Below are 91408 nucleotides of genomic sequence, written 5' to 3'. Positions count from 1 at the left end.
CCACCCGCGCCGCCTCCTGGCGTTGCCGCGCTAGCTCGGCCTCGGCCTTGGCGCGTTCCGCTTCCCGCCGCCTGGCGCGTTCCTCGCGTTCGGCCGGCGATAGCTCGGCGTCTGGCCGCCCGACAAAGCAGGTTGCTTGCTCGCCGCTCTTCCAGTTGTGCGCGATGACGCCTTGGCCGTCGGCGAACACCTTGACCGAACCGTCGTCCCGCCCCTTCCTCCCGGCGCCGGTCACGTCGCAGCGCACCCATTCGCCGGGGCGGCAGGGGCTTTTCGGTTCGTCGAGTCCGACGGCCGCGCAGGCCTCGGCGATGGCGTCTTGAAGATCGCGGATCGTGCGCGGGGCCGCTGGGGTGGCGCGTGCAGTCGGCAAAGGGGGCAGCGCTACCATGCCGCGCCTCCTGCCCGGCGAGCTTGCCCGGCGCCCGTGCTAGAATTGAAGCTCGTGCGTTCGAGCTTGTCGGCCGTCTCGGGAGCTCCACCCGGGGCGGCCTCGATTTTTTCACTCATGGCGCGCCCCTTATGCCGATTCAATCAGGGCGCGAATGTCTTCGACTCGCCAGACGGTAACACGCGGCCCAAGCTTTACCGGCTTGGGAAAGCGCCCGGTTTTGACGCCGTGCCACCAGCATGTTTTCTTGACGGGGATGATGGGGGGCAGGCCTTTCTTCGGGTCGCCGATGATTTGCGACAGGCGAAGAAAGCCGGTTTCGGGTAGTTGGTTCATTGCATCCGTCCTTATTCAAGTTGAGACGGGTGCATCCTAATTTTTCCGTTAAAACGGATCACCGTAGTTGCGGAAGCCGGTGCCGCAGTTGCGGTAATGGATCAGGTCGCGGTCAGGCTTCGCTTTGCCGCTGCAAACTTTTCTTCGAGTGTTCGCGCCGATATTCCAGGCTTGCCTTCATAGTGTCCGAGTAACGCGGCAATGATCGCGGCTTGGTTGTCGTAAATGGATTGCGGCTTGCCCGCTGGCGACTTCCCAAGCATCAGCGCCAGCATTGCCCCGATGATGTTCAGATAGGTTGTCTCGGCTCTCTCGCCGGGGATATTCATCCTTTCCACCATCGCCCGCAGTGAATCGCGCTCGCCGCGCAGGGCATCCATTTCGCGGATGGTGTCCGCCGCCCAAGCCTTCGCCCTTTCCAGTTCCGCCCGCGCTGCATCTCGATCAGCCTGCAAGGCTCGGAAAGCATCGGCGTTGATCGCCGCATGGGTCTTGCGCTCGATTTCGTCGAACAGGAATTCGGGCTTGTCTGCCGGGTGCTCTTTGGCAATCCACGCCCTCAAGTGCTCCCGCGATACATGCCGGCGTTCTGGCGCGATATGTTCATTGGTCACCTTCCCGTTTTCACGCGATGCTGGCAGTGCTCCTCTTTCAATGGCATCGTGAATGATCCTGCATCGCACCTCGAAACACGGAATGAACGGGTGAGTGAATACCCCGCGAATGTAGGGGTGCGGGGTTATTCGATTTAGTTCCTCTTGCACCTCGTCGGGCGGAACCCCGCACCAAAGCATTGCCGCCACTGGCACAGGGTAATAGGCTTGATATGCATTTAGGTGCTGACAGTCGTTTTTGTTGTACCAAGATTTCATGGCGTCCCTTCCGCTCCATGCCCTTGATTGGATGCCGCACCAGCCGGGCAAGGGATTCCCGGTTTTCGCCCCGTCGGGCTAGGCGCGGCAAACCGTCATGCCGCCGCTTGCTTGATCGGCGTCACCTTGTCACCGCCCTTTGCCATTTCGTCGATCAGGTCTGCCCATTGCTGCATCATGGCGCGCCGCTCTTCCAGATATTCCGCTTGGTTGTAGCTGGCTCTTACCTTGTTGCGCTCGGCATGGGCTAGCTGGCGTTCGATCACGTCAGGCCGAAAGCCGATTTCATTCAGGATGGTTGAAGCCGTCGCCCGGAATCCATGCGCGGAAAAGCCGATGCTGTCTTTGCCGTTGAAGCCCATGCGTTCCAGCGCCCGGTTCAGTGTCGTTGACGTCATGCAGGTTTTCGGGTTGCGGTAGTTGGGGAACAACATCCCGCGCCCGCCGGTGTAGGTGTGCAGTTCGCGCAGCAATTCCACGGCTTGCCGAGATAGTGGAACAATGTGCGGCTCCCGCATCTTCATCCGCTCAGCGGGGATGCGCCATTCCGCCCGGTCAAGGTCGATTTCCGCCCACCGCGCCCCGCGCAGTTCCACAGTGCGAACGAATGTCAGCAGCATCAGACGCAAGGCGATAACCGTAGTCCGATACCCGGCATAGCCTTCAAGGGCTTTGATGAATGCCCTTATCTGGTCGCGGGTCAACGGCTTGCGATGCTCGATCTTCGGTCGGTGAATCGCGCCCTTCAGTGCCGCCGCCGGATCAGCATCCGCCCGCAGGGTTGCCACGGCATAGCGGAATACCGCCGACGCCCATTGCCGCACCTGCAGGGCTACGCTTTCAGCGCCACGCCCCTCGATTGCCTTGACGATTTCCAGCAGTTGCGCCGCTGTCACGTTCCGAATGGGATGCTTGCCGATCTTGGGGAAGACATCGGCTTCCATGAAACGCTCAACCTGCCGAAGATAGTAGGGCGTCCATGTCGGCTTTTTCTTGGCTATCCACTCCCGCGCCACGGCCTCGAAAGTGTTGGCGCTTTCAGCATGGATTGCCAGCCGATCGGCTTGTCTCTGGTGCGCCGGGTGAATGCCTTGCTTCACCAGCGCCCGGCATTCTTCGCGCCGCGCCCGCGCTTCGGCAAGGGTCAGCATCCCCGCGTTGCGCCGGGCTTGGGCTTGCTCTTTGGTTTCGCCGGTAGGGGCTTGGACATATTCCCCGACGGCGAAGACGTTTTCCTTGCCCGCGATGCGGTAGCGGTAGCGCCACAGCTTCGCGCCAGTCGGCCGCACCTCCAGATAAAGCCCGCCGCCGTCAGTCAGCTTGATCGGCTTGTCGCCGGGCTTGGTGTTGCGGATTTTTGCGTCGGTCAGGGGCATGATGCGGGTATCCGGGGAATCGATACCCGCTACGATACCCGCAATTTACTTGAATGGCAATGGACAACCCCGACTTTTGCCGGATACTAATTACTTGATATTGCTTGAATTCGCGCCGCGGATCGGATATCAACGGCCTTTTCCGGATGGCGATGCAGCTTTTCGATCAACAGCAACATCGCCCCTTCTCCCGAGCCGTCGGACGGCTCATTGTCACACACCCACGCTCACGCCTGCGCCGGCCGCGGCAGCCACACGCGAAAGCATCCAGCGTCGCCCCACTCCACTTCCCCCTGGTTCGCCCGGGCGAGCGTACGGGCCACGTACAACCCCAAGCCCGTGCCGCCGGCGCGCGAAGAAACGAAAGGCTCGAACAAACGTTCGCGCACTTGCGGCGCCGGTCCCGGCCCGTCGTCGCACACCTCCAGCCGCACCCGTTCTCCCTCGGCCCGGGCACACACGCGGATCGCACCCGCGCGGCGGCTCGCGAAATGCGCCGCATTATCGAGGAGATTGTCAAGGATGTGGCGCAAATGCAAGGGATCGGCCCAAACGCACAAGCCTTTCTCCACCTCCAGCATCACTTCCTCCTCCCGGCGCCCGAGCCGCGAGAGCGCTTCGCGCCACCACGGCCCCAGCCACGCGGAAAGATCGAGGACTTCCGGCCGAGGCCGCTGCCGCCGCCCCAGGGACAAAACGTCCTCCACCAGACGTTCGATCCGTTCGGCATTGTCGAGCGCCATCGCCCGCAAGGTCTCGCGCGCCGTCGCGTCTTCCTCGCCCCGCATCAGCTCCAACGCCTGCACCACCGCCGCCAGAGGATTGCGCACCTCATGCGCCACCCCGCCGACCAAAGCGCCGAGCGAGGCGAGCTTGTTGCGCTCGAACTCCCGGCTCACTTCCTCCAGGTCGCTCACGAACACCAACCATCCGCCGCCGCGATAGGGCACGCTCGCCCGACAACGCAACCGGCGCCCCTGCACCGTCACCCAACGCTCCCCCCCTGCACGCGCCAAAGCGCGATCGACGCCGGGAAGGATCGCATCGACCCGCTCTCCCACGGGTTCCCGGCCCAGCCAAAGCCGCAGCGGCTGCGAGGCATAGCGCACCATGTCCTCATCGTCGACCACCAACACCCCGTCGCGCAGTTCCCGCAAGATGCGGTCGTTGATCTCCCTTTGCCAGGCGAGGGTCTCCTGCTGCGCCCGGACCGATTCCTCTGCCCGGCGCAGGCGCTCTCCCAGCGCCTGAGTCGCCAGGGCCACCGCAAAAGCGCCCGCCCCGCTCAGCCCCACGAGATAGGCATCGCTCGCCCCCGCACCCAGCCAACCGCGCCACAGGTTTTCTCCCAACAAGGCAAGCGCCACGAGCGCGGCATAAAAAGCGGCCAGCCGACGCGACACCACCAGCGAAGCCCCGCCCACGGCCAGATAGAGAAAAGGCACCAACCCCGAACGAAACCCGCCGCTCACCATCATTACCCCGGTGAGCGCCGCCACGTCCAGCAACACCGCCGCCGTCACCCAGGCGGCGGAGCGGCGCAGGCGTATCGGCCGCAAGACGGCCAAGGCCACGGCGGCACCGAAATACCCCACACTCAGCCACAGGAACGCCCCCGGCCACTCCTCGCCCAGGGACATCTGGCGCCCGCCCACCAGCAAGACGCCGGCCACGGCCACACGCAGCAGATCCCCGAGGCGGCTGACGGCGCTCGACACGCCGGCCGCGGCAGGCTCAAGCTCGGCCACGTTCGGCGGCTTCCCGATGCTCTTGGCAGCAGAAGACACGTCCGCCGGAACGTACCGCCTCGGAAGTAGGTACGAACACGCCGCAATGGGCACACTGGAGCATCGGTTCAGCCTCGAGCGCGGACTTCGCTCTTCGACCGTCCGCCCGCGCCCCTTTGCCACTCAAGCGAGACGCATCATCCGTCGCGAAAAACCGCCGCCGTGCCCACCACACCACCGCGAGCAGCACCAAGAACCAGAACAACCAACGCATCACCGCATCCCGCATCGGACCAAAAAAGCGATTGTAGCGCGTGCCCATGTTCCTGTCGTGCTATGATTTTCTTCGCCCAGATCGACGTTCGGCTCACGATGTCCTTTACTCCTCCGCTCGCCACCCTGCGCCGCGACGGCAATTCCATCATCATTCTCGATCAGACCGAGCTTCCCTGGCGCGTCGTCGAGCGCCGGCTCACCACTATGGAAGACGTGCTGGAAGCCATCGTCGCCATGCGCGTGCGCGGCGCTCCGCTCATCGGTGTCGCCGCCGCCCATGGCCTCGCGCTCGCCCTGGAGCGCGACGCGAGCGACGCCGCCCTCGAAGCGGCGATCGCCCGGCTGCTCGCCACCCGCCCCACCGCGGTGAACCTGCGCCTCGCGCTCGAAGCGCAGCGCGCCGTGCTCGCGCCGCTTCCGCCCGCCGATCGCCCCGCCGCCGCCTGGGCCGAAGCCGAGCGCCAGCGCGCCGACGACGTCCGACGCTGCGAGGCCATCGGCCGCGCCGGGCTTGCCTGGATCGAGGAACTGGCGCGCCGGCTCGATCGCCCCGTGCGCCTCCTCACGCACTGCAACGCCGGCTGGGTCGCCACCTGCGGCGCGGGCACGGCGCTCGCCCCCATCTACCTCGCCCACGCCGCCGGCATCCCGATGGAAGTCTTCGTGAGCGAGACCCGGCCACGCAATCAGGGGCTCATCACCCACTGGGAACTCACGCAGGCCGGGGTGCCCGCCACCCTCGTCGCCGACAACGCCGCCGGGGCGCTGATCGCCGGTGGGGAAATCGACCTCGTCCTCGTCGGCGCCGACCGCATCGCCCGCAACGGCGACGTCGCCAACAAGATCGGCACCTACCTCAAAGCCCTCGCTGCGCACGCCCACGGCGTCCCCTTCCTCGTAGCGGCTCCGGCCACCACCTTCGATCCCGCCTGCCCCGACGGCTACTCCATCCCCATCGAGGAACGCGCCGCCGAAGAAGTCCTCACCGTCGCCGGTCTGCCGCCAGGCGCGGGTGACCCCGTCCCCGTGCGCCTCACGCCGCTGCCGGCCCGAGTGCGCAACCCCGCTTTCGACGTCACCCCCGCGCGCTGGATCACCGCCATTCTCACCGAGACCGGCGCCTGGCCCGCGCCGCTCGCCACCGCAAAGCTCGCCCCGGAGACCGACCGATGACCGATGCCGCCCTGGCGCTGCTTGCCGCCGCCCGGCGCCTGGCCGAAACCGGGCTCAACTCCGGCAGCGCCGGCAACCTCAGCGTGCGCACCGCCGGCGGCTTCCTCATCACCCCCTCCGGCATTGCGCCCGAGGAGCTCACCGCCGACATGATGGTGCCGATGACACTCGACGGCGACCATTCCGGCCCCTGGCCCCCCTCGAGCGAATGGCGCTTCCACCGTGACCTCTACCGCACCCGACCCGAAGCCGGCGCCGTCATCCACTGCCACAGCCCGGCGGCCACGGCGCTCGCCTGCCATCGCCGCGACCTCCCGCCTTTCCATTACATGATCCTGCGCTTCGGCGGTCCCGACGTGCGCTGTGCCCGCTATGCCCGTTTCGGCACCCAGGCGCTGTCGGACGCCGTGCTCGAAGCCCTCGCAGGCCGCCGCGCCTGCCTCATGGCCAACCACGGCATGCTCGTCTGCGGCCGCGACCTTCCCCAGGCGCTCGCCCTGGCGCAGGAGCTGGAAACCCTGTGCGAACACTACCTGAGGGCCCGCACGCTCGGCGAGCCGGTCCATCTCACGGACGAAGAGATCGCCGAAGCGCAAGAAGCCATCGCCGGCTACGGCCGACGCTGATCGAGAACATCGAGGCAATCGAGAGAGAAAAGCACCCGAACGGTGCCCTTGGTGCCCGGGAAGGGACTCGAACCCCCACGCCTTGCGGCGCCAGAACCTAAATCTGGTGCGTCTACCAATTTCGCCACCCGGGCACGGCGAACCATTATAATCCAAGCTCACTGCCGCAACGATCAGGACCGGAGATGACCCGCAAGATCCTCGTCACGAACGCGCTGCCCTATGCCAACGGCGACATCCACCTCGGCCACCTCGTAGGCTACGTGCAGGCCGACGTCTGGGTGCGCTACCAACGCATGTGCGGGCACACGGTCCATTACGTCTGCGCCGACGACACGCACGGCACCCCCGTGATGCTGCGCGCGGAAAAGGAAGGCATCACGCCCGAAGCGCTGATCGCCCGCGTCCAACAGGAACACGCCCGCGATTTCGCCGACTTCCTCGTCGCCTTCGATCACTACCACAGCACGCACAGCGAAGAAAACCGCTTTTTCGCCGAAGACATCTACCGCAAGCTCAAGGCGGCAGGCTTGATCGAGGCCCGCGAAATCGAGCAGTTCTACGACCCGGTCAAAGGCATGTTCCTGCCGGATCGCTTCATCAAAGGGGAATGCCCGCGCTGCGGCGCGCCGGATCAATACGGTGACAACTGCGAGGCGTGCGGCGCGGCCTACTCGCCCACCGAACTCAAGAATCCCTATTCCGCCGTCTCCGGCGCCAAGCCCATCCTCAAAAAGAGCGAGCACTACTTCTTCAAGCTCTCGGATCCCCGCTGCGTGGAGTTCCTGCGCCGCTGGACGCGCGGCACCAACGCGCGCGGCGAACCCCACCTGAGCCTCGAGGCCGCCAACAAGATCCGGGAATGGCTCGGCGAAGAAGGCGAGAACCGCCTCTCGGACTGGGACATCACGCGCGATGCCCCTTACTTCGGCTTCGAGATCCCGGACGCACCCGGCAAGTATTTCTACGTCTGGCTGGATGCCCCCATCGGCTATCTGGCGAGTTTCCTGGCGCTCGCCAAGCGCCGCGGCAACCTTGACGTGGCCGAGTACATCGACGCACGCCGCGCCGCCGAAGCCGGCACCGAGATGGTGCATTTCATCGGCAAGGACATCCTCTACTTCCACGCCCTCTTCTGGCCGGCGATGCTGCACTTTTCCGGCTACCGCACGCCCACGCGCGAGTACGTCAATGGGTTCCTCACTGTCGACGGCGCCAAGATGAGCAAGAGCCGCGGCACCTTCATCACCGCCCGCTCCTGGCTCGAACATGGGCTCGACCCGGAATGGCTGCGCTACTACTTCGCCACCAAATCGAACGGCACCTTCGAAGACATCGACCTCAGTTTCGACGACCTTATCGCCAAGGTCAATAGCGACCTCGTGGGCAAGTACGTCAACATCGCCAGCCGCACCGCCCGCTTCATCGTCGATCGCTTCGACGGCCGGCTCGGACCCGTCGATGCCGAAGCGCTCGCCCCTTTCAAGGCCGCCCACCGCGACGAGCGGCTGCATCGTGCATTCGAAGACGCCGACTACGGCCGGGCGCTGCGCGAGGCGATGGCGCTCGCCGATGCCGCCAACCACTATATCAACGAGCACAAGCCTTGGGAATTGGCAAAGGGCGGGGAACTCGAGCGGTTGCACCGTGTCTGCTCCACGGCGCTCACCATGTTTCGCGATCTCACCCGCCTCCTCAAACCCGTCCTGCCGCGCACCGCGGCGCGCGTCGAGCGATTCCTCGCCATCGAACCGCTGTGCTGGCAGGAAGACTGGGCACCGCTACCGGCCGGGCACCGGATCGAATCCTACGAGCACCTCCTCACCCGGATCGAACGCAAGGCGATCGACGCGCTCATCGAAGCCAACCGCGAAGCCCTCGCCCCGATCACCCCTCCTGCCAAACCCGCTGCGACGCAGCCCGAATCAGCGGCGCCGATCACGCTCGATCAGTTCCTCGCCGTCGACCTGCGCGTGGCGCGCGTCATCGCCGCAGAGCCGGTCGAAGGCGCCGACAAACTGCTGCGGCTCTTGCTCGACGCGGGCGAACGCGAGGAAGACGGCAGCGCCCGGGTACGGCAGGTCTTCGCCGGCATCAAAGCGGCCTACGATCCTGCCTCACTCGTCGGCCGGCTGGTCGTGCTGGTGGCCAACCTCGCGCCGCGCAAAATGAAGTTCGGCATCTCCGAAGGCATGGTGCTCGCCGCCTCCGACCCCGACGGCAAGCACCCCGGCATCTACCTCGTTTCCCCCGACGATGGTGCCCTCCCCGGCATGAGAATCAAATGAGCTTCTTCCGCCCGCGTCTCATCGAAACGCTGCGCGATTACGACCGCGGGCAGTTCCTCGCCGACCTCTCGGCCGGCGTCACGGTCGGCGTGCTGGCCCTGCCGCTCGCGATGGCCTTTGCGATCGCCAGCGGCATGTCCCCTTCGGCCGGCATCTGGACGGCCATCGTCGCGGGGTTCCTCATCTCGGCCCTAGGCGGCTCGCGCGTGCAGATCGGCGGCCCCACCGGCGCCTTCATCCCCATCGTCTACGGCATCGTCGCCGCGCACGGCGAGGCAAACCTGCTGGTGGCGACCATGCTCGCCGGGCTCTTCCTCTTCGCGTTGGGCGCAGCGCGGCTCGGCACGCTCATCCGTTTCATCCCGCTGCCGGTGGTGATCGGTTTCACCAACGGCATCGCGCTCGTCATCTTTCTCTCCCAGATCAAGGATTTCCTCGGGCTGGCGATCGAGAAAGTCCCCGCCGAGTTCTTCGGCAAGATGCACGCGCTCGCCACGGCGCTGCCCACCATCCACTGGCCTACGCTCACCTTCGGGCTCGCCTCGCTCGCCTTCCTGCTCACTTGGAACCGCTACGCCAAGCGCAATGCCTGGCTCGGTCGCATTCCAGGGCCGTTGGCGGTACTGATCGTCGCCACCGCCGTGAACATGCTCTTCTCCCTGCCGCTGGAGACGATCGGTACGCGCTTCGGCGGTATCCCGCAAATGATCCCGAGGCCGAGTTTCCCGGCATTCGACCTCACCAAATTGGGACAACTGCTGCCGCCGGCGATCGCCATCGCGCTGCTTGGCGCAATCGAGAGCCTGCTCTCGGCCCGGGTGGCCGACAGCATGATCGACGATCGGCACGATCCGAACCAGGAGCTGATGGCCCAAGGCATCGCCAACGTCGTCGCCCCGCTCTTCGGCGGATTCGCCGCCACCGGCGCCATTGCCCGCACCGCCACCAACGTGCGCGCCGGCGGACGCAGTCCGGTAGCCGGGATGGTCCATTCCCTGACCCTGCTCGCCATCGTGCTCGTGCTCGCGCCGCTCGCCGCGCACGTGCCGCTCACCACGCTCGCCGCCATCGTGCTCGTCACGGCGATCAACATGGGTGATTGGCACGAAATGTCGATCGCCGCGCTCAGACGTTTCAGCACGAAATACCGCGTGATCCTCATCACCACCTTCACGCTCACCGTGCTCTTCGACCTCACCATCGCCGTCGAAGTCGGCATGGTGCTCGCAAGCCTCGCCTTCATCTACCAGATGGCGCGTTTCACCCACGTGGATCGCCTGCCGCTCGAGCGACGGCCCGACGCGGCGCGCTTCCTGCGCCCGGATGGCACCCTGCGCGTGGCCGCCTACCGCATCTCCGGAGCACTCTTCTTCGGCGCCATCCACAAGCTCGACGAGCTCCTCGACACCCAGGATTGGCCCGACGTAGTCGTGCTCGACCTGGGTAAACTCGTGAGCATCGACGCTTCGGGCCTGGACACCCTGCGTGCCATCGCCCGAGAACTCGGCAAGCGCGGCATTCCCCTCGTGCTTGCCGAGCTGAATAGAGAAATTTTTCGCACCTTGCGCAAGGCGGGATTCCTCGACGAGATTGGCCGCGGGAACGTACGGCGCACCTTCGAGGACGCCTTGGCACACGCCGCGACCCTGCAACGGCGCGAACCCGAGATTTCCTATACGTAGCAGCGAGCGCTGGGGTATACTTGCCCGTTCCCGACGATCGACACACACCCCACCGCGATGGATTATCTCGGCTTTCGCCTGCGCAACAACCTCTTCGTGGCCCCCATGGCGGGGGTCACGGACCGCCCCTTCCGGCAGCTGTGCAAGCGCCTGGGCGCGGGACTGGCGGTCTCCGAGATGGTCACCTCCAATTCGCTCCTCTATGGCAGCGCCAAGACCCTGCGCCGGGCCGACCACAGGGGCGAAGTCGAACCCATCGTCGTGCAGATCGCCGGCGCCGACCCGGAAATGATGGCGCAGGCGGCACGCTACAACGTCGAGCGCGGGGCGCAGATCATCGACATCAACATGGGCTGTCCGGCGAAGAAAGTGTGCAACGTTTATGCCGGCTCGGCGCTCATGCAAGACGAAGCGCTCGCCGCCCGCATCCTGGAAGCCGTGGTGCGCGCCGTGCCCGACACCCCGGTCACGCTCAAGATGCGCACCGGCTGGAACCGCGCCAACAAGAACGCCCCGCGCCTGGCGCGCATCGCCGAATCCTGCGGTATCCGGGCGCTCGCTATCCACGGCCGTACCCGGGCCGATCAATACATGGGCGAAGCGGAATACGACACCATCGCGCTGGTGAAGACCCTCGTCTCCATTCCCGTGATCGCCAACGGCGACATCAACACGCCCGAGAAGGCCCGCGCCGTGCTGGACTACACCGGCGCCGACGGCGTGATGATCGGCCGCGCCGCCCAGGGGCGCCCCTGGCTCTTTCGCGAGATCGAACACTACCTCGCTACCGGCGAGCACCTGCCGCCGCCCTCGCCGGCCGAGATCCGGGCTCTGCTGCTCGAGCACCTCGAAGACCTCTATGCCTTCTACGGTGAAACGACCGGCGTGAAGGTCGCGCGCAAGCACATCTCCTGGTACACCAAGGGCCTCGTCGGCTCGGCGGCTTTCCGCCAACGCATGAACCGGCTCGAGACGGTGGCCGAACAGCGCGAGGCGATCGACGAATTCTTCGGCGAACTCGCCAGCCGGGGGATCGAACCCCTGGAAACGACCGACGAGGTCTGCGCATGAAACCGATGCCCGAATGCCGCGACGAGCTCGGCCGGGCGGTGCTCGCCACGCTCGAGCGCTATTTCCACGACCTCGAGGGCCAGACGCCCACGGGTCTGTACGCGCTGGTGATGGACCGGGTCGAGAGCGAACTCATCCGCTACATCCTCGCCCGCGCTGACGGCAACCAGACGCTGGCGGCACAGATGCTCGGCATCAACCGAAACACGCTACGGCGCAAGATCCAGCAATACCATCTCGGCTGACCCTCACGCACGGAAATCATCATGACGGAAAGATACGCACTCCTCAGCGTCTCGGACAAGACCGGGATCGTCGAATTCGCCCGAGGACTCGAACGGCTGGGCCTGCGGCTGCTCTCCACCGGCGGTACGGCCCAGGTGCTGCGTGAAGCCGGGTTGAACGTCACCGACGTGGCCGAACACACGGGATTTCCCGAGATGCTCGATGGCCGCGTCAAGACCCTGCACCCCCGCGTACACGGCGGCATCCTCGCGCGGCGCGACGACGAAGCCCATCTGGCCGCACTCGCCGCCCACGGCATCCCCCTCATCGACGTCGTAGCCGTCAACCTCTACCCCTTCGAGCAGACCGTGGCGCGTCCGGGCTGTACGCTCGAAGAGGCGATCGAGAACATCGACATCGGCGGTCCGGCCATGGTACGCGCCGCGGCCAAGAATTACGGCAACGAGCAAGGAGGCGTGGCCGTGCTCACCGACCCGGCCGACTATGCGCCGCTGCTCGACGAGATGCACGCCAATGGTGGCCGCGTGAGCTACGCCACCCGCTATCGGCTCGCCGCCAAAGCCTTCACGCACACGGCGCGCTACGACGCCGCCATCTCGCACTACCTCACCGCCCGTACCCCGGAAGGTGAGACGAGCCCATTTCCCGCCGCCTTCCAGCCGGCCTTCGACAAGGTGCAAGACCTGCGCTACGGCGAAAACCCCCACCAGGGTGCAGCTTTCTATCGCGACCCGAAGGCGACCGTGGGCGGCATCGCCCAAGCGCAACAGCTCCAAGGCAAGGAGCTCTCCTACAACAACCTCGCCGACGCCGACGCCGCCTGGGAATGCGTCAAGAGTTTCGCCGCGGATGCCGACGGCTCCGCCTGCGTCATCGTCAAGCATGCCAATCCCTGCGGCGTCGCGCTCGGAGAAAACCCGCTCGAAGCCTACCTGCGAGCATTTGCCACCGACCCCACCTCCGCCTTCGGCGGCATCATCGCCTTCAACGTGCCCGTCGACAAGGCAGCGGCGCAGGCCGTCTCCTCGCAGTTCCTCGAAGTGCTCATCGCGCCGGGTTACACCCCGGAGGCGCTCGAAGTGCTCGCGGCGAAGAAGAACGTGCGCGTGCTGCGCTGCCCGCTGGGCGCCGATCCCGCCCAATGGGAATACAAGCGCATCGGCGGAGGGCTCCTGGTGCAAACGCCGGATGCCGTCTCCTTCGATCCGGACCAGCTGCGCGTCGTCACCCGCCGCCTGCCCACACCCGAAGAAATGCGCGATCTCCTCTTCGTGTGGCGCGTGGCCAAGTACGTCAAGTCGAACGCCATCGTCTATGGCAAGGAACGGCGCACCGTCGGCATCGGCGCGGGTCAAATGAGCCGGGTCGACTCCTCGCGCATCGCCGTGATCAAGGCGCGCAACGCCGGTCTGGAGGTGCGCGGCAGCGTGGTCGCTTCCGACGCCTTCTTCCCCTTCAGAGATGGGCTCGACGTACTCGCCGAAGCCGGCGCCACCGCCGTCATCCAGCCCGGCGGGTCGGTGCGCGACGAAGAGGTGATCGCCGCAGCCGACGAGCATGGCCTGGCCATGGTCTTCACCGGCATCCGCCATTTCCGTCACTGAGCATCTGCAGAAGAATGAGCGAACCCCTCATGAAGAAACACGGACTCACCGTGATGGTCATCGGCAGCGGCGGGCGCGAACACGCGCTCGCCTGGAAGCTCGCCCAATCGCCGCGCGTGCAGCACGTCCTCGTCGCCCCGGGCAACCCCGGCACCGCCCGCACGGAGAAATGCCGCAACGTACCGGCGAGCACGATCGAGCAATGGCTCGACGCCGCCCGCCAAGAACACGTCGATCTCACCGTCGTCGGGCCGGAGGCACCGCTTGCCGCCGGTATCGTCGATGCCTTCCGCGAAGCCGGGCTTGCGATCTTCGGCCCGACCCAGGCTGCCGCCCGGCTCGAAGCAAGCAAGGATTTCGCCAAGCGTTTCATGCAACGCCACGGGATTCCCACGGCAGAATACCAGACCTTCGCCGACGCTGCGCAGGCCCACGCCTGGGTCGAGGCCAAAGGAGCCCCCATCGTCGTCAAGGCTGACGGGCTCGCCGCCGGCAAAGGGGTGGTAGTGGCGCAGACCCTTGCCGAGGCGCACGAGGCGATCGACCGCATGCTCGTGGCCAACGCCATGGGAGATGCCGGCGCACGGGTCGTCATCGAGGAATTCATGGAGGGCGAAGAGGCGAGCTTCATCGTCATTGCCGACGGGCGCAACGCCTTGGCCTTGGCAACCAGCCAGGACCACAAGCGCCTGCTCGACGGCGACCATGGCCCCAACACCGGCGGCATGGGCGCCTACAGCCCCGCGCCGGTGGTCACCCCCGACGTGCACGCCCGAGTCATGCGTGAGATCATCCAGCCCACCCTCGCCGGCATGGCCGCCGAAGGCACGCCCTACGTCGGATTCCTCTATGCAGGACTCATGATCTCGCCGCAAGGCGAACCGCGGGTGGTTGAATTCAACTGCCGCCTGGGCGACCCCGAGGCGCAGCCGCTGCTCGTGCGCCTCAAGACCGACCTCCTCGATCTCATCGAAGCGGCGCTTGCCGGCTCCCTGCTCGAAGTCGAAGCGCAATGGGACCGTCGCCCGGCCGTGGGCGTGGTACTCGCTGCCGCCGGCTATCCGGAATCCCCGCGCAAAGGCGACGTCATCACGGGGCTACCCGAGGAATGCACCCCCCTCGAACCCAAGGAACCGGTGCTCGTCTTTCACGCCGGCACCGCCGAGCGCGAAGGACAGATCGTCACCAATGGCGGACGGGTGCTGTGCGTCACCGCACTCGGTGAGACACTGCGCGAGGCGATCGCTCGCGCCTATACCGTGGCCGACCGCATCGAGTTCGCCGGCAAACAGATGCGCCACGACATCGGCCACCGGGCGCTCAACCGCCACCACCCATGACGCCCGACACCGCCGCGATCCGGGATCATTTCCTCGCGCTGCAGGCGCGCATCGTGGCGGTGCTTGCCAGAATCGACGGCCGCCCGTTTCGCGAAGAACGCTGGGAACGGCCACAGGGCGAAGCGCTCACCGGCGACGGGGTGAGCTGCATCACCGAAGACGGCCCAGTGCTCGAGCGCGGCGGCGTCAATTTCTCCCACGTGCGCGGCGCGAGCCTGCCGCCTTCGGCGAGCGCACTGCGACCGGAACTCACGGGGCGTGCCTTCGAGGCGCTGGGCGTATCGCTCGTGCTGCACCCGCGCAATCCCTACTGCCCCACCGTACACCTCAACGTGCGCGCCTTCGTCGCCACCGCCGAAGGGCTGCCGCCCGTGTGGTGGTTTGGCGGCGGCATGGATCTCACGCCCTACTACCCCTTCGTCGAAGACATCATCCACTTTCACCGCACCTGCCGCGACGCGGTGCTGGGCGCGGGCTTCGACGAAACGCAGTACTGGCACTACAAACGCTGGTGCGACGAGTACTTCTACCTGAAACACCGCAACGAGCCGCGCGGCGTGGGCGGCCTCTTCTTCGACGATCTGGGTGCCGACGGCACCATCCCCTTCGAATCGGCCTGGCGACTCACCCAAGCCGTGGGAGACGCCTTCCTGCCGGCCTATCTCCCCATCCTCGAGCGACGGCTCACCCACCCTTATGGCGAGCACGAGCGCGACTTCCAAGCCTACCGCCGCGGTCGCTACGTGGAATTCAACCTCGTGTGGGATCGCGGCACCCATTTCGGCTTGCAAAGCGGCGGGCGCACCGAGGCCATACTCATGTCGCTGCCGCCGCTCGCGCGCTGGCGCTACGACTGGCACCCCGAGCCCGGCAGCCCCGAGGCGGCGCTCTACGAGGTACTCGAGCCGCGCGATTGGGCCGAGCGCTCGGCCGAAACGCCCCTCACCGGAACGGAATGAAGATCGGCGAGACGTCGATCGTCACGCCCGGTTCGTAGTACGGCCGCGCATAGCGATACTCCACCACCCGCGGCGGCGGCGCCCAGTCGCGATAGATCACAGTGCGCTCGCGCACCACCGTCACCGGGCGGCGATCCCAATGCCGGTCCCAGCCGTAGTGATGGCCGCGATCGAAATGGGCGCGGTAGTCCGGTTCATACCGTCCCCGATATGCATCGTGCCACGGCCCCCCGGCCCATACCGCCGAACTCCCCAACAAAGCCAGCAATCCCAAAGCGGCAACCTTCTTCTTCGTATTCATGATCCTTCCTCCGACCAAGCTGTCTTTTTCCTGACTGCAGGATAGCGTCACGAGCGCTCGCCAGGGGTAAAAAGGTGTTTCGCCAGGGATACGGCGGCAAAGCGCCTTCTTGCTACAATGAACGGATGCAAATGCCTTTGCCCCGTCCATTCGGAGCCCCCATGTCGCTACGCCACACCAAGATCGTCGCCACGCTCGGGCCGGCGAGCTCCAGCCTTGAGGTGCTCGGCCGCATGATCGATGCCGGGCTCGACGTCGCCCGGCTCAACTTCTCCCACGGCAGCCCCGACGAGCATCGTGCCCGCGCCCGTCTGGTGCGCGAGCTCGCCCTCGAACGGGAAAGGCCCGTGGGGCTACTCGGCGATCTGCAGGGGCCCAAGATCCGCATCGGCAAATTCGCCCACGGAAAAATCACGCTCGAGCGCGGGCAGAAATTCGTGCTCGACGTCCACTGCCCCGTGGGCGACGAAACCCGCGTCGGGCTCGACTACCCCGATCTGCCGCGTGACGTCCGCCCCGGCGACGTGCTGCTGCTCGACGACGGAAAAATCCGGCTGCAGGTCGATTACGTCGCCGGCGATCGCATCCATACCACGGTGCTCGTGGGCGGCGTGCTCTCCGATCACAAAGGCATCAACCGGCAGGGCGGCGGCCTCTCGGCCCCGGCGCTCACCGCCAAGGACATGGAAGACATCCGTCTCGCCGCCGAACTCGACGTCGATTTCCTCGCCGTGTCCTTCCCCAAGAACGCCGCCGACATCTACATGGCCCGCCAGCTCATGCGCGCCGCCGGCGGGCACGCACTCATCATCGCCAAGATCGAACGCATCGAGGCAGTGCAAAACCTCGAGGAAATCCTGCAGGCAAGCGACGGCATCATGGTCGCACGCGGCGATCTCGCCGTCGAAGTGGGCGATGCCACGGTACCGGCGCTACAGAAAAAGATGCTGCGGCTCGCGCGCGAGCACAACCGGCTCGCCATCACCGCCACGCAGATGATGGAATCGATGATCGAGAGCCCGGTGCCCACGCGCGCCGAGGTCTCGGACGTGGCCAACGCCGTGCTCGACGGCACCGACGCAGTCATGCTCTCGGCCGAGACCGCCAGCGGCCGTTATCCGGTCGAGACGGTAGAAGCCATGCACCGCGTCTGCCTCGAAGCCGAACGCTCCCAGGAGAGCTCGCTCGATCGCGAGCTGCTCGATCGGGTCTTCACTCGCATCGACGAAGCGATCGCCATGTCGGCGATCTGGACCGGCTGGCACCTGCGCGTCAAGGCGATCGCCGCCATGACCCAGACCGGCGCCACCGCCCTGTGGATGAGCCGGATCAACAGCGGCGTGCCCATCTTCGCCCTCACCCCCGACGAGCACACGCGCAACCACATGACGCTCTTTCGGCAGGTCACGCCCATCCTCGTGTCGCAAGTCCACCAGGACCGTGACGAAATGCTATGGGAGGCGGAGAAGATCCTGCTCGAGCGCGGCATCGTCGCCTACGACGATCTCATCGCGCTCACCATCGGCGAACCCATCGGCGTGCCCGGCGGCACCAACACCCTCAAGATCGTGCGCGTCGGCCAGACCCTGCGGGCCGCCGTTCCGCCGGTGTAGAATCCGCCCGAACGATCCGCTTCAAGGAGAAACGTCCCATGCCCCTCGTCTCGATGCGCCAGCTGCTCGATCACGCCGCCGAACACGGCTACGGCATTCCCGCCTTCAACGTAAACAACCTCGAACAAGTGCAGGCGATCATGGAGGCCGCGGCCGAGACCGACAGCCCCGTGATCATGCAAGCCTCGGCCGGTGCGCGCAAGTATGCCGGCGAACCCTTCCTGCGCCACCTGCTGCTCGCCGCGGTCGAATCCTACCCCCATCTGCCGGTCGTGATGCACCAGGATCACGGCCAGACCCCGGCCGTGTGCATGACCGCCATCCGCTCTGGTTTCACCAGCGTGATGATGGACGGCTCTCTGCTGGAAGACGGCAAGACGCCCTCCTCCTACGAGTACAACGTGGCCGTCACCCAGGAAGTGGTGCGATTCGCCCACTACATCGGCGTGACGGTCGAAGCCGAGCTCGGCTGTCTGGGCTCGCTCGAAACCGGCAAGGCAGGCGAAGAAGACGGCATCGGCGCGGCCGGCACGCTCGCGCACTCGATGCTGCTCACCGACCCCGAGCAGGCCGCCGACTTCGTGCGCGCCACGCAGTGCGACGCCCTGGCGATCGCCATCGGCACCAGCCACGGCGCCTACAAATTCTCGCGCAAGCCCACCGGCGACATCCTGGCCATCGAGCGCGTCAAGGAAATCCACGCCCGGCTGCCCAACACCCACCTCGTCATGCACGGCTCCTCCAGCGTGCCGCAGGAGCTGCTCGAAGAAATCCGGCGCTACGGCGGCGACATGAAAGAAACCTACGGCGTGCCCGTCGAGGAGATCCAGACCGCCATCCGCTACGGCGTGCGCAAGATCAACATCGACACCGACATCCGTCTGGCGATGACCGGCGCGATCCGCCGCTTCTTCGCCGAATCGCCCGACAAGTTCGACCCTCGCGAATACCTCAAACCGGCGCGCGCCGCGGCCAAGGCCCTGTGCAAGTCGCGCTACGAGGCGTTTGGCTGTGCCGGCATGGCAAGCAAGATCAAGCCGATTCCGCTCGAAAAGATGGCCGAGCGCTACCGCTCGGGCGAACTCGCGCAGCAAGTACGCTGATTCCCGAGCCCGCCGTGTGCGGGCTTTTTCCATCCAAGGAGGAGACGTCCATGAATGAAGACCGCATCAGCCGCTTCCCCGTCGCCCGGCTCGACGAGCTGCCCGAAGACATCCGCACCCGCATCCTCGCGGTGCAGGAGAAGACCGGATTCATCCCCAACGTCTTCCTCGCCCTCGCGCACCGGCCCGAGGAATTCCGCGCCTTCTTCGCCTATCACGACGCGCTCATGGAGAAGAACACCGGGCTCACCAAGGCCGAGCGCGAGATGATCGTGGTGGCCACCTCGGCGGCCAACGACTGCCTCTACTGCGTGATCGCCCACGGGGCCATCGTGCGCATCCGCAGCAAGAATCCACGCCTGTCGGATCAGCTCGCCGTCAATTACCGCCGCGCCGAGATCACCCCGCGCCAGCGCGCCATGCTCGACTACGCCATGAAAGTGGCGCTGCGCTCGGCCGAAGTCAGCGACGAAGACTTTGCCGCCCTGCGCGCCCACGGTTTCACGCTCGACGACATCTGGGACATCGGCGCCATCGCTGCTTTCTACGGCATGAGCAACCGCATCGCCAACATGAGCGCCCTGCGGCCCAACGACGAGTTCTACGCCATGGGACGGGTCTGAACGAGGCACGGGCGCACGCCATTCTAGGCTGCGCCACTTATAGCCGAGGTTTATAAACAAACCCTTCCCGCTCCCTTGGCACCGAGGGCAAGCTCTCCTATCATCGACCACCTCGACCCACAAATTGCCCGTTGAGGTGGTTTCGATGCGTTTTCCTCTTACCTCGTTTCGCTCCGTCTTGGCGATGTTCCTGCTGGCATTCGCCGCCTGCGCTGCCGCCCAGACCCAGCCTGTGCGGCCGCTGCTCACGCCGGACGAGCTCGCACCGCTGCTGCGCGACCCCAGCGTGCGCGTGCTCGACATCCGCCCCGCCGCGGACTACGCCGCTGGCCACATCCCCGGCGCGGTCAACATCCCCTATGGCGTCTTCCGCGGCCCGGCCGACAACCCTGGGGCCCTGCCTTCCGAGCAGACGCTCACCGAGGCGCTGCGCCGCGCTGGCATCGACCACGACGTCCATGTGATCGTTGCCCATGCGGGCAAGGACGCCACCGACTTCGGCGCTGCCGCGCGCGTCTACTGGACGCTCAAGGTGGGCGGGCTCACCCGCCTGTCGGTGCTCGACGGCGGCACGCTCGGCTGGAAAGAACAGGGTGGAGCGTTGGAGAGCGCCGCCGTCCTGCCGCGGCCGAGTACCTTCACCTTCCATTACGATCGCCGCTACGCCCTCTCCACCGAAGATTTGGCCGCCCAGGTGCGAAGCCCACATCCTCCCGTGCTCGTCGATGCTCGACCCGAGCCCTTCTTCCGCGGCGACGAACGCCACGGCGCCGCCGCTCGTTACGGGACGCTGCCCGGCGCCACGTCCTTGTCCTACGCGCACTTTTTCAACGCCGACGGCCGGACCCTCAAGCCGGTCGAGGAGCTGCGCACCCTCGTCGGGCGCGAAGTGCCGCCCGCGGGCAAACCGACGGTGACCTTCTGCAACACGGGGCATTGGGCCGCCATCGACTGGTTCGTCCTCTCGGAGCTCTTGGGCAGGGAAAACGTGCTGCTCTACCCCGAATCGGTAGTCGCCTGGAGCCGGCGCGACCTGCCGATGGACCACGAACCCTCCCGCCTGCAGGCGCTTGCGCGCGAAGCCAAGCGCTGGTTCGACCAATGAGGCCTATCATGCCGATCCGCCGTCTCCTCCTCATCGCCGGCGCGCTCGCGCTCGTGTTCGCCGTGACGCTGCTCGCCGGCCTGCGCCAGGGGTTGCTCACGCTGCTCGGGCTCGGTTTCGGTGCCGTGCTGCAGGGCTGCCGTTTCGGTTTCACCACCGGCTGGCGCGAGTACCTCGAGCGGCGCAATCCGCACGGGCTGTGGGCGCAGCTGCTTCTGCTCGCACTCGCCTCCAGTCTCATGCTGCCCCTGCTGGCACAGCATTCCGGCGAACTGGTCGGCGCAGTGGCCCCGCTCACCTTCAGCCTCGTGCTCGGCGCCTTCCTCTTCGGCGCGGCGATGCAGCTCACCGACGGCTGCGGCTCCGGCACGCTCTACAAGGCGGGCGCCGGGTCGCCGCTCTCGGTGGTGGTGTTGCCCACTTTCGTGCTCGGCAGCTTCCTTGGCGCCTCGCATCAGCCGGCCTGGGTCGCCCTCGGCGGGCTGCCGCCCGTCGATCTGCTGCGCTACGGCTGGCCGCTGGCGCTCGCCCTCACGCTGAGCGGCTGCGCCCTGGTGGCGCTCCTCACCCTGCCGCAGGCGCGCGCCGCCGGTCCCTGGCCGCGGCGCTGGGTGATCGGCGCCGTGCTGCTGGCGCTCCTGGCGGCGCTGCACCTGATCGTGGCCGGTCAACCCTGGGGCATCGTCTACGGCGTGGGGTTGTGGGGCGCCAAGGCCTTCGCGGCGCTGGGCTGGAATCCGGCTGCCGACCCCTTCTGGGGCGTGGCCCCGCACGCGGCGCGCCTGGCCGAACCCATCGTCTATGACGTCACCTCGGTGACCAACTTCGGGTTGCTCTACGGCGCCTATGCCGCCTCGCGCTGGCACGGCCCCGTGACCACCAACCTGCCTTCGGCACGCCGCCTGCTGGTGGCCGCCGCGGCCGGCCTGGTGCTGGGTTATTCTTCCCGAATGGCATTCGGCTGCAACGTCGGCGCCTTGCTGGGCGGTATCACCTCGGCCAGCCTGCACGGCTGGGTGTGGTTCGCCATGGCTTTTCTCGGCTCGATGGTGGGCGTGCGCCTGCGCCGGCGGATCGACGTTCCCCAAGGAGCGGTCTTCGCATGAACACGAACCTCCGTCTGCGCCGGTTCCGCCGCTTCACGGCGCTCTTCTGGCTCGGCTTTACCGTCCTGATCCTGCTTGATGCCTTCAGCAGCCGCGTCTACCGGCCCGAACCGCCCCCCATCGCCCTGGGAAGCGGCCAGGCTCCCGGCGGCGGTCACTGCTCCGGGCGCTGAACCCGCCCGCTGGCACCACCAGCGGAACGAACGGAATCGGCGAGGTCCATGCGGCAAAAAATGGCGCTATACTGCAGGGTCGATACGCAGGGGCTGCCATGTCGATCAAACACCCGATCATCGCGGTCACCGGCTCTTCCGGCGCAGGCACGAGCACCATCACCCGCACTTTCGCGCGCATCTTCGAGCGTGAAGGGGTCAATGCCGCCATCGTCGAGGGCGATGCCTTCCATGCCTTCGACCGCGCCGAAATGCACCGGCGCATCGCCGAGGAAACCGCCCGCGGCAATCCACACTTCAGCCACTTCGGCCCCGAGGCGAACCTGCTCGACGAGCTGGAAAACCTCTTTCGCTCCTATTCCGAGAGCGGCACCGGGCGCACGCGCCACTACCTGCACACCATCGAGGAAGCGGCGAAATACGGCGGGGAGCCCGGCACCTTCACGCCGTGGGAGCCGTTACCGGAGAACACCGATCTCCTCTTCTACGAAGGGTTGCACGGCGGGCTCGTCACCGAGACGCACGACATGGCGCGCTTCGTGGATCTCTTGATCGGCGTGGTGCCCATCATCAATCTGGAATGGATTCAGAAACTGTGGCGCGACCGCAGCGAGCGCGGCTATTCCACCGAGGCCGTCACCGACACCATCCTGCGCCGCATGCCCGACTACGTGCGCTACATCTGCCCGCAGTTCAGCCGCACTCACGTCAATTTCCAACGCATCCCGGTGGTCGACACCTCCAACCCCTTCATCGCCCGCGACGTGCCCACCGCCGACGAGAGCCTGGTGGTGATCCGCTTCGCCAACCCGCGCGGCATCGACTTTCCCTACCTGCTCAACATGATCGCCGACTCCTTCATGAGCCGCGCGAACACGCTGGTGATCCCCGGGGGCAAGATGGACCTGGCCATGCAGCTCATCTTCACCCCTTTCGTCTGGCGCCTGATGGAGCGGCGCCAGCGGGTGATGGGGGTGCTCTAAGCGCTCAGGCGCGCTGCGCCAGCGCCACTCGCCGCGCGGTCACCGCCTCGGCGAGGCGATCGAGCGCCGCAACCGTATCTTCCCAGCCGATGCAGGCGTCCGTAATGCTCTTGCCGTATTCGAGCGGCTTTCCCGGCACCAGATCCTGCCGCCCTTCCTTCAGATGCGACTCGATCATCACGCCGATGATGCGATCCTCGCCGCCGGCGAGCTGCTCGGCCACCGCTTCGACCACTTCGAGTTGCCGCTTGAACTGCTTGCGGCTGTTGCCGTGCGAGCAGTCGATCATCACCTTGGCCGGGATGCCGGCCGCGGCCAGGTCGCGGCAGGCCGCCTCGACGCTGTTCGCATCGTAATTGGGCTCCTTGCCGCCGCGCAAAATGACGTGGCAGTCTTCGTTGCCCGAAGTGCTGACGATGGCCGAGTGCCCGGCCTTGGTCACCGACAGGAAATGGTGCGGCGCCTGGGCCGCCTTGATGGCGTCGATGGCGATGCGCACGTTGCCGTCGGTGCCGTTCTTGAACCCGACCGGGCAGGAGAGGCCCGAAGCGAGCTCGCGGTGCACCTGGCTCTCGGTGGTACGCGCCCCGATCGCGCCCCAGGCGATGAGGTCGGCGATGTACTGCGGCGTGATCATGTCGAGGAACTCGGTGGCGGCCGGCAGCCCCATCTCGGTGATCTCCCACAACAATCGACGGGCGAGGCGAATGCCGTCGTTGATGCGGTAGGAGTCGTCCAGGTAGGGATCGTTGATGAGTCCTTTCCAGCCCACCGTCGTGCGCGGTTTCTCGAAGTAGACCCGCATCACCACCAGCAGCTCGCCGCGCAGCCGGTCAGCCTGTTCCTTGAGCCGGCGGGCGTACTCCAGCGCCGCTTCCGGATCGTGGATGGAGCACGGCCCGACGATCGCGAGCAGCCGGTCGTCGGCGCCGTAGAGGATGCGATGGATCGCCTGGCGCGCGAGGAAGGTGGTCTCGGCCGAGGCCGGCGTGGCGGGAAACTCGCGCAACACGTGCGCTGGTGGCACGAGCTCCTTGATCTCCTTGATGCGCACGTCGTCGACGTGCAAACGGGTATGGGCTTTGACGGTGTTCATAGGCTTTCCTCGTTGGCTCATCCCTGAGAGGGTTTGACGGCGCTCTTGGGGCGAAACGCTGCGACGACCGCGGGATCCGTTTCCAGATAGGGCCCGCCGATGAGATCGATCGCGTAGGGAATCGCCGCGAAGATGCCGGCGTGGATCACCTTGCCGTCGGCATCGCGCAGCCCCTCCAGGGTTTCCTGAATGGACTTCGGCTGCCCCGGAAGGTTCACGATCAGGGTGCGACCGCGGATCACCGCCACCTGGCGCGACAGGATGGCGGTGGGGACGAAACGCAGGCCGATGCGCCGCATCTCTTCGCCAAAGCCGGGCAGCTCCTTCTCACCCACGGCGAGCGTCGCCTCGGGCGTGACGTCGCGCGGGGCCGGACCCGTCCCGCCGGTGGTGAAGACGAGGCAGCAGCCGAGCTCGTCGGCCAGTTCGATCAAGGTGCGCTCGATCACGGGCCGCTCGTCGGGAATCAGGCGCTTCTCCGCGCGCCAGGGCGAAACGAGCGCCCGGGAAAGCCATGCCTCCAGCGCCGGCAGACCACGATCCTGGTAGATTCCCTGACTTGCCCGATCGCTCACCGACACGAGCCCGATCACCGCCTCCGCCTTCATTCCTCTCCTCCTCCTTCTTCTTCGACCGAACTCCCGGGCGAATCTTCCTCATGGGCTTCGAGCAATGCCTTCAACTCGCGATAGAGCGCCCGATAGGCCTCACCCGGAGGCTCCCCTTTATCCCGCGATTCCAGCGCCTTGCGTCGCAGAGCACGCAGGTGCTGCACGTCGGCTTGCGGCGCCCAGGAGAGAATCTCGCCCAGCACGCGTTCGTCTTCGAGGAAACGCTCGCGCAGCCGCTCCAACTGCGCCCGACGCGCTTTGGCCTGCGGCGAATCGCCTTCGAGCACCGCCAGACGAGCAGCGATCGCCGCCGCATCGACGTCGCGCATGAGGCGGCCGACGTACTGCATCTGCCGCCGCCGCGCCTCGTGCTTGCCTTCCAGCCGCTTGGCTTCCAGAATGGCCGCGAGCAGGGATTCAGGCAGATCGAGCCGCGCCAGACGCTCGCGCGACAGGGCCGTGAGCCGCTCGCCCAGATCCTGCAAGGCGAGCATCGCTTTCTTTCGCCTCGTCTTCGAGGGCGGAGCTTCGGGGCGGGACGGCGGCAGGGAGGAGGTCATCGGCAAGGATTGCTCGGGATTACGGTCAGGGAAGGATAGAATTATAAGCCAGTCCCTCAGGAGAGCCCGGAATGCCAGCGGTCGAATTTGCCTATCCCCGCGATGAACTGTCGCGTATCGCCGAGGCGGCGCTCGCCCAGGCACGCACGCTCGGCGCCGACGCGGCCGAAGTCAGCCTCTCCGAAGGCCGAGGTCTGTCGGTCACGGTGCGCCGCGGCGCGCTCGAGACGCTCGAATACCATCGTGACAAGGGGTTGAGCGTCACGGTCTATGTCGGCCAACGCCAAGGGCATGCCAGCTCGAGCGACCTGAACCCCGAGGCGATCGAGCGCACCGTCGCCGCCGCCGTGGCCATCGCCCGGCTCACCGCCGAAGACGAGGCTGCGGGTTTGCCCGAAGCCCAGCGCTTGGCCGACCCGCACACCCTTCCCGATCTATCGCTCTTCCATCCCTGGGCGCTGGAGGCCGAGGCGGCGATCGAACTCGCCCGCGCCTGCGAAGCGGCTGCGTTGGCGGTGGATGCCCGCATCGCCAATTCCGAAGGCGCCACGGTCTCGACCCAGGCGCAGCAGTTCGTGCTCGCCAATTCGCTCGGTTTTCTCGCCGGCTACCCGACCACGGCCCACTCCCTCTCCTGTAGCGTCATCGCGCAAGACGAAGCAGGAAATATGGAGCGCGACCATTGGTGGGACTGGCGGCGCGATCCGCTCGACCTCGAACCGGCCGAGACGATCGGACGCAGCGCCGGACGGCGCGCGATCGCTCGCCTGGGCGCACGACGCATCCCCACCGGAACTTACCCTGTCGTGTTCGACCACACCGTTTCGGGCAGTCTGCTGTCCCACTTCGTCCATGCCGCGAGCGGCGGCGCCCTCTACCGCAAGGCTTCCTTCCTGCTCGGCAAATTGGGCGAGCGCGTTTTCTCCCCCCTCGTCACGGTGCTCGAAGATCCTTTCATCCCCAAAGCCCCCGGTTCGGCGCCTTTCGACGACGAGGGCGTGGCCACGGCGCGCCGCACGGTGGTGGCCGAAGGCGTCCTGCAGGGCTGGTTCCTCTCCACCTACTCCGGGCGCAAACTGGGCCTGCCAAGCACCGGTAACGCCGGCGGTGCACACAACCTGCTCGTGCCCCCCACGCACGACGGTCGCGAGGCGCTGCTGCGCGAGATGGGGCGGGGGCTGCTCGTCACCGAACTCATGGGGCACGGCGTCAATCCCGTCACCGGCGACTATTCCCGCGGAGCGGCCGGTTTCTGGGTGGAGGGCGGTGAAATCGTCCACCCGGTGAGCGAGATCACCATCGCCGGTAACCTGCTCGAGATGTTCGCTGCGATTCGTGGCGTGGCCGACGATACGCGTCCCTGCCACCGCTACCGCATCGGCTCCACCCTGATCGACGCGATGCAGGTGGCCGGCGACTGAAACCCGCGCATTCACGCCATCCGCGAGCCTTCCCTTTTACGCTACCATCGAAGCAGCGCCTCGGCGCGCCGTCCATTCTTCAACCACACAAAGGGAGACCCACCATGCAACGACGCAAGTTCCTCCAAGGCGCAGGGATCGCGGGCATCCTCGCCAGCGGCACCGCTCCGGCCATCGTGATGGCGCAGCAGAACATCCGCTGGCGTCTCGCCTCGAGCTTCCCCAAGTCACTCGACACCATCTACGGCGCATCCGAAGAGCTGAGCAAAGCCATCAACGAGCTCTCCGAAGGGAAATTCCAGATCGACGTCTTCGCCGGTGGTGAATTGGTGCCGCCTTTCGGCGTGTTCGACGCGGTGCAACAGGGCACGGTCGAGATGGCGCACTCCGCCTCGTACTACTACGTCGGCAAGAACGACGCGCTTGCCTTCGACTGCGCCATCCCCTTCGGTCTCAACGCCCGCATGATCAACGCCTGGATGTACGACGCTGGCGGTCTGCAGCTGATGCGCGAGCTCTTCGCCCGCTACGACATCGTCAACTTCCCTCTGGGCAACACCGGCGCGCAGTGGGGCGGCTGGTATCGCAAGGAAATCAAATCGGTCGAGGACATGAAAGGGCTGAAGATCCGCATCAGCAACCTCGCCGGCCGCGTGCTCACCAAGCTCGGCGCCGTGCCTCAGGCCATCCCCGGGGGCGAACTCTACCAAGCACTGGAAAAAGGCACGATCGATGCGGTGGAATGGACCACCGTCTATGACGATTACAAACTCGGGTTCCACAAGGTGGCGCCCTACGGCTATTACCCTGCATGGTGGGAAGGTGGCGCCCAGCTGTCGCTCTACGTCAACAAGAAAGCCTACGACGGACTGCCGAAGCGCTATCAAGAGCTCATCCGCGTCGCCGCGAGCGACGCGCACACTCGCATGCTCGCCAAGTACGATGCGCGCAACCCGGAAGCGGTCCGCAAGCTCGTGGCCGAAGGGGCGAAGATCAACCGCTTCCCCAAAGACATGATGGATGCCTCGTTCAAGGCCCGCAACGAGCTCTTCGCCGAGCTCAACGACACCAACCCGGACTGGAAGAAGATCTACGCGCACTACGAGAAATTCCTGCGCGACGAGTATTCCTGGTTCCGGCTCTCGGAAATGAGCTACGACCAGTACATGACGAGCATCAAGCTCTGAGTCGGCCTGTTTTTTGGCGGAAAGGACGGCCCCGCGGGGCCGTTCTTCATTGGGGGGGCGGTTCGTCCAACCCCGCTTCGGCCATCTCGGCGGCCTTGAGCATGGCGCGCGCCTTGTTGCGCGTCTCCTGCCATTCGGCCTCGGGATTGGAATCGGCGACGATGCCCGCACCCGCCTGCACGTGGATGGTCTCGTCCTTGATGACGGCGGTGCGGATGGCGATCGCCAGATCCATTTCCCCATGAAAGCCGATGTAGCCCACCGCCCCGGCGTAGATGCCGCGCTTCACGGGCTCGAGCTCGTCGATGATCTCCATCGCCCGTACTTTGGGTGCGCCGCTCACCGTCCCGGCGGGGAAGGCGGCGCGCAGCACCGACAAGGGCGTTTCCTGCTCTCCGAGTTCTCCCTCGACCTGCGAGACGATGTGCATCACGTGGGAATAACGCTCGATGGCGAACGACTCGGTCACTTTCACCGAACCGATTCTCGCCACGCGTCCGACGTCGTTGCGCCCCAGATCGAGCAGCTGCACGTGCTCGGCGCGCTCTTTCTCATCGGCGAGGAGCTCGCGCTCGAGCGCCTGATCTTCGGCTGGGGTAGCGCCGCGCGGGCGGGTCCCGGCGATGGGTCGCACGATCACCTTGCGCGCCGTGCCTTCGTCTTCGAGTCGCACGAGGATCTCGGGCGAAGCGCCCACGACATGGAACTCCTCGAAATCGAAATAGAAGAGATAAGGCGAAGGATTGAGCGAACGGATGGCGCGGTAGAGCGTGAGCGGATCGGCGCGAAAGGGCTTGCTCATGCGCTGCGACAGCACCACCTGCATGACGTCGCCCTCGACGATGTAGCGCTTGATCCGCTCCACGGCCGCTTTGAAAGCTTCCTCGCCGAAGGCCGACGCCGGCTCGCTGGGGGGAAAGGGGCGCGAGACGGGGATACGCACCGGCGCGCGCAAGCGTTCGAGCAGTTCCTGCAGACGTTTCTTGGCGCGGCGCCAGGCGCTCGGCACCTCGGGCTCGGCATAGACCACCAGCGTGAGCTTGCCGGTGAGGTTGTCGACGATGGCGAGCTCTTCGGAGACGAGCAGCAGAATGTCGGGCGTACCGATCGGGTCGGGCTTCTCGATACCGGCGAGCCGCGGCTCGATGTAGCGCACCGTGTCGTAGCCGAAGTAGCCCACGAGCCCGCCGAGGAAACGCGGTAGCCCGGCGCGCGGCGGCACCTTGATGCGGTCGAGGTATTCGCCGATGAAGGTGAGCGGATCGCCGTAGTCGCGCCGCTCCACGAGCCGGTTGCCGTGCAGCAGCAAGGCGCTGCGGCCGTAGACTTCGAGGCGCACGGGGCTGGAGAGCCCGATCATGGAGTAGCGCCCGAAGCGCTCGCCGCCTTGCACCGATTCGAGCAGGTAGCTCCACGGTCCGTCGGCGAGTTTGAGATAGAGTGAGAGCGGCGTGTCGAGATCGCAAAAAGTGGTGAGCGTGACCGGGATGCGGTTGTAGCCCTGCGCCGCGAGGGCGTCGAATTCGGATTCCTGCATGGCTTCGCCCTGGAAGGACTCAAGCCAGGTAGTTTAGCAGCTCGGGAAAGCGATCGAGAAAGACGGCGGCTGGCAGACGACGTAAAGATTCCGGATCGCCGTAGCCATAGGTGACGAGCGCCACCGCCACCCCCGCCCCCTGTCCCGCCTGGGCATCGATGGCCGAATCGCCGATGAGCAGCGCCCGTTCGGCCGGACGGTTGAGGTGTTCGCAGGCGTGCAGCACCATGGCCGGGTCGGGTTTCTTCACCGGCAGTGTGTCGCCGGCAACGACCACGTCGAAGAACGGTGCGAGGTCGAGCGCTTCGAGCAACGGCAAAGTGAATTCCCAGTCCTTGTTGGTCACGCAGCCCATCACCAGGCCGCGACAGGAGAGCTCGGCGAGCGTCTCCGGCACGCCTTCGTAGGGGCGGCTCGCCATCCCGTTGACCTCGGCATAGTGCGCTTTGAAACGGGCCGTCGCCTCGGCCACCTCCGCCGGGTCGGTGCGGCCGTTGGCAGCCATGAAGCGGCGCACGAGCTCGGCAATACCATCGCCTACCCAGTGGCGGATCTCCCGGGGAGAGGAAACTGGCAGACCGAGGTCGCTCAAGGTGCGCGCCGCGGCCTCGGCGAGGTCGGGCAAGGTATCGACCAGCGTTCCGTCCAGATCGAACAGCAAGGCTTCCGCCGAGATCGGCTTGGCACTCATCCTTTTTTCCTTTCCACGGTTTGCAACCGAGTCCTCATCCCTGAGATGATGGAGTCGTAACGATGTGGGTCGTCGGTCCGAGCGGCGCCGAACACCGCCGAACCGGCGACGAAGACATCTGCCCCCGCCGCTGCCACGTCGGCGATGTTGTCGAGATTCACGCCGCCGTCGACTTCCAAGAGCAAGCGGCGACCGCTCTCCTCGGTGTAACGATCCAGCATCGTACGCGCAGCGGCGATTTTTTTCAAGGTATGCGGAATGAAACGCTGGCCGCCGAAACCGGGGTTGACGCTCATAAGCAGGACGAAATCGAGCCGATCGAGCACGTGTTCGAGCCAGACGAGCGGGGTGGCCGGATTGAACACGAGCCCCGCGCGGCAGCCACAGGAGCGGATGAGCTCGAGGGTACGGTCGACGTGCTCGGACGCCTCGGGATGGAAGGAGATGAGATCCGCCCCGGCCTCGGCGAACAGAGGCACCAGTGCATCGACCGGTTTTACCATCAGATGCACGTCGATCGGCACGGTGGCGTACGGCTTGATCGCACGGCACACCATCGGTCCCATCGTGAGATTGGGGACGTAGTGGTTGTCCATTACGTCGAAATGGATCCAGTCGGCCCCGGCGGCGATCACGTCGCGCACTTCTTCACCGAGACGGGCGAAATCGGCCGACAAGAGGCTGGGGGCGATCAAAAAAGACGGGGGTTTCATGAGGCGGGAGGAGGTGCGTAGAGGAAGACGAATTCGACGGTATCGATGACCACGCGATCACGGTCGTGCAGCGGCACGAGGGGTGCGTTGGGGAAAACGCCGTTGATCTTGGGTGGCGCTCCGCTTTCGTGACGCAGCAGCACCCGCCAGCCCTGATCGATGAGGGCAATGACGGTGTGGCCGGCCTTCCCCAGACGGGTCACCTCGCGCACGAGCGGAATCGTGCGGGTCTGACCGTTGTTCGTCCCCATCCGCAGCTGCGGGACGAGCCCCTGGCGCGATGACACGCCTTGGCCGACGCAAGGCCAGGGAGGGGTGTGCTCGAGGCGGGAAGCACCGTAGAGAAAATGGTAACGGGCGATGCGAAACACCTCGCCAGGTTTGAGGCGGCATTGCTGGATCTTCTTGCCCTCGACCCAGGTGCCGTTGCGACTCCCCAAATCCTCGAGAAGGAGCTCACTGCCCAAGGGCTGCAGGCGGGCATGCTGCCCGCTCACCGCCAGGCTATCGATGCGCAGATCGTTGCCGGGTTTGCGGCCGATGAAGAACTCGCGGTCAGGAAGATCGACGCGCACGAGCTCGCTGCCGTGATGGATGACCCGCAAGTGCCCCGCCCCTGCGGCAGGGGCGGGATCGGAATCAGTCGCAACCCCCATGGCGTTTCCTCAGTAGGGCAAGGGACGACCCAGCCCGCGCTCACGCGCGCGTTCGAGCATCAGGGCCGCCACGGCGAGATCCTGCACCGCCATGCCCTGCGATTCGAAGAGGGTGATCTGGCGCCCGTCCCTGCGTCCGGGGCGCATACCGGCGATCACCTCGCCCAGCTCCGCCCATAGCCCCGGGCGGGTGCGGCCTTTCTCCAGCGCCGGCAGCAGGTCGCCCGCCTCGCGCACGGCCACTTCGCGGCTATCGACGCAGATAAGGTCGGCGCGCAGCACGGCCTTTTCCGGCAGCTCTTGGCGCGCGAGGCTGTTCGAACCGGCGGCGGTGACATGAACCCCCTCTTCGAGCCACTCGGCCTCGAGCACCGGCTTGGGCGAGGTGGTGACGGTGACGACGACGTCGGCGCCACGCACCGCCGCCTCGATGGACTCGGCCGGCACGAACTTCCGCCCGGTACGTTGCACCATGGTCTCGCAGAAGGCGCGCACGTGCTCGGGGGTACGCGCGGCGACACGGAAGGTCTCGATCGGCAGTGCTTCGGCAAGCGCCAGCGCCTGCCCCTGGGCCTGCCAGCCGGCGCCGACGATGGCGGCGATCTTCGCATCGGGCCGAGCGAGGTATTTCGCCGCCACGCCGCCAGCCGCGCCGGTTCGCATCATGCCCAGCGTGTCGGCTTCCAGCACGGCCACGGGCTCGCCCGTGTCGCTGTCGAAGACGTGCACCCAGAAGCGGGCGCGGCCGCCCGAGGAGGTATAGACCTTGAAGCCGGTGAGCCGCTTGTCCGGCACCGCGCCTTGCAGCATGTGCGTCATCGAGGTGGGCAGGCGCACGCGCTGTCGGGGGTAATCCACCACCTCGCCCCTGGCGTGCGCCGCCATCACCGCCTCGACGGCGGCCATCACGGAGGGCATGTCGAGCAGCCCGGCGACTTCTTCTTCCTGCAGATAAATGGCCACGCTCGCCTCCTCGGCGCCAGGGATGGGATCAGAGCAGGCTCTTCATCAGCTTGCCCATTTCGGACGGGTTGCGCGTGACTTTGAAGCCGCACGCTTCCATGATCTCGAGCTTGGCCTCGGCCGTCTCGGCGCCCGTGGAGATGATCGCACCGGCATGCCCCATGCGCTTGCCCGGCGGGGCGGTAACCCCGGCGATGAATCCCACGACCGGTTTCTTGAAATGCTCCTTGCACCACATGGCCGCGTCGACTTCGTCGGTACCACCGATCTCGCCGATCATGATGACGGCGTCGGTGTCGGGATCGTCGTTGAACATCTTCATCACGTCGAGGTGCTTGAGCCCGTTGATCGGGTCGCCACCGATACCCACCGCGCTCGACTGCCCCAGACCCAACTCGGTGAGCTGCGCCACCGCTTCGTAGGTGAGCGTACCGGAGCGCGACACCACGCCGATGCGTCCTTTCTTGTGGATGTGACCGGGCATGATGCCGATCTTGAGTTCGTCGGGCGTGATGATGCCGGGACAGTTGGGCCCCAGCAGCAGGGTCTCCTTGCCGCCGGCGGCGACCTTGTGCTTCATCTTGTTGCGCACGATGAGCATGTCACGCACCGGGATACCCTCGGTGATGCAGATGACGAGATCGAGGTCGGCCTCGACCGCCTCCCAGATGGCGTCGGCCGCCCCGGCCGGCGGCACGTAGATGACCGACACAGTGGCACCGGTGGCCTCTTTCGCCTCTTTCACCGAGGCGAAGATGGGAATGTCGAAGATCTTTTCGCCGGCCTTCTTGGGGTTGACGCCCGCCACGAAACAGTTGCGGCCATTGGCGTACTCGAGGCACTTCTCGGTATGAAACTGGGCGGTTTTGCCGGTGATACCCTGGGTGATGACTTTCGTATCTTTGTTGATGAGGATCGACATGGGTGGATTCCTTGGCGGCGGTTCGGTCAATGGATGGCGGAGACGGCAGCGACGATCTTCTGCGCCGCTTCGGCCATCGTTTCGGCAGAGATGATGGGCAGACCGGATTCGGCGAGGATCTTCTTGCCGATGTCCTCGTTCGTGCCCTTCATGCGCACCACGAGCGGCACGTTCAACTGCACTTCGCGTGCAGCGGCCACCACGCCGTTGGCGATGGTGTCGCAGCGCATGATGCCGCCGAAGATGTTGACCAGAATCCCTTTCACCTTGGGATTGCGCAGCATGATCTTGAAGGCCGCGGTGACTTTTTCGGTCGTGGCGCCGCCGCCAACGTCGAGGAAGTTGGCCGGTTCGCCGCCGAAGAGCTTGATCGTGTCCATCGTAGCCATAGCCAGGCCCGCGCCATTGACCAGGCAACCGATGTTGCCATCGAGCGCGATGTAGGAAAGCCCATACTTGGAGGCTTCCACCTCGTCGGGATCTTCTTCGTCGAGGTCGCGGTAAGCCACGATCTCGGGGTGACGAAAGAGCGCGTTGTCGTCGAAATTGAACTTCGCATCCAGCGCCTTGATGCCGCCGTCGCCCTCGAGGATGAGCGGGTTGATCTCGGCGAGCGTGGCGTCGGTCTCCATGTAGCAGGTGTAGAGCTTCTTCAAGGTATCGACGGCCGCCGGCACGGAGGCATCGGGAATGCCGATGCCGCGCGCGAGCCGCTCGGCCTCTTCATCGGGGAAACCGACGATGGGATCAATGAAGGCCTTGAGGATTTTTTCCGGGGTCTTGGCCGCGACTTCCTCGATCTCCATGCCGCCCTCGCTGGAGGCGAGCACCGCGACTTTCTGCGTGGCGCGGTCGGTGAGGATCGAGACGTAGTATTCGTGTTTGATGTCGGCGCCTTCTTCGATGAGCAGGCGCTTGACGATCTGGCCTTCGGGACCGGTCTGGTGGGTGACCAGGCGCATGCCGAGGATGGCCGAAGCGTGCTGGCGCACTTCGTCGAGCGAACGCGCGAGCTTGACGCCGCCGCCCTTGCCGCGCCCGCCGGCGTGGATCTGCGCCTTCACCACCCACACGGGGCCGCCGAGCGACTTGGCCACTTCCAGCGCTTCCTCCACCGAAAACGCCGGCCCGCCCTTGGGCGTGCGGATGCCGAACTTCCTCAGGACTTCCTTGGCTTGGTATTCATGGATTTTCATGTTCACCCTTCGTTTTTCCACGCCCGATCGGGCATGAGGTTGATCGGTCGCACCGCGACGGATCGCAGCGGTACGGCGTTCTCCCGGGGTCGAATGCTTCGGCCCCGTCCCTTGGTTTGGCACGGGTAATTATAACGACAATCGCCCCTACCTCCGTGCAGCGAAGCACGATTTCTCAGACGGGGCTCGGAATTTCATGATAGTCGACTTCGAGCCCGTGCTCCTGCGCCAGCCAGCGTCCGAGCGCCTGTACGCCGAAACGCTCGGTGGCATGGTGCCCCGCGGCGATGAAGGCCACCCCCGCATCACGCGCCAGATGCACGCAGGGCTCGGAGACTTCGCCGGTGACATAGACATCCACCCCTTCGTCGATCACGGCGGCGAATTCGCCCTGCGCCGCGCCGCTACACCAGGCGAGCCGTTCGATGCGCCGTTGCGGCTCCCCCAGCACCAGCGGTGCGCGATCGAGCACGGCGTTCAGGCGCGAGGCAAGCTCGGCGAGCGTCGTCGGCTCTTCGGGGCGACCGAGCCAGACGAGCTCCTCCTTGCCGCAGCGCCCCTCGGCCCGCCAGCCCATCGTCCGTGCCCAAACGGCATTGTTACCGACTTCCGGATGCGCATCGAGCGGCAGGTGATAGGCGATGAGGCTCACCTCGTGCACGAGCAGCGGCCGCAGGCGCCGGAGCCGCCAGGCGGTAAGCGTAGGGTCCTCGCCACGCCAGAAGAAACCATGATGCACCAGGATCGCGTCGTAGCCGCCCGCGATCGCGCGTTCGACGAGGTCGACGTTGGCCGTCACGCCGCAGAGCACGCGCGTCACTTCCGGCCGTCCTTCCACTTGCAGCCCGTTTGGGCAATAATCGCGAAACGATGCAGGCTGCAAGAGGCCGTCCAGGGCCTCCACCAGATCCGTCAATCGCATGCTCGCCGCTCCTTGGGGAATCGATGAAGAAACTGTGGCAGATTTTCGCGCAAACCGTCACCATCGTTGCACTGGCCGGCTTCGTCGTGGCGCACCTCAAGCCGCACTGGTGGTTCGGCCGCGGCGCCCCCCTCACCGTCGAGCGCGACGCGCCCGCCGCGGCGGCAGCCAAGGACTACCGTTTCGCAGCCGCCCGCGGCGCCGCCGCCGTCGTCTCGCTGCAGCCCATGGAACCGGAAGAGGCGGACAAAGAGGAACACGCACCGCGGCGCTTGCAACTGCCGCCGGGGCACCCCGACCTTCCCCTGCCCGATGAAGACTCCCCCCGGCTGCCCGAAGCCATGGGCTCGGCGGTCATCGTCTCCGAGGATGGCGTACTGGTGACCAACGCCCACGTCGTGGAGGGGCACGAACGTTTCCTTACCCGCTTTGGCGACGGCCGCAGCATCCCGGCGCGCGTGGCCGGGCGCGACCAGGAGAGCGACCTCGCGATCCTGCGGCTCGAGTCCTCCGGCCCATTCGCGGCCCTGCCCTTCGCCCCAGCCGATAGTTTCGCCGTGGGCGACGTGGTGCTCGCAGTGGGGCATCCCTTCGGCGTGGGGCAGACGGTGACGATGGGCATCATCTCGGCGCTGGGGCGCAACGACCTGGGTCTTTCCACCTTCGAGAATTTCATCCAGACCGACGCGGCCATCAATCCCGGCAATTCGGGTGGGGCGCTCATCGACACCCAAGGGCGGCTGGTGGGCATCAACACGGCCATCTTCTCGCGCACCGGCGGGTCGCTCGGCATCGGTTTCGCCATCCCGGTGCAGATCGCACAACCGGTGGTCGAGGAGCTGCGCTCGCGCGGATACGTGCGCCGCGGCTGGGTGGGGGTGCAGCTGCAGCCGCTCGAAACCGCTCTGGCCGAGGCCATGGGGGTCACGGCGCGCGAAGGCGCCCTGGTGGCCGCGGTGCTGCCCGACTCTCCAGCGGCCGCGGCCGGCCTCAAGGCGGGTGACGTCATTCTCGCCATCGACGGCAAACCGACGCGCACGGTGCGCGAAGTACTCGACACGGTGGCAGCGATCCCGCCGGGCAAAGCCATCACGCTACGGCTCGAACGCGATCAGCGCACGTTGGAAGTGGAGCTCGTCGCCGGCGAGCGGCCACGGCAAAATTCGTAACTGCCTCGCGACGCTAGTCTTGCACCTGCTGAGGAGGCCCTTCTTCGCGCGGAGCGGCCGGCAAGGTTTCTTCTTCCCCGCCGCCGGAGGCTGCTCCCCAGCGCACGAAGAGCACCCCTGCCTCGTAGAGGAGCACCATGGGAACCGCCAGCAGACACTGCGAGACGACGTCGGGCGGAGTGACGACTGCCGCGACGACGAAGGCGCCGACGATCACGTAAGGGCGTGCCTGGCGCAGTTTGGTGACGTCGACCACCCCCGCCCGGGCGAGCAGGATCACGGCGATCGGCACTTCGAACGTCACGCCGAAGGCGACGAACATGGTCATCACGAAGCCGAGATACTGCTCGATGTCCGGTGCCACGCGCACGCTCGCCGGCGCAAATTCGGCGATGAAGCGAAACACCCCGCGAAAGACGAAGAAATAGCAGAACGCCACCCCGAGCAGGAAGAGGACGGTGGAGGCGATCACCAAGGGGGCGATGAGACGTTTTTCGTGGGCATACAGGCCGGGGGCGACGAAGGCCCAGGCTTGATAGAGGACGTAAGGCAGGGCGATGAGGAAAGCGAGCCACATCGTGACCTTGATCGGCACGAAGAAAGGCGTCACCACCCCGGTGGCGATCATGGTCGAGCCTTCGGGCAGGGCGTCGAGCATGGGCTTCGCGAGCAGGTCGTACCAATGCCCCGCCCAAGGGGCCAGACAGAGAAAGACGACGAGCACGGCGGCGATGGCCCGCAGCAGGCGGCTGCGCAGCTCGACCAAATGGGACAGGAAACTCTCTTCGCCCTGGATCGGCTCGTCGTTCATTGCGCTCCCTCTCGCGGAGGAAGATGCGCCGCCTCGGGTTTCACTTCGGCACGAACCGGCATCGACCCCACATCGGTCGGCGCACGGGCATCGCCCGGGGAGATCTGGGGGTGCGTCACCGTCGGCTCGGCCGACGTTTGCGGAAAGGGTGTGTCACTGGCGGCAGAAGGCGCGGTCACGACGGCCGACGTCTCGGCGATCGAACCCGTTGGCGAGAGCGCGGCGCGCGCCTCTGCGATCGTCTCGCGCACTGGCGCCTGTAGCGCCTCTTGCTGACGGCGCATCGTCTCCTGCAGCTCACGCGCTTGGGATTCGATCTGGGCTTGCAGCTTTTTCAGCTCTTCGAGCTGGAGCTCGCGCTCGATGTCGGCCTTGACCCCGGCGACGTAGCGCTGCAGCCGCCCGATGAGCTGACCGGCCGTGCGAGCAGCCTTGGGCAGACGCTCGGGACCGAGCACGATGAGCGCCACCACGGCGATCACGATCATCTCGGAAAAGCCGACGTCGAACACCGTCACCTCTCCTCGAGCGGCAAGCGATACGGCAAGCGGTTCACGCGTGCGGACGCGAGGCGTCGCTCTTGTCCCGCATCGCCCCCTCGATCGTGGTCTGGTCGCTCACGGCCTTAGGCGGGGCAGCCGCAGCGTTTTCTTCCTCCTCGGCGCTCTTCATCCCTTCCTTGAACCCGCGCACGGCACTGCCGAGATCCTGCCCGATGTTGCGCAGTTTCTTCGTGCCGAAGATCATCACGACGATGAGTAGCACGACGAGCCAGTGCCAGATGCTGAATGAACCCATAGTCATATCCCTCTTCGATGTGCCTTCCGTCTCAGCGCTTGAGCATGATGGGCAGCGGCTCGTTTCCCCCGCCGAGCAGATGCACGTGCAGGTGCATCACTTCCTGACGGCCGATGCGGCCCGTATTGATGATGGTGCGCCAGCCATCCTGACAGCCGGCCGCGAGCGCCACCTTGGTGGCCGCCACCATCAAGCGCCCCATCCAACCGGCGTCGTCGTCGGTGAGCTCCTTGGTCGAGGGGATGTGGTGTTTCGGAATCACCAACAAGTGGACCGGCGCTACCGGACGGATGTCGTGGAACGCCAGCACCTCGTCGTCTTCATAGACTTTCTTCGCCGGAATCTCGCCGGCGACGATCTTGCAGAACACGCAATTCGGATCGGCTTGCATCGTCATGCTTTCCCTCCTTTGGCAATCACCACGGATTCGGCTTCCGCCGCCGTGGCCAGACGTGCGCGTTTCTCGTCGATACCCGAGACGCCCTCCCGGCGGCGAAACTCGGCGGCCACGTCCTCGACCGACAGGCCGAAATGCGCGAGCAGCACCATGGTGTGGAACCACAGGTCGGTGACCTCCCACACCAGATGCAGCCGGTCGCCGTCCTTGGCCGCCATGATCACTTCGGCGGCCTCCTCGGCCACTTTCTTGAGGATCGCCTCCGTTCCCTTCTGGTACAGGCTGGAAACATAGGATTGGTCGGGATCGGCCGCCTTGCGTTCGGCGAGCGTCTGGCTGACGCGGCGCAGCACTTCCAAGTCGATCATGAGTATATCTCCTTCGGATCCTTCACCACCGCTTCGACGACTTCCCAAGCCCCGTCGCGCCAGCGGCGGTAGAAACAGCTCCGCCGTCCGGTGTGACAGGCGATGCCGCCCCTTTGTTCGACGCGCAGCAGCAGCGCATCGCCATCGCAGTCGAGCCGCAGCTCGACGAGCTTTTGCACGTGTCCGGAGGTCTCGCCCTTGGCCCACAGCCGGCCGCGCGAGCGCGACCAGTAAACGGCCTGGCCGCGCGCGATCGTCTCGGCCAGCGCCTCTCGGTTCATCCAGGCGAGCATGAGCACCTCGCCCGTGGACGCGTCCTGGGCGATTGCCGGCACCAGGCCGTCTTCGCCCCAGCGCACGGCGTCGAACAGATCTTCGCTCACAGCCGTACCTCCACGCCGGCCGCCTGCATCGCTTCCTTGGCCTGGCGGATGCTGTATTCACCGAAATGGAAGATGGAGGCGGCGAGCACCGCGTCGGCGTGCCCCTCGGTGACGCCTTCGACCAGATGCTGCAGCGTGCCCACGCCGCCGCTCGCGATCACCGGCACGGGCACGGCGTCGGACACCGCGCGGGTGAGTTCGAGGTCGAACCCCTGCCTGGTGCCGTCGCGATCCATGCTGGTGAGGAGGATCTCACCTGCGCCGAGCGCACAGACTTTCTGCGCCCATTCGATGGCGTCGAGCCCCGTGTCGACGCGCCCGCCGTGGGTAAACACCGACCAGCGTCCGGGCGCGACGCGTTTGGCGTCGATGGCCACGACGATGGCCTGCGAGCCGACGCGATCGGCCGCCTCGGCGATGAGCTCGGGCCGCTGTACCGCCGCGGTGTTGATGCTCACCTTGTCGGCCCCGGCAAGGAGCAGCGCGCGCACGTCCTCGAGGCGGCGCACCCCCCCGCCCACGGTCAGCGGGATGAAGACGCACTCGGCCACCCGCGAGACGACCTCGAGCAGGATGGCGCGCTCTTCGCTCGAAGCCGTGATGTCAAGGAAAGTGAGTTCGTCGGCCCCCTCGGCATCGTAGCGCCGCGCGATCTCCACCGGGTCGCCCGCATCGCGCAGCGACACGAAATTGACCCCCTTGACCACGCGCCCGGCATGGACGTCCAGACAAGGGATGACGCGCTTGGCGAGCATCAGGCCGTCCTTTGCGCACTGCGCCGCGCCGCGAGTTCGTCGGCGAGCGCCTGCGCGGCCTTGAAGTCCAGCGTGCCTTCGTAGATGGCGCGCCCGGTGATCGCCCCCATCACGCCGTCCTCCTCGATGGCGCACAGCGCCTCGATGTCGGCGAGCGTGGCGATGCCGCCGCTGGCAATGACCGGAGTGGCACGCAACGCACGCGCGAGCCGCGCCGTCGCCTCGACGTTCACCCCCGAGAGCATCCCGTCGCGGCCGATGTCGGTATAGACGACGGCCTCCACGCCGTAGTCCTCGAACTTGCGCGCGAGCTCGACGACGTCGTGGCCGCTACTGCGCGACCAGCCGTCGATCGCCACCTTGCCGTCCTTGGCGTCCAGCCCCACCATGACGTGACCGGGAAAAGCGACACAGGCGTCCTGCAGGAAACCGGGATGCTTCACCGCGGCCGTGCCGATGATGACGTATTCGATGCCCAGCTCCACGTAGCGGTCGATCGTGTCGAGGTCGCGGATGCCGCCGCCGAGCTGCACCGGCACCTCGCCGTCGATTTCTTCCAGGATGGCCTCGATCGCCGCGAGGTTCTTCGGCTTGCCGGCGAAGGCCCCGTCGAGGTCGACGAGGTGAAGCCGCCGCGCCCCCTGGTCGAGCCAGTGGCGCGCCATGGCGGCCGGATCTTCGGAGAATACGGTGGCCTCTTCCATGCGCCCCTGGCGCAGCCGGACGCATTGGCCGTTCTTCAGGTCGATGGCGGGAATCAGCAGCATGATGTCACAGGTCCCGTTGGGCGGTCTTGGCCGCCGTCGTTGTCACCCGGTGCGGCGAACCGCACCCCCTCCCCTGCGCCGCGCTCATGGAGCCCAGCGCACGAAGCGCTCAAGTAGCGCCAGCCCTGCCCGCCCGCTCTTCTCGGGGTGGAATTGCACCGCCACGAGATTGTCGTGCGCCACCGCCGAGGCGAAGACGACGCCGTAATCGGTGCGGGCGAGCACGAGCGAATCATCACGCGGCGCGACGTAGTAGCTGTGCACGAAATAATAGCGCTCGCCGCTGCCCTGCACCGGCAAGATGGGATGCTCGCGCACGTTCTCGACCCGGTTCCAGCCCATGTGCGGCACCTTGAGATGCGCCTGCCCGGGAGCGAATGCCCCGTCGCGCGGGAAACGCACCACCTCGCCGGCAAAAAGGCCGAGCCCGGCGGCACCGCCTTCTTCGGAGCGTTCGAAGAGCATCTGCAGTCCGACGCAAATGCCGAGAAACGGCCGCTCGCGCGCCGCCCGGAGCACTGCCTCGTGCATCTCCTGGCGCTGGAGCGCCCCCATGCAGTCGGGCATCGCCCCCTGGCCGGGAAAGACGACGCGGTCGGCCTCTTGCACCTCGCGCGGCGTGCGCGCCAGCCGCACTGAAACGCCGGGCGCGACGGTCTGCAGCGCCTTCTGCACCGAGCGCAGGTTTCCCATGCCGTAATCGATCACCGCGATGTTCATGGCCGACTCACAGCACCCCTTTGGTCGAGGGCATCCGCCCCTCCAGACGCGGATCGCGGGCGCAGGCCATGCGCAGCGCCCGACCGAAGGCCTTGAAGAGCGTCTCGCACTGATGGTGGGCATTGACGCCGCGCAGGCCGTCGAGGTGTAGCGTCACCGCGGCATGATTGACGAACCCCTGGAAGAATTCGCGCACGAGATCGACGTCGAAGGCGCCGATGCGCGCACGGGTGAATTCGCAGCAAAAGACGAGCCCGGGGCGGCCGGAGAGATCGACCACCGCGCGCGACAGCGCCTCGTCGAGCGGCACGTAGGCGTGACCGTAGCGGGAAAGGCCGCGCTTGTCGCCCAAGGCCTTGGCAAACGCCTGACCGAAGGTGATGCCGACGTCCTCGACCGTGTGGTGGTCGTCGATGTGCGTGTCGCCCTCGGCGCGGATTTCGAGGTCGATGAGCCCATGGCGGGCCACCTGCTCGAGCATGTGGTCGAGAAAGGGCACGCCGGTGGAGAGTTCGGCGCGACCGTTGCCGTCGAGATCGAGCGCCACGCGCACCCGGGTCTCGAGGGTGTCGCGTTCGACGACGGCGGTGCGGCCCACAGAGGATTCGGTCATGGAAAAGCCGGAGAAACGGAACGTGGTGACCCGCGCATGATACCATTGGGCGTGTCAAGCGTGGCAACCCCGATCCCGAGAAAACGGCGCATGGACGATCGTTACTGGAGCCCTACCGTCAAGCGGCTCACCCCCTACGTTCCGGGCGAGCAGCCCCGAATCCCCGACCTCATCAAGCTGAACACCAACGAGCATCCGCACGGCCCTTCGCCGCGGGTACTCGCCGCCATCCAGTCCGAGCTCGACGAGCGGCTGCGCCTCTATCCCGACCCCGAAGCGACGGCGCTGCGCCACGAACTCGCACAACGCCACGGCGTGGAGATCGACCAAGTCTTCGTCGGCAACGGCTCCGACGAAGTGCTCGCCTTCGCCTTCCATGCGCTCCTGGGTCATTCCGGGCCGATCTGGTTTCCCGACGTCACCTACAGTTTCTACCCCGTCTATTGCACCCTCTACGGGCTGCCTCACGAAACGGTACCCCTGACCGACGACTTCCGCCTGTCGGTCCCTGCCTTCCTGCCGCAGGAGGAGCGCGCCGCCGGCGGCATCGTCTTCGCCAACCCGAACGCGCCCACCGGCATCGCCCTGGAGCTCGACGACGTCGAACGCATCGTGGCCGGCAACCCACAGTGCGTAGTCCTGATCGACGAGGCTTACGTCGATTTCGGGGCGCAGAGCGCCGTTCCCCTCGTCGAGCGTTACCCCAACCTCCTCGTGGTGCAGACCTTCTCCAAGAGCCGGGCGCTCGCCGGCTTGCGCGTGGGCTACGCCATCGGCCAGGCGCCGCTCATCGAGGCATTGCGCCGCGTCAAGGACAGCTTCAATTCCTACCCCCTCGACCGGCTCGCGCAGGTCGGGGCGCTCGCAGCGCTGCAGGACGAAGCGCACTTCGAGGCCATGCGGCTGGACGTGATCGCCACACGCGCCTCGCTCGCCCGCGGACTCGAAGCCCTGGGATTCGAAGTACTCCCCTCGCAGGCGAACTTCGTCTTTGCCCGCCACCGCGAGCGCAGCGGCGCGGAACTCGCGCAGTCCTTGCGCAAGCGTAGGGTGCTGGTGCGGCGCTTCGATCAGCCACGCATCGCCGATTTCCTCCGCATCACCGTGGGCACCCGCGAACAGTGCGCCCGTTTGCTGGAGACGCTTGCCAAAATCCTGGGGGGTTAGCAAGGACAACGCCAAAAATCCATGGAGCACCCTCAAGGCAAAGTCCAAACTGGCGAGCTACAAGATAGAGCATGGCAGAGAAGACGCGATGCGAATTACGAAAGTGCGTTCAAAGGGGAATAAAAGTCATCGTATTTCATTACAAGCCCCTCCTCTATCGGACATATCGAAATCTCTATCCCCAAAAACCCATCTTTTTTCTTTTTTCCATTTCTCAGAAAACCAATAATTCTCCTCAAGCCTCTCATTATAATTTATGTGGGCAAGTGAAGTAATTGTATCAAAAACCTGTCGAGAATAAAAAGGGTAGTCTTTCCTTTTTTCCGCCATTTTTGGTATTTCTTTAAACCTATTTGAATAATTTTCATTCAACCACAACAGACTGGCTACCATAAACTCCGGATCATAATTATGGCCATGCCCAAATTGGGTACACTCTTTCGTAGGCAAAGTTTCCCCATGATCGGAAATGTAAAACATAAATCCAATGCCATGATTTTCTTCCGTATAAGTCTTTATTAGTTCGATTATCTTTGACAAGATATAATCTGTGTACAATATCGTATTGTCGTATTGATTCAAAAGCAAAGGTGGGCCGTTAATTTTTTCGCCTTTTTTAAAGAAGTCGAATTCTTTTGGATATCTATGTTCATAGGGAAAGTGACTTCCAATCATATGCAACACGATAAATTTTTTCTGGGCTTTATCATTCAATATATGACCCAGGGTTTTTATAATTTCAATATCATAATTGCTTTTTCCGGAATAACTGCCCAGATTTGTATACAACAATTTGTCAGATTTTGAGGCATGTATTGATATCAAAGAATCATGAATTCCCAAAGGGGACTGATTTGATATCCAATAAGTCTTAAACCCTGCCTGTTTAAATATCGTTACCAGAGAACCCGCATCCAAAGGGCTCAAATGATTTTTATCCATTTTTCCTGTAAGTATTACAGGAACTGCCAAACGAGTCATGCTCCATGGAGACACCACATTACTAAAACTAAATATATTTTTTATTTTTGACAATTCTGGATTAGTTTGTCTATCATATCCGTTAAGCTGAAAATGGTCAGGGCGAGCAGATTCACCAATAACAAGAACATATATCTCTTGTTCCTCATTGGGAATTTCAATCGATCTAAATGGGTTAAACTTAATTTCATCTATATGGTAAATAGCATTCTCAAGGGCCCTTTTCTCAGAAATATAACCTTTAATTCTAAAAATTATTCCCGTTGGAAAACTTTTAGACAACCTTCTTTCACCAAGTGCAAGCCCACCAGAGGTTAAATTTACATCCTGTGATAAATTCTCTTGAAAATTTTGTTGTTGCAATGCATTTGCATCGGGACTCAAATTAAAGCACACATAATAATATAAAATCAAGGAAAACAAAGAAACGTACAATATTGCTTTTTGCTTTTTACCTTTTGGTATTTTGTTTATTGGAGCTTTTACAGAAACAATAATGGCTATTATAAATAAAATAATACCTACAAATATTTTTGAAATTATACCGTAATAGCCCAACAAACCTGCTGCTTCTTCTATGTTGGATTCTTTAACGACCGCGATGATTTGCGAGCTAGACGGCTCGTTATAATTTAATATATACCAAGATTCAAAAGGAATTATTATGTATAATGGCGACAAAAACAACAAAATCAGCTTTAGGTTTCTTGTAGAAGAAATACCAAAAACTATAAAAAATATCTGCGGTATCGCCGATAAAATAAAAGCCTTTAAATGCTCTTCGCTTTTTATCGAGAAAAGAATATTTGGAATCATTAAAATGAAAAACAAGCATATTATGATTATCCACCATTTGTTTCTCATTTTTTCATTTCTTTGAATATCAACGACAAGACATCTACCAATACACTTGAGTTTCTTGATAATGCAATTGCCATAAACATGATACTCACATTCTATCTTGATGTCTGACAGGCTCGAACGACGTTGCCCCATTTCGATTTGAACGTGACAATTCAGAGGGGAACTGTCCCGTATCTATCCAGATCAACGTACCGAGCGGTATGTCCAAGCTTGAAGTCTAGATAGAGCGCCGTCGCCTCACGCAAATTGGCCAAAGCCTCTTCGATGGTTTCACCTTGGGTCGTCGTTCCGGTTTCAGGGTTGAATACCACATAGCCACCTTCCGGGGCCGGGGTCAAAACGGCGGTCAGTTCCATTGAATCATGCCTCATTCACGTTCATGCGAACGCTACGTGCCCCCATTTTCAAGGAATGATCCGGTACTCCGCCGAACGCGCGTGCGCCGTGAGGCCCTCGCCCCGGGCAAGCGTGGCGGCGATGGGGGCGAGCTTTTGCGCGCCGGCGCGCGACACGGCGACAAGGCTCGTGCGCTTCTGGAAATCGTAGACCCCCAAGGGCGAGGAGAAGCGGGCGCTGCGCATCGTCGGCAGCACGTGGTTGGGCCCGGCGCAGTAGTCGCCGATCGCTTCCACCGACCAGTGGCCGAGAAAAATCGCCCCGGCATGGCGGATCTCGTCGGCCACGGGCTCCGGATCTTCCAGGGCGAGTTCGAGGTGCTCGGGCGCGATGCGGTTGGCGATCGCCACCGCCTGCTCCAGATCGTCCACCCGGATGAGCGCCCCGCGGTGAGCGAGCGAGGCGGCGATCACTTCGCGGCGCGGCATCGTCGGCAGCAGCCGCTCGATGGCCTCGGCCACCGCCTCCAGAAAATCCGCCTGCGTGCTCACCAGGATCGCCTGTGCGAGTTCGTCGTGCTCGGCCTGGGCGAAGAGGTCCATCGCCACCCAGGCAGGATCGCCCGAACCGTCCGACAGGATCAGGACCTCGGAGGGCCCTGCCACCATGTCGATGCCCACCACGCCGAAGACGCGCCGCTTGGCCTCGGCCACGTAGGCATTGCCGGGACCGACGATCTTGTCGACTTGAGGAATCGTTTGCGTTCCATAGGCGAGCGCCGCCACCGCCTGAGCCCCCCCAATCGTGAAGACGCGATCGACCCCGGTGAGGTGCGCCGCGGCGAGCACCAAGGGATTCTTCTCGCCGCGCGGCGTGGGCACGGTCATGATGAGCTCGCCCACGCCGGCCACTTTGGCCGGGATCGCGTTCATCAGCACCGAACTCGGATAGGAGGCGCGCCCGCCGGGGACGTAGAGCCCGACGCGATCGAGCGGCGTCACTTTCTGCCCCAGGCGCGTGCCGTCCGCCTCCTCGATCACCCAACCTTCGAGTTTTTGCCGCTCATGGAAGGTTTCGATGCGCTCGGCGGCCCGCACCAGGGCGTCTTTCTGCTCGGCGGGCAGCGCGGCGAAGGCTTGGGCGAGCACCGACTTCGGCAGTTCCAGCTCGGCCATGTGCGTGGCCGCCAGACCATCGAAACGGCGGGTGTATTCGAGCACCGCCGCATCGCCCGTCGTGCGCACCGCGCGCAGGATCTCATCGACGGCACGGGCGACGGCCTCGTCCGTCTGCGCCTCGAAGGCGAGCAGCGCGTCGAGCTGGGCGAAGAAGTCGGGCTCGCGCACGTCCAGCCGGCGAATGCGCGCGGCGGGCGAATCAGGCGTTTGGCTGGTCATGGAGGGCCTCCGCGAAGGTATCGATGATCGGCTGCACCAAGGCGCGCTTGAGCTTCAGGGCGGCTTGGTTGACGATCAGGCGGCTGGAAATATGCATGATTTCCTCGACTTCGACGAGGCGGTTGGCGCGCAGCGTGTTGCCCGACGAGACGAGATCGACGATGGCATCGGCCAGGCCCACCAGAGGCGCGAGTTCCATCGAGCCGTAGAGCTTGATGAGATCGACGTGCACGCCCTTGGCGGCGAAATGCGCCTTGGCGGTCTTGAGGTATTTGGTCGCCACGCGGATGCGGCTGCCGAGCCGCACCGCCGCGGCATAGTCGAACCCCTCGGGCACGGCCACACACAGGCGGCAGCGGGCGATGCGCAGGTCGAGCGGCTGATACAGCCCCTGCCCGCCGTGTTCGAGCAGCACGTCCCGCCCGGCGATGCCCAGGTCCGCCGCTCCGTACTGGACGTAGGTGGGCACGTCGGTGGCGCGCACGATCAGCAGCCGCACTTCGGGGCGGTTGGTCTCGAGGATGAGCCGGCGCGAAGTTTCGGGATCGTCCTGAGGCACGATGCCGGCGGCCGCGAGCAGCGGCAGCGTCTCGGTGAAGATGCGCCCTTTGGAGAGCGCGAGCGTGATCCGTTCCATGCCTCGATTCTACCGGATGCGGAGCACCTGGGCGCCCAGCGCACCGAGTTTTTCCTCGAGCTGCTCGTAGCCGCGATCGAGATGGTAGATGCGCTCGATGATCGTCTCGCCCTCGGCCTTGAGGGCGGCCACGATCAGGCCGGCGGATGCCCGCAGGTCGGTCGCCATGACGGTGGCCCCGTCGAGCCGCGCCACGCCCGTGACCACGGCGGTGTTGCCGTCGATACGGATATCCGCCCCGAGCCGCTGCAGCTCGACGGCGTGCATGAAACGGTTCTCGAAAATGGTCTCGCGGATGACCCCGCTGCCCTCGGCCACCGTGTCGATTGCCATGAACTGCGCCTGCATGTCGGTAGGAAAGCCCGGGTACGGGGCCGTACGCACGTTCACCGCCCGCAGCCTCGGCGGCGCCTCCAGCGCCACCCAGTCGGGGCCGGTCTCGATGCGGCAACCGGCCTCGGCGAGCTTGGCGAGCACCGCCTCGAGCGAATCGGGGTCGGCCCGGGTGAGCCGGACATGCCCCCCCGTGATGGCAGCAGCGCACAGATAGGTGCCGGTTTCGATGCGGTCGGGCATGACGCGGTGGCGCGCGCCGTGCAGCCGACGCACGCCGCGCACGCGTAGGGTGTCGGTACCGATGCCTTCGATGTCCGCGCCCATGGCCACCAGGCAGCGGGCGAGATCGGTCACTTCCGGTTCGCGCGCCGCGTTCTCGATCACCGTCGTCCCCTCGGCCAGGCACGCGGCCATGAGCAGGTTCTCGGTGCCGGTGACGGTGACCAGATCCGGCACGAGCCGCGCCCCGCGCAACCCCGACGTGGTGGCGTGGATGTAGCCGTGTTCGACGCGCACCTCGGCGCCCAGCGCCTGCAGCCCCTTGATGTGCTGGTCGACCGGGCGCGCGCCGATGGCGCAACCGCCGGGCAGGCTCACGACGGCCTCGCGGCAACGCGTCACGAGCGGACCCAGCACGAGGATGGAAGCGCGCATCGTCTTGACGAGCTCATAAGGCGCTTCGGGGGAAACGATACGCTGCGCCTGCAGCCGCAGGGTCGTCCCCTCGCGCTCGATCGCCACCCCCATGCGCGCCAGGAGCGCGAGCAGCGTATCGACGTCGCGCAGCCGCGGAACGTTCTCGACCTCGAGCGGTTCCTCGGTCAGCAGCGCCGCGCACAAGATGGGCAGCGCCGCGTTCTTCGCCCCGGAAACGGGGATTTCGCCGGCGAGCCGCGCGCCGCCGACGATGGCGAGTTTGTCCACCCTGTTCTCCTTCAGCGCGGCTCGAGCTCAGCGCGCAGACTTTCCCACTCCTCGGGCGTGAGGGTGGTGAGCGCAAGGGCGTGGATCTCCGTGCCCATCGCCGGCCCCAGCGCCTGATAGACCATCTGGTGTTGCTGCACCTTGCGCTTGCCGCGAAACGCCTCGCTCACCACGAGGCCGGTGAAATGCACCCCGTCCTCGCCCTCGATCTGGACGTGCAGACAGGGCAGATGGGCTGCGATGGCCGCTTCGATCGCCTTGGGATCGTACATGTCGGACTCCAGAAAGCTCATTGACGCAATTTGTAGCCGCGGGCGAGCATGGCGAGCGTCAGCGCCACCACCACGGCCGTGGCCGCGAGCGACACCAGCAGACTCACCCAGGGATTGGTGTCCGCCTGGCCGAAAAAGCCATAGCGAAAGCCGTCGATCAGGAAGAAAAAGGGATTGAGGTGCGACACTTTCTGCCAGAAGGGAGGCAGCGCCGCGATCGAGTAGAACACCCCCGAGAGCATGGTGAGCGGCATGACGAGGAAGTTCTGGAAGGCGGCGAGCTGGTCGAACTTGTCCGCCCAGATGCCGGCGACGATTCCCAGCGACCCCAGCAGCAGCGAACCGATCACCGCAAAAGCGAGCGCCCACAGCGGCGCGGCGAGCGGCAGATCGACGAAGACGAGCCCCACCAGGATCACCCCCAAGCCCACGGCGAGCCCCCGCACCACGCAGGCGAGCGCGTAGCCCCAGAAAAATTCCTGGTGCGACAGAGGAGGCAGGAGCACGAAAACGATGTTGCCCGTCACCTTGCTCTGGATGAGCGAGGAGCTGGAGTTGGCGAAGGCGTTTTGCAGCACCGACATGATCGCAAGGCCCGGGATGAGGAAGGCGGTATAAGGCACCTCGCCGTAGGTCGTCACGTGCCGGTCGAGCACGTTGGAGAAGATGAGCAGGAAGAGCAGCGCGTTGAGGATGGGTGCGGCCACCGTCTGGAAGGCCACTTTCCAGAAGCGCATCACTTCCTTGTAGAAGAGCGTGCGGAACCCCGCACCGAAGCATTCAGGCACTTCGCATCACCTCGACGAAGACGCGCTCCAGATCCGGCTCACCCACGCGCAGCTCGCGCACCTCTGCACCCCCCTCGCGCAGACGGCGCAAAAGACCTTCGATGTCGGCATAGTGCTCGAAGGGGATGCGTACCCAGCCATCCTCGCCCGCCACTCCACCCAGGGCGAGCGCCGCCTCGGGACGATCGAGCCGCACCTCGAGCTCATGGGCCTGAAAGCGCGCGAGCAGCCGCTCGGTGGTATCGAGCGCCACGATCCGGCCAGCCTTGAGCATGGCGATGCGATGGCACAGCGACTCGGCCTCTTCGAGATAATGGGTGGTGAGGAGAATCGTATGCCCCTGCTCGTTGAGCTTTTGGATGAACTGCCAAAGGCCGTGGCGCAGCTCTACGTCCACGCCCGCGGTGGGCTCGTCGAGCACGATCACGGGGGGCCGATGCACCAGGGCTTGCGCCACCAGCACCCGACGCTTCATCCCGCCCGAGAGGGTGCGCATGTTGGCCTCGGCCTTGTCGGCCAGCCCCAGGCCGTGCAATAGTTCCTCGATCCAGTCCTCGTTGCGCGTGAGTCCGAAGTAACCGGACTGGATGCGCAGGATCTCCCGCACCGTAAAGAAAGGGTCGAAGACGAGTTCTTGCGGCACCACGCCAATAGCCCGGCGCGCCTGGCGGTAGTCGCGAACGACATCGAAGCCCATGACGCGCACACTGCCGGCGCTGGGTCGCGCCAAGCCGGCCAAAAGCGAAATGAGCGTGGTCTTGCCCGCCCCGTTGGGTCCGAGCAGGCCGAAGAATTCGCCGCGCTCGACGGTGAGGTCTACGCCGGCGAGCGCCGTGAAGTCGCCGAAGCGCTTGACGGCGCCTTGCAAGGCGATGGCAGCGGTCATGTCCCGGCCGACTCCGGCGCCAAGGGCAGCAGGGCATCGACCCCGTAGAGCTGGGCAAGCGCCAGGGCCTGCTGCGGCAGCCGCGCGATCTCGAGTGTGGCCCCGCAACGGCGCGCCCGACGCAGCCATTCGATCAACAGCGCCACGAAGGAAGAATCGCAAGCGCTCACGCCGGCGGCATCGACGAGGACGCGCGATCCGGCAGTGACCCCGTCCGGCCAGCGCTCGAGGAAACCGGTGACACTGCGCAGATCGATGTGCCCTTCGAGCGAGACGCGCATCGTCGGCCCCGTATCGGACATCGTCTTGCTCACCCCTGCTTCGCCGTGTCGGCCGGCATGGTCTCGCCGCGGGCGTTCTTCTCGGCGAGCGTCTGGATGAGCCCGTCGATCCCCTTGGCCTGGATCTCTTGCCCAAAGGTGCTGCGATAGCTCGTCACGAGGCTCACGCCGGCCACGACCACGTCGAACACTTTCCAACCGTCGTTCTTCAGCTCCATCACATAGTCGATGGCGATCGGCTCGCTGCCGGGGCGGATCACCATCGAAGAGACCCGAACGGTCTTGTCACCGGGGGCCATGCGCAGCGGTTTGAATTCGAGCTTCTCGTCGCGGTACTCACGTAGCGCGTTGGCGTAGGTGCGCACCAGCAGCGTCTTGAATTCCTGGGTGAGGCGTTTGCGCTGCTCGGGCGTGGCCTGGCGCCAGGGCTGACCGACGGCGAGCATCGTCATGCGCTCGAAGTCGAAATGCGGCAGGACACGCTGCTCCACGTAGGCGAGCCATTCGTTCATGTCCGCGTCGGTCTTGATCGGATGCTGCTTGAGCTGCTCGATCACCTCGTCGGAGATTTCTTTCACCAGCACGTCGGGGGCTTTCGGTTCGGCCCGCAGGGCCGCCCCCCACGTCAGGGCCAGTAGAGCCAGGCAGGCTGCCAACCATCTCCACATCATCGTCTGCTTCATTGCACATCCTCTCTCATGTCGGGCTCTGGGAAGCCGGATATTCAGTGCGTTCCGCCATTCGAAGCGCCGTTGCCGTCGAAATCTTCATATTTGATCGGTGGGTTGCCGTCGTAGATCTGATATTCCCGCCGCTGGAAGTAGACGTCGCGCATCTGGGCGTACTTGTCGATGATCTGCCCTTCCGTAGCCCGATCGGCCGGCAGCAGCTCGGCCCGCTTGACGACGATCTCGGCCGCCTTGAAGGAATACTTCGCCGCATCGCCTTCGACGTAGGTGGTCGGATCGCTGTAATAATCGACCGGCAGCGCGGCGGTGTCGCGCAGGTTGTGACCACCGAAGAGCGGCAGCACCAGGTAGGGGCCGTCGCCCACGCCCCACACGGCGAGCGTCTGGCCGAAATCTTCGTTGTGTTTGGGAAGTCCTGCCTCGGACGCGACGTCGAGCACGCCGAGCAGACCCCAGGTGGAGTTGAAGGCGAAGCGAACGAGATCGTTCAAGGCCGCCTGGGGTTTGCCCTGCAGCAGGTTGTTGGCCGCGTTGCCCAGATCACCCAGGTTGCTGAAGAAGTTGCCCACGCCCGTCTTCACCGGCGAAGGCAGGACGTTGTCGTAGACCACCGCCGCCGGGCGGATCACGACGGTATCGAGCGCGTCGTTGATCTGAAACATCGCCCGGTTGAAGCCCTCCCAAGGGTCTTTGGGATTGGACGGCTGGCTGGTCGCACAGCCCGACATCGCCACACAGGCGGCGATCGCCGCGATCGCATGGGTTCTCTTGTTCACCTCGTTCCCCTTTCCTTGTTATTTGTTGCTGCCACCTTCGGCCGCCTTGTTGAACAGGAACTGGCCGATCAGCTTTTCCAGCACCAGCGCCGACTGGGTCATCTCGATGCGATCGCCGTCCTTGAGCATCTCGCTATCGGCTCCGGCCGCCAGCCCGACATATTGCTCGCCCAAGAGGCCCGAGGTCAAGATCGAAGCGATCGTATCCTTGGGAAAAGGATAGGCCGCCGAGACCTTCATTTCCACTTCGGCCTGGTACGTCTGCGGGTCGAAACGGATCGCTGCGACCCGGCCCACGACCACCCCGGCGCTCTTGACCGGAGCCTTGACCTTGAGCCCACCGATGTCCTCGAAGCGCGCGCGCAGTGTGATCGTCTCGCCCCGCGTCCCTTCCTCCGAGACGTTGGCCACCTGCATCGCCAGGAACATCAGCGCCGCGAACCCCAGCGCCACGAACGCCCCCACCCACAGATCCAGTATCGCTCGATTCATCGCCACTCCCGGGACCGTCGCCCGTCCGTCATTTACCGATATACATGAAAGAAGTCAGAATGAAATCCAACGCCAGCACCATCAGCGAGGAATAGACCACCGTCTTCGTGATCGCCCGCGACACGCCCTCGGCCGTCGGCGTGCAGTCGTAGCCTTGGAAGACCGCGATGAGGCTCACCGCCCAGCCGAACACGAAGCTCTTGACGACACCGTTCACCACGTCTTCGCGGAAGTCGACGGAATTGGCCATCTGCGACCAGAAGGTGCCGTTGTCCACGCCGATGACCACCACGCCGATGAACCAGCCGCCGATGACCCCGACGGTGCTGAAGATGGCCGCCAAGAGCGGCATGGACAGCACCCCGCCCCAGAAGCGCGGCGCCACCACGCGGGCGATAGGGTTGACGGCCATCATGTCCATGGCCGTGAGCTGCTCGGTGGCCTTCATGAGGCCGATCTCGGCGGTGACCGCCGAACCGGCACGGCTGGCGAAGAGCAGCGCCGCCACCACCGGCCCGAGCTCGCGCAGCAGCGACAGCGCCACGATGCTGCCGAGCGCCGACTCCGAACCGAATCGCTGCAGGGTGTCGTAGCCCTGCAAGCCCAGCACCATGCCGACGAACGCGCCCGAAACCACGATAATGACGAGCGAGAGCACACCGGAAAAATAGAGCTCGCGGATCGTGAGGGAAAAACGCGCGAACGACGGCCCCGAGTGGCGCAGCATCGCGAAGAGGAAGCGGGTCGCGAATCCGACCTGCCACACCCCATCGACGGTGAGATGCCCCAGGGTACGCAGCAGCTGGATCATGGCGCGACCTCCGCTTCGAGGAGCAAGCTTTCTTCGAGGGGAGGCGCCGGATAATGAAACGGCACGGGTCCGTCGGCTTCGGCGTAAATGAACTGATGCACGAAGGGATCGGGGGAATTCCGGATTTCGTCGGGCGTGCCCTGGGCGATGATCTTCCCCTGCGAGACGAGATAGACGTAATCGACGATGGACAGCGACTCGACCACGTCGTGCGTCACCAGGATGGAGGCGGCACCCAGCGCATCGTTGAGCTTGCGGATCGCCTGCCCGATCACGCCGAGCGAGATCGGATCGAGCCCGGCGAAAGGCTCGTCGTACATGATGAGTTCCGGGTCGAGCGCCACCGAGCGGGCAAGCGCCACGCGCCGCGCCATGCCACCCGAGAGCTCACTGGGCATGAGCGTGGCGGCTCCCCGCAGACCCACCGCGTTGAGCTTCAAGAGCACGAGGTCGCGGATCATCGACTCGGGCAGATCGGTGTGCTCGCGCAACGGGAAGGCAACGTTGTCGAAGACCGACAAATCGGTGAAGAGCGCCCCGAACTGGAAGAGCATCCCCATGCGCCGGCGCAGGGCGTAGAGCTCCTTTTCGGAAATCTTCTCCAGGGATTCGCCGAAGACGCGCACACTACCCTTGCGCGCGCGCAACTGGCCGGAGACGAGGCGCAGCAAGGTGGTCTTGCCCGAACCGCTGCCGCCCATCACGGCCACGAGTTGCCCGCGGCGCACCGAAAAATCGATGCCTGACAGGATCAGCCGATCGCCATAGCCGGCATCGACGCCGCGCAACTCGACCACAGGATCTGCAGAATGAGGATTCGTCGTCACCGTCGCACTTCCGCCTCGGATCGGCCAATGATACACGAAGCGACAGACGCGGCAAACGGGCACCCTCTCGTCTACAACGGCAACCTCGCCGATAAATCGCTAAAGTTTCGTCCAGTAGTCGCCGATACCCCATCAAAGATCAGGAGCCCGATCATGAAGAACCATCAACCCCTTGCCAGCCGTACGCCTTGGCTATTCGTCGCTCTGTCTGCCCTAGTCGGTTGCACCCAAGCCGTCGTTCAGCCGGCCGACACTGGCAGCACACCAGCCGCTGCTGGAAGCACGGCGATCGCCTGGCAAAGCGGAGCGGCGCGCTTCAATGCCGCGATGTCGTCCCTCGCCGACCAGCTCGAGCGCAACATCCAGCACAAGAACCTGCTACCGGCCGTGCTTGCCAGCACTTTCGTCAATCTCGACAACCTCGACGACACCTCACCGCTCGGCCGGCTCATCACCGAAAACCTCATCCACGAGCTGCAGGTGCGCCACTGGAACGTCTACGACATCCGCCTGAGCAAGGCGGTCGCCGTGAATCCCGCGGGCGAATTCGTCCTCACGCGCGACCCCAAACTGCTCGAATACCAATATCTGGTCGCCGGGGTGCTCGCCGGCACCTATTCGATCACCGACAACGAGGTCTTCGTCAATGCCCGGGTCATCGATGTCAATACGGGGGTAGTGGTGAGCTCCGGCCAGATCAGCCTGCCGATCGACGACTTCGTCGCCCGTCTACTCGTCGACGGCGACCAGCTCAAACCCATGCGCATCATCCGCGGCAAATGACTCGCCTTTGCCGGAGCACGACCGCCGCCCTGCTCGCAGCGGCGCTGCTTTCCGCCTGCGGCCTCGCCCCCACAGCCAGCATGTGCCACGACGCGATCGAAAGCGAGCTCGGACGCATGGCGCGGCAAACCTGCCCGCGCGGGGGGAGCGTCGTCATCGCCGATTTCGTCGAAGTCGACGGCTATCGCACGGGGCGCTACGGCAAAGCGCTGGGCGAAGCGTTTGGCCTCGCGTGGAGCCGGCATTGCACCGCGCCCATGCGCCAGGTCGAGGTGAGCGAACACCTCACCCTCGACGAAGACGGCCTGCGTCTGCTCACCCGCAATCCCGAGGAGATCCGGCAGGACAGCGTCGTCGATCGCCATGCCCTCGTCGGCACCTATCGCCGCGTGGGCGATGCGCTCCAGCTTGGCGTGCGCCGTATCGACCTGCTCGACGGCACGGTGCGCGCCGCCGCCACGGGCCAGATCCCCGAGCGCTGCTTTGGGGCCGAACCCACCCGCCGCGGTGGCAGCAGCCGGGAAAAACTGCGCACCACGGTGGGCGACTGATCCTCGCCCCTCAAGGCCCCTGCAGCAGGATCGCCTCGCCACGCTCGAGCGCTGCCTGCTCGCCGCGCAGGATGACCACGTCGCCCGCCTGCAATACCAGCTGGAGCTCCGGCGCCTGGGCGCGGATGCCGCGCCGGCGTACCGCTGCCACCGTCACGCCGCATGATTCCAACCCCACCTCTCCCAGGCGCCGCCCTACCGCCCAGGAATCAGGCAGCAGCAACACCGAATGCAGGCGCATGCCCCCCTCACCCTCTTCACCCTCATCGGAGCGGCCGGCGAAATAGCCGCGCAGCAGGGCATAGCGCTGCGCCCGGATCTCGCGGATACGGCGCGCCACGCGCGTGAGCGGCATGCCGATGAGGGCCAACGTGTGCGTGGCCAGCATCAGGCTCACTTCGATCGCCTCCGAGATCACCGCCGTCGCCCCGGCCGCCATCAAGCGATCGACGTCGTTTTCGGTGCGCGCACGCACGACGACCGGCGCATCCGGGCGCAATTCGCGCAAGACCGCCAGCACGCGCAGCGATGCCCCCAGTTCGGCAAAGGTCACCACCACCGCCCGCGCCCGCAGCAGCCCGGCCGCGATCAGGGTCTCGCGCCGGCTCGCGTCGCCATAGAGCACGTTCTCGCCGGCCACTTCCGCCTCCCGTACCCGCTCGGGATCGAGGTCGAGCGCCACCGTGGGCACCGCCTCGTGCTCGAGCAGCCGGGCCAGATACTGACCCGTGCGCCCGTAGCCGAGTACCAGGACGTGCTGCTTGACGAGCATGGTGCGCGAGGCGATCTGGGTGAGTTCCATCGAACGGGCGAGCCACTCTGAGGCGACGAAGCGCAGCACCAGCCGATCGGACACCGCGACGATCAAGGGTGCGGCCAGCATCGACAAGACTAGCGCCGCCACCGCCGTCTGCAGCCATGCCGACGGCAGCAGACCCAGCCCCGCCGTCTGCGCGAGCAGCACGAAGCCGAACTCGCCGCCCGTACATAGCCACAGTGCCGAGCGCATCGCCACTGCCGCGTTCGAACCCAGGGCGCGCGAGGCGCCCCACACCACCGCCGCCTTGATGCCCAGCATGCCGACGAGCAGCAGCACGACGAAGACGAAATTGCGCGTCACCTCGCCCACGTCGAGGAACATGCCCACCGTAATGAAGAAGAGACCGAGCAGTACATCGCGAAACGGCTTGATGTCCTCTTCCACCTGGTAGCGGTATTCCGTCTCCGAGATCAGCATGCCGGCGAGAAACGCCCCCAGCGCCAGCGACAGCCCCAGGGCGTTGGAGAGCGCAGCCATTCCCAGCGTCACCAGCAGGACGTTGAGCATGAAGAGTTCGGGCGATTTCTGCCGCGCCACCCAGGTGAACCAGCGGCGCATCACCGGCTGTCCGAAGCGCAGCACCAGCACGAGCAGCACGGCGATCTTGAGCACCGCCGCCCCCAGCGTCACCCACCAGCGCTCGCCGTCGGGCGCCGCCAGGGCGGGCACCAGAATGAGCAGCGGCACCACCGCCAGATCCTGGAAGAGCAGCACACCGATCACTTCCCGTCCGTGCGCTTTGTCGAGCTCCAGCCGCTCGACGAGCAGTTTCGAGAGGATGGCCGTCGAAGACATCGTCAGTGCCCCGCCCAGCGCCCAGGCCGCCAGCAGCGACAAACCCAGAGACCAGCCGAGGAGCGTGAACACCAGGTGCGTGACGAGCACCTGCAGCGCCCCCAGGCCCAGGACCACGCGGCGCATCGCGTTCAACTGCGCCAACGAGAACTCCAGGCCGATCGAGAACATGAGGAAGACGACGCCGAACTCGGCCAACACCGCCGCCCCGCCCTCCTCCGGCATCAGGCCGAGCGCGTGCGGCCCCACCGCCACGCCGACGAGCAGATACCCCATCAGCGCCGGCAAGCCCATGCTCTTGAACAAGGCTACCGCCGCGAGCGAACCCGCCAGCAGCAGCAAGACCGTCGTCAAGCCTCCCTCCATGAAAAACCCGCTCCCTGCGTTTTTGCTATACTGGGCTTCCCAGTATAAACGAGGCCGCAGCCGAGCCCATGGATCGCCCTCTCGATCCCGGGCGCATCCTCGAGAGCGCCCGGCGCACCCTGCGCATCGAATCCGAAGCCATCGCCGCCCTCGCCGAGCGGCTCGGTCCTTCCTTCGCCGAAGCCGTGCGGCTCGTCCTCGGCGCGCGCGGCCGGGTCATCGTCACCGGCGTGGGCAAATCCGGCCATATCGGGCGCAAGATCGCCGCCACCCTCGCCTCGACCGGCACCCCCGCCTACTTCGTCCATGCTGCGGAGGCCGCGCACGGGGATCTCGGCATGATCGCCCCCGACGACGTCGTCATCGCCATCTCCTACTCTGGCGCGAGCGACGAGGTGCTGATGATCCTGCCCGCCATCAAGCGCCAGGGCGCCGCCTTGATCGCCCTCACCGGTCGGCCGGACTCGCCGCTCGCGCGCCAGAGCGACGTGCACCTCGACGTGAGCGTGCGCGAAGAAGCCTGCCCGCACAACATCGCCCCCACTGCGAGCACCACCGCCGCGCTCGCCATGGGCGACGCGCTCGCGATCGCGCTCCTGCAAGCGCGCGGCTTCGGTCCGGAGGATTTCGCCCGCTCGCACCCCGGCGGCGCGCTCGGGCGCCGGCTGCTCACGCGCGTGGCCGACGTCATGCGCCCGCGTCCCGAGGTCCCGACCGCGCCACCCAACGTTCCCCTCACCGAAGCGCTGCTCACCATGTCGCGCGGCGGCATGGGCATGGTCGCGGTGGTCGATGCCGACGACCGGCCGCTGGGCATCTTCACCGACGGTGACCTGCGCCGCACCATCGAACAGGGCGCCGACCTGCGCAGCGAGACGCTCGCGCAGCGCATGAACCCATCGCCCAAGACCATCTCCCCCGAGGCGCTCGCCGCCGAAGCGGCGCGCCGCATGGAAGATGCGCGCATCAGCCAGATGCTGGTGGTCGAGGACGGCCGGCTCGTCGGGGCGCTGCACATGCACGACCTCATGCGCGCCAAGGTGCTGTGATGACCACCGCCACGGCCAAAGCCGCCCGCGTTCGCCTGATGGGGTTCGACGTCGACGGCGTGCTCACCGACGGCCGTCTCTACTATGGTCCCGAGGGTGACACCCTCAAGGCGTTTCACACCCTCGACGGACACGGGCTGAAGCTGCTCGTCCGCGCCGGCATCGAACCGATCGTGATTTCCGGCCGAACCTCCGCCGCCCTGGCGCAGCGCTGTGCCGAACTGGGTCTGCCGCTCGCCATGGGCATCGAAGACAAACGCAGCGAGATGGCCGCGCGACTCGCCGAGCGCGGGCTGGAATTCGAGGAGGCCGGCTACATGGGCGACGACGTCGTCGACCTCCCTCTCATGCTTTCCTGCGGTTTCAGCGCGGCGCCGGCCGATGCGCACGAGCTCGTCAAATCACGCGCCGACTGGATCGCCTCCCGTCCCGGCGGCGGCGGCGCCGTGCGCGAGCTGTGCGACTTCCTCTTGCACGCGCAAGGACGCTGGGACGAGCTCCTCACGCCTTATCTCCACCCCCGATGAACTTGCCCCGCCCTGCCGTTTTCCTGCCGCTGCTCTTCGCCACGCTGGTCGCGGGATTCTCCATCTGGCTCGAGCGGCGGGTGAATCTCCTCACCCAGCCCACTGTCGCCGAACCTGCCGCCGAGATCGACCTCGTCTCCGGCGAGCTCGTGGTCGACGTCTACTCCGATGCCGGCCTGCCGACGCACCACGTCGAGGCGGATCATGCCGTCCATTACCTCGCCAATGACCGGACCGCGCTCGAGCGCCCTCGCGTCACGTCCTTGCGCGACGACGTGCACTTCACCGGTCGCGCCCAGCGGGCCGACGTCTTCAATCATGGCGAACGGGTCGAAGCCTTCGGCGATGTGCTCGTCACCCGCCTGCTCGACGGCGCCGAAACGCGCTACGAGGGGCAGATGCTCATCTGGTGGCCCGACGACGGCCGTGCCCGCTCCGATTTGCCCGTCGTGATCACGCGCGGTGAGCGGCGCGCCACCGGCGACCGGATGGAAGCCGAAGACCAGCTCTCGAAAATCACCTTGATCGGCAACGCGCACGTGCATTGGCCGCCCGAACCCAAGGCGGCTGCCAATGTGCTTGCTCCAGCCAAACCCGCTGCCGGCAAGGCTACCGCGCCCGCACCGCGTGCCACCCCCAGTTCCCGCCAACCCGCCCCCAGACGGAGCCCCAGCCGATGACCCGCGTGTTCCTGTCCTTCTGTCTGCTGTTCCTGCTTGCCATGCCGCTCGCCCACGCGGAAAAGGCCGACAAACAAAAGCCCATCGAGATCGACGCCGACCGCATTCACGTCGACGACCGACAAAAAGTCCACGTTTTCGAGGGCAACGTCCACCTCCAACAAGGCACGCTCGAGATCTGGGGCGATCGCGTGGTCGTGACTCAAGACGAGCAGGGATTCAAGACGGGCGTGGCCACCGCCCAAGGCGGCAAGCTCGCCAAATTCAAGCAGAAACGCGACAACGGCGAATGGGTCACCGGCGAAGGCGAGCGGCTCGAATACGACGCGCGCACGAGCAAAGTGAAGCTCATCGGACGGGCCCGCGCCACTTCCGGAGACGACGAAGTGCGCGGTGCCTACATCGAGTACGACCAGAACACCGATCAGTACTACGTCACCACCGCCGGCGGCACCTCCAGCGCCCCTTCGGGCCGCGTGCGCGCCGTGATTCAGCCCAAGAACACCGAGGAACAATGAATTTTTCCCACCCACAAGAGGAGCGCTTCATGGACTATCAAAACATCATCGTCGAGACCCACGGCCGCGTCGGCCTGATCCGGCTCAATCGACCCAAACAGCTCAATGCCCTCAACGACGCGCTCGTCGATGAATTGGGGCAGGCGCTCGATGCCTTCGAGGCCGATGAAGGGATCGGTGCCATCGTCATCACCGGCAATGAAAAAGCCTTCGCCGCCGGGGCCGACATCGCCGCCATGGCGAATTTTTCCTACATGGACGCCTACAAGGGCAACTACATCACACGCAACTGGGAACGCGTCAAGACCTGCCGCAAACCGGTGATCGCCGCGGTGGCCGGTTTCGCCCTGGGTGGCGGCTGCGAGCTCGCCATGATGTGCGACCTCATCATCGCCGCCGACACCGCCAAGTTCGGTCAGCCCGAAGTCAAGCTCGGTATCCTGCCCGGCGCCGGCGGCACCCAGCGCCTGCCGCGCGCCGTGGGCAAGGCCAAGGCGATGGAGATGTGCCTCACCGGCCGCTTCATGGACGCCGAAGAAGCCGAGCGCAGCGGTCTGGTGGCGCGCGTGGTACCGGCCGAGCGGCTGCTTGAAGATGCCCTCGAGACGGCCAAGACCATCGCCAGCTACTCGCTGCCGGTCGTCATGATGATCAAGGAGTGCGTCAATCGCGCCTACGAGGGCCCTCTCAACGAAGGGCTGCTCTTCGAGCGCCGCACTTTCCATTCCAGTTTCGCGCTCGAAGACCAGAAGGAAGGCATGGCCGCCTTCCTCGAGAAGCGCGCCCCGCAGTTCAAGCACCGCTGATCTCGCCGCACGTGCACCACGATCCCCTGAGGCGGGGATCGTGGCAAGGAACCTTTCAAAAAGTCGTCGATTCAAAGGCTTTGTGCAGTGCACAAAATCACTTGACACGCACCATCCCTTGAACTATAGTGAGTGTGTTGCTGCGATGCAGCAATCCCAATCCCTCAAGGAGGACCTACCATGAGCACCGTCGACACCCTCACTCAACGCGGCCGCCAACTCTCCGATGCCTGGCTCGCCGTGGCCAGCTCCGGATTCTCGACGATCGAGCGCCTCATCGCGCTGCAGACGAACGCCCTGCGCGAAGCGATCGAACAGTCGCTCGCGCATGCCAAGCAAGTGGCCGAGACCAAGGACGCGCAGGAATTCTTCAAGCTGCAGCAAGAAGCGCTCACGCCCTCGATCGAGAAGACGCTCGCCTATCAGCGTAACGTCTACGAAGTGCTGCAGCAAAGCCAGACCGAGATCGCCAAGATCGTCGAGACCCAGCTCTCCGAGCTCAACCGGCAGATGATCGAGCTGCTCGACAAGATGGCCAAGTCCGCGCCCACCGGCGCCGAGACGGTCATCGCGGCGGCCAAGTCCGCCATCGCGGCGGCCAACAGTGCCTATGACAACCTCGCCAAGGCCGCCAAGCAAGTGGCCGAGATCGCCGAGGCCAACATGACGGCGGCCACCAACGCCACCGTCAAGGCCGTGACTTCCGCCACGCAGCAGCTCGCCACCAAAGCCGCCCCCACGGCGACGGCAGCCAAGAAAACCACCCAGAGTGCGGCCTGAGTCGCACCCGGGATGCGGTGCCCGGCACCGCGTTGCGTGAAACGCCCGCCCCGAGCGGGCGTTTTGCTTTTCCCCTGGCTCTGCTAGGATAGCGTTTCGATCAGACTTCCTTCCTGCAGACCATGCGTTTTCTCCTCCCCCTCGTCCTCGCACTGGCGCTCGCCGGCTGCGGCGTGAAAGGACCGCTCTACCTCCCCCCGCCTCCTTCCTCGGGGGGCTCGAAATGACTTTCCCCATGCCGACGCTGCAGGTCACGGCACGAGGGCTCGCCCTCGAAGACGTTCCGCTCACGGCCATTGCCGCCGCCTACGGCACCCCCTGCTACGTCTATTCGCGCGCAGCGATCGAATCGGCCTTCGATCGCTATCGCACGGCGCTGCCGCCCGAGCGCGCCGAGATCTGCTACGCCGTCAAGGCGAACGGCAATCTTGCGATCCTGAGGCTGCTCACCGCGCGCGGGGCGGGGTTCGACATCGTCTCCCGCGGCGAACTCGAGCGCGTGCTCGCGGCCGGCGGTGAAGCGCAACGTGTCGTCTTCTCGGGCGTCGCCAAGGGGGCCGCCGAGATCCGCCGGGCGCTGGAAGTCGGCATCGGCGTGTTCAACGTCGAGTCGGCGGCGGAACTCGCTCGCATCGCGCACATCGCCCGCGAACTGGGACGGCGCGCCCCGGTGGCGCTGCGCATCAACCCCGACGTCGATCCCAAGACGCATCCCTACATCTCCACCGGGCTCAAGCGCAACAAGTTCGGCATTCCCGTGGCGGAAGCGCTCGAACTCTACCGTCAGGCCAAGTCGGTACCGGAGATCGAGCTCGTCGGCATCGCCTGCCACATCGGCTCGCAGCTGCTCGACCCCGACCCCCTGCTGGAAGCCGCCGACCGCGTGAAAGACGCGGTACAACGGCTCGAGCGCGACGGCATCCGGCTGCACCACATCGATCTGGGCGGAGGACTGGGCATCCGCTACCGCGACGAGACTGCGCCCGACATCCCCGCCGTGCTGCGCGCGCTCGCCGAGCGCTTTGCCGACCGGCCCGAACGGCTGATGTTCGAGCCGGGGCGATCCGTCGTCGGCAACGCGGGCTTGCTGCTCACGCGCGTCGAATACCTCAAACAGGGGGAAGAACAGGACTTCGCCCTGGTCGATGCCGGTATGAACGACCTGATGCGCCCGGCGCTCTACGACGCCTGGCACGAGATCGTCCCGGTCGTGCCGCGACCGGGGCCGGTGCGCCGCTACGACGTGGTGGGGCCGGTGTGCGAATCGTCCGATTTTCTCGGCCGCGGGCGTGAACTCGCCCTCGAATCCGGGGATCTGCTCGCCGTGCTCTCGGCCGGCGCCTACGGCATGGCCATGAGCTCGAACTACAACGCCCGGCCACGGCCGCCCGAAGTGCTGGTGGACGGAGCGGCGCACCGCCTCATCCGCCGGCGCGAGTCGCTGGAGAGCCTGTGGGAAGCGGAAGACGTATGACCCCTGCTCGAGGGCACCGCGCGGCGTCACCCCGTGGCCGCATGCCCCCCCATAGGAGCTACCCGCTCCTCGCCCTGTTCGTCCTCCTCCTGTGGGGGTGGACGGGATTCGTTCGCGCCCAAGCTCTGCCCCCCTCGGTCGCCGCCGCGCTCGAGCGGGCGCAGGTGCCGGTGCAGGCCGTCTCCGTCCTCGTGCAGCCGCTCGAAGGCGGCGCGCCGTTGCTGGCGGTGAACGAGACCGTACCGCGCAACCCGGCCTCGGTGATGAAGCTCGTCACCACCTTTGCCGCCTACGAAACCTTCGGAGCCCAGTATCGCTGGACGAGCCGGCTGGTGGCCCGTGGCCGCGTGCTCGGTCAGGAGCTCGTGGGTGATCTGGTGTTGCGCAGCGACGGCGACCCTTATCTCACCGCCGAGCGCACCTGGAAGCTGCTGCGCACGGCGCGCGCGCTGGGGATCCAGACGATCCGCGGACGGTTGAGGTTGGAGGCCGAAGGGCTGCGCATTCCCCCGGCCGATCCCTTCGCCTTCGACGGCGACGGCTATCGTCCCTACAACACCCCGGCGAGCGCCGAGCTCGTCAATTTCAACACGGTGATCGTGCAGCTGCAGCCCTCCGCCGACGGCACGCGGGCGCTCGCCACGCTGCATCCGCCGCTTGCCGGCGTGAGCGTGGGCAACGCCCTGAAGCTCGAACCCGGCACCTGCCCAGCCGACGTCGTCAAACGCCTCGAGACGGGCGTGCAGGAAGATGCGCAAGGCGTGGCGATCACGCTCGCGGGCCGCTATCCGGCAAGCTGCGGCATCCGCTTCCTCGGGCTCTCGCCGCTGCCTGCCGAGCGTTTCGCCTCGGCCATGCTCGAAGGCATCTGGCGTGAGCTCGGTGGCCGGCTACTTTCCGCCGACGCCCCCGTCCCAAGCGGAAGCGAATGGCTCGTAGCCAGCGACGATTCGCCCACCCTCACCGAAATCGCCTATCAGATGAACAAGTGGTCGAGCAACCCGATCGCGCGCCAACTCCTCGCCCTCGTCGGCGCGGCCCGCTCGCCCGATGCGCCGGATCACGTCGCGGCCGGTGCGAGTGCCGTACGCTCGCTACTCGCCGAAGAAGGGATCGATCGCCACGGCCTGGTGCTGGAAAACGGCGCGGGGCTGTCGCGCGACGAGCGCATTGCCGCTGCCGACCTCGCCCGCTTGCTGCAAACGGTCTGGAACCGTCCTTATGCGGCCGAATTCATCGCCACGCTACCGGTCGCCGGCGTCGATGGCACGGCCCGGCGCCGTTTCAAGGATGCCCCCATCCGGGAATGGGCCCATCTCAAGACGGGAACGCTGCGCGACGTGCGCGCGATCGCCGGTTTCGCCCAGAGCGGCTCGGGGCGACGTTACGTAATCGTCGCGTTCGTGGAACACGCGAACGCGGCGCAGGCGGGCGACGTCCTCACCGCTTTGCTCGACTGGCTGTGGCAGCACTGATTCCCATTGCACCTCCGGCGCAGGTTGCGCCATAATCGCGCCCTGGCGCGTTTGCCTGAAAGGAAGTCCCATGACTCGGCCGACCGTCCGTCGACATCTTTGGTTACGTACCTCCATGGCCCTCTACGGCGCGGCCGTCTTCGGCCTTGCGGTCGCTGCCTTCTCGGACCCCAACCCCTACGGGCGCAAGGCGGTGGTGGCGGAGCTGCCGCCGATCACCCTCACCCCTCCGGCGGCGGGCGATGCCGTGCATTCTTATGTGATTCGCGAAGCCTTCCGGAGGGGCGAGACGTTGCCGGCCTTCCTCGAGCGCATCGGCGCCGAAGATGAGGCGCTGCTCGACTACACCTCGCTCGACGAGCAGGTCAAGGCGATCCAGCGCCAACTGCGCGCGCATTCCACCGCCACGGTACGTCTGCGCGCCGACGGCCAAGTCGATGCCCTCGTACTGCCCCTCGTCAATGGCGAGCGCGTCGCCATCCGCCGCGCCGACGACGGTTTTCGCCTCGAGCCGCTCGGAGCCGACGAGGCCGAGACGACTTCCCCCTTCCTCGAACTGCGCCAAGGCGTGATCACCCAATCGCTTTTCGCCACTGCCTCCGAGATCGGCATGCCGGATGCGATCGCCACCAAACTCGCGGAGATCTTCGGTACCGAGATCGACTTCTCCCGCGACCTGCGCGTGGGCGACTCCTTCGCCGTGATCTACGAAACCACGCTCGACGCCGAAGGGTTGCCGCAGCCGGGCGAGATCGTCGCCGCCGAATTCGTCAATCAGGGCAAACGCCACGTGGTGCTGCGCTACGATCTTCCCGGCGGCAAAAGCGGCTATTACACCCCGGACGGCCGGGTGCTCGGCACGGGTTTTCTGCGCTATCCCTTGCGTTTCACCCGCGTGAGTTCGAACTTTGGCAACCGTTTCCATCCCATCAAACGGGAATGGCGCCACCATGCCGGTACCGACTTCGCGGCCGCCCCCGGCACGCCGGTGATGGCCGCCTCCGACGGCGTGGTGAAGTTCGCTGGCTGGCAGAACGGCTACGGCAACTTCGTGCTCCTCGAGCACCGCAGCGGCTATGTCACCGGCTATGGCCACCTCAAGGGTTTCGAACCGGGTCTCAAGGTGGGCAAACGCGTCTCGCAGGGTGACGTGATCGGCTACGTCGGCTCCACTGGCTGGGCCACCGGCCCACACCTGCACTATGAGGTGCGCATCGGCGGAAAACCCTATGATCCCCTGCAAGTCGCCCTGCCCGCGCCCGAACCGCTACCGGCGCGCGAGCTCGCCCGGTTCCGTCAGGAGACAGGGCACTTGCTCGACAAGCTCGCGCTCCTTTCCCGCACGCCGACTGAAGTCGCCGCGGCCGATTGAACCGGGGCACGGGAACCCGCCATTGCCCGCGGCACTCGGGTCAAGCCCCCGAGCGCGGGGTGTGCGGCCCCATTACGGAGACAGGCGACCTCCAACTGCCGCGCTGCCCTCAGCCGGCTCTTCAGCGTCTCCCTAGGAGAAACACTCCGCATCGGCCAAGAACGGCGCCGCGCGATCCTTGTCGGAAACGATGGGTTCGATCCCCAGATCCGGCCAGGCGATCGCCAACGTGGGGTCGTCGTAGCGCAGCGACCGGTCGCACTGGGGTGCGTAATAATCGGTCGTCTTGTAGAGCAACCGCGCATGCTCGCTGAGGGTGAGAAACCCATGGGCGAAGCCGGGCGGAATCCACAGCTGGCGCTTGTTCTCGTCGGAGAGTTCGGTGGCCACCCAGCGCCCAAACGTGGGCGAGCTGCGGCGCAGGTCGACGGCCACGTCGAACACCGCCCCCTCGGTGCAGCGCACCAGCTTTCCTTGCGCGTGCGGCGGCAGCTGATAATGCAGGCCGCGCAGCACACCGCGGCGCGAGCGCGATTCGTTGTCCTGCACGAAGTCGACCTCGAGCCCCGTGGCAGCGAGGAAAGCGCGCCGATTGTAGGCCTCGAAGAAATAGCCGCGCGCATCGCCGTGCACCACCGGCTCGAGCAGGATCACCTCGGGAATCTCGAGCGCCATTGCACGCATCATGCCGCCCCCCGCCCCTGTTCGAGCAGCTGGCGCAGATAGCGTCCATAGCCGCTCTTGCCCAGCCGTTCGGCCTGACGCAGGAGCCCCTCGTCGTCGATCCAGCCCTGCATCCAGGCGATTTCTTCCAGACAGGCGATTTTCAGCCCTTGGCGCCGTTCGATGGTGGCGATGAACTGCCCGGCCTCGAGCAGCGAATCGTGCGTGCCGGTATCGAACCAGGCATAGCCGCGTCCCATGAGTTCGACCGCGAGTCGCCCTTCCTGCAGGTAGCTACGATTGAGGTCGGTGATTTCCAGCTCGCCCCGCGCCGAGGGGCGCAGCGCCCGTGCGCGCTCGACCACGCTGCCGTCGTAGAAGTAGAGCCCGGTGACGGCGTAGTTCGATCTGGGGCGGACAGGTTTCTCCTCGATGTCGACCACGCGCCCGGTGGCGTCGAATGCGACCACGCCATAGCGCTCCGGATCCTGCACGTGATAGGCGAAGACGGTGGCGCCCTGCTCGCGTGCATCCGCCGCGACGAGGAGCTGCGGCAGGTCGTGACCATAGAAGAGGTTGTCCCCCAGCACCAGGGCCGAAGAGGCGCCGGCAAGGAAGGTTTCGCCGATGAGGAACGCCTGCGCGAGTCCGTCGGGCGAGGGCTGCTCGGCGTAGGACAAGGACAGCCCCCAGGCGCTGCCATCGCCCAGGAGCTGGGCGAAACGCGGCGTGTCCTGGGGCGTGGAGATCACCAGGATGTCGCGGATGCCGGCGAGCATCAGGGTGGACAGCGGATAGTAGATCATCGGCTTGTCGTAGACCGGCAGCAGCTGCTTGGAGACGGCGAGCGTCGAGGGATAGAGCCGGGTGCCGGAACCGCCGGCGAGGATGAGGCCCTTGCGGGAAAAAGTCGGATTCATGATTTCTGTATCAATGAGGTAGAAGGGATAGCGGCTCGGCGAGCACGGCCACCGTACGCGCCACCTCGTCTTGCCAGGGCGGCAGCCGCAGGCCGAAGGTGGTGGCAAGCCGCGTGGTGTCGAGCCGGGAATTGGCCGGGCGCGGGGCCGCGGTCGGATAGTCGGCGCTGGCGATCGGCTCAAGGCGCTCGAGCACGAGTGGCCAGCCGGCCGCGCGCGCACGCTCGAAAACGAAGGCGGCGTAGTCGTACCAGCTGGCCTCACCGGTGGGCGCGAGGTGGTAGAGACCAGTAGGGCAGGCATCGGGCGCGCTGCGCAGCCGGCGCACCAGCTCGGCGCTCACTGCGGCAACGAGCCCGGTGCCGGTGGGTGCGCCCACCTGGTCGGCCACCACGCGCACCACGGGTCGGCTCGCGCCCAGGCGCAGCATGGTTTTGAGGAAATTGGCTCCGTGCAGCCCGTAGAGCCAGCTCACCCGCAGGATGAAGGCGCGGGCGCCGCTTTCGAGCACGAATGCTTCGCCGGCACGCTTGCTGCGGCCATAGGCGTTCACCGGCCGGGGCACATCGTCCTCGCGCCAGGGGCGCTGCCCCGTGCCGTCGAAGACGTAGTCGGTGGAATAGTGCATGAGCCAGGCACCGTGGGCCGCGGCCCAGCGGGCGAGTTCTCCGGGCACTTCGGCGTTGAGCCGCCAGGCGAGCGCCGTTTCCGTCTCGGCCCGATCCACCGCGGTGTAGGCCGCGGCATTGACGATGCCCTGAGGGCGCAGGGCATCGAGCCGCGCCCGCAGGGCCGCCGCATCGCCGAGATCGAGCTCGGCGCGTGAAGGGGCGACGAGCGGGGCTTGCAGCGCCAGGAGCGGGGCGAGCGCCCAGCCGAGCTGGCCGCTCGCGCCCAGCAGGAGGATGGGGGCCTCGCTCATTGCACCGGCAAGGCGGCGCCGTAGTGGCGCGAGAGCCACTCGCGATACGCGCCGGAAGTGACGTGCTCGACCCAGTCGCGGTGCGTGAGATACCAGCGCACCGTCTTTTCGATGCCGGTATCGAACGTTTCCGCCGGTCGCCAACCGAGCTCGCGCTCGATTTTGCGCGCATCGATCGCGTAGCGCCGGTCATGTCCCGGACGGTCGGTGACGAAAATGATCTGCTCGGCGTACGAGCGGCCGTCGGCGCGCGGCGCGAGCGCATCGAGCCAGCGGCACAAGGTGTGCACCACCTCGAGATTGGTGCGCTCGTTCCAGCCGCCGATGTTGTAGGTCTGCCCCGGCCGGCCCGCCTCCAGCACGCGCCTGAGCGCGGCCGTATGATCGCCCACGTAGAGCCAGTCGCGCACCTGCTGCCCGTCACCGTAGATGGGCAGCGGCTCACCGGCGAGCGCGCGCGTCAGGCACAGCGGAATGAGCTTTTCCGGGAACTGGTAGGGGCCGTAGTTGTTGGAGCAGTTCGTGGTGATCGTCGGCAGACCATAAGTGTGATGGAAGGCGCGCACGAAGTGATCCGCCCCGGCCTTGCTCGCCGCGTAGGGTGAATTGGGCGCGTAGGGCGTGGTCTCGGTGAAGGGCGGATCGTCCGGGCCGAGCGAACCATAGACTTCGTCGGTGGAGACGTTGATGAAGCGAAAGGCCGAGCGCTCGGGGTCGGGCAGCCCTTCCCAATGGGCCCGCGCCGCCTCCAGCAGCCGCAAGGTGCCCAGCACGTTGGTGCGCGCGAAAGCCTCGGGCCCATGGATGGAGCGATCGACGTGCGATTCGGCGGCGAAATGCACCACGGCGCGCACCCGGTGCCGTTCGAGCAGAGAACGCACGAGGTCCCGATCGGCGATGTCGCCGTGTACGAAGACGTGGCGCGGATCGCCCTCGAGCGAGGCGAGGTTCTCCAGATTCCCCGCATAGGTGAGGGCGTCGAGATTGACCAGGGGCTCGTCATGGCACGCGAGCCAGTCGAGCACGAAGTTGCTGCCGATGAAGCCGGCGCCGCCGGTCACGAGAATCGTCATGGTCGGTACGGGTCGCGGAAAAGTGCGATGATACCAAGTTCACCCCTCCATGTCGCGCGTGTAGCCAGCCCAGCCGATGATGAGGCGCACCCAGCCGAGCACCACCCAGCTCAATGCCTTGCGCCAGCGGGGCAGCCGCGCGAACCCCTCTTCGTCGAGCCGCACCGCGCCCTGCGCCACGTGCCGCTCGATCCGCGCGCGCAGTGCTTGGCTGAACCCCGGGTCATCCACCCAGACGTTGGCTTCGCGCGCCATGAAGAGGCTGAAAGGATCGATGTTGCTCGAGCCCACCGTAGCGTAGCGATCATCGAACACCGCCACCTTGGCGTGCATCTCGGTGGCATGATATTCCCACAGTTCGATGCCATGGCGCAGCAGCCAGGGATAGAGAGCGCGCGTGGCCTGCGACAGGATGGGGTGATCGGTCAGTCCTTGCAGGACGAGGCGAACCCGCACGCCCCGCGCCGTGCAGGCCGCCAGCGCCCGGCGAAAGCGTTTGCCGGGGAAGAAGTAGGCACAGGCGATCCAGACCTCTTCGCGGGCACGCGCGAGCATCTGCAGATAGGCGTGCTCGATGTCGTGACGATGGCGCCAGTTGTCACGCAGCACCAGGGCAGCGCGATGGGGTCCCGCCGGGTCGATCCTCGGGGCTGCCGTGAGGCGAGGCTCAGGAGGAGGACGGCGCTTGACGTTGGTCCAGTAGACTAGGCGCCACAGGCGGCGCATCGCCTGTTGCACCGAACGCACGAGCGGCCCCTCGATCCGCACGGCGTAATCCCATCGCGGTTGGCGGGTCCGGCGCCCGGGCAGACGGGTGAAATCCGAGAGGATGTTGATGCCGCCGACGAAGGCGACGCGTCCGTCGCAGCAGACGAGCTTGCGGTGCAGGCGCCGCAGGCGATGGCGCCGCGGGATGAACCAGGGGCCCCGCAGCGGGCGATAGACTTCGACCTCCACGCCCGCGGCCGCCACGCCGTGCATCCGCTGCAGCACAAAATCGCGGCTGCCGAAGCCATCGACCAGGAGATGAGCGCGCACGCCCCGGGCCACCGCCCGCACCAGCGCCGCAAGCACCGTCTCGCCGATTTCGTCACACTCGAAGATGTAGGTCTCGAGCCGCACCTCCTCGCGGGCCGCATCGATCGCCTGTAGCAGCGCCGGGAAGAATTCGGCGCCGTTCTCCAGCAACTGGAGACGGTTACCGGGTAAAAAATCCAGAGGCACGCCCGAGCCTCCCCGCGGCCCCGGCATTCATCGCCGCTCCACGTCGAATTCGATCCACAAGGGGAGATGATCCGACAGGTGCGACCAAGGCCTCCCGCGCAAGACGCGCGCCGCGCGTACCGTGCCGCCGCGCACGTAGAGCCGGTCGAGCCGGCCGATCGCCAAGCCGCGTGCGGGATAGGTTCGCGGCGGCGCGCGGCGCCCGGTGGCTGTAAAGGCATCCTGCAGCCCCAGCGGCACGGCGAGGAGCTCCTCCGCATCCCGGCCCCAATCGTTGAAATCCCCACCCACGACGACCGGCACCTGCGGCGGCAAAGCGGCGATCAGCTCACGCAGCCGCTCGAGCTGCTGCCGACGCCAATGGGCCCGCAGCCCGAGATGAACGCAAAAGACATGCAAGATGACGCCGTTGGGCAAGCTGAAGGCGCAATGCAGGATGCCGCGGCTCTCCCAGCGGTGCGCCGAAACGTCGTGATTGGCCCAGTCCTGCACCGGGAAGCGCGACAGCACCGCGTTGCCGTGATGCCCCAGCTCGTGGAACCGGTTGCCGCCGTAGATGCGCTCGGGCAGACGTTCATCGGCCAGGAACTGATACTGCGGCTGAGCCGGCCACTGGGGATGGCGCTGCGCATGACCCAGGTGCACGCCCTGCACCTCCTGCAGCAGCACCAAATCGGGGCCGAGCGCGTGCAGCGCCTCGCGCATCTCGGCGATGGTCAGTCGGCGGTTGAAAGGGCCCCAACCTTTGTGGATGTTGTAGCTCACGATGCGCAGGCGGCACACCGTCGGCGAGGGCGCCGGCTCGCGGGAAGGCAAAGGATGGGCCGCGGGACGGCGGCGGAGCCGGCGCCACCAGGGTCGCTGCTTTTTCCCCGGTCGACTCAGGTTGCCGCCAGCATCCGCTCGAGCGCGATTTTCGCCCATCGGGCCGTCTCCTCGGGCACGGCGATGCGATTGACCACCCGCCCCTGCACCAGATTGTCGAGCGTCCAGGCGAGGTGCTGCGGGTCGATGCGCTGCATCGTCGAGCACATGCACACCACGCCCCCCATGAATTGCACCGTCTTGCCCTGCGGCGCCATCTCCTCGGCCAGGCGGCTGACCAGGTTGAACTCGGTGCCCACCAGCCATTCGGTACCCGCCGGGGCGGCGCGGATCGTGCTCTGGATGAATTCGGTCGAACCGACATAGTCGGAAGCCAGGCACACCTCGAAGGCGCACTCGGGGTGCGAGATGACCAAACCCTGCAGATGCTTGGCCCGCCAGCGATCGATCTGCGCCTTGGTAAACATCTGGTGCACCGAGCAGTGCCCTTTCCACAGCAGGATGGTAGCCTGCCGGATCTGCTGCGGCGTCAAACCGCCGTAAGGCAAATCGGGATCCCACACCAGCATGTCTTCCAGCGGGATACCGCGCTTGTAGCCGGTCCAGCGCCCCAAATGCTGGTCCGGGAAGAAGAGGAGCTTGGGGCGTCGCGCCAGAGCCCATTCCATGATGTGCGGCGCGTTGGTCGAGGTGCACACGATGCCGCCGTGGCGGCCGCAGAACGCCTTGAGATCGGCCGCGGAATTGATGTACGTGACCGGCGTATAGACCTCGGCCGGATCGCCGTCGAGCACCTCGCCCAGTTCCCGCCAGGCGCGCGTCACCTTGGCGAGGTCGGCCATGTCGGCCATGGAACAACCGGCGGCCAGATCCGGCAGGATCGCCACCTGCTCGGGCTGCGACAGGATATCCGCGACCTCGGCCATGAAATGCACGCCGCAGAAAACGATGTAGCGCGAGGAAGTCTGCGCGGCGAGCCGGGCGAGCTTGAGCGAATCGCCGGTGAGATCAGCGTGCCGATAGACGTCGGCGCGCTGATAGTGGTGGCACAGGATCACCGCCTCCTCGCCCAGGCGCGCGCGCGCCGCGAGGATGCGCTCCTGCGCCTGCTCGTCGCTCATCGCCCCATAGGGCGCGAATGGCAAGGGTTTTTCAAGGATCGTCGTCATCACCCCTCTCTCATGGCCGCGATTCAACTTTGGACCCACGGCAGGCCGTGGAATTTCCACCCCCCCACCGTTCCTCGATGCCCGGCGGCGTCTTTCGCCCCCTCGAAGCCTTCCAATACGTTGTAGCACGAAGTAAAGCCCGCCGCCGCGGCGACTCGGGCCGCCTGATCCGAACGACCGCCCGAGCGGCACAAAAACATGACCAGCGATTCGGTATCGACCTGGGCGCGCAAATGGGCGAGAAAATCGGGATTCGGCGTGAGACTCGGATAGCGCAGCCATTCGATCTCCACCGCGCCGGGGATGCGCCCCACCCAGTCCCACTCGGCACGCGTACGGCAATCGACGAGTACCGCGCCGGGCGCCGTTTGCCATACCAGAAACGCCTCGGGCGGCGTGAGCGCCCCGGCATAGGGCAGACCGAAGCGTTCGGCGCGCTCACCGGCAAGCGCTAGAATATCGTGCAGATTTCCCACGGGCCCCTCCATGACTGATCGAGCGAGTATACCGTCTTCGTCCGCCGCGGCGAGGATGCGCGGCAACGCCATCGCCCGCGCGAGCCTCACGGCGATGGCCGTCAATGCCCTCCTCGCCCTCTTGCAGATCCTCATCGGCCTGTCGGCGCACGCCTTCAGCCTGGTGGCCGACGCCATCCACACGCTTGCCGATCTGGCCACCGATGCCATGGTGAGCTGGGCCGGACGCAGCGCCGGCGCACCACCCGACGAAGACCATCCCTACGGGCACGGGCGTTTCGAGACCTTCGCCAGCCTCGTGCTGGGACTCGTGCTCCTGGGCGTGGGCTGCGGATTCCTGTGGGCCGCGGGCATGCGGCTGCAGACGCTGGAACACGCCCCGCCGATCGAACCGGCGGCTTTGGTGATGGCGGTGACCACGCTGCTCGCCAAAGAAGGAATGTATCACTGGCTGCGCCGCCGCGGACGCGCCCTCAAGGCGCAGGTGCTGGAGGCCGCCGCCTGGCATGCCCGCTCGGATGCCGCCTCCTCGCTCGTGGTGGCGATCGGCATCGGCGGCAGCCTCGCCGGCTACCGTTTCCTCGAGCCGCTCGGTGCCGCCCTCGTCGGATTCATGATCGCATCCATGGGTGTGCGCTTTGCCTACCGTGCGGTGCGCGAGCTCGTCGACACCGGCCTCGAGCCGGAAGAAGTCGCCCGCATCGCCGACGCGATCCGCACCACCCCCGGCGTCGAGGATCTGCACCAGATCCGCACGCGGCGCATGGCCGACCGCATCCTCGTGGATGCGCACATCCAGGTCGCCCCCCGCCTGTCGGTCTCCGAAGGTCACCGCGTGGCCGATACCGTACTCGCCCGTCTCAAAGAACGTTTTCCGCACCTCGACGACGCGCTGATCCACGTCGATCACGAAAACGACACCACCCGCCCGCCCGGTCAGCTGCAGGCGCTCACCGACCGCACCGAATTGGAGCAGGAACTGCGCACGCTACCCGCCTTCGCTGCCGCCTCTTCCGACTGGATCATCCTGCACTACCTCGGCGGACGCACCTACCTCGACCTTCTGGTTCCGGCAGAATATGCCCCTTCCCTGCTCGCAGCGGACCGCGCGGCCCTCTTTTCCCAGCTCGAAACGCTGCGCCAACGCCACCCCGACCTCGCCTCCATCCGCCTCTTCGTCGAACTTGCACCAGAATCGGGCAAAGCAAACGCCGATTCGCACCAAAAAGGTGCATGATCACGATCCACCTTCCTCCTTGGTCTGTCAAACACTGCCTTTGATCATTCAAAAATTCTGGCACGAACTTTGCTGATACTTTCGTACTCATTTTTCCTCGATCCGGAGTCGTTCCGATGAATGCACAAGACGTCCTCAAGCTCATCCACGAAAGCGAAGCCCGTTTCGTGGACTACCGTTTCACCGACATCCTCGGCAAGGAACATCACGTTACCGTGCCGGTGTCGGCGTTCGATGAAGAAGTCTTCGAGCGTGGCCACCCCTTCGACGGCTCCTCGATCGCCGGCTGGAAAGGCATCCAGGCCTCCGACATGCTGCTCGTGCCCGATCCGGATACCGCCTACGTCGACCCCTTCTACGAAGAACCCACGGTGGTCATCACCTGCGACGTGATCGAGCCGGCCGACGGCAAGGGCTACGACCGCGATCCCCGCTCGATCGCCAAGCGCGCCGAAGCCTATCTGAAATCGACGGGATTGGGCGACACCATCTACGTCGGCCCCGAGCCCGAATTCTTCATCTTCGACTCGGTCGAGTGGTCGGTCGACATGTCCGGCTGCTCGGTCAAGATCACTTCCGGCGAAGCCTCCTGGGAAGGCACCGGCCACCGTCCGCGCGTCAAGGGCGGCTACTTCCCCGTGCCGCCCGTCGACAGCCTGCACGATCTGCGTTCCGCCATGGTGCTCGCGCTCGAATCGATCGGCGTACCGGTCGAAGTGCATCACCACGAAGTGGCCAACGCCGGCCAGTGCGAGATCGGCACCAAGTTCAACACCCTCACGCGCCGCGCCGACTGGACGCAGGCGCTCAAATACGTGGTGCACAACGTGGCGCACCAGTACGGCAAGACGGCCACTTTCATGCCCAAGCCCATCGTCGGCGACAACGGCTCGGGCATGCACGTCCACCAGTCCATCTGGAAAGCGGGTCAGAACCTCTTCGCCGGCAACGGCTACGCGGGGCTGTCCGAATTCGCGCTCTACTACATCGGCGGCATCATCAAGCACGCCCGCGCCTTGAATGCCATCACCAACCCCGGCACCAACTCCTACAAGCGCCTGGTGCCGCACTTCGAGGCCCCGACCAAACTCGCCTACTCCGCGCGCAACCGCTCGGCCTCGATCCGCATCCCCTACGTGGCCAATCCCAAGGCACGGCGCATCGAAGCCCGCTTCCCCGATCCGCTCGCCAACCCCTATCTCGCCTTCGCCGCGCTGATGATGGCCGGGCTCGATGGCGTGCAGAACAAGATCCACCCGGGCGATCCGGCCGACAAGAACCTCTACGACCTGCCGCCGGAAGAGGACGCCAAGATCCCGACCGTGTGCCACAGCCTCGACCAGGCGCTGGAAGCGCTCGATGCCGACCGTGAATTCCTCACCCGTGGCGGCGTGTTCTCCAACGACTTCATCGATGCCTACATCGAGCTGAAGAACGAGGAAGTGCAGCGTCTGCGCATGACCACCCATCCGCTCGAATTCGAGCTCTATTACAGCCTGTGAATCGTTCCCTCGGAAGAGGGACGAAAGGAAGAGGGCGGCCGCGGCCGCCCTTTTTCCTTTATACTTGCTGCATGATCCGGCTTCCGTCCCACCTCGCCTCCTGCGCCGTCCTTTTGGGCCTCGGCATGCTGTGCGCACCGAACACCTGGGCGACGCTGTGGAAGTGCACCGACGGCGACGGACGCGTCACCTACACCAACGATCGTAGCAGCACCAAAGGGATGCGCTGCGAAGCCCTGCGCGACCTCCCCTACCTCGACTCGACGCCGGCCCCTTCCGCCCCTGCTGCCGCCTCCCCCTCGAGTTTTCCCCGCGTAAGCCCCGGCGAACAGCGCCAGCGCGACGATCTGCGCCGCCGCATCCTCGAAGAAGAGAAAGCCGCCGAGCACCAGCGCCTGCAAGAAACGCAGCGCGCGCTGCAGACCGCATCGCCGGAGCGCGCCGCCGAACTCAAAGCCCAAGCGGAACGTCAACGGCGCAACCTCGAAGCGATCGAACGAGAACTCCAGCGCCTGCGCTGAGTCTGCTGGGTATCTGGCACCGTTCTTGCTGCATTTCCCCCGTTCCGACACCAGGCACCGCCATGCCGCCCGATCTCACCGCCCTCGACTGGCTCTCCACCGCCGTCGTCCTCGCCGGCCCCGACCGTCGGCTACGGACGGCCAATGCCGCAGCCGAGCACCTCTTCGGACTCGCCCGTGAACGCCTCGCCGGTCGCCCGTGGGAAGAGATCTTCGGTGTCTCGCCCACCTTGCGCACTGCCCTCGACGAGGCCGAACGTAACCGTTGGTTCTACACCTGCCACGGGCTCAGCCTGCACCTGTCTTCCGGCCAGACGCTGGTGACCGACGTCACGGTGAGCCCCATCCAGGACGACGGCGAAGGTTTCGTGCTCGAATTCCGCCCCATCGACCAACGCCTCAAGACGACCCAGGAAGAAGAGCGCCTGCGCCTGCAGCAGGCGGCCCGCGAACTCGTGCGTGCGCTCGCCCACGAGATCAAGAACCCCTTGGGCGGCATTCGCGGCGCGGCGCAACTGTTGCAGATGGAACTGCCCGATCCGGCGCTCGCGGAGTACACCGAAGTCATCATCCTGGAGACCGATCGCCTGCAGCGCCTGCTCACGGGGCTACTGGCCGCGCACCAGACACCGCGTCCGGCACCGGTCAACGTCCACGAGATCCTGGAGCATGTCCGCCGACTGCTGCTCGCCGAATTCCCCGCCTTGAGGGTGGAGCGTGACTACGACGCGAGCCTGCCGGAGCTCACCGCCGACCGCGAGCGCCTGCTGCAGGCGATCCTCAACATCGCACGCAACGCCGCCCAGGCCACCGAGGGCAAGGGCAAGGTGGAACTGCGTACCCGGGCCGCGCGCCAGGTGACGCTCGCCAAGCGGCGCTACCGCCTCGCGGCTCATGTCGAGATCGCCGACGACGGTCCCGGCATCCCCGAAGCGCTGCGCGAGCGCATCTTCTATCCGCTGGTGAGCGGGCGCGAGGGCGGCGCGGGGCTGGGTCTGGCGATCGCCCAGGACATCGTCGCCCAGCACCACGGGGTCATCGAGTTCGACAGCCGCCCCGGACGCACGCGTTTCCACCTCCTGCTGCCCCTCACTGCCGGGAGCCCGACATGAACGACGCCATCTGGATCCTCGACGACGACAAATCCATCCGCTGGGTGCTCGAACGCGCGCTCGAGCGCGAGAACCTGCCCCACCGCGGTTTCGAGCGTGCCGAGGCGGCGCTGGAGGCGCTCGCGCGGGAGAAACCGGCCGTGGTGCTCACCGACATCCGCATGCCCGGCACCGACGGGCTCGCCTTCGTGCGGCAGCTGCAGGAGCGCGCCCCCGGCACGCCGGTGATCGTGATGACCGCGTATTCGGACCTCGACAGCGCCGTGAGCGCTTTTCAGGCCGGCGCCTTCGAGTACCTGCCCAAACCCTTCGACGTACCCGAGGCCGTGCGCCTGGTGCGTCGGGCGCTGGAGGCGCGGCCCGGCGCAGTGGCCCAGGACGAACCGGACGCCACCCCCGAGATCCTGGGACAGGCCCCGGCGATGCAGGAAGTCTTTCGCGCCATCGGGCGGCTGTCACACTCCAGCGCCACCGTGCTCATCACCGGCGAATCCGGCACCGGCAAGGAACTCGTCGCCCGAGCGCTCCACCGTCATAGCCCCCGGCGCGACGGTCCTTTCATCGCCATCAACACCGCGGCGATCCCGCGCGAACTGCTCGAAGCCGAACTCTTCGGTCACGAAAAAGGCGCCTTCACCGGCGCCGCCGCCGCCCGGCGCGGCCGCTTCGAGCAGGCCGAGGGCGGCACGCTCTTTCTCGACGAGATCGGCGACATGCCCGCAGACCTCCAAACCCGGCTACTGCGCGTGCTCTCCGACGGACACTACTACCGCATCGGCGGACAGCAGCCGCTGCGCGCCAACGTGCGCATCATCACCGCCACGCACCAGGACCTGGAAGCCCGCGTGCGTGAAGGACTCTTTCGCGAAGACCTCTATCACCGCCTCAACGTCATCCGGCTGCGCCTGCCGCCGCTGCGCGAGCGCGCCGAGGACATCCCGCTGCTGGCGCGCCACTTCCTGACGAAGAGCGCGCGCGAGCTGGGCGTAGAGCGCAAGACGCTCTCGCCGGCCGCATTGGCGGCACTCGAGCGCTACCCTTTTCCCGGCAACGTGCGCCAGCTCGAGAACCTCTGCCATTGGCTCACCGTCATGACCCCGGCGCAGCGCGTCGAGCCGCACGATCTGCCGCCGGAAGTACGGGCCCCCGTGGAATCTGCCAGCACTACCGAACCTGCCTCCGTATCCCCTGCCTGGGAACACTTGCTCGCCGAGGAAGTCGACCGCCTCCTCGCCGCCGGCCGCAGCGCCCTCTACGACGAGCTGCACGCGCGTTTCGAACGCGTCCTCTTCGAACGGGCGCTCGCCCACACCGGACGACGCCGGACAGAAGCCGCCGCCCGGCTCGGCGTGGGCCGCAACACGCTCACGCGCAAGCTCAAGCGCTGATGCCTGCCGTACAATAACCGCTTCGCACCCTGGCTGCGACGCCTCATGTCCGTTTCTCCCTCTGTCGATCCGGCGGCCGTGCACCGGCGCTTGCCCGAATCGCTCGCCCGGCGGCTCGACCTTCATTGGCTCGCCGAATGCGCCTCGACCAACGATGAGGCGATGCGCCTGCCTCTGCCCGATCCCGGCTCGCTCACCGTCGTGGGTACCGACCGGCAGACCCAAGGGCGGGGACGACAAGCCCGCGCCTGGCAATCCTGGCCCGACGCGAGCCTCACCTTCTCCTGCCTCTTCGCCTTTCCTCCGGCTACTTCGCTCGCCGCGCTGCCGCTTGCCGTCGGCGTGGCGCTCGCTCGAGGCTTGCAGGCGCTGGGCGTGCCCGGCGTGGGGCTCAAGTGGCCCAACGACCTGCTCGTTGCCGGCGCCAAGGCGGGTGGTGTGCTCATCGAAGCGCAGAGTCGCCATGCGGCACCGACCCGCGTCGTCGTCGGCATCGGGCTCAATCTCGACCTGCCGCCGGACTTCCATCCCGAGGGCGGAATACCCGCCACCGCGCTCGCGCGGCACCTCTGCCCTTTACCGCCGCGGGACGCCCTCCTTGCGACCCTCCTCGAACGGCTCGATGCCGTCCGCGCGTCTTATCTCGCCGGTCACGGCTTCGCTCCCTGGCAGGAACAGTGGAACGCGCTCGATGCCTACGCGGGACGTTCGGTGGTCGTGCGCGACGGCGAGCGCGAAACCGTCGGGATAGCCGCCGGCGTCGACGACACGGGTCGCCTGCTGCTCGACACCACGGCCGGGCGCATCGCCTGCTGCGTCGGCGACGTCTCGCTGCGTCCTCTCGCATGAATCCGACGCTACTCCTCGATCTGGGCAACACGCGGCTCAAATGGGCCCTGCTCGACGGCGAGCAGTGGTGCGAAACCGGCGCTTGCCGCCACGTCGACATTCCCCGCTGGATCGAGGCGATGCGTGCGCGGCTACCCGCCTCGACCCGGCGCTTGGGCGTGAATGTTGCCCACGATCGCCTCGCCCTCGAACTCGAACGACAGCTTGGCCCGATTCATTGGCTCGTGGCGCAGGCCAAGTGCTGCGGCGTCACGAACGGCTACGACGAACCCGAGCGGCTCGGCGCCGACCGTTGGGCCGCGCTCATCGCCGCGCACCACCTGCACGCGGGCGCGGCCCTGGTGGTGTGCTGCGGCACCGCCACCACGGTGGATTGGCTCGATGCCGACGGGCACTTTCGCGGCGGATTGATTCTCCCCGGCCTCACCACCATGCGCTCGAGCCTGGTGCGTGCCACCGCGCGCCTGCCCTTTGCCAGCGGCGACATTCACCTGCCACCGACCAATACGCGCGACGCCATCGCCAGCGGCTGCCTGCTCGCCCAGGTCGGGGCCATCGAACATTACTATCGGGTCATGGAGGGGTCTGCCTGCGGTGCCATGACCCTGCTCTCGGGTGGCGACGCCGACATCATCGCCGGGCATCTGGCCATTCCGGCCCGGACGGTGGATAATCTCGTCCTGCGGGGCCTGGCCGTGGTCGCCGCCTCCAGCCCCTGCACGAATTCTCCGATCGTCATCCAAGAGCACGCCCCATGAGCGAACCAACCCGGGTCCTCCTCGAAGAGCACGAGATTCCGACGCATTGGTACAACATCGCCGCCGATCTCTCCACCCCTCCCGCCCCGCCGCTCGGGCCGGACGGCAAGCCGGTCGATCCCTCGGCGATGGCCGCGATCTTTCCCGAGCCCATCCTCGAGCAGGAAATGAGCCGCGAGCGCTGGATCGCCATTCCCGACGCGGTGCGCGAAACCTATGCCATCTGGCGCCCCTCGCCGCTCATGCGCGCCGTACGCCTAGAGCGGCGTCTGGGTACGCCGGCCAAGATTTTCTTCAAGTACGAGGGCGTCTCGCCGGCCGGTTCGCACAAGCCCAATTCCGCCGTGCCCCAAGCCTATTACAACCGCCAGGTCGGCATCAAACGGCTCACCACCGAGACCGGCGCCGGCCAGTGGGGCTCCTCGATCGCGTTCGCCGGCCAGATGTTCGGGTTGGAGGTGCGCGTCTACATGGTGCGCGTGAGCTACCAGCAAAAGCCGCAGCGCCGTGTGTTGATGGAAACCTGGGGCGCGGAAGTGCACGCCAGCCCATCACCGCTCACCGAAACCGGCCGCCGCATCCTGGCCGTCGAGCCGGATCATCCGGGCTCTTTGGGCATCGCCATCTCGGAAGCCGTCGAGGAGGCCGCCTCCCGCCCCGACACCAACTACACCCTCGGCTCGGTGCTCAACCACGTCCTACTGCATCAAAGCCTCATCGGGCTGGAAGCGAAGAAGCAGTTCGAGAAGATCGGCCTTTATCCCGACGTGATCTTCGGCCCCTGCGGCGGCGGCTCGAGCTTTGGCGGCATCGCCTTCCCCTTCCTCGCCGACAAGTTCTCTGGCGAACGACGCGCGGCAGATCTGCGCTGCGTGGCGGTGGAACCCGAATCCTGTCCCACCCTCACCAAGGGCACCTACGCCTACGATTACGGCGATGCCTCCGGTTTCACCCCCCTCATGCGGATGTACACCTTGGGACACGACTTCGTGCCGCCGGGCATCCACGCCGGCGGCCTGCGCTACCATGGCGCCTCCCCCCTGGTGTCGCAGCTCGTGCATGAGGGTCAGGTCGAGGCGCTCGCCGTGCCGCAACGGGCCACGTTCGAGGCCGGCATCCAGTTCGCCCGCGCCGAGGGGATCATCCCCGCGCCGGAATCCTGCCACGCCATCCGCGCCGTGATCGACGAAGCGCTGCGCTGCAAGGAAACGGGCGAAGCCAAGGTGCTGCTCTTCAACCTCACGGGACACGGGCACTTCGACATGAGCGCCTACGAGCGCTACTTGCGCGGCGAGCTCGAAGATTACACCCTGCCCGATGAGCTTCTGGCCGAAGCACTGCGCACGCTGCCGAGCGTGGGCTGAGACAGAGGAATTGCGGCGATGCGCCTCCTGATCGCGCTGCTCCTGCTCGTCAACGCTCTGCTGCTGGCGATGACTGCCGGCCTGCTGCCGCGGCCATCTCCCGAAGCGGCGCGCGCCGCCGCCGAACAGCCCCTGCGCCCTGACCGCTTGCAGATCCTCGCTGCCGTGCCCGGCCACGACGCCACCAACCTTCCTCCTCGAACCGACCAGAATCCCCCCTCAGCCGAGGGCAAGGCAGACGGCGATGCCCCTCCCGCTCCGCCGCCGGCATCCCCCGAATCCGCCTCACCCGCGGCGGAGCCTGCGCCTGCAGCGGCAACCGCCGACCCGCCACCCCCCAAGCCGACGGTTGCCGCGGCCACTTCCCCGCGCCCGCCCCTCGCCTGCCTACGCGTGAGCGACATCGATCCCAAGATCCTGCCGGCACTCAAAGAATTGCCCCGAGGGCTACCCGGAGTCCAAGTCCAGGAGCGGCAAAGCGAGAAACCCTCCAGCTGGCGCGTGGTGCTTCCCTCCCAAGGTAGTGCGGCGGCAGCGAACCGTCGGCTGGAAAATCTACATCAAGCCGGCGTCGACGACGCCTTCGTGATCCGTGATGCCGGCCCCCTAAAGTGGGGTATTTCGCTCGGTCTCTTCCGCTCGCAGGAAAGCGCCGAGAAACGGCTCGCCGAACTACGCCAGAAGAACGTCAACGGGGCGCAGATCGTCGCGCGCACCACCTCCGTCGCCGAACTCACTTACTTGTGCCCTTCCGATGTTGCCGGTGATCTGCGACGGCGCATCCAGGCCCGCTTTCCGCAGGTTTCCGTCAATACGTGCCGCCCATGAGTCGCTCCCCCTTCGTCGTCGGTCTGACCGGTGGCATCGGCAGCGGCAAGAGCGCCGCTGCCGAGCACTTCGCGCGGCTCGGCGCCGCCGTGGTCGACACCGACGCCATCGCCCATGAACTCACTGCTGCCGGCGGCGTGGCGATCCCGGCGCTCGTCGCCGCCTTCGGTCCAGACATCCTCACCCCCGACGGCGCGCTCGATCGCGCCAAAATGCGCACGCTCGCCTTCACCGACCCCGAGGTGAAGCATCGGCTGGAATCCATCCTGCACCCCCTGATCCGCCAGGAAGCCGACGCGCGTTGCCTTGCCGCCACCAAGGCACCCTACGTCGTGCTCGTGGTGCCGCTACTCATCGAAGCGGGCGAAGACTACCGCCGCCGTTGCCAACGCATCGCCGTGGTCGACTGCCCCGAAGAAATCCAGATCGCCCGAGTGCGCGCACGCAGCGGCCTGGACGAGGACCTGATCTGCCGCATCATGGCACAGCAGGCAAGCCGCACCGAGCGGCTGGCGGCCGCCGACCACATCCTCGACAACGGGGGCGATCTCGCCCAGCTCCACGCCCAGGTCGAAGCGCTCGATCGGCTCTACCGCGAACTCGCCCGGAGCGCGCCGCCATGATCCTTTTCGAATTCCCTCTCACCGAGCGCATTCGCACCCTACTGCGCCTCGAAGACGTCTGGCGACGTTGGAGCCACTTCCTCGAAGGCAAACACCGCTACGACCACCACGCCGCGATCATCACCCTCTTCGAACTCGCCGACATCGCCGGGCGCACCGATCTCAAGCTCGACCTGATGCAGGAACTCGATCGCCAGCGCGCTGCCCTGCTCGCCCTGCCCGCGGAACAAGTCGATACCCAGCGCGTTGCCGACCTCGTCGAAGACATCGAACGCACGCGCGCCGCCCTGTTGAACATGGTCGGCCGGGTGGATCATTACTTACGCGAAAACGAATGGCTGATGGCGCTGCGCTCACGCGCCCACGTCCCCGGCGGACTCTGCGCCTTCGACGCCCCCGCCTACCATTTCTGGCTGGAGCAGCCGCCCGAATCGCGCACCGCGGCGCTCGAGCGCTGGACCGCGGCGCTGCAGCCGATTCGCGACGGCATCGAGCTCGTGCTCAGCCTCCTGCGGGGCAATGCGGAACGATTCGAGGCCATCGCCCCCCGCGGCGCCTACCAGCGCGAGCTCAGGGGCGCCTGCTGCCTGCTCGCCCGCGTCCATGTCGACCCCGCGCTGCAGGTCATTCCCTCGATGTCGGCCAACAAGTACCTCATCAACCTGCGATTCGGCCCGCCCCGCAGCGATCTCCGCCCCTCCACCCAACCGCTGGAACTCGACGTCCCCTTCGTGCTCGAACTATGCCGACTCTGAAAGGGATATGCCATGAACGACACCACGCCGAAGACGCCGCGCCTCGTCTCCTGCCCCACCTGCGGCAAACCGGTGCCCTGGACGCCGGAATCACGCTGGCGCCCATTCTGCTCCGAGCGCTGCAAACTCATCGATCTCGGCGCCTGGGCCGACGAACGCTATCGCCTTTCCTCGGCCGGAGAAAGACCATCCGAAACCGGCGACGAATCGCAATAGACGGCTAGCTCCACCAAGCGCGGATCCCCGCCACGCCGTGCGCACCAGCGCGGCGCGCATCCTCCAGATCCGCCGGTCCCAACCCGCCAATGGCATAGACCGGGATCGCCGCACCGCGCGCGATTTCCTCGAACCCCCGCCAGCCGAGCGCCGCCATGCCCGGATGCGAGCGGGTCGGTCGCACCGGCCCCAAAACCGCATAATCCAGCGCCAAAGCCTCGGCGCGACGCAAGGCGGACGCCTCATGCACGGAGGCTCCGACCCAGGGCAGCTCGGGTCGCCGGGAAAGCGATTCCAGCCGCCGCTGCGGCAGGTGCAGCCCCGTGCCCAGCGCCCGGGCCTCATCGACCTCGCCATTGAGCACCAGGAGATCTTCCGGCCCCAGATGGGGACGCAGCCGACGCACCAGCGCTTCGGCGAGCGCCACGGGCTCGCGCACCTGCACGAGCACCGGTCCCAGCACGCGCGCGCGAACGAGCGCCGCCTCCTGCCGTTCGAGCGCCGCAGCGAGCGACTCCCCCGCTTCGAGCATCGCCGCCACGCCGCTCACCAGCATCCGCTCCGGCAGGGCGAGGAATTTCCACACGGGGCCGTTGGCGGGCAACAGAGGGGCGACCGTCATTCCCGGCGGCCGCACCCAGGCAAGCGCCGCATGGACCCGCGCCCGAGGCTCGCCCGACCAGCGCCCGATGCGAAAGAAATGCAGCCGCACGTGCGCGTGCGCATAGGCATGCTCGCGCACCACCCACGGCAGCACGTCTTCGGGCGCCACGGCGATCTCCAGCTCTTCGGCCAGTTCGCGCACCAGCGCCTGCGCCGGCGTCTCGCCCGGCTCCACCTTGCCGCCGGGAAATTCCCAGTAGCCGGGGCAGAACGTTCCCTCGGCCCGTTGCCCCAGCAGCACGGCGCCGTCGTCGCGCCGCAGCACCGCCGCGGCCACTTCCACGCGTTTCACCCTCGAGGCTCCTTGCGCGGCAAGCCATGTCGCCCCGCCCAATCCCGCGCGAACTGCCAGGCCACCCGGCCGGAACGCGAGCCGCGCTCGATCGCCCATTGCAACGCCTCGGCGCGCGCCGCCTCGATCTCGGCCTCGCCGGCGCCGAACGAACGCAGCCAATGCGCGACGATGGTGAGATATTCCTCCTGCGAAAAGGGGTAGAACGACACCCACAGGCCGAAACGCTCGGAGAGCGAGATTTTTTCCTCCACCGCCTCGGCCGGATGCACCTCCTCGCCGACGTGGCGCGTCCCCTCGTTCTCGTGGAAGAACTCCGGCATCAGATGCCGCCGGTTGGAGGTCGCGTAGAGGAGCACATTGTCCGGTTGGGCCCACACCGAGCCGTCGAGCACGCTCTTGAGCATCTTGTAGGCCGGCTCGCCCTCCTCGAACGAGAGATCGTCGACGAAGACGATGAAACGCTCGGGCCGAGTCTCGAGGCAGGCGAGCAGATCGGGCAGATCGACCAGATCGGTCTTCTCCATTTCCACCAGCCTCAACCCCTGATCGGCGTACTCGGTGAGCAGCGCCTTCACCAGGGAAGACTTCCCCGTGCCGCGCGCCCCCGTGAGCAGCACGTTGTTCGCCGGACGTCCGGCGAGGAACTGTTCGGTGTTGCGCACCACGCGCGCCTTCTGCGGCTCGATGTCCTTGAGATCGTCGAGCCGCAGGCGATGCGGCCGCCGCACCGGCTGCAGCACGCCGCGCCCGCCCACGCGCCGATACCAGTAGGCCAAACCCTCTTCTTCCGGCCAGCGCAATTCCGCCGCCCCCCGGGTCGCCCCCAGTGTTTCCAACGCCGCGGCCAGGCGCTCGAGGGCAGCGACCAAGGTATTCACTTCACCTTCGTTCATTCTTCCTCCACAAAAACGGGCCTGTCGCCCCTCTGCCCCGAGTATACTCGGGCCGAACATGCCGTAGACGAAGATGATCGCCTCTGCCTTGTCCCGCTTGCTGCTCTTGTCGTTGCTCGCCCTGGCCGCCTGCCGCAGCGAGGCGCCGCAAACGCCGCCCTGCGTCTGCCCGCCCGCCGAACCCCAGGAGGTGCCCCGGCCCACTCCTGCGCCCGCTTTGCGCACCGAGCCGCACACCTGGAGCGATCTTCCGGGCTGGCGCGAGGATCGCCCCAGCGAGGCTTGGGATGCTTTTCTTGCCGGGTGCCCCCGCCTCGAGGCGATCGAACCTGCCTGGCAGTCTGTCTGCCGCGAGGCGCGCGAACAGCCGCGCGAGGACGCGACCCTGCGCCGATTCCTCGAACGACGCCTGCGCCCTTGGCGGCTCGTCGCGGTGCAGCCCGACGGCAGCGCCCGCGACACAGGGCTCGCCACCGGTTATTACGAGCCGCTGATCGCCGCGAGCCGCACGCCGGATGCCCGCCACCGCACCCCCATCCTCGGACCGCCCGCCGACCTCGTCACCGTGGACCTGGGCGAAGTCGCGCCGGCGACGAAGAATCTGCGCCTCAAGGGCCGGCTGGAAGGCAATCGGCTCGTCCCCTATTACAGCCGCGCCGAAATCCGCGCCCTGGGCGAGAGGCTACCCGCCCCCATACTCTTCTGGGCGGCCGACGAACTCGATTTCTTTTTCCTGCAGATCCAAGGTTCCGGCCTGCTGCGCCTGACCGACGGTTCGACCGTGCGTATCGGCTATGCCGATCACAACGGACACCCTTACCGTTCCATCGGGCGCCTGCTCATCGACTCCGGCGAACTCACCCTGCCAGAAGCCTCGGCGCAGGGCATACGGCGCTGGCTCGAACGCCACCCCGAACGGCGTCAGGCGCTCCTCGACGCCAACCCGGCCTACGTCTTCTTCCGCGAATTGCCCGCCGACGGCCCCGGCCCCATCGGCACCCTGGGCGTACCGCTCACGCCGCAGCGCAGCCTCGCGGTCGATCCGGCTCACCTACCCTTGGGTGCGCCGCTCTACGCCGTCGTCTCCGGCAAGCAGCCTTTCGCCCGGCTGATGCTGGCGCAGGACACGGGCGCGGCCATCCAGGGTCCCTTGCGCGTCGACGTCTATGAAGGCAGCGGAGAAGAGGCGGGCGAGCGCGCCGGGCGGCGGCGCGACGAAGTCGCCCTGTGGCTGCTGTGGCCGACCGATGCCGCCCCACCCGCAACCAGGCAATGAAAAAGAAAAAGGCGCCCGCAGGCGCCTCGAGGGAAACGGGTCGCGGCACTTCCTCAGCAGCCGCCCTCCAACCCCATCAGCCGGCGATAGAACGCGTGGAAATGCGGCATCCCCACTTCGAACGGCTCCTGATAGGGTCCAACCTCGTCCCTACCCTCGGCCAGGAGCGCCTTACGGCCGCGGTCCATGCGCTCGGCGATCTCGTCGTCCTCGATCGCCGTCTCCATGTAGGCCGCCTGCTGCGCCTCGACGTACTCACGCTCGAACTCGACGATCTCTTCGGGATAATAGAATTCCACCACGTTGATCGTCTCGTTCACCGACACCGGCCACAGGGTGCTCACCACCAGGGTATTTGGATACCACTCCACCATCACGTTGGGGTAGTACAGCATCCAGATCGCGCCGTGCTCGGGCAGTTTTCCTTGATGATAATCGAGTACCGCCTTGTGCCAGCGCGCATAGACCGGTGTGCCCGGCTTGTCGAGCGCCGTGATGCCCACGCGCTGCACCGAGTACCATTCGTCGAACTGCCACTCGAGCGCGCTGCAATCGACGAAGTTGCCCAGCCCCGGATGGAAGGGCACGACGTGGTAATCCTCGAGATACACCTCGACGAAGGTCTTCCAGTTGTAGTGGCAGTCGTGGCGCACGATCCGGTCGAGTTTGTAGCCGGAAAAGTCGAACCAGCGGGCGAGCTCCATGCCGGCGAGATCGGCCGCCGCCGAGCGCGGCCCGCGAAAGAGGAGGCCGTTCCACGATTCGAGCGCCTCGCGCTGCAGGTTGAGGCAGGGCGTCTCGAAGAAATGCGGCGCACCCACCAATCGCCCCGTGAGATCGTAGGTCCAGCGGTGCAAGGGGCAGACGACGTGCTCGGTCTTGCCCTCCCCTTGCAGCATGATGGCTTGCCGGTGGCGGCAGACGTTGGACAGCAACGCCGGCCCCTGGGCGTCGCGCACCAGCGCCTTGGCGTGGTCGAACCACTCGAGCGAGCGGTAGGAGCCGGGCTCCGGCACCATGGCCTCGTGCCCGACATAACCCGGCCCCTGGCGGAAGAAGATCTCCAGTTCGCGGCGAAACAGCGCCTCGTCGAAATACCACGACACTGGAAATTGCAACGCCGCCGGCTGCAGACGGACCCCAGAACCCATCTCCGACATGATCGAACCCTCCATGGACGAAAGGACCCGACCTCGACGCCGAGGTCGCCGAAAGAGCGCGGGATGGTACCACGAAACGAATGCAAGGGGTTGATCGAACGAAAAAATCTTCGACCTCGCCCCCAAGCGGATTCATTCCAGCCGCACGAGCAGCCCTTTGAGATATTCGCTCTCGGGCACCGCCAACCCCACGGGATGATCCGGCCCGGCCTGCAGGCGGGCGAGCACCTGCGCGTCGCGTCCGTTCTTGGCGGCGCAGTCGGCGACGATCTCGCGGAATTCCTCCGTCCCGATGCCGCCGGAGCAGGAAAACGTCATCAGAAGCCCGCCGGGGGCGACCAGGCGCATGCCGTGGAGGTTGACGTCGCGATACGCCCGCCGCGCCTGCGGCACGTGGGCCGCCGAGGGGGCGAACTTGGGCGGATCGAGGATGACGAGGTCGAAGCGCTCGCCGTCGCGCTCCCACTCGCGCAGCAGGGTGAAGACGTCGGCCTCGAACCAGCGCGCCCGATCCGCCGGCAGGGCGGGATCGAGGGCGAGGTTGCGCCGCGCGAGCTCCAGCGCCGGGCCGCTCGAGTCGATCGAGCAGACCTCGCGCGCACCGCCTGCGAGGGCGTGGAGCGAAAATCCGCCGCTATAGCAAAAGGCGTTGAGCACCCGCGCCCCGTCGGCCAGCTGCCCGGCGAGCCGCCGGTTCTCGCGCTGGTCGAGGTAGAACCCCGTCTTGTGCCCCTGCACCACGTCGACGAACAGACGCACGCCGTATTCCTCGATCACCACCGTCTCGGGCAAGGTTCCGAAGACGAGACCCGTGCGCGGCTCCAGCCCTTCGAGCCGGCGCGCCCCGGAATCCGAGCGCTCGTAGAGCGCTTCCAGCTCCGGCAAGGCGCGCCAGAGGGCATCGACGATGGCCTCGCGCCAGCGCTCGGCGCCGGCAAAGGTGAGCTGCAGCACCGCCACCGCGCCGAAGCGATCGACGATGACACCGGGCAAACCGTCGGCCTCGCCGTGCACGAGCCGCAGTCCCTGCTGTCCGCGCAACGAGGGATGCGCCAGCCGCCGGGCGATCGCCTGCGCGATGCGGCGACGGAAGAACGCATGATCGACGGGCGAATCCGGCGCGAAGTGCCACACCCGCGCGCGGATGCGCGAGGCGAGCGACACGCCGGCGCGCGCGAGCGGCGTGCCGTCATGCCGCGCGACGAGCACGGTGTCGCCGTTTTTCACCGGTCCGTCGATGCGCTCGACGCTGGTGTCGAAAATCCAGGGATGGCGCCGCATGAGCGAGCGCTCCCGCCCGGGTTTGAGGATCAAAGTCGCCATGGGCAAAGTCCAGTCTATTTGCGTTTGGCCCGCGGATGGGCCGCGTCGTAGATGCGTGCCAGATGTTGGAAATCGAGCCGGGTATAGACTTGGGTGCTGGCGATCGAGGCGTGCCCCAGGAGCTCCTGCACCGCCCGCAGGTCACCCGAGGATTGCAGCAGGTGGCTCGCGAAACTGTGGCGCAGCCGGTGCGGATGGAGATTTCCCTCCACGCCGTGCTTGCGCCCCCAGCGCACCAAGCGGCTCCCCACCCCTTGCGGCGAAAGGCGCGTGCCCTCGCGGCTCACGAAGAGTGCTTTCTCGCCCGGCGCTGCCAACCCGGCGCGCACGGAAAGCCACTGGCGAATCGCCGCGATGGCCGTGCGCCCCAGCGGCACGGTCCGGCGTTTGCCGCGCTTGCCGGTCACGCTCACCCAACCCTGGTCGAGATCGAGGCAGGCGGGATCGAGGTCGAGCGAGACGAGCTCGGCCACCCGCAATCCCGTGGCATAGAGTAGCTCGGCCATGGCGCGATCGCGCACCTCCAGCTCCGCCTCGGGCGCGGCATCGAGCACCCGCTGGGTCTCGTCCACGCCCAACGCCTTGGGCAGGAGGCGCGGCGCGCGCGGTGCACGCAACCCCTCGGTGGGATTGACCGTCACCCAACCCTGGCGCAGTGCCCAGCGGTAGAACCCGCGCCAGCA

Annotated in this window: 100 protein-coding genes, 1 tRNA gene and 1 pseudogene (1 of these 102 only partly in view); 45 read left to right on the top strand and 57 right to left on the bottom strand. The window is 66.0% G+C overall.

Annotated elements, in window-relative coordinates:
• The 6 genes and pseudogenes from H607_RS0102625 to H607_RS0102600 form a co-directional block, all read right to left on the bottom strand.
• A pseudogene (locus H607_RS0102625) lies at positions 1–391 on the bottom strand (hypothetical protein); the annotation flags it as partial.
• 129 nt (positions 392–520) lie between these two features.
• The gene (locus H607_RS0102620; RefSeq protein WP_028874145.1) at positions 521–727 is read right to left on the bottom strand and encodes a helix-turn-helix transcriptional regulator; all 207 of its coding nucleotides are present in this window, start codon (positions 725–727) and stop codon (positions 521–523) included.
• A gap of 101 nt (positions 728–828) precedes the next feature.
• Positions 829–1599, bottom strand: coding sequence for a protein kinase (locus tag H607_RS11400; protein WP_157381260.1), 771 nt, complete (start codon positions 1597–1599; stop codon positions 829–831).
• Positions 1600–1694: 95 nt separating this feature from the next.
• Positions 1695–2975 carry a tyrosine-type recombinase/integrase gene (locus tag H607_RS11395; RefSeq protein WP_037989260.1) on the bottom strand — a complete coding sequence of 427 codons (1281 nt, stop codon included), beginning with the start codon at positions 2973–2975 and terminating at the stop codon, positions 1695–1697.
• A 227-nt stretch (positions 2976–3202) separates the two neighbouring features.
• On the bottom strand, positions 3203–4723 hold the full coding sequence (locus H607_RS0102605; RefSeq protein ID WP_028874144.1) for a sensor histidine kinase: 1521 nt from the start codon (positions 4721–4723) through the stop codon (positions 3203–3205).
• Positions 4710–5024 carry a PP0621 family protein gene (locus H607_RS0102600; RefSeq protein WP_051240577.1) on the bottom strand — a complete coding sequence of 105 codons (315 nt, stop codon included), beginning with the start codon at positions 5022–5024 and terminating at the stop codon, positions 4710–4712. Before H607_RS0102600 ends, H607_RS0102605 begins: the two co-directional genes overlap by 14 nt.
• Before the next feature lie 14 nt (positions 5025–5038).
• Here H607_RS0102600 and mtnA point away from each other — a divergent pair, with 14 nt between their 5' ends.
• Both mtnA and H607_RS0102590 read left to right on the top strand, forming a co-directional pair.
• On the top strand, positions 5039–6151 hold the full coding sequence (gene mtnA, locus H607_RS0102595) for an S-methyl-5-thioribose-1-phosphate isomerase (RefSeq protein ID WP_211218446.1): 1113 nt from the start codon (positions 5039–5041) through the stop codon (positions 6149–6151).
• Positions 6148–6777: a class II aldolase/adducin family protein gene (locus H607_RS0102590; protein WP_028874141.1), complete on the top strand. Its 630-nt coding sequence runs from the start codon at positions 6148–6150 to the stop codon at positions 6775–6777. The genes mtnA and H607_RS0102590 overlap by 4 nt, the downstream gene beginning before the upstream one ends.
• A gap of 49 nt (positions 6778–6826) precedes the next feature.
• Here H607_RS0102590 and H607_RS0102585 read toward each other — a convergent pair.
• Positions 6827–6911 (bottom strand) — tRNA-Leu (locus H607_RS0102585).
• Positions 6912–6962: 51 nt separating this feature from the next.
• Here H607_RS0102585 and metG point away from each other — a divergent pair.
• The 7 genes from metG to hemF are packed head-to-tail and all read left to right on the top strand — an operon-like array spanning position 6963 to position 15967.
• Complete coding sequence (metG, locus tag H607_RS0102580; protein WP_028874140.1) at positions 6963–9065, top strand: methionine--tRNA ligase; 2103 nt, start codon at positions 6963–6965, stop codon at positions 9063–9065.
• The gene (locus H607_RS0102575; RefSeq protein ID WP_028874139.1) at positions 9062–10747 is read left to right on the top strand and encodes a SulP family inorganic anion transporter; all 1686 of its coding nucleotides are present in this window, start codon (positions 9062–9064) and stop codon (positions 10745–10747) included. Before metG ends, H607_RS0102575 begins: the two co-directional genes overlap by 4 nt.
• A 57-nt stretch (positions 10748–10804) precedes the next feature.
• Positions 10805–11818: a tRNA dihydrouridine synthase DusB gene (dusB, locus tag H607_RS0102570; RefSeq protein ID WP_028874138.1), complete on the top strand. Its 1014-nt coding sequence runs from the start codon at positions 10805–10807 to the stop codon at positions 11816–11818.
• Positions 11815–12063 carry a helix-turn-helix domain-containing protein gene (locus tag H607_RS0102565; protein ID WP_206673193.1) on the top strand — a complete coding sequence of 83 codons (249 nt, stop codon included), beginning with the start codon at positions 11815–11817 and terminating at the stop codon, positions 12061–12063. Before dusB ends, H607_RS0102565 begins: the two co-directional genes overlap by 4 nt.
• Before the next feature lie 21 nt (positions 12064–12084).
• Positions 12085–13668 carry a bifunctional phosphoribosylaminoimidazolecarboxamide formyltransferase/IMP cyclohydrolase gene (gene purH / locus H607_RS0102560; protein WP_028874136.1) on the top strand — a complete coding sequence of 528 codons (1584 nt, stop codon included), beginning with the start codon at positions 12085–12087 and terminating at the stop codon, positions 13666–13668.
• A 14-nt stretch (positions 13669–13682) separates the two neighbouring features.
• Positions 13683–15008: a phosphoribosylamine--glycine ligase gene (gene purD, locus H607_RS0102555; protein WP_028874135.1), complete on the top strand. Its 1326-nt coding sequence runs from the start codon at positions 13683–13685 to the stop codon at positions 15006–15008.
• Positions 15005–15967 carry an oxygen-dependent coproporphyrinogen oxidase gene (hemF, locus tag H607_RS11390; RefSeq protein ID WP_051240576.1) on the top strand — a complete coding sequence of 321 codons (963 nt, stop codon included), beginning with the start codon at positions 15005–15007 and terminating at the stop codon, positions 15965–15967. The genes purD and hemF overlap by 4 nt, the downstream gene beginning before the upstream one ends.
• On the opposite strand, the gene H607_RS0102545 is transcribed toward hemF, so the two are convergent.
• Positions 15951–16268: a hypothetical protein gene (locus H607_RS0102545; protein ID WP_028874134.1), complete on the bottom strand. Its 318-nt coding sequence runs from the start codon at positions 16266–16268 to the stop codon at positions 15951–15953. The genes hemF and H607_RS0102545 overlap by 17 nt on opposite strands.
• A 161-nt stretch (positions 16269–16429) precedes the next feature.
• Between H607_RS0102545 and pyk the strand changes: the two genes are divergently transcribed.
• The 7 genes from pyk (at position 16430) to H607_RS0102510 (ending at position 22974) form a co-directional block, all read left to right on the top strand.
• Positions 16430–17881, top strand: a complete 1452-nt coding sequence (gene pyk, locus H607_RS0102540; protein WP_028874133.1) for a pyruvate kinase — start codon at positions 16430–16432, stop codon at positions 17879–17881.
• Between the two features lie 38 nt (positions 17882–17919).
• Positions 17920–18984, top strand: coding sequence for a class II fructose-bisphosphate aldolase (gene fba / locus H607_RS0102535; RefSeq protein WP_028874132.1), 1065 nt, complete (start codon positions 17920–17922; stop codon positions 18982–18984).
• 50 nt (positions 18985–19034) lie between these two features.
• Positions 19035–19607: a peroxidase-related enzyme gene (locus tag H607_RS0102530; RefSeq protein WP_028874131.1), complete on the top strand. Its 573-nt coding sequence runs from the start codon at positions 19035–19037 to the stop codon at positions 19605–19607.
• 145 nt (positions 19608–19752) lie between these two features.
• A complete protein-coding gene (locus H607_RS11385; protein ID WP_037989256.1) occupies positions 19753–20712 on the top strand; it encodes a sulfurtransferase in 960 nt (319 codons plus the stop codon).
• Positions 20713–20720: 8 nt separating this feature from the next.
• A complete protein-coding gene (locus H607_RS0102520) occupies positions 20721–21818 on the top strand; it encodes a YeeE/YedE thiosulfate transporter family protein (protein WP_037989253.1) in 1098 nt (365 codons plus the stop codon).
• Entirely contained in the window at positions 21815–21991 is a 177-nt protein-coding gene (locus H607_RS13315; protein WP_157287441.1) for a hypothetical protein, read from the top strand. Before H607_RS0102520 ends, H607_RS13315 begins: the two co-directional genes overlap by 4 nt.
• 98 nt (positions 21992–22089) lie before the next feature.
• Complete coding sequence (locus tag H607_RS0102510; protein ID WP_028874129.1) at positions 22090–22974, top strand: phosphoribulokinase; 885 nt, start codon at positions 22090–22092, stop codon at positions 22972–22974.
• A 4-nt stretch (positions 22975–22978) separates the two neighbouring features.
• On the opposite strand, the gene aroG is transcribed toward H607_RS0102510, so the two are convergent.
• The 3 genes from aroG to yjgA are packed head-to-tail and all read right to left on the bottom strand — an operon-like array spanning position 22979 to position 25241.
• Positions 22979–24070 carry a 3-deoxy-7-phosphoheptulonate synthase AroG gene (gene aroG, locus H607_RS0102505; protein WP_037989251.1) on the bottom strand — a complete coding sequence of 364 codons (1092 nt, stop codon included), beginning with the start codon at positions 24068–24070 and terminating at the stop codon, positions 22979–22981.
• A 17-nt stretch (positions 24071–24087) separates the two neighbouring features.
• Positions 24088–24678, bottom strand: coding sequence for a molybdopterin adenylyltransferase (mog, locus tag H607_RS0102500; protein WP_028874127.1), 591 nt, complete (start codon positions 24676–24678; stop codon positions 24088–24090).
• Positions 24675–25241 carry a ribosome biogenesis factor YjgA gene (gene yjgA, locus H607_RS11380; protein WP_051240575.1) on the bottom strand — a complete coding sequence of 189 codons (567 nt, stop codon included), beginning with the start codon at positions 25239–25241 and terminating at the stop codon, positions 24675–24677. Before yjgA ends, mog begins: the two co-directional genes overlap by 4 nt.
• Positions 25242–25312: 71 nt before the next feature.
• Between yjgA and pmbA the strand changes: the two genes are divergently transcribed.
• Together pmbA and H607_RS0102485 are read left to right on the top strand one after the other, a co-directional pair.
• Positions 25313–26662: a metalloprotease PmbA gene (pmbA, locus tag H607_RS0102490; RefSeq protein ID WP_028874126.1), complete on the top strand. Its 1350-nt coding sequence runs from the start codon at positions 25313–25315 to the stop codon at positions 26660–26662.
• A gap of 104 nt (positions 26663–26766) precedes the next feature.
• Positions 26767–27849 carry a TRAP transporter substrate-binding protein gene (locus H607_RS0102485; protein ID WP_028874125.1) on the top strand — a complete coding sequence of 361 codons (1083 nt, stop codon included), beginning with the start codon at positions 26767–26769 and terminating at the stop codon, positions 27847–27849.
• A gap of 46 nt (positions 27850–27895) precedes the next feature.
• Here the strand turns inward: H607_RS0102485 and trpE are convergent, their stop codons facing one another.
• The 8 genes from trpE to H607_RS0102445 form a co-directional block, all read right to left on the bottom strand.
• Positions 27896–29386 carry an anthranilate synthase component I gene (trpE, locus tag H607_RS0102480; RefSeq protein ID WP_028874124.1) on the bottom strand — a complete coding sequence of 497 codons (1491 nt, stop codon included), beginning with the start codon at positions 29384–29386 and terminating at the stop codon, positions 27896–27898.
• Between the two features lie 19 nt (positions 29387–29405).
• The gene (gene gph / locus H607_RS11375; RefSeq protein ID WP_037989250.1) at positions 29406–30077 is read right to left on the bottom strand and encodes a phosphoglycolate phosphatase; all 672 of its coding nucleotides are present in this window, start codon (positions 30075–30077) and stop codon (positions 29406–29408) included.
• Positions 30074–30790, bottom strand: a complete 717-nt coding sequence (gene rpe / locus H607_RS0102470) for a ribulose-phosphate 3-epimerase (RefSeq protein ID WP_028874123.1) — start codon at positions 30788–30790, stop codon at positions 30074–30076. Before rpe ends, gph begins: the two co-directional genes overlap by 4 nt.
• Positions 30787–31446, bottom strand: coding sequence for an FHA domain-containing protein (locus H607_RS12840; protein ID WP_028874122.1), 660 nt, complete (start codon positions 31444–31446; stop codon positions 30787–30789). The genes rpe and H607_RS12840 overlap by 4 nt, the downstream gene beginning before the upstream one ends.
• Positions 31447–31455: 9 nt before the next feature.
• Positions 31456–32409, bottom strand: coding sequence for an ornithine cyclodeaminase family protein (locus H607_RS0102460; RefSeq protein WP_028874121.1), 954 nt, complete (start codon positions 32407–32409; stop codon positions 31456–31458).
• 28 nt (positions 32410–32437) lie between these two features.
• Entirely contained in the window at positions 32438–33331 is an 894-nt protein-coding gene (sucD, locus tag H607_RS0102455; RefSeq protein WP_028874120.1) for a succinate--CoA ligase subunit alpha, read from the bottom strand.
• A gap of 26 nt (positions 33332–33357) precedes the next feature.
• Complete coding sequence (gene sucC, locus H607_RS0102450) at positions 33358–34527, bottom strand: ADP-forming succinate--CoA ligase subunit beta (RefSeq protein WP_028874119.1); 1170 nt, start codon at positions 34525–34527, stop codon at positions 33358–33360.
• Positions 34528–34702: 175 nt separating this feature from the next.
• Complete coding sequence (locus H607_RS0102445) at positions 34703–35449, bottom strand: Nif3-like dinuclear metal center hexameric protein (RefSeq protein WP_028874118.1); 747 nt, start codon at positions 35447–35449, stop codon at positions 34703–34705.
• A 23-nt stretch (positions 35450–35472) separates the two neighbouring features.
• Here H607_RS0102445 and H607_RS0102440 point away from each other — a divergent pair, with 23 nt between their 5' ends.
• Entirely contained in the window at positions 35473–36618 is a 1146-nt protein-coding gene (locus H607_RS0102440) for a S1C family serine protease (RefSeq protein WP_028874117.1), read from the top strand.
• Positions 36619–36631: 13 nt separating this feature from the next.
• Here the strand turns inward: H607_RS0102440 and tatC are convergent, their stop codons facing one another.
• The 10 genes from tatC to hisB form a co-directional block, all read right to left on the bottom strand.
• A complete protein-coding gene (tatC, locus tag H607_RS11365) occupies positions 36632–37429 on the bottom strand; it encodes a twin-arginine translocase subunit TatC (RefSeq protein WP_051240574.1) in 798 nt (265 codons plus the stop codon).
• Positions 37426–37941: a Sec-independent protein translocase protein TatB gene (gene tatB / locus H607_RS13045; protein WP_083961885.1), complete on the bottom strand. Its 516-nt coding sequence runs from the start codon at positions 37939–37941 to the stop codon at positions 37426–37428. Before tatB ends, tatC begins: the two co-directional genes overlap by 4 nt.
• 40 nt (positions 37942–37981) lie before the next feature.
• Positions 37982–38227, bottom strand: coding sequence for a Sec-independent protein translocase subunit TatA (tatA, locus tag H607_RS0102425; protein ID WP_028874116.1), 246 nt, complete (start codon positions 38225–38227; stop codon positions 37982–37984).
• 31 nt (positions 38228–38258) lie between these two features.
• Entirely contained in the window at positions 38259–38618 is a 360-nt protein-coding gene (locus H607_RS0102420) for a histidine triad nucleotide-binding protein (protein ID WP_028874115.1), read from the bottom strand.
• A 2-nt stretch (positions 38619–38620) separates the two neighbouring features.
• Entirely contained in the window at positions 38621–38992 is a 372-nt protein-coding gene (locus H607_RS0102415; RefSeq protein WP_028874114.1) for a phosphoribosyl-ATP diphosphatase, read from the bottom strand.
• Entirely contained in the window at positions 38989–39375 is a 387-nt protein-coding gene (gene hisI / locus H607_RS0102410; RefSeq protein WP_028874113.1) for a phosphoribosyl-AMP cyclohydrolase, read from the bottom strand. The genes H607_RS0102415 and hisI overlap by 4 nt, the downstream gene beginning before the upstream one ends.
• Complete coding sequence (gene hisF / locus H607_RS0102405) at positions 39372–40130, bottom strand: imidazole glycerol phosphate synthase subunit HisF (protein ID WP_028874112.1); 759 nt, start codon at positions 40128–40130, stop codon at positions 39372–39374. Before hisF ends, hisI begins: the two co-directional genes overlap by 4 nt.
• A complete protein-coding gene (gene hisA, locus H607_RS0102400; protein WP_028874111.1) occupies positions 40130–40897 on the bottom strand; it encodes a 1-(5-phosphoribosyl)-5-[(5-phosphoribosylamino)methylideneamino]imidazole-4-carboxamide isomerase in 768 nt (255 codons plus the stop codon). The genes hisF and hisA overlap by 1 nt, the downstream gene beginning before the upstream one ends.
• Before the next feature lie 84 nt (positions 40898–40981).
• Positions 40982–41617, bottom strand: a complete 636-nt coding sequence (gene hisH / locus H607_RS0102395) for an imidazole glycerol phosphate synthase subunit HisH (protein ID WP_028874110.1) — start codon at positions 41615–41617, stop codon at positions 40982–40984.
• Positions 41618–41624: 7 nt separating this feature from the next.
• Complete coding sequence (gene hisB, locus H607_RS0102390) at positions 41625–42230, bottom strand: imidazoleglycerol-phosphate dehydratase HisB (protein WP_028874109.1); 606 nt, start codon at positions 42228–42230, stop codon at positions 41625–41627.
• 90 nt (positions 42231–42320) lie between these two features.
• Between hisB and hisC the strand changes: the two genes are divergently transcribed.
• Positions 42321–43397 (top strand): histidinol-phosphate transaminase, encoded by a 1077-nt coding sequence (hisC, locus tag H607_RS0102385; RefSeq protein WP_037989247.1) that lies wholly within the window; start codon positions 42321–42323, stop codon positions 43395–43397.
• Between the two features lie 126 nt (positions 43398–43523).
• Here hisC and H607_RS13040 read toward each other — a convergent pair whose 3' ends face one another.
• The 14 genes from H607_RS13040 to H607_RS0102310 all read right to left on the bottom strand — a co-directional run bounded on the left by H607_RS13040 (position 43524) and on the right by H607_RS0102310 (position 54694).
• Positions 43524–45242, bottom strand: a complete 1719-nt coding sequence (locus H607_RS13040; RefSeq protein WP_169393585.1) for a phosphoethanolamine transferase — start codon at positions 45240–45242, stop codon at positions 43524–43526.
• A gap of 152 nt (positions 45243–45394) precedes the next feature.
• Positions 45395–45598 (bottom strand): hypothetical protein, encoded by a 204-nt coding sequence (locus tag H607_RS0102370; protein WP_028874106.1) that lies wholly within the window; start codon positions 45596–45598, stop codon positions 45395–45397.
• A gap of 48 nt (positions 45599–45646) precedes the next feature.
• Positions 45647–46975: a histidinol dehydrogenase gene (gene hisD / locus H607_RS0102365; RefSeq protein ID WP_037989245.1), complete on the bottom strand. Its 1329-nt coding sequence runs from the start codon at positions 46973–46975 to the stop codon at positions 45647–45649.
• Complete coding sequence (gene hisG, locus H607_RS0102360) at positions 46956–47612, bottom strand: ATP phosphoribosyltransferase (protein ID WP_028874104.1); 657 nt, start codon at positions 47610–47612, stop codon at positions 46956–46958. Before hisG ends, hisD begins: the two co-directional genes overlap by 20 nt.
• 9 nt (positions 47613–47621) lie before the next feature.
• Positions 47622–48872: a UDP-N-acetylglucosamine 1-carboxyvinyltransferase gene (gene murA / locus H607_RS0102355; RefSeq protein ID WP_028874103.1), complete on the bottom strand. Its 1251-nt coding sequence runs from the start codon at positions 48870–48872 to the stop codon at positions 47622–47624.
• Positions 48873–48883: 11 nt separating this feature from the next.
• A complete protein-coding gene (locus H607_RS0102350) occupies positions 48884–49165 on the bottom strand; it encodes a BolA family protein (protein ID WP_245563162.1) in 282 nt (93 codons plus the stop codon).
• A complete protein-coding gene (locus H607_RS0102345; protein WP_028874101.1) occupies positions 49162–49932 on the bottom strand; it encodes an ABC transporter permease in 771 nt (256 codons plus the stop codon). The genes H607_RS0102350 and H607_RS0102345 overlap by 4 nt, the downstream gene beginning before the upstream one ends.
• A complete protein-coding gene (locus H607_RS0102340; protein ID WP_028874100.1) occupies positions 49925–50818 on the bottom strand; it encodes an ABC transporter ATP-binding protein in 894 nt (297 codons plus the stop codon). The genes H607_RS0102345 and H607_RS0102340 overlap by 8 nt, the downstream gene beginning before the upstream one ends.
• Positions 50815–51132, bottom strand: a complete 318-nt coding sequence (locus tag H607_RS0102335) for an STAS domain-containing protein (RefSeq protein ID WP_051240573.1) — start codon at positions 51130–51132, stop codon at positions 50815–50817. The genes H607_RS0102340 and H607_RS0102335 overlap by 4 nt, the downstream gene beginning before the upstream one ends.
• A complete protein-coding gene (locus tag H607_RS11355; protein ID WP_211218443.1) occupies positions 51129–51782 on the bottom strand; it encodes an MlaC/ttg2D family ABC transporter substrate-binding protein in 654 nt (217 codons plus the stop codon). Before H607_RS11355 ends, H607_RS0102335 begins: the two co-directional genes overlap by 4 nt.
• A gap of 41 nt (positions 51783–51823) precedes the next feature.
• Positions 51824–52564, bottom strand: coding sequence for an MlaA family lipoprotein (locus H607_RS11350; protein WP_037989238.1), 741 nt, complete (start codon positions 52562–52564; stop codon positions 51824–51826).
• A gap of 18 nt (positions 52565–52582) precedes the next feature.
• Positions 52583–53056 carry an outer membrane lipid asymmetry maintenance protein MlaD gene (mlaD, locus tag H607_RS0102320; RefSeq protein WP_028874098.1) on the bottom strand — a complete coding sequence of 158 codons (474 nt, stop codon included), beginning with the start codon at positions 53054–53056 and terminating at the stop codon, positions 52583–52585.
• A gap of 28 nt (positions 53057–53084) precedes the next feature.
• Positions 53085–53867 (bottom strand): lipid asymmetry maintenance ABC transporter permease subunit MlaE, encoded by a 783-nt coding sequence (gene mlaE / locus H607_RS0102315; RefSeq protein ID WP_028874097.1) that lies wholly within the window; start codon positions 53865–53867, stop codon positions 53085–53087.
• Positions 53864–54694, bottom strand: coding sequence for an ABC transporter ATP-binding protein (locus tag H607_RS0102310; RefSeq protein ID WP_028874096.1), 831 nt, complete (start codon positions 54692–54694; stop codon positions 53864–53866). Before H607_RS0102310 ends, mlaE begins: the two co-directional genes overlap by 4 nt.
• Positions 54695–54847: 153 nt before the next feature.
• Between H607_RS0102310 and H607_RS11345 the strand changes: the two genes are divergently transcribed.
• Positions 54848–55477 carry a FlgO family outer membrane protein gene (locus H607_RS11345; RefSeq protein ID WP_157381258.1) on the top strand — a complete coding sequence of 210 codons (630 nt, stop codon included), beginning with the start codon at positions 54848–54850 and terminating at the stop codon, positions 55475–55477.
• Positions 55474–56028 carry a FlgO family outer membrane protein gene (locus H607_RS0102300; RefSeq protein ID WP_028874095.1) on the top strand — a complete coding sequence of 185 codons (555 nt, stop codon included), beginning with the start codon at positions 55474–55476 and terminating at the stop codon, positions 56026–56028. Before H607_RS11345 ends, H607_RS0102300 begins: the two co-directional genes overlap by 4 nt.
• Positions 56029–56038: 10 nt before the next feature.
• On the opposite strand, the gene H607_RS0102295 is transcribed toward H607_RS0102300, so the two are convergent.
• Positions 56039–58009 (bottom strand): monovalent cation:proton antiporter family protein, encoded by a 1971-nt coding sequence (locus H607_RS0102295; protein ID WP_028874094.1) that lies wholly within the window; start codon positions 58007–58009, stop codon positions 56039–56041.
• A gap of 68 nt (positions 58010–58077) precedes the next feature.
• Here H607_RS0102295 and H607_RS0102290 point away from each other — a divergent pair, with 68 nt between their 5' ends.
• The 10 genes from H607_RS0102290 to H607_RS0102245 all read left to right on the top strand — a co-directional run bounded on the left by H607_RS0102290 (position 58078) and on the right by H607_RS0102245 (position 66690).
• Complete coding sequence (locus H607_RS0102290; RefSeq protein ID WP_028874093.1) at positions 58078–59058, top strand: KpsF/GutQ family sugar-phosphate isomerase; 981 nt, start codon at positions 58078–58080, stop codon at positions 59056–59058.
• On the top strand, positions 59058–59585 hold the full coding sequence (locus H607_RS0102285) for a KdsC family phosphatase (protein ID WP_028874092.1): 528 nt from the start codon (positions 59058–59060) through the stop codon (positions 59583–59585). The genes H607_RS0102290 and H607_RS0102285 overlap by 1 nt, the downstream gene beginning before the upstream one ends.
• Positions 59582–60265 carry an LPS export ABC transporter periplasmic protein LptC gene (gene lptC / locus H607_RS0102280; RefSeq protein WP_028874091.1) on the top strand — a complete coding sequence of 228 codons (684 nt, stop codon included), beginning with the start codon at positions 59582–59584 and terminating at the stop codon, positions 60263–60265. The genes H607_RS0102285 and lptC overlap by 4 nt, the downstream gene beginning before the upstream one ends.
• On the top strand, positions 60262–60783 hold the full coding sequence (gene lptA, locus H607_RS0102275; RefSeq protein ID WP_028874090.1) for a lipopolysaccharide transport periplasmic protein LptA: 522 nt from the start codon (positions 60262–60264) through the stop codon (positions 60781–60783). The genes lptC and lptA overlap by 4 nt, the downstream gene beginning before the upstream one ends.
• Positions 60784–60812: 29 nt before the next feature.
• Positions 60813–61589, top strand: a complete 777-nt coding sequence (locus H607_RS0102270; protein ID WP_028874089.1) for an enoyl-CoA hydratase — start codon at positions 60813–60815, stop codon at positions 61587–61589.
• Between the two features lie 180 nt (positions 61590–61769).
• Positions 61770–62369, top strand: a complete 600-nt coding sequence (phaP, locus tag H607_RS11340; protein WP_051240571.1) for a TIGR01841 family phasin — start codon at positions 61770–61772, stop codon at positions 62367–62369.
• A 122-nt stretch (positions 62370–62491) separates the two neighbouring features.
• Positions 62492–62596 carry an LPS translocon maturation chaperone LptM gene (gene lptM / locus H607_RS13780; protein WP_083961883.1) on the top strand — a complete coding sequence of 35 codons (105 nt, stop codon included), beginning with the start codon at positions 62492–62494 and terminating at the stop codon, positions 62594–62596.
• Positions 62593–63843, top strand: a complete 1251-nt coding sequence (gene lysA / locus H607_RS0102255) for a diaminopimelate decarboxylase (protein WP_028874088.1) — start codon at positions 62593–62595, stop codon at positions 63841–63843. Before lptM ends, lysA begins: the two co-directional genes overlap by 4 nt.
• A gap of 41 nt (positions 63844–63884) precedes the next feature.
• Complete coding sequence (dacB, locus tag H607_RS0102250) at positions 63885–65318, top strand: D-alanyl-D-alanine carboxypeptidase/D-alanyl-D-alanine endopeptidase (RefSeq protein ID WP_028874087.1); 1434 nt, start codon at positions 63885–63887, stop codon at positions 65316–65318.
• 70 nt (positions 65319–65388) lie between these two features.
• Positions 65389–66690, top strand: a complete 1302-nt coding sequence (locus H607_RS0102245) for a M23 family metallopeptidase (protein WP_211218441.1) — start codon at positions 65389–65391, stop codon at positions 66688–66690.
• A 132-nt stretch (positions 66691–66822) separates the two neighbouring features.
• Here H607_RS0102245 and rfbC read toward each other — a convergent pair whose 3' ends face one another.
• The 8 genes from rfbC to H607_RS0102205 all read right to left on the bottom strand — a co-directional run bounded on the left by rfbC (position 66823) and on the right by H607_RS0102205 (position 73962).
• Positions 66823–67374: a dTDP-4-dehydrorhamnose 3,5-epimerase gene (gene rfbC, locus H607_RS0102240; protein WP_028874085.1), complete on the bottom strand. Its 552-nt coding sequence runs from the start codon at positions 67372–67374 to the stop codon at positions 66823–66825.
• Positions 67374–68273: a glucose-1-phosphate thymidylyltransferase RfbA gene (gene rfbA / locus H607_RS0102235; protein ID WP_028874084.1), complete on the bottom strand. Its 900-nt coding sequence runs from the start codon at positions 68271–68273 to the stop codon at positions 67374–67376. Before rfbA ends, rfbC begins: the two co-directional genes overlap by 1 nt.
• Positions 68274–68283: 10 nt before the next feature.
• Positions 68284–69195, bottom strand: coding sequence for a dTDP-4-dehydrorhamnose reductase (gene rfbD, locus H607_RS0102230; protein WP_028874083.1), 912 nt, complete (start codon positions 69193–69195; stop codon positions 68284–68286).
• Complete coding sequence (gene rfbB, locus H607_RS0102225; RefSeq protein ID WP_028874082.1) at positions 69192–70268, bottom strand: dTDP-glucose 4,6-dehydratase; 1077 nt, start codon at positions 70266–70268, stop codon at positions 69192–69194. The genes rfbD and rfbB overlap by 4 nt, the downstream gene beginning before the upstream one ends.
• A 39-nt stretch (positions 70269–70307) precedes the next feature.
• On the bottom strand, positions 70308–71486 hold the full coding sequence (gene clsB, locus H607_RS0102220; RefSeq protein WP_028874081.1) for a cardiolipin synthase ClsB: 1179 nt from the start codon (positions 71484–71486) through the stop codon (positions 70308–70310).
• Between the two features lie 33 nt (positions 71487–71519).
• On the bottom strand, positions 71520–72416 hold the full coding sequence (locus H607_RS0102215; RefSeq protein WP_083961881.1) for an endonuclease/exonuclease/phosphatase family protein: 897 nt from the start codon (positions 72414–72416) through the stop codon (positions 71520–71522).
• Positions 72374–73438, bottom strand: a complete 1065-nt coding sequence (gene nadA, locus H607_RS0102210; RefSeq protein WP_425426864.1) for a quinolinate synthase NadA — start codon at positions 73436–73438, stop codon at positions 72374–72376. The genes H607_RS0102215 and nadA overlap by 43 nt, the downstream gene beginning before the upstream one ends.
• A 71-nt stretch (positions 73439–73509) precedes the next feature.
• Complete coding sequence (locus H607_RS0102205) at positions 73510–73962, bottom strand: rhodanese-like domain-containing protein (protein ID WP_028874078.1); 453 nt, start codon at positions 73960–73962, stop codon at positions 73510–73512.
• 55 nt (positions 73963–74017) lie between these two features.
• Here H607_RS0102205 and H607_RS11335 point away from each other — a divergent pair, with 55 nt between their 5' ends.
• The 12 genes from H607_RS11335 to H607_RS0102145 all read left to right on the top strand — a co-directional run bounded on the left by H607_RS11335 (position 74018) and on the right by H607_RS0102145 (position 85115).
• Positions 74018–75199, top strand: coding sequence for a cation diffusion facilitator family transporter (locus tag H607_RS11335; RefSeq protein ID WP_211218439.1), 1182 nt, complete (start codon positions 74018–74020; stop codon positions 75197–75199).
• A gap of 116 nt (positions 75200–75315) precedes the next feature.
• Complete coding sequence (gene glnA, locus H607_RS0102195) at positions 75316–76701, top strand: type I glutamate--ammonia ligase (protein ID WP_028874077.1); 1386 nt, start codon at positions 75316–75318, stop codon at positions 76699–76701.
• 125 nt (positions 76702–76826) lie between these two features.
• Positions 76827–77222 carry a DUF4124 domain-containing protein gene (locus H607_RS0102190; protein ID WP_088178688.1) on the top strand — a complete coding sequence of 132 codons (396 nt, stop codon included), beginning with the start codon at positions 76827–76829 and terminating at the stop codon, positions 77220–77222.
• Positions 77223–77284: 62 nt separating this feature from the next.
• The gene (gene glnL, locus H607_RS0102185) at positions 77285–78334 is read left to right on the top strand and encodes a nitrogen regulation protein NR(II) (protein WP_028874075.1); all 1050 of its coding nucleotides are present in this window, start codon (positions 77285–77287) and stop codon (positions 78332–78334) included.
• Positions 78331–79722, top strand: coding sequence for a nitrogen regulation protein NR(I) (ntrC, locus tag H607_RS11330; protein ID WP_037989236.1), 1392 nt, complete (start codon positions 78331–78333; stop codon positions 79720–79722). Before glnL ends, ntrC begins: the two co-directional genes overlap by 4 nt.
• Positions 79723–79767: 45 nt before the next feature.
• Complete coding sequence (locus tag H607_RS11325) at positions 79768–80571, top strand: biotin--[acetyl-CoA-carboxylase] ligase (RefSeq protein ID WP_083961880.1); 804 nt, start codon at positions 79768–79770, stop codon at positions 80569–80571.
• A complete protein-coding gene (locus H607_RS0102170; RefSeq protein WP_028874074.1) occupies positions 80568–81329 on the top strand; it encodes a type III pantothenate kinase in 762 nt (253 codons plus the stop codon). The genes H607_RS11325 and H607_RS0102170 overlap by 4 nt, the downstream gene beginning before the upstream one ends.
• The gene (locus tag H607_RS0102165; protein WP_028874073.1) at positions 81326–82693 is read left to right on the top strand and encodes a TrpB-like pyridoxal phosphate-dependent enzyme; all 1368 of its coding nucleotides are present in this window, start codon (positions 81326–81328) and stop codon (positions 82691–82693) included. Before H607_RS0102170 ends, H607_RS0102165 begins: the two co-directional genes overlap by 4 nt.
• 18 nt (positions 82694–82711) lie before the next feature.
• Positions 82712–83521 carry an SPOR domain-containing protein gene (locus H607_RS0102160; protein ID WP_028874072.1) on the top strand — a complete coding sequence of 270 codons (810 nt, stop codon included), beginning with the start codon at positions 82712–82714 and terminating at the stop codon, positions 83519–83521.
• Positions 83518–84144: a dephospho-CoA kinase gene (coaE, locus tag H607_RS0102155; protein WP_028874071.1), complete on the top strand. Its 627-nt coding sequence runs from the start codon at positions 83518–83520 to the stop codon at positions 84142–84144. The genes H607_RS0102160 and coaE overlap by 4 nt, the downstream gene beginning before the upstream one ends.
• The gene (zapD, locus tag H607_RS0102150; protein ID WP_028874070.1) at positions 84141–84899 is read left to right on the top strand and encodes a cell division protein ZapD; all 759 of its coding nucleotides are present in this window, start codon (positions 84141–84143) and stop codon (positions 84897–84899) included. Before coaE ends, zapD begins: the two co-directional genes overlap by 4 nt.
• A 12-nt stretch (positions 84900–84911) precedes the next feature.
• Positions 84912–85115: a DNA gyrase inhibitor YacG gene (locus H607_RS0102145; protein WP_028874069.1), complete on the top strand. Its 204-nt coding sequence runs from the start codon at positions 84912–84914 to the stop codon at positions 85113–85115.
• Positions 85116–85119: 4 nt separating this feature from the next.
• Here H607_RS0102145 and H607_RS0102140 read toward each other — a convergent pair whose 3' ends face one another.
• Together H607_RS0102140 and H607_RS0102135 are read right to left on the bottom strand one after the other, a co-directional pair.
• The gene (locus H607_RS0102140) at positions 85120–86070 is read right to left on the bottom strand and encodes a Nudix family hydrolase (RefSeq protein ID WP_028874068.1); all 951 of its coding nucleotides are present in this window, start codon (positions 86068–86070) and stop codon (positions 85120–85122) included.
• The gene (locus H607_RS0102135) at positions 86067–86966 is read right to left on the bottom strand and encodes an ATP-binding protein (protein ID WP_028874067.1); all 900 of its coding nucleotides are present in this window, start codon (positions 86964–86966) and stop codon (positions 86067–86069) included. Before H607_RS0102135 ends, H607_RS0102140 begins: the two co-directional genes overlap by 4 nt.
• A 73-nt stretch (positions 86967–87039) precedes the next feature.
• Here H607_RS0102135 and mltA point away from each other — a divergent pair, with 73 nt between their 5' ends.
• Positions 87040–88242: a murein transglycosylase A gene (gene mltA, locus H607_RS0102130; protein WP_083961878.1), complete on the top strand. Its 1203-nt coding sequence runs from the start codon at positions 87040–87042 to the stop codon at positions 88240–88242.
• A gap of 53 nt (positions 88243–88295) precedes the next feature.
• On the opposite strand, the gene H607_RS0102125 is transcribed toward mltA, so the two are convergent.
• The 3 genes from H607_RS0102125 to H607_RS0102115 form a co-directional block, all read right to left on the bottom strand.
• Positions 88296–89402 carry an aromatic ring-hydroxylating oxygenase subunit alpha gene (locus H607_RS0102125; protein WP_028874065.1) on the bottom strand — a complete coding sequence of 369 codons (1107 nt, stop codon included), beginning with the start codon at positions 89400–89402 and terminating at the stop codon, positions 88296–88298.
• Positions 89403–89534: 132 nt separating this feature from the next.
• Complete coding sequence (locus H607_RS0102120) at positions 89535–90725, bottom strand: class I SAM-dependent rRNA methyltransferase (RefSeq protein WP_028874064.1); 1191 nt, start codon at positions 90723–90725, stop codon at positions 89535–89537.
• Between the two features lie 14 nt (positions 90726–90739).
• On the bottom strand, positions 90740–91408 hold the 3' portion of the coding sequence (locus tag H607_RS0102115) for a tyrosine recombinase XerC (RefSeq protein WP_037989234.1). The gene runs 228 nt beyond the window's last position; the window shows 669 of its 897 coding nt (coding positions 229–897); the start codon falls outside the window, past its right edge — the gene reads right to left on this strand; its stop codon occupies positions 90740–90742.

Source organism: Tepidiphilus margaritifer DSM 15129, from assembly GCF_000425565.1.
In the GTDB taxonomy this organism is placed as follows: Bacteria; Pseudomonadota; Gammaproteobacteria; order Burkholderiales; family Rhodocyclaceae; genus Tepidiphilus; species Tepidiphilus margaritifer.
This window is presented reverse-complemented; position numbering and strand designations above follow the sequence as displayed.

Bases quoted from the DNA above. Each gene is read 5' to 3' on its own strand.
- zapD (WP_028874070.1), top strand. From the start codon at position 84,141: ATGATCCTTTTCGAATTCCCTCTCACCGAGCGCATTCGCACCCTACTG.
- purD (WP_028874135.1), top strand. From the start codon at position 13,683: ATGAGCGAACCCCTCATGAAGAAACACGGACTCACCGTGATGGTCATC.
- H607_RS11400 (WP_157381260.1), bottom strand. From the start codon at position 1,599: ATGAAATCTTGGTACAACAAAAACGACTGTCAGCACCTAAATGCATAT.
- lptM (WP_083961883.1), top strand. From the start codon at position 62,492: ATGCGTTTTCTCCTCCCCCTCGTCCTCGCACTGGCGCTCGCCGGCTGC.
- H607_RS0102165 (WP_028874073.1), top strand. From the start codon at position 81,326: ATGAGCGAACCAACCCGGGTCCTCCTCGAAGAGCACGAGATTCCGACG.
- H607_RS0102445 (WP_028874118.1), bottom strand. From the start codon at position 35,449: ATGCGATTGACGGATCTGGTGGAGGCCCTGGACGGCCTCTTGCAGCCT.
- H607_RS11355 (WP_211218443.1), bottom strand. From the start codon at position 51,782: ATGAAGCAGACGATGATGTGGAGATGGTTGGCAGCCTGCCTGGCTCTA.
- H607_RS11345 (WP_157381258.1), top strand. From the start codon at position 54,848: ATGAAGAACCATCAACCCCTTGCCAGCCGTACGCCTTGGCTATTCGTC.
- H607_RS0102170 (WP_028874074.1), top strand. From the start codon at position 80,568: ATGAATCCGACGCTACTCCTCGATCTGGGCAACACGCGGCTCAAATGG.
- H607_RS0102485 (WP_028874125.1), top strand. From the start codon at position 26,767: ATGCAACGACGCAAGTTCCTCCAAGGCGCAGGGATCGCGGGCATCCTC.
- hisA (WP_028874111.1), bottom strand. From the start codon at position 40,897: ATGCTGCTGATTCCCGCCATCGACCTGAAGAACGGCCAATGCGTCCGG.
- H607_RS11335 (WP_211218439.1), top strand. From the start codon at position 74,018: ATGCGCGGCAACGCCATCGCCCGCGCGAGCCTCACGGCGATGGCCGTC.
- lptA (WP_028874090.1), top strand. From the start codon at position 60,262: ATGACCCGCGTGTTCCTGTCCTTCTGTCTGCTGTTCCTGCTTGCCATG.
- mtnA (WP_211218446.1), top strand. From the start codon at position 5,039: ATGATTTTCTTCGCCCAGATCGACGTTCGGCTCACGATGTCCTTTACT.
- aroG (WP_037989251.1), bottom strand. From the start codon at position 24,070: ATGAACACCGTCAAAGCCCATACCCGTTTGCACGTCGACGACGTGCGC.
- nadA (WP_425426864.1), bottom strand. From the start codon at position 73,438: ATGAGCGACGAGCAGGCGCAGGAGCGCATCCTCGCGGCGCGCGCGCGC.
- tatC (WP_051240574.1), bottom strand. From the start codon at position 37,429: ATGAACGACGAGCCGATCCAGGGCGAAGAGAGTTTCCTGTCCCATTTG.
- H607_RS0102160 (WP_028874072.1), top strand. From the start codon at position 82,712: ATGCGCCTCCTGATCGCGCTGCTCCTGCTCGTCAACGCTCTGCTGCTG.
- yjgA (WP_051240575.1), bottom strand. From the start codon at position 25,241: ATGACCTCCTCCCTGCCGCCGTCCCGCCCCGAAGCTCCGCCCTCGAAG.
- hemF (WP_051240576.1), top strand. From the start codon at position 15,005: ATGACGCCCGACACCGCCGCGATCCGGGATCATTTCCTCGCGCTGCAG.
- dusB (WP_028874138.1), top strand. From the start codon at position 10,805: ATGGATTATCTCGGCTTTCGCCTGCGCAACAACCTCTTCGTGGCCCCC.
- H607_RS0102420 (WP_028874115.1), bottom strand. From the start codon at position 38,618: ATGCAAGCCGATCCGAATTGCGTGTTCTGCAAGATCGTCGCCGGCGAG.
- rfbD (WP_028874083.1), bottom strand. From the start codon at position 69,195: ATGAGCGAGGCCCCCATCCTCCTGCTGGGCGCGAGCGGCCAGCTCGGC.
- lptC (WP_028874091.1), top strand. From the start codon at position 59,582: ATGAACTTGCCCCGCCCTGCCGTTTTCCTGCCGCTGCTCTTCGCCACG.
- ntrC (WP_037989236.1), top strand. From the start codon at position 78,331: ATGAACGACGCCATCTGGATCCTCGACGACGACAAATCCATCCGCTGG.
- H607_RS0102565 (WP_206673193.1), top strand. From the start codon at position 11,815: ATGAAACCGATGCCCGAATGCCGCGACGAGCTCGGCCGGGCGGTGCTC.
- glnL (WP_028874075.1), top strand. From the start codon at position 77,285: ATGCCGCCCGATCTCACCGCCCTCGACTGGCTCTCCACCGCCGTCGTC.
- hisC (WP_037989247.1), top strand. From the start codon at position 42,321: ATGGACGATCGTTACTGGAGCCCTACCGTCAAGCGGCTCACCCCCTAC.
- mlaE (WP_028874097.1), bottom strand. From the start codon at position 53,867: ATGATCCAGCTGCTGCGTACCCTGGGGCATCTCACCGTCGATGGGGTG.
- hisG (WP_028874104.1), bottom strand. From the start codon at position 47,612: ATGGAACGGATCACGCTCGCGCTCTCCAAAGGGCGCATCTTCACCGAG.
- H607_RS0102145 (WP_028874069.1), top strand. From the start codon at position 84,912: ATGAACGACACCACGCCGAAGACGCCGCGCCTCGTCTCCTGCCCCACC.
- H607_RS0102295 (WP_028874094.1), bottom strand. From the start codon at position 58,009: ATGGAGGGAGGCTTGACGACGGTCTTGCTGCTGCTGGCGGGTTCGCTC.
- rfbB (WP_028874082.1), bottom strand. From the start codon at position 70,268: ATGACGATTCTCGTGACCGGCGGCGCCGGCTTCATCGGCAGCAACTTC.
- lysA (WP_028874088.1), top strand. From the start codon at position 62,593: ATGACTTTCCCCATGCCGACGCTGCAGGTCACGGCACGAGGGCTCGCC.
- H607_RS0102520 (WP_037989253.1), top strand. From the start codon at position 20,721: ATGCCGATCCGCCGTCTCCTCCTCATCGCCGGCGCGCTCGCGCTCGTG.
- H607_RS0102120 (WP_028874064.1), bottom strand. From the start codon at position 90,725: ATGGCGACTTTGATCCTCAAACCCGGGCGGGAGCGCTCGCTCATGCGG.
- mlaD (WP_028874098.1), bottom strand. From the start codon at position 53,056: ATGAATCGAGCGATACTGGATCTGTGGGTGGGGGCGTTCGTGGCGCTG.
- rfbC (WP_028874085.1), bottom strand. From the start codon at position 67,374: ATGCGTGCAATGGCGCTCGAGATTCCCGAGGTGATCCTGCTCGAGCCG.
- fba (WP_028874132.1), top strand. From the start codon at position 17,920: ATGCCCCTCGTCTCGATGCGCCAGCTGCTCGATCACGCCGCCGAACAC.
- H607_RS13040 (WP_169393585.1), bottom strand. From the start codon at position 45,242: ATGAGAAACAAATGGTGGATAATCATAATATGCTTGTTTTTCATTTTA.
- H607_RS0102215 (WP_083961881.1), bottom strand. From the start codon at position 72,416: ATGGGCGAAAATCGCGCTCGAGCGGATGCTGGCGGCAACCTGAGTCGA.
- H607_RS0102545 (WP_028874134.1), bottom strand. From the start codon at position 16,268: ATGAATACGAAGAAGAAGGTTGCCGCTTTGGGATTGCTGGCTTTGTTG.
- H607_RS0102350 (WP_245563162.1), bottom strand. From the start codon at position 49,165: ATGAGCTTTCTGGAGTCCGACATGTACGATCCCAAGGCGATCGAAGCG.
- pmbA (WP_028874126.1), top strand. From the start codon at position 25,313: ATGCCAGCGGTCGAATTTGCCTATCCCCGCGATGAACTGTCGCGTATC.
- purH (WP_028874136.1), top strand. From the start codon at position 12,085: ATGACGGAAAGATACGCACTCCTCAGCGTCTCGGACAAGACCGGGATC.
- hisF (WP_028874112.1), bottom strand. From the start codon at position 40,130: ATGCTCGCCAAGCGCGTCATCCCTTGTCTGGACGTCCATGCCGGGCGC.
- H607_RS0102135 (WP_028874067.1), bottom strand. From the start codon at position 86,966: ATGAACGAAGGTGAAGTGAATACCTTGGTCGCTGCCCTCGAGCGCCTG.
- hisH (WP_028874110.1), bottom strand. From the start codon at position 41,617: ATGAACATCGCGGTGATCGATTACGGCATGGGAAACCTGCGCTCGGTG.
- coaE (WP_028874071.1), top strand. From the start codon at position 83,518: ATGAGTCGCTCCCCCTTCGTCGTCGGTCTGACCGGTGGCATCGGCAGC.
- trpE (WP_028874124.1), bottom strand. From the start codon at position 29,386: ATGCAGGAATCCGAATTCGACGCCCTCGCGGCGCAGGGCTACAACCGC.
- hisB (WP_028874109.1), bottom strand. From the start codon at position 42,230: ATGACCGAATCCTCTGTGGGCCGCACCGCCGTCGTCGAACGCGACACC.
- H607_RS0102590 (WP_028874141.1), top strand. From the start codon at position 6,148: ATGACCGATGCCGCCCTGGCGCTGCTTGCCGCCGCCCGGCGCCTGGCC.
- gph (WP_037989250.1), bottom strand. From the start codon at position 30,077: ATGAGTGCCAAGCCGATCTCGGCGGAAGCCTTGCTGTTCGATCTGGAC.
- rpe (WP_028874123.1), bottom strand. From the start codon at position 30,790: ATGAAACCCCCGTCTTTTTTGATCGCCCCCAGCCTCTTGTCGGCCGAT.
- sucD (WP_028874120.1), bottom strand. From the start codon at position 33,331: ATGTCGATCCTCATCAACAAAGATACGAAAGTCATCACCCAGGGTATC.
- H607_RS0102600 (WP_051240577.1), bottom strand. From the start codon at position 5,024: ATGGGCACGCGCTACAATCGCTTTTTTGGTCCGATGCGGGATGCGGTG.
- H607_RS12840 (WP_028874122.1), bottom strand. From the start codon at position 31,446: ATGGGGGTTGCGACTGATTCCGATCCCGCCCCTGCCGCAGGGGCGGGG.
- pyk (WP_028874133.1), top strand. From the start codon at position 16,430: ATGTCGCTACGCCACACCAAGATCGTCGCCACGCTCGGGCCGGCGAGC.
- tatA (WP_028874116.1), bottom strand. From the start codon at position 38,227: ATGGGTTCATTCAGCATCTGGCACTGGCTCGTCGTGCTACTCATCGTC.
- H607_RS13315 (WP_157287441.1), top strand. From the start codon at position 21,815: ATGAACACGAACCTCCGTCTGCGCCGGTTCCGCCGCTTCACGGCGCTC.
- metG (WP_028874140.1), top strand. From the start codon at position 6,963: ATGACCCGCAAGATCCTCGTCACGAACGCGCTGCCCTATGCCAACGGC.
- H607_RS0102190 (WP_088178688.1), top strand. From the start codon at position 76,827: ATGCTGTGCGCACCGAACACCTGGGCGACGCTGTGGAAGTGCACCGAC.
- H607_RS0102290 (WP_028874093.1), top strand. From the start codon at position 58,078: ATGGATCGCCCTCTCGATCCCGGGCGCATCCTCGAGAGCGCCCGGCGC.
- H607_RS0102300 (WP_028874095.1), top strand. From the start codon at position 55,474: ATGACTCGCCTTTGCCGGAGCACGACCGCCGCCCTGCTCGCAGCGGCG.
- rfbA (WP_028874084.1), bottom strand. From the start codon at position 68,273: ATGAATCCGACTTTTTCCCGCAAGGGCCTCATCCTCGCCGGCGGTTCC.
- H607_RS0102620 (WP_028874145.1), bottom strand. From the start codon at position 727: ATGAACCAACTACCCGAAACCGGCTTTCTTCGCCTGTCGCAAATCATC.
- H607_RS0102125 (WP_028874065.1), bottom strand. From the start codon at position 89,402: ATGTCGGAGATGGGTTCTGGGGTCCGTCTGCAGCCGGCGGCGTTGCAA.
- H607_RS0102530 (WP_028874131.1), top strand. From the start codon at position 19,035: ATGAATGAAGACCGCATCAGCCGCTTCCCCGTCGCCCGGCTCGACGAG.
- glnA (WP_028874077.1), top strand. From the start codon at position 75,316: ATGAATGCACAAGACGTCCTCAAGCTCATCCACGAAAGCGAAGCCCGT.
- sucC (WP_028874119.1), bottom strand. From the start codon at position 34,527: ATGAAAATCCATGAATACCAAGCCAAGGAAGTCCTGAGGAAGTTCGGC.
- mog (WP_028874127.1), bottom strand. From the start codon at position 24,678: ATGAAGGCGGAGGCGGTGATCGGGCTCGTGTCGGTGAGCGATCGGGCA.
- H607_RS0102370 (WP_028874106.1), bottom strand. From the start codon at position 45,598: ATGGAACTGACCGCCGTTTTGACCCCGGCCCCGGAAGGTGGCTATGTG.
- H607_RS0102440 (WP_028874117.1), top strand. From the start codon at position 35,473: ATGAAGAAACTGTGGCAGATTTTCGCGCAAACCGTCACCATCGTTGCA.
- H607_RS0102270 (WP_028874089.1), top strand. From the start codon at position 60,813: ATGGACTATCAAAACATCATCGTCGAGACCCACGGCCGCGTCGGCCTG.
- H607_RS0102575 (WP_028874139.1), top strand. From the start codon at position 9,062: ATGAGCTTCTTCCGCCCGCGTCTCATCGAAACGCTGCGCGATTACGAC.
- H607_RS0102245 (WP_211218441.1), top strand. From the start codon at position 65,389: ATGACTCGGCCGACCGTCCGTCGACATCTTTGGTTACGTACCTCCATG.
- H607_RS11325 (WP_083961880.1), top strand. From the start codon at position 79,768: ATGTCCGTTTCTCCCTCTGTCGATCCGGCGGCCGTGCACCGGCGCTTG.
- H607_RS11395 (WP_037989260.1), bottom strand. From the start codon at position 2,975: ATGCCCCTGACCGACGCAAAAATCCGCAACACCAAGCCCGGCGACAAG.
- hisD (WP_037989245.1), bottom strand. From the start codon at position 46,975: ATGACCAGCCAAACGCCTGATTCGCCCGCCGCGCGCATTCGCCGGCTG.
- H607_RS0102510 (WP_028874129.1), top strand. From the start codon at position 22,090: ATGTCGATCAAACACCCGATCATCGCGGTCACCGGCTCTTCCGGCGCA.
- H607_RS0102285 (WP_028874092.1), top strand. From the start codon at position 59,058: ATGACCACCGCCACGGCCAAAGCCGCCCGCGTTCGCCTGATGGGGTTC.
- H607_RS11385 (WP_037989256.1), top strand. From the start codon at position 19,753: ATGCGTTTTCCTCTTACCTCGTTTCGCTCCGTCTTGGCGATGTTCCTG.
- mltA (WP_083961878.1), top strand. From the start codon at position 87,040: ATGATCGCCTCTGCCTTGTCCCGCTTGCTGCTCTTGTCGTTGCTCGCC.
- phaP (WP_051240571.1), top strand. From the start codon at position 61,770: ATGAGCACCGTCGACACCCTCACTCAACGCGGCCGCCAACTCTCCGAT.
- dacB (WP_028874087.1), top strand. From the start codon at position 63,885: ATGCCCCCCCATAGGAGCTACCCGCTCCTCGCCCTGTTCGTCCTCCTC.
- H607_RS0102340 (WP_028874100.1), bottom strand. From the start codon at position 50,818: ATGACCGCTGCCATCGCCTTGCAAGGCGCCGTCAAGCGCTTCGGCGAC.
- H607_RS0102415 (WP_028874114.1), bottom strand. From the start codon at position 38,992: ATGATCGACTTGGAAGTGCTGCGCCGCGTCAGCCAGACGCTCGCCGAA.